Below are 110929 nucleotides of genomic sequence, written 5' to 3'. Positions count from 1 at the left end.
TGTTCGTCTTCCTCGGCTTCCTGGCCGTCGGCCTGCTCTACGCGTACAAGAAGGGCGTCCTCGCATGGACGTGACACCTCAGCCGGAGCTGCTCCCCGAGCCCAGGCGCCTGGGAGTCCTGTCCCGCCTGGCCCCCGAGCCGATGAAGGTGGTCCTGAACTGGGGCCGCCGCTACAGCCTGTGGGTCTTCAACTTCGGCCTCGCCTGCTGCGCCATCGAGTTCATCGCCGCCTCCATGGCCCGGCACGACTTCATCCGGCTCGGGGTCATCCCGTTCGCGCCCGGCCCCCGCCAGGCCGACCTGATGATCGTCTCGGGCACGGTGACGGACAAGATGGCCCCGGCCGTCAAGCGGCTGTACGAGCAGATGCCGGAGCCGAAGTACGTCATCTCCTTCGGCGCCTGCTCCAACTGCGGCGGCCCCTACTGGGACTCGTACTCCGTCACCAAGGGCGTCGACCAGATCATCCCCGTCGACGTGTACGTCCCCGGCTGCCCGCCCCGGCCCGAGGCGCTGCTCCAGGGCATCCTCAAGCTCCAGGAGAAGATCGCCCGGGAGTCGCTGGCGGAGCGGTACGCCCACGGCGACCGCGGGCCCTCGGTCGCCCAGCTCACCAGCGGCCTGGTCACGCCGCCGCCCGCCCCGGGAGCCGGCGCATGAACCTGTACGACTCCCTCCCCGACGCCGCGGCGGCGGTCTTCGGCCCCGAGGCCGTGGCCGAGTCCGCCTACGACCTGCTCACGGTCGACGTGCCCGTCGGAAGCTGGATCTCCGCCCTGGAGACCGCCCGCGACAAGCTGGGCTGCACCTACTTCGACTGGCTGAGCGCGGTGGACGAGCCGGGCACCGGCTTCCGCGTGTGCGCGCACGTCGTGGCGCTGGAGAACCGCCGCGTACGGCGGCTGCTGCTGCGCACCACCGTCCCGCACTCGGCGCCCTCGCTGCCGTCCGCCGTCGCCGTGTACGCGGGTGCGGCCTGGCACGAGCGGGAGACCTTCGAGATGTTCGGGGTCGTCTTCACCGACCACCCGCACCTGGTGCCGCTGCTCCTGCCGGAGAACTTCGAGGGACACCCGCTGCGCAAGGACTTCGTCCTCGCCGCGCGCGTCGCCAAGGCCTGGCCGGGCGCCAAGGAGCCGGGCGAGGGCGCCGAGGCCGACGGCCCCAAGCGGCGGCAGATGCTGCCGCCCGGCGTGCCCGACCCCAACGACTGGGGCCCGCTCAAGGGCCAGCTCCCGCCCGCCCCCGCCCGCCCGGCCCGCACCCCGCGCGCCGCGGGCGCGGCCGCGCGCACCCCGCGCGAGGGCGCCCCGGTCCGGCGCACCCGCACGGTGGCGGAGGGCTCGGCGAGCCAGGCCGCCGCCCCCGCTCCGGCGGAGACGGCCGTCGGTGAGGCTCCGGTCCGCCCGGCGCGCCGTACGCGCACCGCGGCCGACGGCTCGGCCAGCCAGGCAGCTGCCCCTGCCCCTGCCCCCGCTCCGGCGGAAGGCGCCGAGGGCGAGGCTCCGGTCCGTCCGGCGCGGCGTACGCGGTCGGCCGCCGAGGGGTCGGCGAGCCAGGCGGCGGCCCCGGCCCCGGCCCCGGCCCCGGCTCCGGCTTCGGCGGAGTCCGCCGAGGGCGAGGCTCCCGTGCGGCCTGCGCGGCGTACGCGGTCCGCTGCCGACGGGTCGGCCAGCCAAGCCGCCGAGTCCGCTCCGGCCGACGGCGTACGGAAGCCGCCCGTGCGGCGGAGCTCCGACGCGCCCTGGCACGACCCGAAACCCGCCTTCGACGAGGACGAGCCGCCGGCGAAGCCGGCCCCGCCCGCCCCGGCCGCCGAGCCGGAGCCCGGCGCCACCCCCCACCCGACCACCGACAACGGAGGCGACGCGTGAACGACGTCCTCGACGTCGCCCTGCGACTGATCGTCGTCTTCGCCGTCTTCCTCGTGCTCCCGCTCGTCGTCGGGCAGACCGAGCACAAGGTGATGGCGCACATGCAGGGCCGCCTCGGCCCCATGTACGCGGGCGGCTTCCACGGCTGGGCCCAGCTCGTCGCCGACGGCGTGAAGTTCGCGCAGAAGGAGGACGTGGTCCCGGCCGGCGCCGACCGCCGCATCTTCCAGCTCGCTCCGGCCGTCGCCCTCCTGCCGTACCTCCTCGTCCTCATCGCCATCCCCATCGGCCCCGGCGAAGGCGCGGTCGGCCAGGCCATCGACGCCGGCCTCTTCTTCGTCCTCGCCGTCATGGGCGTCGGCGTCCTCGGCAGCCTGATGGCCGGCTGGGCCTCCGCCAACAAGTTCTCCCTGCTCGGCGGCCTGCGCACGGCCGCCCAGCTGCTCGCGTACGAGCTGCCCATGCTGCTCGCCGCCGCCTCGGTCGCGATGGCCGCCGGGACCGTGTCCCTGCCCGGCATCGTCGACGCCTTCCACTGGTGGTGGCTGCCCTGGCAGATCACCGGCGCGCTCGTCTTCTTCACCGCAGGCCTCGCCGAACTCCAGCGGCCGCCCTTCGACATGCCCGTCGCCGACTCCGAGATCATCTTCGGCGCGTACACCGAGTACACCGGCCTGCGCTTCGCGCTGTTCCTGCTCGCCGAGTACGCCGGCATCGTCGTCCTGTGCGCCCTGACCACCGTCCTCTTCCTCGGCGGCTGGCACGGCCCCGTCGCCGACGGCTGGGTCTGGACCCTGCTGAAGACCGCCGTCCTCGCCTTCGTCGTGATCTGGCTGCGCGTCAGCTACCCGCGACTGCGCGAGGACCAGCTCCAGAAGCTCGCCTGGACCGCACTCATCCCGCTCGCGCTCGCCCAGATCGCGCTCACCGGCATCGTGAAGGTGGCGATCAGCTGATGCCCCCCATCCCCGGCTCCGGCCTCGCCAAGGGCCTCGCCGTGACGCTCCGCACGATGACGAAGCGTTCGCACACGGCCCAGTACCCCGACGTGCAGCCCGAACTGCCGCCCCGCACCCGCGGGGTCATCGGCCTGTTCGAGGAGAACTGCACCGTCTGCATGCTGTGCGCCCGCGAGTGCCCCGACTGGTGCATCTACATCGACTCCCACAAGGAGACCGTCCCGGCCGCCACCCCCGGCGGGCGCGAGCGCAGCCGCAACGTCCTCGACCGCTTCGCGATCGACTTCTCGCTGTGCATGTACTGCGGTATCTGCATCGAGGTGTGCCCCTTCGACGCCCTGTTCTGGTCGCCGGAGTTCGAGTACGCCGAGACGGACATCCTCGAACTCACCCACGAGCGCGACAAGCTGCGCCAGTGGATGTGGACCGTCCCGGCGCCGCCCGCGCTGGACCCGGCCGCCGAGGAGCCCAAGGAGCTCGCCGCCGCCCGCAAGGCCGTGGAGAAGGCCGAGGCCGCAGCCCAGGCCGCGGCGGCGGCAGCAGCCGCGGAGGCCGCCGGCCCCGCCGAATCCGCCGGCCCCGCCGAACCCGCACCCCCCACCGACCCGCCGACCGCCCCGGAGACAGACGCGTGACCCCCGCAGCCACCACCCTGGCCGCCGCGGCGCAGCCGGCGGCCGCAGCGGCCGGACACGGGTTCCTCTCCCCGACCGGCGTCGAGATCGCCTTCGTCCTCGTCGGCCTCGCCACCCTCGGGGCGGCCCTCGTCACCGTCACCACCCGCCAGCTCGTGCACGCCGCGCTGTGGCTCGTCGCGGCGCTCGGCGGGATCGCCGTCGAGTACCTGCTGCTGACCGCCGAGTTCATCGCCTGGGTCCAGGTGCTCATCTACCTCGGCTCCGTCGTCGTGCTGCTGCTGTTCGGGCTGATGCTCACCAAGGCGCCCATCGGCCGCTCCCCGGACGCCGACTCCGGCAACCGGTGGGTCGCCCTCGGCGTCGCCGGGGCCGCGGCCGCCTCCCTCGTCTGGGTCGTCGTCGACGCCTTCCGCACCACCTGGATCGACCTCGACGGCCCGGTCCAGGGCTCCACCGAGATCTCCGGCCGGATCCTCTTCCAGCACTGGGTGCTGCCCTTCGAGGCGCTCTCCGTCCTCCTCCTCGCGGCCCTGATCGGCGCCATCGTGCTCTCCCGCAAGGAAGCCGCCGACGGTGCCGCCCCCGCCGCCGACCCCAGCGACAAGGGGCAGAGCTGATGCACCTCGCCTACCCCGCCGTGCTCGCGGCGCTCGTGTTCTGCACCGGCCTGTACGGGGTGCTCGCCCGCCGCAATGCCATCCTGGTCCTGATGTCCGTCGAGCTGATGCTCAACGCCGTCAACCTCAACCTGGTGGCCTTCGACGTCTGGCTGCGCGACACCCTGCACGCCGGCCAGGCCCTGACCCTCTTCACCATCACCATCGCCGCCGCCGAGATCGGCATCGGCCTCGCGATCGTGCTGATGGTGTACCGCAACCGCGGCACCTCGGACGTCGACAGGCTGCGCGACACCGCCGAGGGACACGAACCCGAACAGACCGGCACCGCCCGGCCGGAGGTCGCCGCGTGAGCACCACGACCCTCGCCGTCCTCGTCCCCGTCCTGCCGTTCCTCGGCGCGGTCCTGGGACTGCTGCTGGGCCGCACCGCCCCCGGCTTCGTCCGGCCGCTGGCCGTGCTGCCCGCGCTGGCCGCGGCCGGCCTCGCCGTGGCCGTCGCCGTCCGCCAGGGCGGCGGGCCGGCCATCAACGCCGCCACCGAGCTCACCCCGACCGGCTCCGTGCCGATCGAGCTCTCGCTGCACCTCGACGGCTTCGCCGTGCTCGTCGCCGTCCTCGTCGGCGTCGTCTCCACCTGCGTCCAGCTGTACTCCACGGCGTACCTGCGCGAGGACCCGCGCTACCCCTCGTACGCCGCCCTGGTGTCGCTGTTCACCTCCGCCATGCTGCTCGTCGTCTACTCCGGCGACCTGATGGTGCTGCTGGTGGGCTGGGAGGTCATGGGCATCTGCTCGTACTTCCTCGTCGGGCACTACTGGGAGACCGAGGCGGCCCGCTCCGCCTCCCTGAAGGCCTTCCTCGTCACCAAGCTCGGCGACGTGCCCTTCCTGATCGGCCTGTTCGCGCTCGCCGCCGACACCGGCTCCTTCGAGATCACCAAGATCCTCGGCTCCGTCGCCGCGGGCGGCCTCGACCACCCGACGCTGATCGCGCTGCTGCTGCTCGCCGGCGTCGCCGGCAAGTCCGCGCAGTTCCCGCTGCACACCTGGCTCCCCGACGCCATGGCCGGCCCCACCCCGGTCTCCGCGCTGATCCACGCCGCGACGATGGTCGCCGCCGGCGTGTACTTCATCGCCCGCCTGCTGCCGGTGTTCACCGAGTCCGCGACCGCCCTGGTCGTGATGGCCGCCATGGCCGCCATCACCATGATCGGCTCCGGGCTCGCCGCCCTGGCCCAGGACGACATCAAACGCGTCCTCGCCTACTCCACCGTCGGCCAGCTCGGCTACATGATCGGCGCCCTGGCCGTCGCCGACCGCGGCGCCGCCGTCTTCCACCTGCTCTCCCACGGCGCGTTCAAGGCCCTGCTGTTCCTCGGCGCCGGCGTGATCATCCACGCCGCCGGCACCAACTCGCTGGCCGCGATGTCCCGCATGGACGGCCTGGCGAAGCGGATCCCGGACGCCTTCTGGACCATGACGATCGGCCTGCTCGCCCTCGCCGCGATCCCGCCCTTCGCCGGCTTCTTCTCCAAGGAGACCGTCCTCGTCGCCGCCGAGGAGGCCGCCTCCGGGCACACCGAGGCCGCGCCCGGCGCCGCCGGCTGGATCGTGCTCGTCGCCGGCGTGCTGGCCGCGCTGCTCACCGCCGCCTACGCCGCCCGGCTGTGGCTGATGGCCTTCCGTGGCAAGGGCGCACCCGCCCCCGTCCACGGCAGGGAGCCCCTCGCCATGACGGGCGTGCTGTGGCTGCTGGCGATCCCCTCGGTCGGCTTCGGCCTCGCCGCCCGGCCGCTCGCCGCCTGGTTCGACGGCGGGCAGCTCACCCCGACGCTCGCCACCGCCGTCCTCGGGACCGGGGCCGCCGCCGTCGGAGCCCTGCTCACCTACGGCCTGTGGCAGCGCGCCGTCGCCAAGGCCGCTGCCGGCTCCTACCGCAGCGCCGAACCCGTGCCCGCGTCCGTCGCCGCCGCCGAGTCCGCAGCCGAGACCCCCGAGGTCGCCGAGGTCACCCACGAGCACCCCGCCGTCCCGGCCGGGCCCGCCCCCGACCCCGGACGCGCGCTGCTCGGACCGCTGTACCGGCACGCCGCCGCCGGCTTCCACCTGGACGCCGTCTACGACCGGCTGTTCGTCCGGCCCGTCCGCGGGGCCGCCGCCCTCGTCCGCTTCCTCGACCGCGAGGTCGTCGACACGTACGTCCGCGGTGCGGGCGCCGGCCCCCGGCTGCTCGGCAGCCTCGTCCGCCGCGCCCAGACCGGCAACGTGCAGAGCTACCTGAGCGCCCTGCTCGCCGGTGCCGTGGTCCTGGCGATCGCCACCGCCGTCCTCGCCAACGTCAACGCCGGATCGTGAGCCGTGAGTCAGCCGTGATCGATATCAGCCCGTCCGTGATGCAGTTCCTCCTGGCGTTCGCCGTGGCCGCACCGCTCCTCGGTGCCCTCGCGGCCCTGCTGCCCGCCCCGCCCGGCCTGAAGGGCAGGAGCCCCGAGCAGGCCGTGCTCCGCCACGGCGTGACCGTGACCGGCGTGATCCTCGCCGCGGCGCTCGCCCTCGCCGCCGGCTTCGACCAGGACGCCCCGTCCCGCTTCCAGGCGACCACGGACATCAGCTGGATCCCCTCCCTGGGCGTCCGCATCCACCTCGGCATCGACGGCATCTCGCTCCCCCTCCTGGTGATGACCGCGCTGCTGTTCTTCCTCTGCGCGCTGTACAGCTACTTCAAGCTGCCCGAGGGCCCCTCCGCCAAGGCCTTCGTCGCGCTGCTGCTCGTCCTGGAGTCCGGCACCCTCGCGACCTTCGCCGTCCTCGACCTGCTGCTGTTCTTCCTCGCCTTCGAGATGGTCCTCGTCCCGATGTACTTCCTCATCGCCCGCTGGGGCGGTGCTCAGCGGCAGGCCGCCGCCTGGAAGTTCATCCTGTACACCCTCCTCGGCTCCGTGGTCATGCTGCTCGGCCTGCTGCTGATCGGCCTGGACAGCGGCACGTTCGACATGGTGGCACTGGCCACCGACAACGGCCGGGGGCTCAGCCACACCACCCAGGTGCTGGCCGTCCTCTCCATCGGCCTCGGCCTGGCCGTGAAGACCCCGATGTGGCCGCTGCACAGCTGGCTGCCCGACGCCCACACCGCCGCCCCCACCGTCGGCTCCGTCCTGCTGGCCGGAGTCCTGCTGAAGATGGGCACGTACGGGTTCGTGCGCATCCTGCTGCCGGCCACCCCCGACGGCATGGCCGTCTTCGCCCCCTACCTGGGCGCCTTCGCCGCCGTCGGCATCGTCTACGGGTCCCTCGCCTGCCTCTCGCTCGCGCGGAGCGGCAACAAGGGCGACCTCAAGCGGCTCATCGCGTACTCCTCCGTCGGCCACATGGGCTTCGTCCTGCTCGGCATCGCCTCCATGACCCCGACCGGAGTCAACGGCGCCCTGTTCGCCAACATCGCCCACGGCCTCATCACCGGCCTGCTGTTCTTCCTGGTCGGCGCGCTGAAGGACCGCTACGGCACCGCCGACCTCGACACCCTCGCCGGAGCCACCGGCGCCGCCCTGTACGGCCGCGCCCCGCGCCTCGGCGCCCTGCTGGCCTTCGCCGCCGTCGCCTCCCTCGGGCTGCCCGGCCTCGCCGGGTTCTGGGGCGAGATGCTGGCCCTGTTCGGCGCCTTCGACCCGGCCGAGGGGCTGTCGCGGCCCGCCTTCCTCACCTGGATGGCGCTGGGCGCGTTCGGCACCCTGCTCACCGCCGCCTACCTGCTGATCGTCGTCCGGCGCGTCTGCATGGGCGATCCCGCGGCCCGGCCCGCGGGCGCCGGTTCCGGCGGGGCCGCCCCCGTCCTCGCGGACGTCCACGGGTACGAGTTCGCCGCCTGGACCCCGCTCGTGGCCCTCACCGTCCTCGCCGGCCTGTGGCCCGCGGTCCTCCTCGGCCTCACCGACCCGGCCGTCCAGAAGCTCCTCGCAGGAGGCAACGCATGACGGCCCTGTACGCGGCCACCGCCACGGCCGCCACCTCCGCCACGGCCGCCGCTTCGGTTACGTCCGGCCCGGGCTCCGCGGGAGCCCCGGCCGCCGGGAGCCTCGTCCAGAGCGTCGACTGGCTCGCGATCACCCCCGTGGTGCTGCCCGCCGCCGTCGCCCTCGTCGTGCTCGTCGCCGACCTGTTCCTGCCCGAGCGCCGCAAGCCGCTGCTCGGCTGGCTCTCCGCCGCCGGCCTCGCCGCCGCGACCGCCTCCCTGCTGCCGCTGCGCGCCGGCGACCGCTCCACCTTCTGCCTCACCGCCGACCCGGCGGCGTGCAGCTACACCGCCGACCACTTCACCCTCGTCATCCAGTTCCTGGTGCTGGCCGGCGCCCTGGTCACCACCCTGCTGTCCGTCACCGCCGTCCGCGACGCGCGCATGCCGACCGGCGAGTACTGGTTCCTGCTGCTCTCCTCCGCCGCCGGCGCGGCCCTGCTGCCCGCCTCCCGCGACCTCGCCACCCTGATCGTCGCCCTGGAGGTCGCCTCGCTGCCCGCGTTCGCCCTCGTCGGCATGCGCCGCGGCGACCGGCTCTCCTCCGAGGCCGCCCTGAAGTTCTTCCTCTCCTCGGTCACGGCCACCGCCGTCTCCCTCTTCGGCATCAGCCTCGTCTACGCCACCACCGGCACCCTGCACCTGGTCCGGGTCGCCGACCGGCTCGAGGACGTGCCGGGGCAGCTCGACACCCTCGCCATGGCGGGCGTCGCGCTCACCCTCGTCGGCTTCGCCTTCAAGACCGCGGCCGTGCCCTTCCACTTCTGGGTCCCCGACACCTACGTCGGCGCACCCCTGCCCATCGCCGGCTACCTGTCGGTGATCGGCAAGGCCGTCGGCTTCACCGGCCTCGCCCTCGTCACCGTGATCGCCTTCCCGGCGTACTCCGACATCTGGGGCCCCGCCCTCGCCGTCCTCGCCGCGCTCACCATGACCCTCGGCAACGCCGCGGCCCTGCGCCAGTCCGCCGACCGGCCCAACAGCGCGGTCCGGCTGCTCGCCTGGTCCTCGGTCGGCCAGGCCGGCTACCTCCTCGTCCCGATCGCCGCGGCCGCGTACTCCGGGCGCGACCAGATCGGCTCCACCGTCGCCTACGCCCTGATGTACGGCGTCGTGAACCTCGGCGCCTTCGCCGTCGCCGCCCTCGTGGCCCGCACCAAGCCGCTGAACCGGATCAGCGACTACCGCGGCCTGTACGCCGAGCGGCCCGCCGCCGCCCTCGCCCTGGCCTTCTTCCTGCTCTGCCTGGCCGGGCTGCCGCCGGGCATCATCGGCCTGTTCGCCAAGGTCACCGTCTTCCGCTCCGCGGTCGACGCGGGCCTGGGCTGGCTGGCCGTGGTCATGGCCGTCAACGTCGTCGTCGCCCTGTACTACTACCTCCGGTGGACCGCGGTGCTCTTCCGCGCCCCGGAGGGCGTGGAGCAGCCCGCGGAAGGTCCCGGTCAGGCCTCTGAGGCCCGTACGGGCAAGGCCGGCACGCCGTGGCCCCTCGCCGCCGCGATCACGCTCACCGCGGTCGTCTCCCTGGTGCTCTCGGGCGCCCCGCAGCTGGTCCTCCGCTTCGCGACCGGCAGCCTCTTCCCGCAGTAGCCGCCCCGGACCGACCCGAACGGAGCAACGCCCGGCGCCCCGCGCCGCCCCGGCCGGCGGGGCGGCCGCGGGGCGCCCGGCTGCGTACGCCCCGGGAACCGGACGCCGCCACCTCGCGTTGACCAGGAAGGGAGGGTCCACTGGACCGTAGACCCGCAGCACTCGACGGGGGCTCCCTGCCGCACCACTTGGAGGGCGTACCGTGCACCGCCGGCACAACGGGCTCAAGACCGCCGTACTCCTCGGCGGGCTGTCCGCACTCATCATCCTCATCGGAAGCTTCTTCGGGCGCGGCGGCCTGATCATCGCCGTCCTCGTCGCCCTCGGGACCAATGCGTACGCGTACTGGAACAGCGACAAGCTGGCGCTGCGCGCGATGCGCGCCCGGCCCGTGAGCGAGTTCGAGGCGCCTGCGCTCTACCGCATGGTGCGCGAGCTCTCCACCTCCGCGCGCCAGCCGATGCCGCGGCTCTACATCTCGCCCACCGAAGCGCCCAACGCGTTCGCCACCGGCCGCAATCCGCGCAACGCCGCCGTCTGCTGCACCGAGGGGATCCTGCGCATCCTCGACGAGCGGGAGCTGCGCGGCGTGATCGGGCACGAGCTCAGCCACGTCTACAACCGCGACATCCTCATCTCCTCCGTCGCCGGAGCCCTCGCCTCCGTGATCATGTTCCTGGTGAACTTCGCCTGGCTGATCCCGGTCGGCCGGTCCGACGACGACGAGGGCCCCGGCCTCCTCGGCATGCTGCTGATCGCGATCCTCGGCCCGCTGGCCGCGTCCGTGATCCAGCTCGCCATCAGCCGCTCCCGCGAGTACGAGGCCGACGCCTCCGGAGCCCAGCTCACCGGCGACCCGCTCGCCCTGGCCAGCGCCCTGCGCAAGCTGGACGCGGGCACCAAGCGGCTCCCACTGCCCCCCGAACCCCGCCTGGAGACCGCGAGCCACATGATGATCGCCAATCCGTTCCGGCCGGGCCAGGGCCTTTCTAAGATGTTCTCGACGCACCCTCCGATGGCCGAGCGCATCGCCCGGCTCGAACAGATGGCAGGCCGTAGTCAGTGAAGACCATCCTGAACCTCATTTGGCTCGTCCTCAGCGGCATCTGGCTGTTCCTCGGCTACTGCCTCGCGGGCGTGCTGCTGTGCATCACCATCATCGGGATCCCCTTCGGCATAGCGGCCTTCCGGATCGCCGTCTACGCCCTGTGGCCCTTCGGGTACACCGCCGTCGAGCGCCACGACGCGGGCGCCGCCTCCTGCATCGGCAACGTGCTGTGGCTGGTCCTGGCCGGCTGGTGGCTGGCCCTCGGCCACATCGCCACCGGCATCGCGCTGTGCCTGACGATCATCGGCATCCCGTTCGGCATCGCCAACTTCAAGATGGTCCCGCTGTCCCTGCTGCCGCTGGGCCGCGAGATCGTCCCGACCGACGCGCCGTTCGCGTCCCGGTAGGAAGAAGCGAAAGAGCCAGTGTCGGCTGCGCGCACGGCCACGACCACGACCCTGTCGGTCATCGTGCCGATGTACAACGAGGAGGAGGCCCTCCCGGCCCTGGTGGACCGGCTGCGGCCGGTCCTCGACGGCATGGGGGTCCCGTACGAGGTCGTGGCCGTCGACGACGGAAGCACCGACCGGACCGCGGAGCTCCTGGAGAAGTTCCGCACGGACTGGCCCGAGCTGCGGATCGTCCGGCTCCGGGGCAACTCCGGCCACCAGGCCGCCCTGCGCGCCGGACTGCACCGCTCCGTCGGGGCGTACGTCGCCAGCCTCGACGCCGACCTCCAGGACCCGCCGGAGAAGATCCCGGAGATGCTGGCCCTGGCCCGTACCGAGCACCTGGACATCGTCTACGGGGTCCGCTCCGACCGCAGCACCGACACCGGCTTCAAACGGCACACGGCAGGCGCCTACTACTGGCTGATGCGCCGCCTGGTCGGCAAGCAGGTGCCGGCGCAGGCCGGGGACTTCCGGCTGCTCAGCCGGGAGGCGGTGGAGGCCCTGAAGGCCATCCCCGACCAGCAGCAGGTCTACCGGCTCCTCGTCCCGTGGCTCGGCTTCCCGAGCGGCGAGGTGACGTACCGGCGCGCCGAGCGCGTCGCGGGCGAAACGAAGTACCCGCTGAGCAAGATGATCCGGCTCGCCGTGGACGGCATCACCAACTTCTCCGCCGCCCCGCTGCGGCTGGCGACGTGGCTCGGGGTGGTCAGCTTCCTGGCCTGCCTGGTGATGATCGGCGTGACGCTGGTCATCTTCGCGGCCGGCCACACCGTCCCGGGCTGGACCTCCCTCTTCGTCGCCATGCTCTTCCTCGGCGGCGTCCAGCTGATCTGCGTGGGCCTGCTCGGCGAGTACATCGGCCGCATCTACACCGCGGTCCAGCGCCGCCCGACGTACTTCGTGGGCTACGACTCCGCGGACCCGGCACCGCCCAAGCCCCCCACCGACGACGCCCCCTGACACCATCCCGACTCCCGCCGCCGCGCGGGCCGGGCTCCGCCCTACGCATGGCGGCCTGCCTCCGGAACGGGGCCCGGCCCGTCCAGCCGCCCGGTCCTGGAGCGGGGGCCCGGCCAATCCAGCCTCGCCGGCGTTTGAGGCGCGGGGTCTGGGCGGCGCCCCCGAGGCCCGGCTGGGCGGGCCTGTGCCTGGGACGGGGGTCCGGCCATTTCAGCCTCGCCGGCGTTTGAGGCGCGGGGTCTGGGGCGGCGCCCCAGAAGCCCAGCCAGCCAGGCCCGTGCCTGGAGCGGGGGTCCGCCCCTTCAGCCTCGCCCGCGTTTGAGTGGGGGTCCCCCCCGGACGAAGTCTGGGGAGGGTCCGGGCGGAGCCCGGTGCCCGGCGGAGCCGGGTTCCTTGGGGCTCCGCCCCAAACCCCGCGCCTCAAACGCCGGCGAGGCTGGACTTGCCGACCCTCGGCTTCGCAGGCCGGGGCAGGGCCGGGCTGGCCGGGCCGCGGCTGCGAAGGCCGGGGGCTGCTGGATGCCGGGCCGCGGCCCCGGCGGCGGCGGGCGGCGGCGCCCGGTCAGCGGGCGGCGGGCCGGCGGGCTCGGGCGGCGTAGGACAGGGCGCCGACGGCCAGGACGGCGGCACCCGTGGCGGCCGACGCGAGCGGCAGCGAGAGCGCCAGGGCGGCGCAGCCCGCCAGGCCGAGCGCGGCCACGAGCCGCCCCCGGACGGCGCCGTCCAGCGTCCACGCGGCGGCGTTCGCGACGGCGTAATACGCCAGCACGCCGAACGACGAGAAGCCGATCGCCCCCCGGAGGTCCACGGTCGCCGCGAGGACCGCGACCACCGCACCCACCGCCAGCTCCGCATGGTGCGGCACCCGGTGCCGCGGATGCACCGCGGCCAGCGTGCCCGGCAGATGCCCGTCCCGCGCCATGGCCAGCGTGGTCCGGGACACCCCCAGCACCAGCGCCAGCAGCGAGCCCAGCGCCGCCAGCGCCGCCCCGACCCGCACCACGGGCACCAGCCCCGGCACCCCGGCCGCCCGCACCGCATCGGCCAGCGGGGCCGCGGACCCCGCCAGCCCCGGCGAGCCGAGCACCGACAGCGCGGCCACCGCCACGGCCGCGTACACCAGCAGCGCGATCCCCAGCGCGAGCGGCACCGCCCGCGGGATGGTCCGCTCCGGGTCGCGCACCTCCTCGCCGAGGGTGGTGATCCGGGCGTACCCCGCGAACGCGAAGAACAGCAGCCCGGCGGCCTGCAGCACCCCCGCAGCACCGCCCCCGCCACCGGCACCGCCCCAGTCCCCGCCGAGCCGCCCGGCGTCGGCCGCCCCGGACGACAGGCAGGCCACCACGACCCCGCCCAGCACGCCCAGCACCGCCGCGACGATCACCCGCGCGATCCGGGCGGACTTCTGCACGCCCCCGTAGTTCGCGGCGGTCAGCGCCACCACCGCCGCGACGGCCACCGCATGCTGCTGCCCCGGCCACACGTACGCCCCGACGGTCAGCGCCATCGCCGCGCAGGACGCGGTCTTGCCGATCACGAAGCCCCAGCCGGCCAGGTACCCCCAGAACGGCCCGAGCCGCTCCCGCCCGTACACGTACGTCCCGCCGGAGGCCGGGTAGCGGGCGGCCAGCCGGGCCGAGGAGTGCGCGTTGCAGTACGCGACGCAGGCCGCCACCGCCAGGGCCGCCAGCAGCGCGCCGTCCGCCGGCCCCGCCGCGCGGGCCGCCGGGGCGAGCGCGGCGAAGATCCCGGCCCCGACCATCGCCCCGAGCCCGACGACGACCGCGTCGAAGACTCCCAGCGTGCGCTTCAGTTCACCGCTCACGTCACCACTCACGCCGCGGAGGGTAGCTGGCTCGGGTGACGCCCTAGGTGACGCCCTCCCGGCCGGGCAGCGGGGCCCGCCCCCGCTCCCACCCGTGCAGGGCCGTCAGGCAGGCGTGGTCGAGGTGGCCCATCCCGCTCAGATCCAACCGCACCGGCTGCCCCGGCGGCAGCGCCTCCAGCGCGTCCAGCAGCTTCGGCAGCCGCAGGAAGCTGGCGCTGCCCAGCACCTGGACCCGCAGTTCGCCGCCCTCCCACACCTCCTCGATCTGTACGTGCGAGGTCTCCCAGGCAGCCTTGACCACGGCCAGCCCCAGCCCGACCAGCACGCCCTCGAAGAGGTTGGTCGCCACGATCGCCCCGGCCGTCGCCACCAGCACCACCGCCTCCCCGCGGTGCGTGCGCCACAGCGCGGCCACCGCCTTGGCCGGGAGCAGCTTCCAGCCGGCGTGCAGCAGCACCCCGGCCAGGGCCGCCAGCGGCACCGCCTCCAGCACCCCGGGTACGGCCACGGCGAACAGCAGCAGCCAGCCGCCGTGCAGGATCCGCGAGGCCCGGGTCCGCGCCCCTGCCTCGACGTTGGCGGCGCTGCGTACGATCACGGCCGTCATCGGCAGCGCCCCGAGCAGCCCGCACACGGCATTGCCGATGCCCTGGGCGACCAGCTCGCGGTCGTAGCGGGTCCGCGGCCCCTCGTGCATCCGGTCCACCGCGGCGGCGCTGAACAGCGTCTCGGCGGAGGCGATCAGCGCGAGCGCGACGACGGTCCCGCACGCCCCGGCCGAGGCCAGCACCCCGAACTCCCCCCAGGCAGGCAGCCCGACCGCATCCAGCACCCCCGTCACCCGCACCCGCTCCACCGGCAGCCGCAGCACCACGCAGACGGCCGTCGCGGCAGCCACCCCCACCAGCGCCCCCGGCACGACCCGCAGCCGGGCCGGCACGCGCCGCCAGCCGACGAGCAGCACGATGGTCCCGGCGCCGAGCGCCACCGCGGTCCAGTCGGCCCGCGCGACCAGCGACGGCAGCGCGCCCAGCTTCTCCAGGGTCCCGCCGGGCGCTTCCACGCCGCCGACGGCGTACACCTGCGAGGCGATCAGTACGAGCCCGATGCCGGCCAGCATGCCGTGCACGACGGCGACGGAGATCGCCCGGAACCACCGGCCGAGCCGCAGCACCCCCATGCCCAGCTGGAGCAGCCCGGCGGCCAGGACGAGCACGCCGAGCCCGGACACGCCGTGGGCCTGCACCGCCTCGTACACGAGCACGGTCAGCCCGGCAGCCGGGCCGCTGACCTGCAGCGCACTGCCGCGGAACCATCCGGTGACGAGCCCGCCGACGACCCCGGTGACGATGCCGAGCTCGGCGGGCACCCCGGAGGCCACGGCCACGCCCACGCAGAGCGGCAGCGCGACCAGCGCGACGACGACGGAAGCCCCGAAGTCCTCGCGGATCGTGTCGGCCCCGGCCATGCGAGAACCCCCTGCCATGCGGAGCAACGAATTCCCCCCAGCGTGGCGGGCGCGCGCGGGGCAGCCCAAGTACCCACAGGAAGCCCGTCGGGCGCGCGCGCCGCACACGCCGGGCACACGAGCCCCACGCCCCCCGAAAACCACGCCGCCCCGGCGGCCACGAGGACCACCGGGGCGGCGGGGCCGCTCCGCTCCTATGCGCTGACCGGCGTCGAGGGAGCGAGGAACTCCCTTACGCCGTCGGCGAGGTGGCGCATGTCCTCGCCCGCAGCGTGCACGGTGGTGGCCTCGAAGCGCCACCCCCCGGCGGGTGCTCCGCCGTGCAGTCCCCAGGCCAGGTGCACGCGCCCGCCCGACGCGTGCGCGGCCGAGAGCGTCAGGTCTCCTTCCAGGGAGCGCCAGGTCCGCGCCCCGTCCCAGCCGCGGAAGTCCTCCGCCAGCCGGTGCAGGAAGGCGTCGAGCCCGTCGCCCGCCCACGTCCGCACGGACACCTCGACACCGCCGACCCCGGCCGCCGTCGCACGGACGGTGAAGTCGAGCGTCGGGTCGTCCGGAAACTCCGGCCAGGGCCGCGACCGCCCGCCCAGGCACAGCCGCACCGCCTCGGCTCCGCCTTCGCCGACGATGTCCACGCGGTTCAGCGGTAGTTCACGAACTGGATCGCGAAGTCCAGGTCCTTGCCCTTCAGCAGCGCCTGGACGGCCTGGAGGTCGTCGCGGCTCTTGGAGCTGACGCGCAGCTCGTCGCCCTGGACCTGGGCCTTGACGCCCTTGGGGCCCTCGTCGCGGATCATCTTGGCGACCTTCTTGGCGTTGTCCTGGGAGATGCCCTCCTGGATCGACGCGAAGATCTTGTACTCCTTGCCGGAGAGCTGCGGCTCGCCGGCGTCGAGCGCCTTGAGCGAGATGCCGCGCTTGACCAGCTTGGTCTCGAAGACGTCGAGGACGGCCTTGACCCGGTCCTCGGAGTTGGCCTCCATGAGGATCTTCTCGCCGGACCAGGAGATCGAGGCCCCGGTGCCCTTGAAGTCGTACCGCTGCGAGAGTTCCTTGGCGGCCTGGTTGAGGGCGTTGTCGACCTCCTGCCGCTCGACCTTCGAGACGATGTCGAAACTGGAGTCGGCCATGTGCTGTGGCTCCTTGAAGTCGGCTGTCGATGCCCCGGTGGGGCGCGGCCGGACCTACCCGGCCCGCTCCGCAAAGCCTAGCCACCGCGCCCGCCCGCAGCGCTGATCAATCCGGTGGCGAAGCACCCCCGAGCATCGGGTATTGTTTACGTCGTTGCCAGGGAGCGCCGCCGAAAAGCGGGTCTCGAAGGCGACATCCCATGGCGGTGTGCCCGAGTGGCCAATGGGAGCGGACTGTAAATCCGTCGGCTTAGCCTACCCAGGTTCGAATCCTGGCGCCGCCACATGGAAAGAACGGCCCCTGATCTGCGGAAACGTGGATCAGGGGCCGTTTTGTTGTGGGCGCGGGCGGGTGGGTGGGGCCACCGGTTCGGGGGGCGGCCGTTTGGTGTGGGCGGGCCGCGGTTGCCGAGGAGGAGTTCATCCGGTTCCTCGACCGGGAGATCACCCCCGCCTTCCCCGAGGAGCTGACCGTGCTCGACGGGGTCGGCCGCCGGCGTGCCGGCGGCGGGGCGATGGTCCGCGAGCAGTCGGACGAGGTCGTGCTGCTCTACCCCGAGAAGGAGGCGAGTCGCGCAGCGTCCGCATCGAGCGGATCCGCGCTGCCTACGAGGAGCAGTACGCGCAGGACTCCGTCGGGCGGTCCGCCGACAAGGTCACCGCCGATTTCTGAGCAGGGGGTCGGGTGGTCGGCTCAGTTGCCTGCCACTGCCTTGACCGCCACCGGGACCGGGGTCGAGCCGGAGACCAGTTCCAGGGTGAGGCCGGCCGTGGCCGGGGTCTCGATCAGCTCGGCCAGGACCGCGGCCACGTCGTCGCGCGGGACCGCCCCGCCGCCCGCGTGGGCCTCCAGGCGCACCAGCCCCGTGCCGGGCTCGTCCAGCAGCGAGCCCGGCCGCAGGACCGTCCACTCCAGGCCCAGCCGGGTGCGGACGTGGTCGTCGGCCTCGCCCTTGGCCCGCAGGTACGCGTCGAACACCTCGTCACCCCCGCGCTGGGCGTCCGCGCCCATCGAAGACACCATCAGGAACCGCCGTACGCGCGCCCGTTCGGCCGCATCGGCGAACAGCACCGCCGCGCCCCGGTCCACCGTGTCCTTGCGGGCGATCCCGCTGCCCGGGCCCGCCCCGGCGGCGAACACGGCAGCGTCCGCGCCCTGGAGGATGCCGGCCACGTGCTCGACCGAGGCCGACTCCAGGTCGCACAGCACCGGTTCGGCGCCCGCCTCCCGCAGGTCGTCGCCCTGCTCCCGGTTGCGGATGATGCCCGCGACCTCGTACCCGCGCGCGGCGAGCAACCGCTCCAGCCGCAGCGCGATCTGACCGTGTCCACCCGCGATGACGATGCGCATGAGGCGACCGTACGACGAGCCGGGCGCTCCCGCCCGCGCACGGCCGCGAGCCCTCAGGGACCTGGCTCCATACGGCCCTGTCGGGGCAGGTCCAGCGCGACGGCGACCGCCGAGTCGCAGTACTCCCGTACGGCGCTCGTTCGGGCCACCACCCGCCCGCGGTGGATCACGATCCGGCTGTACGCCAGCGACAGCACCCCCGCGATCCGCTCCCCGCGGACCGCGAGCAGCTCCGCCGGGAACCCGGCCTCCACCCGGACCTCCGGCAGGCCCATCGCCTCCCGGGCGGCGTCGCTGACCGCCGCGTAGGCCTCCGGTGCCCGCAGCCCGCCCTGCGAGGCCAGCAGGTAGGCCGCCTCCAGGGGGTCGCCCCGGCCTACCGGGTTCCCGGCGTCGCGCAGGGCCCCGCTGCCGGCCGCGACGCGGACCCCGGCGGCCCGCAGCAGCCGTACGGGCGCCGAGCGCAGGCTGCGCCGTTCCAGGGCCGCGCAGTCGCCCTGGGGCAGGCAGGTCACCCGTACGCCGGCCGCGGCCAGCTGGTCCGCGGCCCGGTGCGCCGCGTCCAGCGGGAGCCGCGACAGCCCGCCGCAGGGGCCGATCGTCACGCCCGGCCGCAGCCCGCCGGCCATCGCCGCGAGCCGGGCCAGCCGGCCGGGGTCGTCGCCGTCGGTGTGCAGGTCCACCGGGCAGCCGTGCTCGGCGGCGAGCTCCAGGACGGCCTCCACGAAGCCGGTGGGGTCCGGGTCCAGGTCGGGGCAGCCGCCGATGACCGCCGCGCCCATCCGGACCGCGTCCCGCAGCATCGCGAGCCCGTCCGCGCCCGCGACCCCGGTCAGCAGCCGCGGCACGGCCACCGTGGTCAGGTCGGTCAGCCCGCGCAGCGAGCGGCGGGCCTGGAGCACCGCCGCCATCGGGCCGAGGCCGTGCACGTCTCCGATCCGGACATGGCTGCGGACGGCCGTCGCGCCGTGCCCGAGCTGGAGCAGGGCCGCCTCGGTGGCCCGGCGCTGCACCTCGTCCGGGGCGTACCCGACGGGCCCCTCGCCGTCCGCGGTCAGGGCGGTGTCCCCGTGTGCGTGCGGCTCGGCGGGCGCCGGCAGCAGCAGGTAGCCGCTGAGGTCCACCCGGGCCGGCGCGCCCGGCGGCAGGCTGCCCGCGGTACCGACGGCCTGGATCCGGCCGCCGCCGAGCCGGACGTCGACCGTGCGGCCGTCCGTGAGGCGGGCCCCGGCGAGCAGCAGGGCGGTGGACTCGGCGGCGGTCGCGCCTCCGGGGCCGCCGCCGGGGCGCAGCGGGCCCTGGCCGCCGCCCTCGCCGCGGCCGCCCGGCGGGAAGGGGGACGGCTGCTGGGGCTGGCTGTCGGACATCGCGCTCCTGCGGGGGCTCGGGCGGTCCTGGGCCGAGGTGGCCGCGGCCCGCGGCCCAAGATCACGCAGCGTGTTCCGAGCCTAGGGCGCGGGCGCCGCCGCTTCGGGGAGGGGCGCAATAGTCGTACCGGTGTGGTGCGAGTCGTACCGGTGTGGTGCGAGTCGTACCGGTGCGGCGCCGCTGCGCCGAGGCGATCCCGTACGCGCCCGGGCGGGGCGGGCGCGGGGCGCCCCAGGGCGGTCGCAGCGGCTCCGTGACCGGGCCCGAGGGCGGTCGCAGAGGCTGCGCGGGCGCGGCCCGAAGGCCCTGCGGGACGGGCCCCCGCAATGGATTTGGGCGATCGGCGCGCAACCGTGTAATGTCTTCCTCGCTCGCCCCAATAGCTCAGTCGGTAGAGCGTCTCCATGGTAAGGAGAAGGTCTGCGGTTCGATTCCGCATTGGGGCTCTGGTGAGAGAGGCCCCCCACCCTCGGGTGGGGAGCCGATCATCATCAAAGCGGCGTAGCTCAGTCGGTAGAGCAAGCGGCTCATAATCGCTGTGTCACCGGTTCAAGTCCGGTCGCCGCTACCCACAGTAGCCGATTGCGGGGTCGGTCTCCCGATCGGCTACTCTTTTATGCGTTCGATCCGTCCATTAGTCCGTCAAGGAGCACTCACGTGGCTGCCACCGACGTCCGCCCGAAGATCACGCTGGCCTGCGTGGAGTGCAAGGAGCGGAACTACATCACCAAGAAGAACCGGCGTAACAACCCGGACCGCATGGAGATGAAGAAGCACTGCCCGCGCTGCAACTCGCACACCGCGCACCGCGAGACCCGCTGACACTGGCGAAGTCTCGAATATAGGCAACGTCATGAGGTCGTCCCCTTCAATGGGGGCGACCTCGTGTCGTTTCCGCGTACGCGCGATCATCTGAATCTTCGCGGTCATCAGAGTCCTCGCGATCATCCGAGTCCTCGCGCTCATTTGATCCCGGCGATCATTTCGTCTCGTCCATCTCGTTCAATCAGGAGGTAGGGAGCCATGGCGCTCGACCAGTCCTTCGTCGGGCGGAGCTACCCGCCCACCGACCCCTACGAGGTCGGCCGGGAGAAGATCCGCGAATTCGCGGTCGCGGTGGGGGACGCCAATCCCGTCTACACCGACGCCGAGGCCGCCAAGGCCGCCGGCCACCAGGACGTGATCGCCCCGCCGACCTTCGTCTTCGCGATCACCTTCGCGGCCGCGGGCCAGGTCGTCGCCGACCCGCAGCTCGGCCTGGACTACAGCCGGGTCGTCCACGGCGACCAGCGCTTCGCGTACACCCGCCCCGTCCGGGCCGGCGACCGCCTCTCGGTGACCTCCACCATCGAGGCCGTGAAGACCCTGGCCGGCAACGACATCATCGACATCCGCGGCGAGGTCCACGACGAGACCGGCGAGCACGTGGTGACGGCGTGGACGAAGCTCGTCTCCCGCGCCCCCGAGGAGGCCTGAGATGACCGCGCAGATCAAGTACGACGACGTCGAGGTCGGCACCGAGCTCCCCGCCGCGTCCTTCCCCGTGACCCGCGCCACGCTCGTGCAGTACGCGGGCGCCTCCGGCGACTTCAACCCGATCCACTGGAACGAGAAGTTCGCCAAGGAGGTCGGGCTGCCGGACGTGATCGCACACGGCATGTTCACCATGGCCCAGGCGATCCGCGTCGTCACCGACTGGGTCGGCGACCCGGGCGCGGTCGTCGACTACGGCGTGCGCTTCACCAACCCGGTCGTCGTGCCGAACGACGACAAGGGCGCCGTGATCGAGGTCACCGCCAAGGTCGCCGCCAAGCTGGACGACCGCCAGGTCCGCGTCGACCTCGTCGCCCTCGCCGGCGGCCAGAAGGTCCTCGGCCGCTCCCGGGCGGTCGTCACGCTCGCCTGAGCCGCAGCACACGTACGGTACGGTCCGTGGCCCCGCAGGGATGCGAGGGCACGGACCGTACTCTTGTCCACGTGCAGGAACTCCACCACGCCCCCCTCGCCCCCCTGACCACCTTCCGCCTCGGCGGCCCCGCCACCCGTCTGGTGACCGCGACCACCGACGCCGAGGTGGTCGAAGCCGTCCGCGCGGCCGACGACAGCGGCACCCCGCTCCTCGTCATCGGCGGCGGCAGCAACCTGGTCATCGGCGACCGCGGCTTCGACGGCACCGCCCTGCGCATCGCCACCACCGGCTTCCACCTCGACGGCACCACCCTGGAGCTCGCCGCGGGCGAGAACTGGTCCGACGCCGTCGCCCGCACCGTCGATGCCGGCCTCGCCGGCATCGAATGCCTCGCCGGTATCCCCGGCTCCGCCGGCGCCACCCCGATCCAGAACGTCGGGGCGTACGGCCAAGAGGTCTGCGACACCATCACCGAGGTCGTCGCCTACGACCGCACCCGCCGCGAGACGGTCACCCTGACCGCCGCCGAGTGCGCCTTCCGCTACCGCAACAGCCTCTTCAAGGACCAGCCCGACCGGTACGTCGTCCTGCGCGTCCGCTTCGCCCTCGAGGACGCCGGCGGGCTCTCCGCGCCGATCAAGTACCCCGAGACCGCCCGCGCCCTCGGCGTCGAGGCCGGCGACCGCGTCCCGGCCGCCACCGCCCGCGAGACCGTGCTGCGCCTGCGCGCCGGCAAGGGCATGGTCCTCGACCCCGCCGACCACGACACCTGGTCCGCCGGCTCCTTCTTCCACAACCCGATCCTCACCGACGAGGCGTACGCGGCCTTCCTCGCCCGCGTCCAGGACCGCCTCGGCGCGGAGGTCACCCCGCCCGCCTACGCCGCCGGCGAGGGTCGTACGAAGACCAGCGCCGCCTGGCTGATCGACAAGGCCGGCTTCACCAAGGGCTACGGCACCGGCCCCGCCCGGATCTCCACCAAGCACACCCTCGCCCTGACCAACCGGGGCGAGGCCACCACCGAGGACCTCCTCGCCCTCGCCCGCGAGGTCGTCGCGGGCGTCCACGCCGCCTTCGGCGTCACCCTGGTCAACGAGCCGGTGACGGTCGGCGTCAGCCTCTGAGGAGCCCCGGCCGCCATGCTCTGTCCACTGCACGGGGCCGGTACGGACCCCACCCGCCTGGTGGGACGCGCCATCAGCCGCATCGTCGCGTCCTGGCACGTCTACGAGGGCGAGCGCTCCGAGGTGCCGCTCGACGTCTGGCTCATCGACAGCGAGGGCGACTCGACCCGGATCAGCACCGGGTCCGACGGCTGCCTCATCGTCGAGTCGGCCGCGCCGCACGAGCCGTACGACATGGGGGAGTGGGGCCGCATCGAGGTCGGCGAGGACCTCGGCGACCACCCCTTCCTGCGCCACCTCGGCGAGACCGTCGCCCGGGTGGCCGAGTTCGCGGCGCCCGGCACCGGGCGCACGCAGCTGGAGATCGGCTTCGGCGAGGGCGACCGGGTACGGGCCGACTGCTGGGAGGGCGACCTGCGGCTGACGCGCTGACCTGTGGCTCTGTGGCTCTGTGGCTACGTGGTGAGCCAGTGGTCGATGCCGGTCAGCAGCTTGTCCTGGACGTCCGGGGGCGCCGCCGAGCCGCGGACCGACTGGCGGGCCAGCTCGGCGAGCTCCGCGTCCGTGAACCCGTGGTGGCGGCGGGCGATCTCGTACTGGGCCGCCAGGCGCGAGCCGAACAGCAGCGGGTCGTCCGCGCCCAGCGCCATCGGCACGCCCGCCTCGAACAGGGTCCGCAGCGGGACGTCCTCGGGCCGCTCGTAGACGCCGAGCGCCACGTTGGAGGCCGGGCAGACCTCGCAGGTGACCTTCGCCTCGGCGAGGCGGCGCAGCAGCCGCGGATCCTCGGCCGCCCGCACCCCGTGCCCGATGCGGGCCGCGTGCAGATCGTCCAGGCAGTCCCGGACCGAGGCCGGGCCGGTGAGCTCGCCGCCGTGCGGGGCCGCGAGGAGGCCGCCCTCGCGGGCGATGGCGAAGGCGCGGTCGAAGTCGCGGGCCATGCCGCGGCGCTCGTCGTTGGAGAGCCCGAAGCCGACGATGCCGCGGTCGGCGTAGCGGACGGCCAGGCGGGCCAGGGTGCGGGCGTCGAGGGGGTGCTTCATGCGGTTGGCGGCGATCAGCACCCGGATGCCGAGGCCGGTGTGGCGCGAGGCCTCCTCGACCGCGTCCAGGATGATCTCGACCGCCGGGATCATGCCGCCGAGCAGCGGGGCGTACGAGGTGGGGTCGACCTGGATCTCCAGCCAGCCGCTGCCGTCACGCACGTCCTCCTCGGCCGCTTCGCGGACCAGGCGGTGGATGTCGTCGGGCTCGCGCAGGCACGAGCGGGCGGCGTCGTACAGCCGCTGGAAGCGGAACCAGCCGCGTTCGTCCGTGGCGCGGAGTTTGGGCGGCTCGCCGGCGGTCAGGGCGTCGGGCAGCCGGACGCCGTACTTGTCGGCGAGGTCGAGGAGGGTCGATGGGCGCATCGAGCCGGTGAAGTGCAGGTGGAGGTGGGCTTTCGGCAGAAGCGTGAGATCGCGTACGTGCTCCATCTGGTGATCCTGCCGTACCGCTGCGCTCGGCGGGAGGGTTTTCCCGGTCGGGTTCCGCCCGAACGCGGTACCGGGCCGGGGCCGGGGCGGGGTGGCGCGGCCGCGTGGGTGACGCCGCTGCGCGGAGCCATCACCCCACCCCGCCCCTTCCCGAAACCGGGGCTCCGCCCCAGACCCCGCGCCTCGAACGCCGGCGGGGCTGATCTTTCAGCCCCGCCGGCGTTTGAGGCGAACCGGGTCCGGGCGGAGCCCGGTTTCGGGAAGGGGCGGGGAGGGGACAGGCTCCGCGCAGCGGCAGCCCGCAGCGCAACCGGCAGCGCAACCGGCAGCGGGACCGGCCCGCAGGGGTTGCCCCCGGCGGGAACGGCGGAGCGGCGCCGCCCCGGGTGGGGTGGCGCCGCTCCGGAGGGGTGGGTCAGGCCTTGGCCTCGGCCAGGAGCTTCTGGATGCGGGACACGCCCTCGACCAGGTCCTCGTCGCCCAGGGCGTAGGACAGGCGCAGGTAGCCCGGGGTACCGAAGGCCTCGCCGGGGACGACCGCGACCTCGGCCTCGTCGAGGATCAGGGAGGCCAGCTCCGCCGAGGTCTGCGGCCGCTTGCCGCGGATCTCCTTGCCCAGGAGGGACTTGACCGAGGGGTAGGCGTAGAACGCGCCCTCCGGCGTCGGGCAGACGACACCCTCGATGTCGTTCAGCATCTTGACCATCGTCTGGCGGCGGCGGTCGAAGGCCTTGCGCATCTCCGCCACCGCGTCGAGGTTCCCGGAGACCGCCGCGATGGCGGCCACCTGGGCCACGTTCGACACGTTGGACGTGGCGTGCGACTGCAGGTTGGTCGCGGCCTTGATGACGTCCTGCGGCCCGATGACCCAGCCCACGCGCCAGCCCGTCATGGCGTACGTCTTGGCGACGCCGTTGACGATGATGCACTTGTCGCGCAGCGCCGGCACCAGCACGGGCAGCGAGGTGAACTTCGCGTCCCCGTACACCAGGTGCTCGTAGATCTCGTCGGTCAGGACCCACAGGCCGTGCTCGGCGGCCCACTCGCCGATCGCCTTCGCGTCCTCCTCGCTGTAGACCGCGCCGGTCGGGTTCGAGGGGGAGACGAACAGGACGACCTTGGTGCGCTCGGTGCGCGCGGCCTCCAGCTGCTCGACGGAGACCCGGTAGCCGGTGGTCTCGTCGGCGACGACCTCGACCGGGACGCCGCCGGCGAGGCGGATCGACTCGGGGTAGGTGGTCCAGTACGGGGCCGGGACGATGACCTCGTCACCCGGGTCCAGGATCGCGGCGAAGGCGTTGTAGATGGCCTGCTTGCCGCCGTTGGTGACCAGGACCTGCGACGCCTCGACCTCGTAGCCGGAGTCGCGCAGGGTCTTCTCGGCGATGGCCTTCTTCAGCTCGGGCAGGCCGCCGGCCGGCGTGTAGCGGTGGAACTTCGGGTCGCGGCAGGCCTCGACCGCGGCCTCGACGATGTAGTCCGGGGTCGGGAAGTCGGGCTCGCCCGCACCGAAGCCGATGACCGGGCGCCCGGCGGCCTTCAGGGCCTTGGCCTTGGCATCGACGGCGAGGGTGGCGGACTCGGAGATGGCGCCGATGCGGGCGGACACGCGGCGCTCGGAGGAAGGCGTTGCAGAGGTCATACGGCCATCGTCCCAGACGCCTCAAAGCCGCCGCACACCGTTTCAGACATCGGACGGACCACCCGTATCTGTGCTCTGTTCGACGTCAGGGCCCGGAACACGTACACTCACCTCTCGTTGGACCTCGCCGACCACTCCAGAGCGTGAGCACTCCGTGCACTCGCCCGGATGCGGTAGGTTGGGGGACGCAAAGGGTCGTAGCTCAATTGGTAGAGCACTGGTCTCCAAAACCAGCGGTTGGGGGTTCGAGTCCCTCCGGCCCTGCTCCACACTCCTTCTCGGATGTGTGCGCAGGTACGTACTTCGATGCAACGCCGTGCGGCGCAACCGGGCGCGGTCACGGCCACGACCCGGATTCAGGTGAGAGACGTGACGGACGCCCTGGGCTCCATCGACATGCCTGACGCCGAGGACGACACCCGCGAGAAGAAGGCCCGCAAGGGTGGCAAGCGCGGGAAGAAGGGTCCTCTGGGCCGGCTCGCGCTGTTCTACCGCCAGATCATCGCGGAGCTCCGCAAGGTCGTCTGGCCGACCCGCAACCAGCTCACGACGTACACCACCGTGGTGATTGTCTTCGTCGTCATCATGATCGGTCTGGTGACCGTGATTGACTATGGGTTCCAGGAAGCCATCAAGTTCGTCTTCGGCTGATCCTCGCGGAGGGCGGCGCCTTGATGGGTGCCGCCCGTTTTCGCATGTTCCACCACCTTTTGTATCCAGGAAGAAGCAGCCACCGTGTCTGACCCGAACCTGAACGCGAGCCACGACTCCGTCGAGTCCGTCGAGGACGAGCTCGACATCGTCGAGGCGGCAGACGCTGTGGACCCCGACGAGGCGGAGCTCGCCGACGCCGAGGCCGGTGTCGCCGCCGAGGAGACCGCGCTGCACCTCGACGACGAGGCCGACGAGGTCGAAGAGGCCGACGAGGACGAGGCCGACGAGGACGAGGCCCCGGTCGCCGACACCGCCGAGGAGGAGGCCGAGGAGGCCGCCGCCGAGGAGGAGGCCGAGCCGGTCGACCCGATCCAGGCCCTGCGCGACGAGCTGCGCCTGCTGCCCGGCGAGTGGTACGTCATCCACACCTACGCGGGCTACGAGAAGCGCGTGAAGGCCAACCTGGAGCAGCGTGCCGTCTCGCTGAACGTCGAGGAGTTCATCTACCAGGCCGAGGTGCCCGAGGAAGAGATCGTCCAGATCAAGAACGGCGAGCGCAAGAACGTCCGGCAGAACAAGCTGCCCGGCTACGTTCTCGTCCGCATGGATCTGACGAACGAGTCCTGGGGCGTCGTCCGCAACACCCCGGGCGTCACCGGCTTCGTCGGCAACGCCTACGACCCGTACCCGCTGACCCTGGACGAGATCGTCAAGATGCTCGCCCCGGAGGCGCAGGAGAAGGCCGCCAAGCAGGCTGCCGAGGAGGCCGGCCTCCCGGCGCCCGCCGTCAAGCGCACCATCGAGGTCCTGGACTTCGAGGTGGGCGACTCGGTCACCGTCACCGACGGCCCGTTCGCGACGCTGCAGGCGACCATCAACGAGATCAACCCGGACTCGAAGAAGGTCAAGGGCCTCGTCGAGATCTTCGGCCGCGAGACCCCGGTCGAGCTGAGCTTCGACCAGATCCAGAAGAACTGATCTTCTGAACCGCAGCTTCCGGACAGGTCAGACCGCCCCGCAAAGGGCCGTCTGACCTGCTCGGTTTTAAGCCCCGCTCCGATACCCGTTATCGTGGTGCGGTATGCCTCCATCCGGATGACCGGATCGGCGGCGAAAAACTCTCACTAGGACCCGGAGAGAGCAATGCCTCCCAAGAAGAAGAAGATCACGGGGCTTATCAAGCTCCAGATCAACGCCGGTGCGGCCAACCCGGCCCCGCCGGTCGGCCCCGCGCTGGGTCAGCACGGCGTCAACATCATGGAGTTCTGCAAGGCCTACAACGCCGCGACCGAGTCGCAGCGTGGCATGGTCGTGCCGGTGGAGATCACGGTCTACGAGGACCGTTCCTTCACCTTCGTCACCAAGACCCCGCCGGCCGCGCGCCTCATCCTGAAGCACGCGGGCGTGGAGAAGGGCTCTGGCACGCCGCACAAGGACAAGGTCGCCAAGCTGACGGCTGCCCAGGTCCGCGAGATCGCCGAGCTGAAGATGCCCGACCTGAACGCCAACGACATCGACGCCGCCATGAAGATCATCTCTGGCACCGCGCGCTCGATGGGCGTCACCGTCGAAGGCTGAAGCAGCCAACCCCTTGCAACACCAGTGGTAGGGCCAAGCGCTGGCCCGCACCACGACTCCACGCCTGAACACGAAACACAGGAGCAGAAGTGAAGCGCAGCAAGAATCTCCGCGCTGCGGACGCCAAGGTCGACCGGGAGAAGCAGTACGCCCCGCTCGAGGCCGTCCGTCTCGCCAAGGAGACCTCCACGACCAAGTTCGACGCCACCGTCGAGGTCGCCTTCCGCCTGGGTGTCGACCCGCGCAAGGCCGACCAGATGGTCCGCGGCACCGTGAACCTCCCGCACGGCACCGGTAAGACCGCCCGGGTCCTGGTCTTCGCGACCGGTGACCGTGCTGCGGCCGCGGAAGCCGCCGGCGCCGACATCGTCGGCGACGACGAGCTGATCAACGAGATCGCCAAGGGCAACCGCCTGAACGAGTTCGACGCGGTTGTCGCCACCCCGGACCTCATGGGCAAGGTCGGCCGCCTCGGCCGCGTGCTCGGTCCCCGTGGCCTGATGCCGAACCCGAAGACCGGCACCGTCACCATGGACGTCGCCAAGGCTGTCACCGAGATCAAGGGTGGCAAGATCGAGTTCCGTGTCGACAAGCACTCGAACCTGCACTTCATCATCGGCAAGGTCTCCTTCTCCGATGAGCAGCTGGTCGAGAACTACGGCGCGGCCCTGGACGAGATCCTGCGTCTGAAGCCGTCCGCCGCGAAGGGCCGCTACCTGAAGAAGGCCGCCCTGACCACCACCATGGGCCCCGGCATCCAGCTGGACCCGAACCGCACCCGGAACCTCCTCGTCGAGGAAGACCCGGCCGCGGTCTGAGCCTGACGGCTCAGCTCCACCGAGCGGTACTGCGGGCCCCCCACCTCCCTTCACCGGGAGGCGGGGGGCCCGTCCGCGTTTCCGGTACGTCTCGCTCCGCTCACATTTGGCACCCGGCGGCCGAAAATGTGTCTTGTGCGGGGCTTACCGACTAGTAGGGTCTGGGGTAATCGATCATCGATCATCAGGGGTGGGGACCTCCATGCTTGCGTACCGCAAGAAGACCGTCGGCGCCGCGCTGAGCGCCGTCCTGCTCGTGGCGGGGGCCACGGCGTGCCAGAACGGCAAGAAGGACGACTCGGGCAAGGCGGCCGCCGGCTCGCCGTCCGCCTCCGCGCCCGCGGCCAAGGGCGGGGCCGCCCAGGCGACCCCGGCCGCGCTCCTGGACGGCGCGCGCAAGGCGTCCGAGGAGATCAGCTCGCTCCGCTACACGATGACGGGCAGCACCCCGGACGGCAGCTTCACGGGCGACGTCTCCGCCATCCTCAAGCCGCAGACGGCCATGAGCATGAAGATGAGCTCGCCGACCGAGCCGGGCCAGCAGGTCGAGATCCGGCTGGTCGACGGGGCCATGTACATGGGCGCCGAGGGCAAGTGGCTCAAGTTCGACCTCAAGGCCCTGGACCCGAAGGCGGCCGACGGGATGAACTCGCTCGGCAAGGCCCCGCAGACCCCCGAGAACCCGGCGGACCGGGCCGACGACCTGCTCCAGTCGAAGGACATCAAGGTGGTGGGCGAGGAGACCCTCGACGGGCAGAAGACCCAGCACCTCAGCGGCACGGTGACCCTGGAGCAGATGCGGGCCTCCGCCGCGAGCGCCGACCCCGCGACCAAGCAGCGCCGCGAGCGGTCGCTGCAGCCCCTGGAGCAGCAGGGCATCACCAGCATGGTCGTCGACATGTGGATCGACGACGCGCACCACACCAAGCAGGTCCGCACCCAGGGCAAGGGCACGAAGGGGGCGGTGGACGTGACCATCAAGCTGCTCGACTACAACAAGCCGGTCGACGTGGCCGCCCCGCCCGCCGACCAGGTCATGGACCTCGGCGAGATGATGAAGAACTCGGGGGAAGGCTCCGCCTGATGTACGGCACCAAGACGGTTCGGACCCGGACCGGCGCCGCCCTCGCGGGCGGCGCCCTGCTCCTGGCGGGCCTGACGGCCTGCGGCGGTGCGGACAAGGGCGGAGCGGCCGGGGCGGGCGGCAAGCCCGCCGCGGCCCGGCAGTCGCCGCAGGAGGCCGTCAAGGCGGCCTACACCAAGACCCTGCAGGCGAAGACCGCCTCGTTCCGGTACAAGAACGCCGGGGCCGACGGCAAGACCACCGAGGTCTCGGGTACCAAGAACTGGTACCCGACCGCCCACGAGCTGGTCCAGCCGAGCGGCAAGCGGCAGGTCCTGCTGCCCGGCGCGATCTACACGGAGCTGGACAAGCCCCTGGAGGGCAAGGACTGGATGAAGATCGACCAGTCCAAGGGCGACAAGCCCCCGGCCCGGTTCGAGGACACCCCCGTCGAGTTCCTCGCGCTGATGATCGACCAGCCCGGCGTGAGCCACGTGGGCACCGAGCAGGCGGGCGGCGCGGCCGCCGAGCACTACCGCGGCACGTTCACGCTCGACCAGCTGCTGGTCAGCGACGAGAAGAGCCGGCTGGTGCCGGACGCCGAGCGGGCGACCCTGCGCGAGGCCCTGAAGCGGACCAAGGTCACCTCGTACGCCCTCGACGTGTGGATCGACAAGGACGGCCATCCGGTCAAGGTCGAGGGGCAGCGGACCGACGACAAGGGCGTCGACCGGATCGCCTCGGAGTTCTCGCAGTACGGCACGGCTCCGACCGTGCAGGCCCCGCCGGCCGACAAGACCGCCGACTTCGACGCCGTGATGAAGGGCGTCAGGGACTCGATCGCGGAGACGGACAAGAAGCTGGAAGGCCTCGGGCGCTGACCGATTTGCCTGACCGGCGACCCGTCGTCTAACCTTCCACAGAAGCCAAAGACCGCTGGTCGTTGCTGTGCCCGCGAGGGTGCGGCGGCCGAAGGATCCGCTTACTGCGGACGACCCGCGCAGGTGACTGTGGAAGCGCTCCCGGATTTCGGTCCGGTCGAGCTACGCCCTGGCGCCTGCGCCGGGGCGTTTTGTATGTCAGTCCCTTCTGCGCGGTCCTCATCACCCGGAAGGAGGCCGACGCTCTATGGCAAGGCCCGACAAGGCTGCCGCGGTAGCCGAGCTGGAGGACATGTTCCGCAGCTCGAACGCCGCTGTGCTGACCGAGTACACGGGGCTCACCGTTGCGCAGCTCAAGACGCTGCGTCGTTCGCTCGGTGAGAACGCCCAGTACGCCGTGGTGAAGAACACGCTGACCAAGATTGCGGCCAACTCGGCCGGGATCACCGCGCTGGACGAGCACCTTGCTGGTTCGACCGCGGTCGCCTTCGTCACCGGTGACCCGGTGGAGTCGGCGAAGGCTCTGCGTGACTTCGCCAAGGACAACCCGAAGCTCGTCATCAAGGGCGGTGTCCTTGACGGCAAGGCGCTGTCCGCCGACGAGATCAAGAAGCTTGCGGACCTCGAGTCCCGCGAGGTTCTGCTCGCCAAGCTGGCGGGCGCCATGAAGGGCAAGCAGTCCCAGACTGCCGCGCTCTTCCAGGCGCTTCCCTCGAAGTTCATCCGCACCGCGGAGGCGCTTCGTGCCAAGCTCGACGAGCAGGGCGGTGCCGAGTAATTCGGCTCGCGCATTGATCCGCGCCGCCTAGTGCGCGGGTCGTAGCGGGCCGTTACGCCCGCCTTTCGATACCTCTCGGCACCAGCCGAATTAATGGAAGGATCGCCCATCATGGCGAAGCTGTCCCAGGACGACCTGCTCGCTCAGTTCGAGGAGATGACCCTCATCGAGCTCGCCGAGTTCGTGAAGGCCTTCGAGGAGAAGTTCGACGTCACCGCGGCCGCCCCGGTTGCCGTTGCCGCCGCCGGCGCCCCGGGCGCCCCGGCCGCCGAGGTCGAGGAGAAGGACGAGTTCGACGTCATCCTCACCGGCGCCGGCGACAAGAAGATCCAGGTCATCAAGGTCGTGCGTGAGCTGACCTCCCTGGGTCTGAAGGAGGCCAAGGACCTCGTCGACGGCACCCCGAAGCCGGTCCTCGAGAAGGTCAACAAGGAGGCCGCTGACAAGGCCGCCGAGGCCCTCAAGGGCGCCGGTGCCTCCGTCGAGGTCAAGTAACACCTCTGAGGCCGCCTGACGGCCTCTGCGAAGGGCGATCACTCGAAAGGGTGGTCGCCCTTCGGCGTACCCGGCAGTGCCTGACTTGCCCTGGTCTCGTTGGGGAGTAGGGTGATCATCGTTGCTCCGCGCCGGGGGCCCGAGATGATCCGCTCGGAGCAGGGGGCCTTGACGAACGGCACGCGGCGCGCAATTCTCAGAGCCGTTGTGGCTCGGCCCGGCTCGATCCGAGATCCGCAGGCAGGGATCGGAGATCCGAGGCATGGATCGACTACGAAGAGGGCAGTACTGATACGCGCTCTGTGTACGAGGAGCGCGCCGCAGGGACAGCAGGGTTGGTTTTTGACGGACGTGGGGAAGGCCTGTTGCCGGTTGCCGGAAACCTGGTCTGGACATCAGTGAGCCGAGTGGCTACACTGACCCTTTGCGCTGCCTGTTAGCTGTCCCCTGCCCGTCGCCAGGGGCATGCCCACGCTCGAGCACACGTGACTGATGCGCCCTGACCTGGCCTTTCGGCCGGATCGGGGGGTCTCTCACCGCGGTGTCGACTGGGACCGGTACGCGCGTAGTGAGTCCGAGCCCTCGGAAGGACCCCCTCTTGGCCGCCTCGCGCAACGCCTCGACCAATACGAACAACGGTGCCAGCACCGCCCCGCTGCGCATCTCCTTTGCAAAGATCAAGGAGCCCCTCGAGGTTCCGAACCTCCTGGCGCTGCAGACCGAGAGCTTTGACTGGCTGCTCGGCAATGCCGCCTGGAAGTCTCGCGTCGAGTCGGCGCTCGAGAGTGGACAGGACGTCCCTACCAAGTCCGGTCTGGAGGAGATCTTCGAGGAGATCTCGCCGATCGAGGACTTCTCCGGGTCGATGTCGCTGACCTTCCGCGACCACCGGTTCGAGCCGGCGAAGAACTCCGTCGACGAGTGCAAGGAGCGCGACTTCACGTACGCGGCGCCGCTCTTCGTCACGGCCGAGTTCACGAACAACGAGACCGGTGAGATCAAGTCTCAGACGGTCTTCATGGGCGACTTCCCGCTCATGACCAACAAGGGCACCTTCGTGATCAACGGCACCGAGCGTGTCGTCGTGTCGCAGCTGGTGCGCTCCCCCGGTGTCTACTTCGACTCCTCCATCGACAAGACGTCCGACAAGGACATCTTCTCCGCCAAGATCATCCCGTCCCGGGGTGCCTGGCTGGAGATGGAGGTCGACAAGCGCGACATGGTCGGTGTCCGCATCGACCGCAAGCGCAAGCAGTCCGTCACCGTCCTCCTCAAGGCCCTCGGCTGGACCACCGAGCAGATCCTCGAGGAGTTCGGCGAGTACGAGTCCATGCGCGCCACCCTGGAGAAGGACCACACCCAGGGCCAGGACGACGCGCTGCTCGACATCTACCGCAAGCTCCGTCCGGGCGAGCCGCCGACGCGCGAGGCCGCCCAGACGCTGCTGGAGAACCTCTACTTCAACCCGAAGCGCTACGACCTCGCGAAGGTCGGCCGCTACAAGGTCAACAAGAAGCTGGGCGCGGACGAGCCGCTCGACGCCGGCGTGCTGACCGTCGACGACATCATCGCGACGATCAAGTACCTGGTGAAGCTCCACGCGGGCGAGACCGAGACCATCGGCGAGTCCGGCCGTTCGATCGTCGTCGAGACCGACGACATCGACCACTTCGGCAACCGTCGTCTGCGCAACGTCGGCGAGCTCATCCAGAACCAGGTCCGCACGGGTCTGGCGCGTATGGAGCGCGTCGTGCGCGAGCGCATGACCACCCAGGACGTCGAGGCGATCACGCCGCAGACCCTGATCAACATCCGGCCGGTCGTCGCCTCCATCAAGGAGTTCTTCGGCACCAGCCAGCTGTCGCAGTTCATGGACCAGAACAACCCGCTGTCTGGTCTGACCCACAAGCGCCGTCTCTCCGCGCTCGGCCCCGGTGGTCTGAGCCGTGAGCGGGCCGGCTTCGAGGTCCGTGACGTGCACCCGTCCCACTACGGACGCATGTGCCCGATCGAGACCCCCGAAGGCCCGAACATCGGTCTGATCGGTTCGCTCGCCTCGTACGGCCGCGTCAACGCGTTCGGCTTCGTCGAGACGCCGTACCGCAAGGTCGTCGACGCCCAGGTGACCGACGAGGTCGACTACCTGACCGCCGACGAGGAAGACCGCTTCGTCATCGCCCAGGCCAACGCGCGCCTGGACGAGGAGCTGCGCTTCGCCGAGGGCCGCGTCCTGGTCCGCCGCCGCGGCGGCGAGGTCGACTACGTGCCCGGCACGGACGTGGACTACATGGACGTCTCGCCGCGCCAGATGGTGTCGGTCGCGACCGCCATGATCCCCTTCCTCGAGCACGACGACGCCAACCGTGCCCTCATGGGCGCGAACATGATGCGCCAGGCCGTTCCGCTCATCAAGGCGGAGGCGCCGCTCGTCGGCACCGGCATGGAGTACCGCTGCGCCGTCGACGCCGGCGACTCCATCAAGGCGGAGAAGGACGGTGTCGTCCAGGAGGTCTCGGCCGACTACATCACCGTCGCCAACGACGACGGCACGTACACCACGTACCGCGTCGCCAAGTTCTCCCGCTCGAACCAGGGCACCTCGGTCAACCAGAAGGTCATCGTCAACGAGGGCGACCGCGTCATCGACGGCCAGGTCCTCGCCGACGGTCCGGCCACCGAGAACGGCGAGATGGCGCTGGGCAAGAACCTGCTCGTCGCGTTCATGCCGTGGGAGGGCCACAACTACGAGGACGCGATCATCCTGTCGCAGCGCCTCGTGCAGGACGACGTCCTCTCCTCGATCCACATCGAGGAGCACGAGGTCGACGCCCGTGACACCAAGCTGGGCCCCGAGGAGATCACCCGGGACATCCCGAACGTCTCCGAGGAGGTCCTCGCCGACCTCGACGAGCGCGGCATCATCCGCATCGGTGCGGACGTCGTCGCCGGCGACATCCTGGTCGGCAAGGTCACCCCGAAGGGTGAGACCGAGCTGACCCCCGAGGAGCGCCTGCTCCGCGCGATCTTCGGTGAGAAGGCGCGCGAGGTGCGCGACACCTCCCTGAAGGTCCCGCACGGCGAGATCGGCAAGGTCATCGGCGTCCGCGTCTTCGACCGCGAGGAGGGCGACGAGCTTCCCCCGGGCGTGAACCAGCTGGTCCGCGTCTACGTCGCCCAGAAGCGCAAGATCACCGACGGTGACAAGCTCGCCGGCCGCCACGGCAACAAGGGTGTCATCTCCAAGATCCTCCCGATCGAGGACATGCCGTTCCTCGAGGACGGCACCCCGGTCGACATCATCCTGAACCCGCTGGGTGTCCCGTCCCGAATGAACCCGGGACAGGTCCTGGAGATCCACCTCGGCTGGCTCGCCAGCCGCGGCTGGGACGTCTCCGGCCTGGCGGAGGAGTGGGCCGAGCGACTGAAGGCCATCGGCGCCGACCGCGTCGAGCCCGGCACCAACGTCGCCACCCCCGTGTTCGACGGCGCCCGCGAGGACGAGCTCGCCGGCCTGTTCGAGCACACCATCCCGAACCGCGACGGCGACCGCCTGGTCCTGCCGTCGGGCAAGGCGCGCCTGTTCGACGGCCGCTCCGGCGAGCCGTTCCCGGACCCGATCTCGGTCGGGTACATGTACATCCTCAAGCTCCACCACCTGGTCGACGACAAGCTCCACGCCCGTTCGACCGGTCCGTACTCGATGATCACGCAGCAGCCGCTGGGTGGTAAGGCGCAGTTCGGTGGCCAGCGCTTCGGTGAGATGGAGGTGTGGGCGCTCGAGGCGTACGGCGCCGCCTACGCCCTCCAGGAGCTGCTGACCATCAAGTCCGACGACGTCACCGGCCGAGTGAAGGTCTACGAGGCCATCGTCAAGGGCGAGAACATCCCCGAGCCGGGCATTCCCGAGTCCTTCAAGGTGCTCATCAAGGAAATGCAGTCGCTCTGCCTCAACGTGGAGGTGCTGTCCTCGGACGGCATGTCCATCGAGATGCGCGACACCGACGAGGACGTCTTCCGCGCTGCGGAGGAGCTCGGTATCGACCTGTCCCGGCGCGAGCCGAGCAGCGTCGAAGAGGTCTGACGGGCCTGGCGGGGGCTCCCACGAGGAGCCCCCGCCGTCCCCGGGACCGTTCAGACCACTGATCAAGAGACACGACCCCGAAAGAGGGATTGACGCACAGTGCTCGACGTCAACTTCTTCGACGAGCTGCGGATCGGCCTTGCCACCGCGGACGACATCCGTACCTGGTCGCACGGCGAGGTAAAGAAGCCGGAGACCATCAACTACCGCACCCTGAAGCCCGAGAAGGACGGACTCTTCTGCGAGAAGATCTTCGGCCCCACCCGGGACTGGGAGTGCTACTGCGGCAAGTACAAGCGTGTCCGCTTCAAGGGCATCATCTGTGAGCGCTGTGGCGTCGAGGTCACGCGCGCCAAGGTGCGCCGTGAGCGGATGGGCCACATCGAGCTTGCCGCTCCCGTCACCCACATCTGGTACTTCAAGGGCGTCCCGTCGCGCCTGGGCTACCTGCTGGACCTCGCGCCGAAGGACCTCGAGAAGGTCATCTACTTCGCCGCGTACATGATCACGTTCGTCGACGACGAGCGCCGCCAGCGCGACCTGCCGTCGCTGGAGGCCCACGTCTCCGTCGAGCGCCAGCAGATCGAGAACCGCCGCGACGCCGACCTCGAGGCCCGCGCCAAGAAGCTCGAGTCCGACCTGGCCGAGCTCGAGGCCGAGGGCGCCAAGGCCGACGTGCGCCGCAAGGTGCGCGAGGGCGCCGAGCGCGAGATGAAGCAGCTCCGCGACCGCGCTCAGCGCGAGATCGACCGCCTCGACGAGGTGTGGAACCGCTTCAAGAACCTCAAGGTCCAGGACCTCGAGGGCGACGAGCTCCTCTACCGCGAGCTGCGTGACCGCTTCGGCACGTACTTCGACGGCTCGATGGGTGCCGCGGCGCTGCAGAAGCGCCTGGAGTCCTTCGACCTGGAGGAGGAGGCCGAGCGCCTCCGCGAGATCATCCGTACCGGCAAGGGCCAGAAGAAGACCCGTGCGCTCAAGCGCCTCAAGGTCGTCTCCGCGTTCCTGCAGACCAGCAACAGCCCCAAGGGCATGGTGCTCGACTGCGTGCCGGTCATCCCGCCGGACCTGCGTCCGATGGTGCAGCTGGACGGTGGCCGCTTCGCGACCTCCGACCTGAACGACCTGTACCGCCGCGTGATCAACCGCAACAACCGTCTGAAGCGCCTTCTCGACCTCGGTGCGCCCGAGATCATCGTGAACAACGAGAAGCGCATGCTCCAGGAGGCGGTCGACGCCCTCTTCGACAACGGCCGCCGCGGCCGCCCGGTCACGGGCCCCGGCAACCGTCCGCTGAAGTCCCTCAGCGACATGCTGAAGGGCAAGCAGGGTCGCTTCCGTCAGAACCTTCTCGGCAAGCGCGTGGACTACTCCGCGCGTTCCGTGATCGTCGTCGGTCCGCAGCTGAAGCTGCACCAGTGCGGTCTGCCCAAGGCCATGGCGCTGGAGCTCTTCAAGCCGTTCGTGATGAAGCGCCTGGTCGACCTGAACCACGCGCAGAACATCAAGTCGGCCAAGCGCATGGTCGAGCGCGGCCGCACCGTCGTGTACGACGTCCTCGAAGAGGTCATCGCCGAGCACCCGGTGCTGCTGAACCGTGCGCCCACGCTGCACCGCCTCGGCATCCAGGCCTTCGAGCCGCAGCTGGTCGAGGGCAAGGCCATCCAGATCCACCCGCTCGTCTGCACCGCGTTCAACGCGGACTTCGACGGTGACCAGATGGCCGTCCACCTGCCGCTCTCCGCGGAGGCGCAGGCCGAGGCCCGCATCCTGATGCTGTCCTCGAACAACATCCTCAAGCCGGCCGACGGCCGCCCGGTCACGATGCCGACCCAGGACATGGTCCTCGGTCTGTTCTTCCTGACCACGGACGGCGAGCTGCGCAACGTCAAGGGCGAGGGCCGTGCGTTCGGCTCCACGGCCGAGGCGATCATGGCGTTCGACGCGGGCGAGCTCTCGCTCCAGTCGGCCGTCGACATCCGCTTCCCGGTGGGCACCATCCCGCCGCGCGGCTGGGTCCCCCCGGTCGCCGAGGAGGGTGAGCAGGAGTTCCAGCCGGGCGACAGCTTCCGTCTGAAGACCACGCTGGGCCGTGCGCTCTTCAACGAGCTGCTGCCGGAGGACTACCCGTTCGTCGACTACTCGGTGGGCAAGAAGCAGCTCTCCGAGATCGTCAACGACCTGGCGGAGCGCTACCCCAAGGTCATCGTGGCGGCGACGCTCGACAACCTGAAGGCGGCCGGCTTCCACTGGGCGACCCGTTCCGGCGTCACCGTGGCCATCTCCGACGTCGTCGTGCCTGAGGCGAAGAAGGAGATCGTCGCGGGCTACGAGGCCCAGGACGAGAAGGTCCAGAAGCAGTACGAGCGCGGTCTGATCACCAAGGACGAGCGCACGCAGGAGCTCATCGCGATCTGGACCAAGGCGACCAACGAGGTTGCCGAGGCGATGAACGCGAACTTCCCCAAGACCAACCCCATCTTCATGATGGTTGACTCGGGTGCCCGAGGAAACATGATGCAGATGAGGCAGATCGCCGGTATGCGTGGTCTGGTGTCGAACGCGAAGAACGAGACCATCCCGCGTCCGATCAAGGCGTCCTTCCGTGAGGGCCTCACCGTTCTGGAGTACTTCATCTCCACGCACGGTGCCCGTAAGGGTCTGGCGGACACCGCCCTGCGTACCGCCGACTCGGGTTACCTGACCCGTCGTCTGGTGGACGTCTCGCAGGACGTGATCATCCGCGAGGAGGACTGCGGCACCGAGCGCGGCCTGAAGCTGAAGATCGCCGTCCGCGGCGAGGACGGCGTCCTGCGCAAGGCCGACGACGTCGAGACCTCGGTCTACGCCCGCATGCTGGCGGAGGACGTGGTCGTCGACGGCAAGGTCATCGCGCCGGCCAACGTCGACCTCGGCGACGTCCTGATCGACGCCCTCGTCGCCAACGGCGTCGAGGAGGTCAAGACCCGCTCCGTCCTGACCTGCGAGTCCGCGGTCGGCACCTGTGCCTTCTGCTACGGACGCTCGCTCGCCACCGGCAAGCTGGTCGACATCGGTGAGGCGGTCGGCATCATCGCCGCCCAGTCCATCGGTGAGCCCGGTACCCAGCTGACGATGCGTACCTTCCACACCGGTGGTGTGGCCGGTGACGACATCACCCAGGGTCTGCCGCGTGTCGTCGAGCTCTTCGAGGCCCGTACCCCGAAGGGTGTCGCCCCGATCTCCGAGGCCGCCGGCCGCGTGCGGATCGAGGAGACCGAGAAGACCAAGAAGATCGTCATCACCCCGGACGACGGCAGCGACGAGACGGCCTTCCCGATCTCCAAGCGCGCCAAGGTCATCGTCCACGAGGGCGACCACGTCGAGGTGGGCCAGAAGCTCACCGCGGGTGCCACCAACCCGCACGACGTGCTGCGCATCCTCGGCCAGCGCGCCGTCCAGGTGCACCTGGTCGGCGAGGTCCAGAAGGTCTACAACTCGCAGGGCGTGTCGATCCACGACAAGCACATCGAGATCATCATCCGGCAGATGCTGCGCCGCGTGACGATCATCGAGTCCGGCGACGCGGAGCTGCTGCCGGGCGAGCTCGTGGAGCGGTCGCGCTTCGAGACCGAGAACCGTCGTGTGGTCACCGAGGGCGGTCACCCCGCCTCCGGCCGTCCGCAGCTGATGGGTATCACCAAGGCCTCGCTGGCGACGGAGTCCTGGCTGTCGGCCGCCTCCTTCCAGGAGACGACCCGAGTCCTGACGGATGCGGCGATCAACGCCAAGTCCGACAGCCTCATCGGCCTCAAGGAGAACGTCATCATCGGTAAGCTCATCCCGGCCGGTACGGGCCTCGCCCGCTACCGCAACATCCGGGTCGAGCCGACCGAGGAGGCGAAGGCCGCGATGTACTCGGCCGTCGGCTACGACGACATCGACTACTCGCCCTTCGGTACCGGCTCCGGCCAGGCCGTTCCGCTGGAGGACTACGACTACGGCCCGTACAACGGCTAAGGGTCACCAAGAAGCCCCCGCTGCTCCGAAAGGAGCGGCGGGGGCTTCTTCGTTGCCCTGGCCGGCCTGCCCGCCGCCGAAGCAGGGGTCCGGCAAATCCAGCCCCGCCGGCGTTTGAGTGGGGGTCCCCCCGGACGGAGTCTGGGGGAGGGTCCGGGCGGGGCCCGGTGCCCGGCGGAGCCGGGTTTCTTGGGGCTCCGCCCCAAACCCCGCGCCTCAAACGCCGGCGAGGCTGAAATGGCGGACCCTTCGCTGCGCAGGCAGGCGGCGGGTGCTTACTGGGGCTCCGCCCCAGACCCCGCGCCTCAAACGCCGCCGGGGCTGGATTTGCCGGCCTCCGGTTCAGGCGTCGGCGGAGCCGGCTGGGCTTCTGGGGCGCCGCCCCGGGGTCCGTGCATTGCCGCGAGGCGGCACCATCCAGCCCGCGCGGCGTTTGAGCGCACGGGCGCGGAGCGTCCGGAACCCGGGTAGCGGCGCGTCGGTACGGGACGGCGTCGGCCCCGGTCAGGCGTGTCGGCGGCGGCGGAGGCGGGGGAGGAGGGTGGCCGCGGCCAGGGTCAGGGCGGCCAGGGCCGGCCCGGCCAGGCCCGGGATGAGGCCCCTGGGGGTGAAGGTGCAGGCGAGGTGCCGGGCGCCGGGGGCCAGGGGGAGGGACAGCAGGCCGTGGAAGGAGGCCGGGGCGGCCGGCTTGCCGTCGACGGTGCACTGCCAGCCCGGGATGTCGGTCGTGGCGAGGACGGCGGTGCCCGCGGCCGACGGCGGGAGGGTCGCCTCGATGCCGTGGCCGCCCGGCCGGACCTCGGTGGCGCCGGTCTCGGAGAGGGCGCGGATCCGGGCGTCGAGCGCGGCCCGGTCCAGGCAGCCGACCGGGTGCTCGCCGGCCGTGGCGTCCTGGGTCCGGGTCCTCACGGTGACGGCGACCGTGCCGTCCGCCGGGACCGGGCCCAGCTTCAGCACGCCGGTCATCCGGTCCTCCAGGGGCCGCTCCGTGCCACCGGAGGCGAGGGTTCCGTACAGGGCCGGAGAGAACCAGTACGCCTCCGAGCCGGGCGTGCACTGCGCGGTGTACGTCTGCTCCGTGGCCGTGCCGCCGCGGACCGTCTGCGGGACCCGGTAGACGGCGGCGCCGAGCACGTTTTCCTGGCGGGCGTAGACGCTGTCCGCCGGGTTCGGGGAGGTGAAGGCGGAGCTGCGGACCGTCACCAGCGGGGGAGCGGGGAAGCGGGTGGCCGTCCAGGAGTCCTCGGCCGGGCCCGGGTGGACCCGGGCACCGATCGAGAAGACCGCGTCCAGCACCGGGTTGTCGGCGCCGAAGAAGGTCCGGCCGTCGTTCTTGAAGCCGTAGCCGAGGGGCTCCAGGGCCTGGTAGGTGGCCTCCGGGAGGTAGCTGCTGTAGTACTGCGGCCCCTGCGCGCCGAGGGCGAGGGCGTCGTTGTACGCGGTCTGCGGCGCGCCCGAGTCGGTCCGGTAGGCCGGCCAGCCGTCGACGTCCCGGACGGCCTGCCCGTGCGCGGTGATCGAGCGGTTGGAGGTGGGGACCGGCTTGGCCCACCGCTCGCGCGAGCGCCGGGCGTCGGCGTTCGCCGCGGCGACGGTGGACTCGGCGAAGACCACCCCGACCATCAGGACGGCTGCGAGGGGGATCAGGTACCGCCGCTTCTCACCCAGTGCGAGCAGCACCAGGGCGAGCAGCGAGACCGCTCCGCCGCCCAGCACCGCCGGCCAGGTCCAGCCGCCGAAGTCGTTGGTGTGCCGCAGCACGAAGGTGGCGGCGACCAGCAGCACGGCCGTCAGCGCGAGGTGCAGCGGGCGCGGCCGGTTCGCCAGGGACAGCCAGGCGAGGACGACCACCATCCCGCTGAAGACGAAGGCCTCGCGGTACGGGTTGCCGTTGGGCACCGCCAGCCCGTGCCACAGGTACTGGGTGGGCGGGAACTGGAACGAGGCGGCCACCAGCACGGTCGCCACCGCCCACACCAGGCGGGTCCGCCGGGCGATGCCCGTGTTCAGCAGGAAGGAGCCGGCCAGGATCAGGCCCAGGGAGGCCACGTACAGGCGCGGCCGGCCGCCCCACAGGTGGGTGGCCGGGAGCATCCCCGCGAAGAAGATCTCGGTGCGCACAGGCTCGAAGGCGCCGGCCTGCGTCGGCTGCGCGGCCCCGCTGGACAGGAACGAGGGCAGCAGCAGCGGCAGGGTGAGCAGGATGCCGGTCCCGGCGGCCGTGGCGGCCCGCCACACGGCGCCGAGGCGCTGCCGGCCGGTGAGCCCCACGGTGCCCAGGCGGACGGCGAGCAGCACGCAGGCGGCCATCGTGGCCATCATCGCGGTGTAGAAGTTGCCGAACCAGGCGAGCGCGACGAACAGGGTGACGCCCGGCCAGCGGCGCTCCTCCAGGCACCACTCGACGGCGATGCCGAGCAGCGGGAAGGCGACCAGCCCCCACAGCCACATGGGGATGTACGAGGCGTCGCTCAGCGCCCACCCGCACAGCCCGTAGCAGGCGCCGAGCACTCCGCGCTGCCACCAGGGCCCGGGGTGCAGCTTGCCGAGGTACACGGCCATCACGGCGGCGGCGGTGCCCATGGTGACCGGGGTGATCGCGAAGACGGCGAGGTCGACGTGGCCCCGCGGGACGAGGACGGCCAGCCAGGAGAACGGGTTGCCGAGGTACGTGTAGTAGTCCGACAGGAACTGCTGGCCGAAGCCGGAGCGCCAGCTGAAGAGCACGTCGCCGGCGGCCTGCCCGTGGACCAGGTCCCACAGCGCCCGGTGGAAGGGCACGTACTGGTTGGCCTGGTCGTTGATGGCCCGGCCCGTGTGGCCGAAGGGGAAGGTGCCGCGGGCCGCCCAGGAGGCGCAGAAGGCGCCGGCGGTGACGAGGAAGGCCAGCAGGGGGGCGTACAGGGGGGCGAGGCGGGGGCGCCGGGGGTCCCGGCGGTCCGGCGACGGACGGACCGGGCGGTCCGCGGCCGTCGTCTCCGAGGTGACCGTCCGCAATGTCCCGCTCCCTGATGCTCGTGTCGTGCGGCAGGCGCGTGCTCGTGCCGTTCCGCGCCGCGGCGCCGCTCGTGCCGACCCGCCGCTCCGGGCCGGATCGCTGACGCAGTTTAGTTGTCGTGGGGCCCTCCGTTTCCGGGAGCGGCCGCCGACGGGCCCATACCACATTCGTGCGACCGCGGCACGCCGGAGGGCTCGACCCAAGCGGCACATGACCGGCAGGGATGTCGCGGTCGCGGCGGGCGGGCCTTTGTTTTGACCGGAGTGGATGCGGTGGGTACGCTCAGACCTTGTGCCTGGGGTGTGCCTGGGCTCCCGTGCGTGTCCATCAACCGCACGCGAGCCGCATCGGCCACCGAGATCCACGCGAGCATTTCCGCGCCTGCGCGGAGGCCTGCCGGATCCGACACACCCGACCGCGTGGGTCGGGGAAATGTTCCAGGTTAGCTTCACTACACGGCACACAGAAACCGGAGAAGTAGTGCCTACGATCCAGCAGCTGGTCCGTAAGGGCCGGCAGGACAAGGTCGAGAAGACGAAGACGCCCGCGCTCGAGGCTTCGCCCCAGCGCCGTGGCGTCTGCACGCGTGTGTTCACGACCACCCCGAAGAAGCCGAACTCGGCGCTCCGCAAGGTCGCGCGTGTGCGTCTGACCTCCGGCATCGAGGTCACCGCTTACATTCCGGGTGAGGGACACAACCTGCAGGAGCACTCGATCGTGCTCGTGCGTGGTGGCCGTGTGAAGGACCTGCCGGGTGTTCGTTACAAGATCATCCGCGGTGCGCTTGACACCCAGGCTGTCAAGAACCGCAAGCAGGCCCGCAGCCGCTACGGCGCCAAGAAGGAGAAGTAAGAATGCCTCGTAAGGGCCCCGCCCCGAAGCGCCCGGTCATCATCGACCCGGTCTACCAGTCTCCTCTTGTCACCTCGCTGATCAACAAGATCCTGCTGAACGGCAAGCGCTCCACCGCCGAGCGCATCGTCTACGGCGCCATGGAAGGCCTCCGCGAGAAGACGGGCAACGACCCGGTCATCACGCTGAAGCGCGCGCTGGAGAACGTCAAGCCGTCCCTCGAGGTCAAGTCCCGCCGCGTCGGTGGCGCGACCTACCAGGTTCCCGTCGAGGTCAAGCCGGGTCGCCAGTCGACCCTGGCCCTCCGCTGGCTCGTGGGTTACTCCCGCGCCCGCCGCGAGAAGACCATGACCGAGCGCCTGATGAACGAGCTCCTCGACGCCTCGAACGGCCTCGGTGCGGCCGTCAAGAAGCGTGAGGACACGCACAAGATGGCCGAGTCCAACAAGGCCTTCGCGCACTACCGCTGGTAGTCGCAACCCACATCGAGACCGAGAGAAGACTGAAGCCTTATGGCTACCACTTCGCTTGACCTGGCCAAGGTGCGCAACATCGGCATCATGGCCCACATCGACGCGGGCAAGACGACCACCACCGAGCGCATCCTGTTCTACACCGGTGTCTCTTACAAGATCGGTGAGGTCCACGACGGCGCTGCCACGATGGACTGGATGGAGCAGGAGCAGGAGCGCGGCATCACGATCACGTCTGCCGCGACGACCTGCCACTGGCCGCTCGAGGACGTCGACCACACCATCAACATCATCGACACCCCGGGTCACGTTGACTTCACGGTCGAGGTGGAGCGTTCGCTCCGCGTCCTCGACGGTGCCGTCACCGTGTTCGACGGTGTCGCCGGTGTGGAGCCGCAGTCCGAGACGGTGTGGCGTCAGGCCGACCGTTACGGCGTGCCGCGCATCTGCTTCGTCAACAAGCTCGACCGCACCGGCGCCGAGTTCCACCGCTGCGTCGACATGATCAAGGACCGCCTGGGCGCGGTTCCGATCGTCATGCAGCTCCCCATCGGTGCCGAGGCCGACTTCCAGGGCGTTGTCGACCTGGTGAAGATGAAGGCGCTCGTCTGGTCCGCCGAGGCGACCAAGGGCGAGATGTACGACGTCGTCGACATCCCGGCCACGCACGCCGAGGCTGCCGAGGAGTGGCGCGGCAAGCTGCTCGAGGCCGTCGCCGAGAACGACGACGAGATCATGGAGCTGTACCTGGGCGGCGAGGAGCCGACCGAGGAGCAGCTGCACGCCGCCGTGCGCCGCATCATCATCGGCTCCGGCAAGGGTGGCGGTTCCACGATCACCGCGGTGTTCTGTGGTACTGCGTTCAAGAACAAGGGTGTCCAGCCCCTGCTCGACGCGGTCGTCCGCTACCTGCCCTCGCCGCTCGACATCGAGGCCATCGAGGGCCACGACGTCAAGGACGCCGAGGTCGTCGTGAAGCGCAAGCCGTCGGACGAGGAGCCCCTCGCCGCGCTCGCGTTCAAGATCATGAGCGACCCGCACCTCGGCAAGCTCACCTTCGTCCGGGTTTACTCGGGCCGCCTGGAGGCCGGCACTGCGGTGCAGAACTCCGTCAAGGGCAAGAAGGAGCGCATCGGCAAGATCTACCGCATGCACGCGAACAAGCGTGAGGAGATCGACTCGGTGGGCGCCGGCGACATCGTCGCCGTCATGGGCCTGAAGCAGACCACCACCGGTGAGACGCTGTGCGACGACAAGCAGCCGGTCATCCTGGAGTCCATGGACTTCCCGGCGCCGGTCATCCAGGTCGCCATCGAGCCCAAGTCCAAGGGTGACCAGGAGAAGCTGGGTGTCGCCATCCAGCGTCTCGCGGAGGAGGACCCCTCCTTCCACGTTCACTCGGACGAGGAGACGGGCCAGACCATCCTCGGCGGTATGGGCGAGCTGCACCTCGAGGTGCTGGTCGACCGTATGAAGCGCGAGTTCAAGGTCGAGGCCAACGTCGGCAAGCCGCAGGTCGCGTACCGCGAGACCATCCGCAAGTCGGTCGAGCGCCACGACTACACGCACAAGAAGCAGACCGGTGGTACCGGTCAGTTCGCCAAGGTGCAGATCGCGATCGAGCCGATCACCGAGACCGACGGTCCGGCGTACGAGTTCGTGAACAAGGTCACCGGTGGCCGCGTGCCGAAGGAGTACATCCCTTCGGTCGACGCCGGTGCGCAGGAGGCCATGCAGTTCGGCATCCTGGCCGGCTACGAGATGACGGGCGTCCGCGTCACGCTTCTCGACGGTGCCTTCCACGAGGTCGACTCCTCCGAGCTCGCGTTCAAGATCGCCGGTTCGCAGGCCTTCAAGGAGGCCGCGCGCAAGGCGTCCCCCGTCCTGCTCGAGCCGATGATGGCCGTCGAGGTCACCACGCCCGAGGACTACATGGGTGACGTCATCGGCGACATCAACTCCCGCCGTGGCCAGATCCAGGCCATGGAGGAGCGTCACGGCGCCCGCGTCGTGAAGGGCCTCGTGCCGCTTTCGGAGATGTTCGGCTACGTCGGAGACCTCCGCAGCAAGACCTCGGGTCGCGCCAGCTACTCGATGCAGTTCGACTCCTACGCCGAGGTTCCGCGGAACGTCGCCGAGGAGATCATCGCGAAGGCCAAGGGCGAGTAACTCTCCCGAGTACACGCTTTAGGCTTGTCACCGGAACCTCTGGGGCAACAGGCGCAATGCAAAAAACCTGTTGCCCCGGGGGCCGGCTTTCCAGCAAAGATCACCTGGCGCCGATGAGTAAGGCGTACAGAACCACTCTCCAGGAGGACCCCCGTGGCGAAGGCGAAGTTCGAGCGGACTAAGCCGCACGTCAACATCGGCACCATCGGTCACATTGACCACGGTAAGACGACCCTCACGGCCGCCATTACCAAGGTGCTGCACGACGCGTACCCGGACCTGAACGAGGCCTCGGCCTTCGACCAGATCGACAAGGCTCCCGAGGAGCGCCAGCGCGGTATCACCATCTCGATCGCGCACGTCGAGTACCAGACGGAGGAGCGTCACTACGCTCACGTCGACTGCCCGGGTCACGCTGACTACATCAAGAACATGATCACGGGTGCCGCGCAGATGGACGGCGCCATCCTCGTGGTCGCCGCCACCGACGGCCCGATGCCGCAGACCAAGGAGCACGTGCTCCTGGCCCGCCAGGTCGGCGTTCCGTACATCGTCGTCGCCCTGAACAAGGCCGACATGGTGGACGACGAGGAGATCCTGGAGCTCGTCGAGCTCGAGGTCCGTGAGCTGCTCTCCGAGTACGAGTTCCCGGGCGACGACCTGCCGGTCGTCCGCGTCTCCGCGCTGAAGGCCCTCGAGGGCGACAAGGAGTGGGGCGACAAGCTCCTCGGCCTGATGAAGGCCGTCGACGAGTCGATCCCGACCCCGCCGCGTGACACCGAGAAGCCGTTCCTGATGCCCGTCGAGGACGTCTTCACGATCACCGGTCGTGGCACCGTCGTCACCGGTCGTATCGAGCGTGGTGTCCTGAAGGTCAACGAGACCGTCGACATCATCGGCATCAAGAACGAGAAGACCACCACCACGGTCACCGGCATCGAGATGTTCCGCAAGCTGCTCGACGAGGGCCAGGCCGGTGAGAACGTCGGTCTGCTGCTCCGCGGCATCAAGCGCGAGGACGTCGAGCGCGGCCAGGTCATCATCAAGCCGGGTTCGGTCACCCCGCACACCGAGTTCGAGGCCCAGGCCTACATCCTGTCCAAGGACGAGGGTGGCCGCCACACGCCGTTCTTCAACAACTACCGTCCGCAGTTCTACTTCCGTACCACGGACGTGACGGGCGTTGTGACCCTGCCGCAGGGCACCGAGATGGTCATGCCGGGCGACAACACCGAGATGTCCGTCCAGCTGATCCAGCCGGTCGCCATGGAGGAGGGCCTGAAGTTCGCCATCCGTGAGGGTGGTCGCACCGTGGGCGCCGGCCAGGTCACCAAGATCACGAAGTAATTCGTGTTCTGACCTGGTAGCCCGTTGATCCGGGCACCGAGTTGCACTGGAGGGCCCCGGCCCATCGCTTCGGCGGTGGGGCGGGGCCCTTCGGCGTTCCCCGGCGCGGCCGGGGGAGCGGCGAGGAACGTCGAGGATCGCCGCGGAACGCCGAAGGGCCGTACCCCGGGGCGGGGTACGGCCCTTGCGTCGGGCAGAGGCGGTGCGTCACTCCACGCGCAGCGACTCGGTGAACTCCAGGCAGGCGGCGTAGTCCGGCAGCAGGCCCGTCTCGATGGCCTCGGCCAGCGACGGGGCGGCCTCGTCGCGCGCCGACAGCTGCGGGGCGTCGGCTGGCCAGTCGATGCCCAGATCGGGGTCGAGCGGGTGAACCGCGTGCTCGCCGGTCGGGTTGTACGTCTCCGAGCACAGGTACGAAAGCGTGGCGTCGTCCGTGAGCGCGCAGAAGCCGTGGCCCATGCCCTCGGGGATGTAGACCGCGCGGCGGTCCACGTCGTCCAGGCGGACGCCCTCCCAGCGGCCGAAGGTCGGGGAGCCGACCCGCAGGTCCACGATGACGTCGAGGACGGCGCCGCGGACGCAGGTCACGTACTTGGCCTGGCCGGGCGGCACGTCGGCGAAGTGGATGCCGCGGACCACGCCGCGCGAGGAGACCGAGAGGTTGGCCTGGGCCAGCTTCAGCGGGTGCCCGACGAGCTCGGACAGCTGGTCGAAGCGGTACCACTCGGTGAACAGGCCGCGCGGGTCGCCGTGCAGCTGCGGGGTGACCTCGTAGACGCCCTCGAGGGAGAGTTCGCGGAACTTCACCGGCCGCCCTCCTCGTCGAGCAGGTTCACCAGGTACTGGCCGTAGCCGCTCTTCAACAGCGGTTCGGCCAGCTCGCGCAGTTGCGCGTCGTCGATCAGGCCGGCCCGCCAGGCGGCCTCCTCGATGCAGCCGATCTTGAAGCCCTGGCGCTCCTCTATGACGCGGACGAACTCCGAGGCCTGGACCATCGAGACGAAGGTGCCGGTGTCCAGCCAGGCGGTGCCGCGGTCGAGGATGGTCACGTTCAGCTCGCCGGCCTGCAGGTAGGCGTCGTTGACGGCGGTGATCTCCAGTTCGCCGCGGGCGCTGGGCTCCAGCCCCCGGGCTATCTCCACGACGCGGTTGTCGTAGAAGTACAGGCCGGGCACCGCGTAGCGGGACTTGGGCTTCTCGGGCTTCTCCTCGATGGAGATGGCCTGGCCGTTCTCGTCGAACTCGACGACGCCGTACGCCGTCGGGTCCGCGACCGGGTACGCGAAGACGCGGCCGCCCTTGGCTCCGGTGTGCTCGGCGAGGCGCGTGCCGAGGCCGCTGCCGTGGAAGATGTTGTCGCCGAGGATCAGCGCGACGGACTCGTCGCCGATGAAGTCGGCGCCGAGCACGAAGGCCTGGGCGATGCCCTCGGGACGCTCCTGGACGGCGTACTCCAGCCGCAGCCCGAACTGCGAGCCGTCGCCGAGCAGCCGCTCGAACTGCGCACGGTCCTCCGGGGTGGTGATGACGAGGATCTCGCTGATACCGGCCATGACCAGGGTGGACAGCGGGTAGTAGATCATCGGCTTGTCGAAGACGGGGAGCAGCTGCTTAGAGACTGCCCGGGTCAGCGGCCAGAGTCGGGATCCGGTGCCGCCGGCCAAGAGAATTCCACGCATGGACACAACCCTATGCGAGAGGAAGCGGAGGGAAGCGGTCCGGGCCGGTGGGGTGGTAGTACAAGCGACTAGACTCTCCGTACTATGCGCATCCTCGTGACCGGCGGCGCCGGCTTCATCGGTTCAGAATTCGTCCGCCAGCAGCTCGGTGCGGATGCATCGGCCCAGATCACGGTCTTCGACAAGCTGACCTACTCCGGTGTGGAGGCCAATCTCGACCCGGTCGCCGAACACGCGGGTTACAAGTTCGTCAAGGGCGACATCTGCGACCCGGTCGCGGTCGACGAGGTGATGCCGGGCCACGACGTGGTGGTGCACTTCGCCGCGGAGTCCCACGTGGACCGCTCGATCGCGGGCGCCGGCCCGTTCGTGATGACCAACGTCGTCGGTACGCAGGTGCTGCTGGACGCCGCCCGCAAGCACGGCGTCGGCCGCTTCGTCCACATCTCCACCGACGAGGTGTACGGCTCCATCAACGAGGGCTCCTGGACCGAGGAGTGGCCGCTGGTGCCGAACTCCCCGTACTCCGCCTCGAAGGCCTCCTCCGACCTGCTGGCGCTGGCGTACGCGCGCACCCACGGCATGGACGTCGTGGTGACCCGCTGCTCCAACAACTACGGGCACTACCAGTTCCCGGAGAAGGTCATCCCGCTGTTCGTCACCAACCTGATGGACGGCCGGAAGGTCCCGCTGTACGGCAACGGCGGCAACGTCCGCGACTGGCTGCACGTCTCCGACCACTGCCGCGGCATCGACCTGGCCATGCGCAAGGGCCGCGGCGGAGAGGTCTACAACATCGGCGGCGGCACCGAGCTCACCAACAAGGAGCTCACCGGCGTGCTGCTGGAGGCCGCGGGCCTGGACTGGGGCATGGTCGAGCACGTCGAGGACCGCAAGGGCCACGACCTGCGCTACTCCATCGACATCAGCAAGATCAACAGCGAGCTGGGCTACACCCCGCAGGTCCGCTTCGAGGACGGCATCGCGCAGACCATCGCCTGGTACCGCGAGAACCGCACCTGGTGGGAGCCGCTGAAGGACAAGGCAGCGCTGCAGAAGTGAGCGCCACCGCCGTGAACCCCGCCCCTCCCGCAGGGCGCTGGCTCGTCACCGGTGCCGCGGGCATGCTCGGCCAGGACGTCCTGGCTGCTTTGAAGGACGCCGGGATCGAGGCCGCCGGCCTCGGCCGGGCGGACCTCGACATCACCGACCCGGCAGCCGTACGGGCCGCCGTCGAGGGCGCCGCGGTCGTCGTCAACTGCGCCGCCTGGACCGACGTGGACGGTGCGGAGAGCGCCGAGGAGGCCGCCACCGCCGTCAACGGCACCGGCGTACGCGTCCTCACCGCGGCCTGCGCCGCCGCCGGGGCGCGCCTGCTGCACGTCTCCACCGACTACGTGCTGCCCGGCGACGCCTCCGAGCCGTACCGCGAGGACGCCGCGACCGGCCCCGTCAACGCGTACGGGCGCAGCAAACTGGCCGGCGAGCAGGCCGTCGCCGAGCTCCTGCCGCAGGACGGCTACGTCGTGCGCACCGCCTGGCTGTACGGCGAGCACGGGCCCAACTTCGTGGCCACCATGCTGAAGCTGGCCGCCCAGCGCGACACCCTCGACGTGGTCGACGACCAGCACGGCCAGCCCACCTGGTCGTTCGCCCTGGCCCGCCGCCTCGTCGAACTGGGCCTGGCCGCGCTGGCGGGCCGGGCCCCGGGCGGGGTCTACCACGGCACCGCGAGCGGCCGCACCACCTGGTTCGGGCTGGCCCGCGAGAGCTACCGCCTTGCCGGGCTCGACCCGGAGCGGATCCGGCCGACGACCTCCGCCGCGTATCCCCGCCCGGCCGTGCGCCCCGCGTTCAGCGTGCTCGCGCACGACCGGTGGGCCGAAGCGGGGCTGGCCCCGCTGCCCGACTGGCGCGAGCAGCTGGCCGAGGCGATGGCCGCGCCGGTCTTCACGCAGCTGGCCGGCACGGCCCGAAACGGTGCCACGGGATGAAGTCCCTGCTGGACAAGGTCACCGCGGCGCTGCCGCCGGGCACCGTCGCGGTGGCCGGCGGCACCGTCGTGCTGGGCGCGGCCTCCTACGTCCACCTGGGTGTGGCCGGCCACAGCCTGTCCACCGACGCCATGGCCAACGTCTCCGTCCTGTGGACGATCGTCATGTCCGTCGGCATCGGCGTGTTCTTCCCCATCGAGCAGGAGCTCACCCGGATCGTCGCCGCCCGCGCGGTCCTCGGCCAGGGTGCCGCCCCCGTGCTGCGCCGCGCCGCCCTGCTGACCGCCGCGATGCTCGGCGCGACGCTGCTCGTCCTCGGCCTCGGCGCGGGCCCCCTCGCCGACCTGCTCTTCCACGGCGACCGCGGCCTGGTCGCCGCGCTCGGCGGCGCCTTCACCGGCATGGCCGTCTGCTACCTGACCCGCGGAGTCCTCGCCGGCCTCGGCCGGTTCGGCGCGTACGGGCTCCAACTCGCCTTGGACGGCGGGCTGCGCATCCTCCTCGCCTTCGGCTGCTCCGTGCTCGGGCTCCGCTCGGCGCTCGCGTTCAGCCTGGTGCTGGCCCTCGCCCCGGTCGCCGCCATGCTGGCCACGCTGCCGGCGCTGCTGCGGGCCGTGGAGCCCGGCGAGCGGATCGCCTGGCGGGAGCTGACCGGCGGGCTCGGGCTGCTGATCTGCTCCACGCTGCTGTCGCAGGTGGTTGTCAACGCGGCGGTGATGAGCACCAAGCTGCTCGCCCCCGCCGACAGCGTGCTGATCGCGGCCCTGCTGAACGCGCTCGTGCTGGCGCGGGTGCCGCTGTTCGTCTTCGGCTCGCTCCAGGCCTCGCTGCTGGGCGGGTTGACCGCCGCGTTCACGGCCGGGGACCGGGCCGCGTTCTCGGCGATGCTGCGCCGGATCGGGGTGGTCGTCGGGCTGCTCGGGCTGGCCGGCGGGGTGCCCGCCACCGCGCTCGGACCGTGGCTCATCGGCGTCCTGTTCGGGGCCAAGCCGGTGCTGGGCTGCCTCGACTTCTTCCTTTTGTCCGCCGGCACCGTGGCGTACATGTTCGCGATGGTGCTCGGCCAGGCGCTGATGGTATTCAAGCGGCACAACCTGCAGCTGATGTGCTGGGCCGTCGGCACCGCCGTCCTGATCGGCGTCACTTTCGCGCCGGGTGACGTGGCCCTGCGCGTCATCCTGGCCTACGCCCTCGGCTCGCTGGCCACCGTGCTCGGTATGCTGGCGGTGCTGAGGCTGAGGTTCCCCGGGGCTGCCGGGGGAGCCGCCGGGGGAGCCGGGCACCAGGGCGCCGAACGCCCGCCGGTCGCCGGGGCGGTCAGGGAGTGACTACCATGCCGGCCCTCGACGACCCCCCGAACACTGCGCACGCGACGCACGCCGTGCCACTTTCCGCTGGAGCTACCGTGTCCCAATACGACGATGTCTGGCTGGTCATACCGGCCTATAACGAGGGCCAGGTGATCGCCGGGGTCGTCGAGGGAGCACGCGAGACCTTCCCGAACATCGTCGTCGTCGACGACGGCAGCACCGACGACTCGGCCGAGCACATCGCGACCACCGGCGCCCACCTCGTGCGCCACCCGGTCAACCTCGGCCAGGGCGCCGCCCTGCAGACGGGCCTGAAGTACGCGCTCGCCCAGCCCGGCGCCCGCTACTTCGCGACCTTCGACGCGGACGGCCAGCACCAGACCGCCGACGTCGAGAAGATGGTCGCCGTGCTGCGCGCCGACGAGGCCGACGTGGTCCTCGGCTCCCGCTTCATCGAGCAGAACGGCCAGGTGCCGTGGATCAAGCGGGTCGTGCTGCGCACGGCCGCCGCCGTCAGCCCCACCGCCCGCAAGCTCAAGCTCACCGATGCCCACAACGGCCTGCGCGTCCTCGGCCGCAAGGCGGCCGAGCAGCTGGACATCACCATGAACGGCATGGCGCACGCGTCCGAGATCGTCGGCTACCTGGCCGCCTCCGACCTGCGCGTCACGGAGGTTCCCGTGGACATCCTCTACACGGACTACTCGCGCGCCAAGGGCCAGTCCCTGATCAACGGCGTCAACATCGTCTTCGACATCACCATGCGGGAGCGTGGCCGCTGATGAAGTACTTCTGGATCCAGCTGCTGCTCATCGCCGGCTCGGTGTCGATGGCCCTGGTGTTCATACGCACCTGGGGCCAGGCCCGCAACCGCGCCTGGAAGCGCATCGCGTTCTCCGTGTTCGTCGTCGTCAACGTGTACGCGGTGCTCCGCCCGACCGACGTCACCTGGGTCGCGCACCGGCTCGGCGTCGGCCGCGGCACCGACCTCGTGCTGTACGTGATGGTCCTGGCGATGGGCTTCCTGACGCTCAACACCTTCCTGCGCTTCCGCTCCCTGGAGAAGAAGCTCACCGACCTCGCCCGCACCGTGGCCCTCAACGAGGGCGCCCGGCACAACGAGGAGCGCCTCGGCGCGCCCGCCGGTGTGCCCCGCCAGGCCGCGCCGGCCTCCGCGGACGCCGACGCGGATGTCGACGCCCGGGCGAACGCCGACTCCGAGACCGTGAAGGCCTGACGCTGCCGTGGTGACCTTCGATTTCATGCTCCCCTATTACGGGGACGTGCAGCTGATGCAGGACGCCGTGCGCAGCGTCCTGGCCCAGACCGACCCGGACTTCCGGCTCGTCGTCATCGACGACGGCAAGGAGCCCGACGTCCCGGGCTGGTTCGCCGAGCTCGGCGACGAGCGGGTCCACTACCTGCGCAACGAGCAGAACCTCGGCATCACGAAGAACTTCCAGAAGTGCGTCAGCCTCTCCGAGGCCGACCACGTCGTCATCATGGGCTGCGACGACCTGCTGCACCCGCACTACCTGGAGACCGTCCGGAAGATCATCGACGCGAACCCGGGCATCGGCATGGTCCAGCCCGGCGTCGAGGTGATCGACGGCGACGGCAACGTCGCGTACGGGCTCGCCGACCAGACCAAGCGCCGCCTGTACGCCCCCAAGGTCGACGGCCGGCGCGTGATGGGCGGCGAGGAGCTCGCCACCAGCGTGCTGCGCGGGAACTGGCTGTACTTCCCGTCGATCTGCTGGCGCGGCGAGGCCCTGCGCAAGGTCAACTTCCGCGACGACTACTCGGTCATCCAGGACCTCGCACTGGTCGTCGACCTGCTGGAGGCCGGCGAGCGCATGGTGATCGACGAGACGACCACGGTGTTCCGCTACCGCCGCCACGCGGTCAGCGAGTCCTCCGTCCAGGCGTTCTCCGGCACCCGCTTCACCGAGGCCGAGCGGTACTTCTCCGCGGTGGCCGCCCGTATGGACGCCCGCGGCTGGCCCCGGGCCGCCCGCGCCGCCCGCTTCCACAGCGCCTCCCGCCTCCACGCGCTCACGATGCTCCCGGGGGCGCTGCGCCGCGGGCACCGCGAGGGCCTGCGCACGCTCACCCGGCACGCCTTCACGGCGGGCCGGAGAGCCGACGGCTGACACCGGAGCCCCCGGAGACGGCGGCCGCCCGGGCCGGCCGGCCCCCGGTACCACCCGCGACCGAATTGGACTGAGATGACACACCTGGCCCCCGAGGTCGTCGGAGAGCCCGGTACCACCCACGACCGTCCCGCAGCCCCGCGCACCGCTGCGGCCGGAGCGGCCGCGTCGTCCGGCGCCCCGGAGCGCCGCGGGTGGATGTCGCGGCGCCGGTCCCGCGTCCTCGCCCTCGCCGAGATCGTGGTCAGCCTGACGGCGGCCCTCGGCTACACCTGGCTCTGCACGGCCACCATCGCCGTCAACCCGCTCGTCCGCCTCGGCCAGGTCAGCGCCCTGGCCTCGCTCCAGCTGTGCGCGGCCCTCATCGGCCTCCCGCTGCTGGCGCTGCTGCTGTACACCGCGTACCGGGGATCGGCGCGGCGCCACGCGATGGTCAAGCGGCTGGTCTGCGCCGCCCTGGCGGGCCTGGCCACCGGCGTGATCGCCGGCGGCGTCGCCGTCGCCCTGCGCGACACGCCCTGGGCGCTCGGCGGGCAGGACGGCGACCCGGGCGTCCTGACCGACATGGCCAACTCGTTCCTGCACGGCAAGGGCATGTCGGGCATCTACCCGCCCGCCTTCCCGGCCCTGACCGCCCTGTGGGCGCAGATCCGCCACGGCGGCCGCGCGGGCGGCGGCGCCGGCATGGCCCTGCAGGACCTCCAGATCTTCTTCACCGCCGTGGCCGGACCGATGGCGTACCTGGCCTGGCGGGTGCTGCTGCGGCCCTTCTGGGCCCTGCTGATCGCCGTCCCCGCGGCCGTCCTCTTCCTCGACCCGATCCGGCCGTACAGCCACATCGTCATGATCGTGCTGCTGCCGCTGCTCGGGTACTGGCTGCGCCGGCTGGGCCGGCCGGAGGGGCTCACCACGGGGCAGCTGCTGCGGCGCGGCGCGGGCCTCGGCATCGTCTTCGGCGTGATGTTCCTGTGGTACTCCGGCTGGTACATCTGGGCCGCCCCCGGCACCGCCGTCCTGGCCCTGTTCCTGCTGCCGTGGCGGCGCGGCGCGGCCACGGCCCGCAAGGCCGGGCTGTTCCTCGGCGCCACCCTGCTGACCACCGCCGCCGTGAGCTCCCCGCTGCTCTACCAGATGATCCGCCTCGGCGCGGACAACCCCGACCGCTACGCCTTCCTGGCCGTCTACGCGGACCCGGCGTACGTCCTCGGCTGGGTCTCGGACCGCTCCAGCGGGCTGACGTACCAGACCTGGCCGGTGGCCGGCGAGATGGCCGGGCAGACCGGGTTCACCCTGCTCCTGCTGTTCGGGGTGGGCCTCGGCCTCGGGCTCGGGCTGCGCAGCGTCATGGTCCGCACCGCCGCGGCCGTGCTGGCCGGCGCCTGGGTCGCCCGCTTCTGGTTCGCCTCGCAGATGGCCCACGACAAGGCCATCCAGCTCTACCCGCGGACCACCTGGATCATCATGTACTGCCTGATGATCCTGGCCGTGTTCGGCGCCATGGCCGCGGTGCACCGGGGCACCGGGTGGATCGAGCGCACGCTGCGCCCCGCGGCGGCCGCGGCCGGCGGTGCGGCCGGAGCGGGTGCGGCCCGGATCGTGCCGCGGCGGGTGGTCCGCCGGCTCGCCGCCGGCATGGTGTGCGTGCTCGCCCTGTTCGCGACCATGGGCGCGTCCTGGTCGGTCAACCGGTACATGCCCTCGGCCGACGTGGACTCGATGGGCATCGACGCGTACCGCGCGCACAAGATCAAGCTGCCGGGCGGCGGCTGCCCGCGCTTCTCGCCGGTCAAGGACTGCGAGGACATCCAGAAGGACGACTGGAAGCCCGGGCCCATCCAGGACTTCATCTGGTGCGCGGGCATAGTGGCCGACGACTGGCCGTCCGTCTGCGGGATGAAGGCGCCGAAGGAGGTCCGCTCGCGGGCGCAGATCGAGAAGGCGCGGGCGGAGCAGGAGAAGGCCGAGCAGGCGAGGCAGAAGGCCGAGCAGGACAAGCGGAAGGCCGAGCAGGAGAAGGCGAAGGCCGAGCAGGACAAGAACGCTTCCGGCCGCTGAGAGCCGTCCGGGCCGTGCCCGCGGGCGGCCGCCGCCGTTGCACCGGTGTCATGTCATCCGGCATCCACAGGTGGGGAAAACGGACGTGAAACCGAATCGTGTGTGCGGTACGGCACTGGCCTTGGCCCTCGTGCTCGGCGCCTCGGCGTTATGGGGCCCGCCGGGAGCCGCGGCCGGGGCGGGGGCCGCACCCGCCGACGGCGACGCCGCGCTGTACCGGCTGGCCCTGGCGCCCGGCGCCCGCGGGGAGGCGGGGCTCGCCCGGCAGCGGACCAGGCCGTTCGCCCTGCTGGGCGTCTCCTGGACGGACCCCTCTGCCGAACTGGGCGGCACCGTCGAGGCCCGCACCCGGGACGCCGCGACCGGCCGCTGGTCGCCCTGGACCGCCCTGGAGCCGGTCGAGCCCGGGCTCGACGGCCCGCGCCCCGGGGTCCGCGGCTCCACCGAGCCCGTCTGGGTCGGCCCGTCCGACGGGGCCGAGGTCCGCGTCCGCGGGGCCGACGCCCTGCCCGCCGGGCTGGAGGTGAGCCTGGTGGACCCGGGCCGCGACCCCGTGGCCCCGCCTCAGGACAGCGGCCCCGTGCCCGCACGCCCGCGGACGCCCGCCGCGCCGGCGGTCCCCGGACCGCCCTCCACGGCGCCCCGCCCGGCGGTGGTCCCGCGCATCGCCTGGGGCGCCGACGAGTCCCTGAACGACGAGGGGCCGGTCTACCTGCCCGGCGGCCGCATCAAGGCGGTCTTCGTCCACCACACCGCCGACGCCCGGCCGTACGACTGCACGCAGTCCGCGGCGATCGTCCGGGGCATCCACGTCTTCCACGTGAGGACCAACGGCTGGCGCGACCTCGGCTACAACTTCCTCGTCGACCGGTGCGGCACCGTCTTCGAGGGCCGGCAGGGCGGCATCGACCGGCCCGTCCGCGGCGCGCACACCTACGGCTGGAACGCCGAATCCGCGGGCATCGCCGTCCTCGGCGACCACACCGCCGCCGGGGCCTCGCCGGCCGCGCTGGCCGCGGTCGCGCGGGTCGCCGCCTACAAGCTGGGCCAGTACGGCGGCACCCTCGACGGCACCACGACGCTGACCGCGGGCGCCACCCAGACCAACCGCTTCGGCGTCTCCTTCACGGCCGGGCGGGCGTATCCCTTCCGGGCGGTCTCCGGCCACCGCGACGGGTTCGCCACCGAGTGCCCGGGCGACGCCCTGTACGCGCAGCTGGACGAGATCCGTACCGCTCGTCCGTGGCCCTGGCCGGGAGTGATCCCGGTCGTCCCCACGCCCGCTCGGACGGGCTGACTTCGCGCGCAGCACGACCGGCTCCGGGCCAGGTCAGGGGCTGCTCCGCCGAAGGAGCCCGGTGGACGGACCCCCGCCGCGTGCCGCTGTTTGACCACGCACCGTGGCGGGGTATTCTCTTCGGCCCGATTGGCGCACTACGTGTCTTGTATGGCAGACTACTCGGGTTGCTCGGCTGAGTGTCGATGCTGCGCGCCTCCCGCCGGGAGGACCGGAAGCGAGTCCCACGGTACTCGTCGCCTTTATCTGCCTCTCGGGGCAGCAATGGGGCGGAAGTACGGGAATCTTCCGGGAAGCGTCAGCACGGTGCCGGCCAGGCGCTCGGTGGGTGTTTCTCCCCCGAATCGCGGTCCAGGGACCGCACCCCCTGAGAAGGGAATTTCCGTATGGGAATTTTCTTGGCGGGAGTGCGACACGCCCGACCGCGGGGGTCGGAGAGAAGCGGTGGAGAGATCCACAGCCGACCGAGGGCCAGAGCGTTTCCACAACAGACAGGACTACGGAGTAGCCATGGCGGGACAGAAGATCCGCATCCGGCTCAAGGCCTACGACCACGAGGTCATCGACTCCTCGGCGAAGAAGATCGTCGAGACGGTGACCCGCACTGGTGCGTCGGTCGCGGGCCCGGTGCCGCTGCCCACTGAGAAGAACGTGTACTGCGTCATCAAGTCGCCGCACAAGTACAAGGACTCGCGCGAGCACTTTGAGATGCGCACGCACAAGCGCCTGATCGACATCCTCGACCCGACGCCCAAGACCGTTGACTCGCTGATGCGCCTGGACCTTCCGGCCGGCGTCGACATCGAGATCAAGCTCTGAGAGGCGTCGAGAAGATGGCAAAGCAGATCAAGGGCGTCCTGGGCGAGAAGCTCGGCATGACCCAGGTCTGGGACGAGAACAACCGTGTCGTCCCGGTCACTGTCGTCAAGGCCGGTCCCTGCGTCGTCACCCAGGTCCGTACCAACGACACCGACGGCTACGAGTCGGTCCAGATCGCCTTCGGCGAGATCGACCCGCGCAAGGTGAACAAGCCCCTCAAGGGCCACTTCGCCAAGGCCGACGTCACCCCCCGCCGCCACCTGGTGGAGCTCCGCACCTCCGACGCCAGCGAGTACACGCTCGGCCAGGAGATCACCGCGGCCGTGTTCGAGTCCGGCGTCAAGGTTGACGTCACGGGCAAGAGCAAGGGCAAGGGCTTCGCCGGTGTCATGAAGCGCCACAACTTCCGGGGCCTCGGCGCCGGTCACGGTGTGCAGCGCAAGCACCGCTCCCCCGGTTCGATCGGTGGCTGCGCCACCCCTGGGCGCGTCTTCAAGGGCGTGCGCATGGCTGGTCGTATGGGCAACGAGCGCGTCACCACCCAGAACCTGACCATCCACGCGGTGGACGCGGAGAAGGGTCTGCTCCTCATCAAGGGTGCGGTCCCCGGTCCGAACGGCGGCCTCGTCCTGGTCCGTACCGCGGCCAAGGGGGCTTGAGGTTAATGAGCACCATTGACATCCTTTCGCCGGCAGGCGACAAGGCCGGTACCGTCGAGCTCCCCGCGGAGATCTTCGACGCGAAGACCAGCGTTCCGCTGATCCACCAGGTCGTCGTCGCGCAGCTGGCCGCGGCCCGTCAGGGCACGCACAAGACCAAGACCCGTGGCGAAGTCCGTGGTGGTGGCAAGAAGCCTTACCGCCAGAAGGGCACCGGCCGCGCCCGTCAGGGTTCGACCCGCGCTCCGCAGTTCGCCGGCGGTGGCGTCGTCCACGGCCCCGTGCCGCGTGACTACTCGCAGCGGACCCCGAAGAAGATGAAGGCTGCCGCCCTCCGCGGTGCCCTCTCGGACCGTGCGCGTCACTCCCGCATCCACGTCGTCACCGGCGTGGTCGAGGGTGCCGTCTCCACCAAGGCCGCCAAGACGCTGTTCGGCAAGATCACGGAGCGCAAGAACCTGCTCCTGGTCGTCGAGCGCGCCGACGAGGCCGCGTGGCTGTCCGCCCGCAACCTGCCCCAGGTTCACATCCTGGAGCCGGGCCAGCTGAACACGTACGACGTGATCGTCTCTGACGACGTGGTCTTCACCCAGGCCGCGCTGGAGTCCTTCGTGTCTGGCCCCAAGGCCGATGAGACCGAAGGGAGCGACGCCTGATGTCCGAGGCGACCGTTACCAGCAAGACCTTCAGTGACCCGCGCGACCTGCTGATCAAGCCGGTTGTCTCGGAGAAGAGCTACGCGCTGCTCGACGAGAACAAGTACACGTTCATCGTTGCGCCCGGCGCCAACAAGACCCAGATCAAGCAGGCCGTCGAGGCGGTCTTCTCGGTCAAGGTCACCGGGGTCAACACGATCAACCGTCAGGGTAAGCGCAAGCGCACCAAGACCGGTTTCGGCAAGCGTGCCAACACCAAGCGCGCCATCGTGACCCTCGCTGAGGGCGACCGTATCGACATCTTCGGCGGCCAGGCCTCCTAACGGAGTCCTGAGTCGTCCGGAATCGGACGAGGACTGAGAAATGGGTATCCGCAAGTACAAGCCGACGACCCCGGGCCGTCGTGGCTCCAGCGTCGCCGACTTTGTCGAGATCACGCGGTCCACGCCGGAGAAGTCGCTGGTCCGCCCCCTGCACAGCAAGGGCGGCCGTAACAACACCGGTCGTGTGACCGTTCGCCACCAGGGCGGTGGCCACAAGCGCGCCTACCGCGTGATCGACTTCCGTCGTCACGACAAGGACGGCGTGCCGGCCAAGGTCGCGCACATCGAGTACGACCCCAACCGCACCGCGCGCATCGCGCTGCTGCACTACGCCGACGGCGAGAAGCGCTACATCATCGCGCCGCGCGGTCTGCAGCAGGGCGACCGGATCGAGAACGGCCCGACGGCCGACATCAAGCCCGGCAACAACCTGGCGCTGCGCAACATCCCGGTCGGTACGACCATCCACGCCATCGAGCTGCGTCCCGGCGGCGGTGCGAAGTTCGCCCGCTCCGCGGGTGCCTCCGTGCAGCTGCTGGCGAAGGAGGGCACCATGGCCCACCTTCGTATGCCGTCCGGTGAGATCCGTCTCGTCGACGCGCGCTGCCGCGCCACCGTCGGCGAGGTCGGCAACGCCGAGCAGTCGAACATCAACTGGGGCAAGGCCGGCCGCATGCGCTGGAAGGGCGTCCGCCCGACCGTCCGCGGTGTCGCGATGAACCCGGTTGACCACCCGCACGGTGGTGGTGAGGGCAAGACCTCCGGTGGTCGCCACCCGGTCTCCCCGTGGGGTCAGAAGGAGGGTCGTACTCGTTCGCCGAAGAAGGCTTCGAACAAGTACATCGTCCGCCGCCGCAAGACGAACAAGAAGCGCTAGGAGCGGGTTTAGATGCCGCGCAGTCTCAAGAAGGGACCCTTCGTTGACGGCCACCTCGTGAAGAAGGTGGACGCTCAGAACGAAGCCGGTACCAAGAACGTCATCAAGACCTGGTCCCGTCGCTCGATGATCATCCCCAGCATGCTGGGTCACACGATCGCGGTGCACAACGGCAAGACGCACGTCCCGGTGTTCGTCACCGAGTCGATGGTCGGCCACAAGCTCGGCGAGTTCTCGCCGACTCGCACCTTCCGCGGCCACGTCAAGGACGACCGGAAGTCGAAGCGCCGCTAAGCGGGGTGGGAACGACTATGACTTACACCGAAGGGACAACCATGGAAGCCAGGGCCCAGGCGCGGTACATCCGCGTCACGCCCATGAAGGCCCGCCGCGTGGTGGACCTCATCCGTGGCATGGACGCCACGGAGGCTCAGGCGGTCCTGCGTTTCGCCCCGCAGGCCGCGTCTGTGCCGGTCGGCAAGGTGCTGGACAGCGCCATTGCCAACGCTGCACACAACTACAACCACACGGACGCTTCTTCGCTGTTCATCAGCGAGGCGTTCGTGGACGAGGGCCCGACCCTGAAGCGGTTCCGTCCGCGCGCCCAGGGCCGTGCCTACCGGATCCGCAAGCGGACCAGCCACATCACCGTGGTCGTCAGCAGCAAGGAAGGTTCCCGGTAATGGGCCAGAAGGTAAACCCGCACGGGTTCCGGCTCGGCATCACCACCGACTTCAAGTCGCGCTGGTACGCCGACAAGCTGTACAAGGACTACGTCAAGGAAGACGTCGCCATCCGTCGGATGATGACGTCCGGCATGGAGCGCGCCGGCATCTCGAAGGTTGAGATCGAGCGCACCCGTGACCGCGTGCGTGTGGACATCCACACCGCTCGTCCGGGCATCGTCATCGGCCGCCGTGGCGCCGAGGCCGACCGCATCCGCGGTGACCTCGAGAAGCTCACCGGCAAGCAGGTCCAGCTGAACATCCTCGAGGTCAAGAACCCCGAGCTCGACGCTCAGCTGGTTGCCCAGGCCGTGGCCGAGCAGCTCTCCTCCCGCGTCTCCTTCCGCCGTGCCATGCGCAAGAGCATGCAGGGCACCATGAAGGCCGGCGCCAAGGGCATCAAGATCCAGTGTGGTGGCCGTCTCGGCGGCGCCGAGATGTCCCGGTCCGAGTTCTACCGCGAGGGTCGTGTGCCGCTGCACACGCTGCGCGCGAACGTGGACTACGGCTTCTTCGAGGCCAAGACCACCTTCGGCCGCATCGGCGTGAAGGTCTGGATCTACAAGGGCGACGTCAAGAACATCGCCGAGGTTCGCGCCGAGAACGCTGCGGCCCGCGCGGGTAACCGCCCGGCCCGTGGTGCCGGCGCTGGCGACCGTCCCGCCGGCCGTGGTGGCCGTGGTGGCGAGCGCGGCGGCCGTGGTGGCCGCAAGCCGCAGCAGGCTGCTGCTGCCGAGGCCCCCAAGGCCGAGGCCGCTGCCGCTGCTCCGGCCGAGAGCACCGGAACGGAGGCCTGACCGACATGCTGATCCCTCGTAGGGTCAAGCACCGCAAGCAGCACCACCCCAAGCGCGGCGGTGTCTCCAAGGGCGGCACCGAGGTCTCGTTCGGCGAGTACGGCATCCAGGCGCTGACCCCGGCGTACGTGACGAACCGCCAGATCGAGGCGGCTCGTATTGCGATGACGCGCCACATCAAGCGTGGCGGCAAGGTCTGGATCAACATCTACCCGGACCGTCCGCTGACGAAGAAGCCCGCCGAGACCCGCATGGGTTCCGGTAAGGGTTCCCCGGAGTGGTGGATCGCGAACGTGCACCCGGGCCGGGTCATGTTCGAGCTGTCCTACCCGAACGAGAAGATTGCGCGTGAGGCTCTGACTCGTGCGGCCCACAAGCTGCCGATGAAGTGCCGGATCGTCAAGCGCGAGGCAGGTGAGTCGTGATGGCGGCCGGAACCAAGGCATCCGAGCTGCGCGAGCTCGGCAACGAGGAGCTCGTTGCCAAGCTGCGTGAGGCCAAGGAAGAGCTGTTCAAGCTCCGCTTCCAGGCGGCCACGGGCCAGCTGGAGAACAACGGCCGGCTGAAGTCCGTCCGTAAGGACATCGCCCGGATCTACACCCTGATGCACGAGCGCGAGCTCGGTATCGAGACGGTGGAGAACGCCTGATGAGCGAGAAGAACGTGACTGAGAAGACCGAGCGCGGCTTCCGCAAGACCCGTGAGGGCCTGGTCGTCAGCGACAAGATGGACAAGACCGTCGTCGTCGCCGTCGAGGACCGCGTCAAGCACGCGCTGTACGGCAAGGTCATCCGCCGTACGAACAAGCTCAAGGCTCACGACGAGCAGAACGCTGCCGGCGTCGGCGACCGCGTCCTCATCATGGAGACGCGTCCGCTGTCGGCGAGCAAGCGCTGGCGCATCGTCGAGATCCTCGAGAAGGCCAAGTAATTAGTCGAGGCTTCTCCCTTCGGGGACTGCCTCGGCATTCGTTCCGCCAGGCTCGGTCGGGGCCCCGCGAAGGGGCCCCGGCCGGGAACCGGCAGACAAACAGGAGATAGACGTGATCCAGCAGGAGTCGCGGCTTCGTGTCGCCGACAACACTGGTGCCAAGGAGATCCTTTGCATCCGTGTTCTCGGTGGCTCCGGCCGCCGCTACGCGGGCATCGGTGACGTCATCGTCGCCACCGTCAAGGACGCGATCCCCGGTGGCAACGTGAAGAAGGGTGACGTCGTCAAGGCGGTCATCGTTCGCACCGTCAAGGAGCGCCGCCGCCAGGACGGCTCGTACATCCGCTTCGACGAGAACGCCGCCGTCATTCTGAAGAACGACGGCGACCCTCGCGGCACCCGTATCTTCGGCCCCGTGGGCCGTGAGCTGCGCGAGAAGAAGTTCATGAAGATCATCTCGCTCGCGCCGGAGGTGCTGTAAGCATGAAGATCAAGAAGGGCGACCTGGTCCAGGTCATCACCGGTAAGGACAAGGGCAAGCAGGGCAAGGTCGTCGCGGCCTTCCCCGCCGACAACCGTGTCCTGGTCGAGGGTGTCAACCGGGTCAAGAAGCACACCAAGGCTGGTCCGAACCAGGCCGGCGGCATCGTGATCACCGAGGCCCCCGTCCACGTTTCGAACGTCCAGCTGGTCGTGGAGAAGGACGGCAAGAAGGTCGTCACCCGCGTCGGTTACCGCTTCGACGACGAGGGCAACAAGATCCGCGTTGCCAAGCGCACGGGTGAGGACATCTGATGGCTACCACTCCGCGTCTGAAGACGAAGTACCGCGAGGAGATCGCGGGCAAGATGCGTGACGAGTTCTCCTACGAGAACGTCATGCAGATTCCCGGCCTCGTCAAGATCGTCGTGAACATGGGTGTCGGCGACGCCGCCCGTGACTCGAAGCTGATCGACGGTGCCATCCGCGACCTGACGACGATCACCGGCCAGAAGCCGGCCGTCACGAAGGCCCGCAAGTCCATCGCGCAGTTCAAGCTGCGTGAGGGTCAGCCGATCGGCTGCCACGTCACCCTCCGTGGTGACCGCATGTGGGAGTTCCTGGACCGTACGCTGTCGCTCGCGCTGCCGCGTATCCGCGACTTCCGTGGCCTGTCGCCGAAGCAGTTCGACGGCCGTGGCAACTACACCTTCGGTCTCACGGAGCAGGTCATGTTCCACGAGATCGACCAGGACAAGATCGACCGTACCCGGGGTATGGACATCACCGTGGTCACCACGGCGACCAACGACGCTGAGGGCCGCGCGCTCCTTCGTCACCTCGGCTTCCCCTTCAAGGAGGCGTAAGCGAGATGGCGAAGAAGGCTCTCATCGCGAAGGCTGCCCGCAAGCCCAAGTTCGGTGTGCGTGCGTACACCCGCTGCCAGCGCTGCGGTCGCCCCCACTCCGTGTACCGCAAGTTCGGCCTGTGCCGCGTGTGCCTCCGTGAGATGGCTCACCGTGGCGAGCTGCCGGGCGTGACCAAGAGCTCCTGGTAAACCCCTTCACCTTTGGGTGTTGAGGTTTTCCAGACGCTCTCGGTAAGTATCTGGGCCGGTGGAGGTCCAGCCCCCATGCCGTAGGCTAGTGGGGTTGGGCGTCCACCGCCCGTCGACTTACTACGCCGTAGGTCCCCGCGCCGCACCCGTCCCGCCCCTGTGTGGGGAGAGGGATGGCGCATACAGGAAACCCCGGCGAGAGAGGCCGAAGGCCGATTCATGACCATGACTGACCCGATCGCAGACATGCTCACTCGTCTGCGTAACGCAAACTCGGCGTACCACGACTCCGTCGTGATGCCGCACAGCAAGATCAAGTCGCACATCGCGGAAATCCTCAAGCAGGAGGGTTTCATCACCGGCTGGAAGGTCGAGGACGCCGAGGTCGGCAAGAACCTCGTCCTCGAGCTGAAGTTCGGTCCGAACCGCGAGCGCTCGATCGCCGGCATCAAGCGAATCTCGAAGCCGGGTCTGCGTGTGTACGCGAAGTCCACCAACCTGCCGAAGGTCCTCGGTGGCCTGGGCGTGGCGATCATCTCCACGTCCCACGGTCTCCTGACCGGCCAGCAGGCGCAGAAGAAGGGCGTGGGTGGGGAAGTCCTCGCCTACGTCTGGTAGTCGGGAACGGAGGAAAAGCTATGTCTCGTATCGGCAAGCTCCCCATCCCGGTTCCCGCCGGCGTGGACGTCACCATCGATGGCCGCACGGTCGCGGTGAAGGGCCCCAAGGGTCTCCTCTCCCACACCGTTGCCGCCCCCATCGAGATCGTTAAGGGCGAGGACGGCGTTCTGAACGTCACCCGTCCGAACGACGAGCGTCAGAACAAGGCCCTCCACGGCCTGTCCCGCACGCTGGTGGCCAACATGATCACCGGTGTGACCCAGGGATACACCAAGGCGCTCGAGATCAGCGGTGTCGGTTACCGCGTTGCCGCGAAGGGCTCCGCTCTGGAGTTCCAGCTCGGCTACAGCCACCCGATCCTGGTGGAGGCGCCCGAGGGCATCTCCTTCAAGGTCGAGTCGCCGACCAAGTTCTCGGTCGAGGGCATCGACAAGCAGAAGGTCGGCGAGGTCGCCGCCAACATCCGCAAGCTGCGGAAGCCCGACCCGTACAAGGCCAAGGGCGTCAAGTACGCGGGCGAGGTCATCCGCCGCAAGGTCGGAAAGGCTGGTAAGTAAAGCCATGGCATACGGTGTGAAGATCGCCAAGGGCGACGCTTACAAGCACGCTGCGAAGGCGCGCCGCCACATCCGCATTCGCAAGAGCATCTCGGGTACGGCGGAGCGTCCGCGCCTCGTCGTGACCCGCTCGAACCGCGGCATCACCGCTCAGGTCATCGACGACCTCCAGGGCCACACCCTGGCGTCGGCGTCGCACCTGGACGCGTCGATCCGCGGCGGCGAGGGTGACAAGTCCGCGCAGGCCAAGCAGGTCGGTGCCCTGGTCGCCGAGCGCGCCAAGGCCGCCGGTGTCGAGGCCGTCGTGTTCGACCGCGGTGGCAACAGGTACGCCGGGCGCATTGCCGCTCTGGCTGACGCCGCCCGCGAAGCCGGGCTGAAGTTCTAAGCCCCGGTTCCGGGACTCACGGACGTAACAGAGAGAGGTAATCCAATGGCTGGACCCCAGCGCCGCGGCAGCGGTGCCGGTGGCGGCGAGCGGCGGGACCGGAAGGGTCGCGACGGTGGCGCTGCCGCCGAGAAGACCGCTTACGTTGAGCGCGTTGTCGCGATCAACCGTGTCGCCAAGGTTGTGAAGGGTGGTCGTCGCTTCAGCTTCACCGCGCTGGTCGTGGTGGGCGACGGTGACGGCACCGTGGGTGTCGGTTACGGCAAGGCCAAGGAAGTTCCCGCGGCCATCGCCAAGGGTGTCGAGGAGGCGAAGAAGAACTTCTTCCGCGTCCCCCGCATCCAGGGCACCATCCCGCACCCGATCCAGGGCGAGAAGGCGGCCGGCGTTGTCCTGCTGAAGCCTGCTTCCCCCGGTACCGGTGTTATCGCCGGTGGCCCGGTGCGCGCCGTTCTGGAGTGCGCCGGCGTTCACGACATCCTGTCGAAGTCGCTCGGCTCCGACAACGCGATCAACATCGTGCACGCGACCGTGGAGGCCCTCAAGGGCCTGCAGCGTCCCGAGGAGATCGCGGCCCGCCGCGGTCTGCCGCTCGAGGACGTCGCCCCCGCGGCTCTGCTCCGTGCGCGTGCAGGGGCGGGTGTGTGATGGCTCGCCTCAAGATCACGCAGACGAAGTCGTACATCGGTAGCAAGCAGAACCACCGCGACACCCTGCGTTCGCTCGGGCTCAAGCGCCTGAACGACGTGGTCGTCAAGGAGGACCGTCCCGAGTTCCGCGGCATGGTGCACACCGTCCGCCACCTCGTGACGGTTGAGGAGGTTGACTAATCATGGCTGAGACCAGCCCGCTGAAGGCCCACAACCTCCGTCCCGCCCCGGGCGCCAAGACCGCGAAGACCCGTGTGGGTCGCGGTGAGGCCTCGAAGGGTAAGACGGCCGGTCGTGGTACCAAGGGTACGAAGGCCCGTTACCAGGTTCCGCAGCGCTTCGAGGGTGGGCAGATGCCCCTCCACATGCGCCTGCCGAAGCTGAAGGGTTTCAAGAACCCGTTCCGCACCGAGTTCCAGGTCGTTAACCTGGACAAGCTGGCCGCGCTCTACCCGCAGGGTGGCGAGGTCACGGTGGCCGACCTGGTCGCCAAGGGTGCGGTTCGCAAGAACCAGCTCGTCAAGGTCCTGGGCCAGGGCGAGATCTCCGTGGCGCTGCAGGTTTCGGTTGACGCCGTCTCCGGCTCCGCCAAGGAGAAGATTGCCGCCGCCGGCGGCTCCGTCACCGAGCTCGTCTAAGACGAACCCACGTGACAGATAGCTGAAAACCCGACCGGGGATGCCTCACATATGGGGCATCCCCGGTTGGTCGTTCCACGGGGGGCGCAGTCGCCGGTAAGGTGGCCTGCACCTTTGCATGTACGTATTCGTCGAACCTCAGACCGTCACCTCTGACGCAGTAGCGCGGGGGTCGCAGGAGGCACCGTGCTCACCGCGTTCGCCCGGGCGTTCAAGACGCCCGACCTGCGCAAGAAGCTGCTCTTCACGCTCGGCATCATCGTGCTGTTCCGGCTCGGGTCCCACATCCCGGTACCCGGCGTGAGCTACAAGAACGTCCAGATCTGCGTCGAACAGGCCGGGAGCAGCAACAGCCTCTTCGGTCTCGTCAACATGTTCAGCGGCGGTGCGCTGCTCCAGATCACGATCTTCGCGCTCGGGATCATGCCGTACATCACGGCGAGCATCATCCTGCAGCTGCTGACCGTGGTCATCCCGAAGCTCGAGAACCTCAAGAAAGAGGGCCAGTCCGGTACTGCGAAGATCACGCAGTACACGCGCTACCTGACGGTCGCCCTCGCGATCCTCCAGGGCACGGGTCTCGTCGCCACCGCCCGCACCGGCGCCCTCTTCCAGGGCTGCCAGGTCGCGAGCCAGATCGTCCCGAACCGGTCGATCTTCACCACCGTCACGATGGTCATCACCATGACCGCCGGCACCTGCGTGGTCATGTGGCTCGGCGAGCTCGTCACCGACCGCGGCATCGGCAACGGCATGTCGATCCTGATGTTCATCTCGATCGCCGCCGGCTTCATGGGCGCCCTGTGGCAGATCAAGCTCCAGGGCAAGATCGCCGACGGCTGGGTCGAGTTCGGCGTGGTGATCCTGGTCGGCCTGGCGATGGTCGCGCTGGTGGTCTTCGTGGAGCAGGCCCAGCGCCGCATCCCGGTCCAGTACGCGAAGCGCATGATCGGGCGCCGTGCGTACGGCGGCACCTCGACCTACATCCCGCTCAAGGTGAACCAGGCGGGTGTGATTCCGGTCATCTTCGCGTCGTCGCTGCTGTACATCCCCGCGCTGATCGTCCAGTTCAGCGGATCCACCGCAGACTGGGCGATCTGGATCCAAAAGCACTTCGTCAAGGGCGACCACCCGTACTACATCGCCGCCTACTTCCTCTTGATCGTCTTCTTCGCGTTCTTCTACGTGGCGATTTCGTTCAACCCCGAGGAAGTTGCAGACAACATGAAGAAGTATGGTGGGTTCATCCCGGGTATCCGCGCCGGTCGACCCACCGCCGAGTACCTGAGCTACGTGCTCAACCGGATCACCTGGCCGGGGTCGCTGTACCTGGGTCTCATCGCTCTTGTGCCGACGATGGCGTTGGCCGGCTTCGGAGCGAACCAGAACTTCCCGTTCGGCGGGACGAGCATCCTCATCATCGTGGGTGTGGGTCTGGAAACCGTGAAGCAGATCGAGAGCCAGCTCCAGCAGCGTAACTACGAAGGGTTCCTCCGCTGATGCGTATCGTCCTCGTCGGACCGCCCGGTGCGGGCAAGGGAACGCAGGCCGCGTTCCTTGCGAAGAACCTGTCGATCCCGCACATCTCCACGGGCGACCTGTTCCGGGCCAACATCAGCCAGAACACCGAGCTCGGCCGGCGCGCCAAGGCGTTCATGGACGCCGGCGACCTCGTCCCCGACGAGATCACCATCGGCATGGCCAAGGACCGGATGGAGCAGGCGGACGCCGCGAACGGCTTCCTGCTCGACGGTTTCCCGCGCAACGTCTCGCAGGCCGAGGCGCTGGACAAGATGCTCCAGGCCGCGGGCATGACCCTCGACGCCGTCCTCGACCTGGAGGTCGAGGAGGACGAGGTCGTCAAGCGCATCGCCGGCCGCCGGATCTGCCGCAACGACTCCGCTCACGTCTTCCACGTCGCGTACGCCGCGCCGAAGACCGCGGGCGTCTGCGACCAGTGCGGCGGCGAGCTGTACCAGCGCGACGACGACTCCGAGGCCACGGTCCGCAACCGGCTCGAGGTCTACCACACGCAGACCGAGCCGATCATCGACTACTACAAGGCCCAGGGCCTGCTGGTGACCATTCCGGCCCTCGGCGAGGTCGCGGACGTCACGCAGCGCGCGATGGACGCCCTGAAGAAGTAGTACCCCCTGGGGTGCAGGTACGGCCGCGGTGTCCGGTGGACGCCGCGGCCGTACTGTTGAGTGAACCAGAACACGGCAGATCCGAAGGTGGAAGCTTCCCATGGTCCAGATCAAGACCCCCGAGCAGATCGCGAAGATGCGCGAGGCAGGGCTGGTCGTCGCCGCGATCCACGCGGCGACCCGTGAGGCGGCCGTTCCGGGCGCCACGACGCGGGATCTGGACATGGTCGCCCGCAAGGTGATCGCGGACGCGGGCGCCAAGTCGAACTTCCTCGGCTACGGCGGCTTCCCCGCGACCATCTGCACCTCGGTGAACGAGGTCGTCGTCCACGGCATCCCGGACGACAAGACGGTCCTCAAGGACGGCGACATCATCTCCATCGACGCCGGCGCCATCGTCGACGGCTGGCATGGCGACGCGGCCTACACGGCCTTCGTGGGCGACGGACACGCTCCGGAGCTGCTGGAGCTCTCCCGGGTGACCGAGGAGTCGATGTGGGCCGGCATCGCCGCGATGAAGAACGGCAACCGCCTCGTGGACATCTCCAAGGCCATCGAGGGCTACATCCGGCGCCAGCCGCGGCCCGCGTCCGGCAAGTACGGGATCATCGAGGACTACGGCGGCCACGGCATCGGCTCCGAGATGCACATGGACCCGCACCTGCTGAACTACGTCTCGCGCAAGCGCGGCAAGGGCGTCAAACTGGTACCGGGCCTGTGCCTGGCCATCGAGCCGATGGTCTCGCTCGGAACCGCCCGTACGGAGGTACTGGCGGACGACTGGACGGTCATCACCACGGACGGCACCTGGTCCTCGCACTGGGAGCACTCCGTGGCCCTGACGGAGGCCGGCCCGATCGTCCTGACCAGCCCGGACTGCGGCAAGGCGAAGCTGGCGGAGTACGGGGTCACCACGGCCCCGGACCCGCTCGGTTAATGATCTAGACTCAGGGGCAAACTTTCCGGATTCGTCTTTCTGGGTGCCCTGACGTAGACTGACTCGTCGGCTTACGTGCATTCCCATGCCCGTGGTCGATCAAGGTAGCCGATTCGAAAGGCGAAGCGTGGCCAAGAAGCAAGGTGCCATCGAAATCGAGGGCACCGTGATCGAGTCCCTCCCGAACGCAATGTTCAAGGTGGAACTGCAGAACGGTCACAAGGTCCTCGCGCACATCAGCGGCAAGATGCGCATGCACTACATCCGCATCCTCCCCGATGACCGGGTCGTGGTGGAGCTCTCTCCGTACGACCTGACGCGTGGCCGGATCGTCTACCGATACAAGTAGATCTTGCTCTCACTCCTGCCTGGGCTGACGTCCCGGTGCGGGTGGTGGCACTGACCCGGAGAACCTCAGACACCATGAAGGTCAAGCCGAGCGTCAAGAAGATCTGCGACAAGTGCAAGGTGATCCGCCGTCACGGCCGGGTCATGGTCATCTGCGACAACCTGCGCCACAAGCAGCGCCAGGGCTGACGCACGCCGACCGACCTGCACTTCGCAGTTCTTCGCGCGACGTAAGAAAACGTACATACGCAGAACCCGCCCAGCCCCACACGGGCCGGCGGTACCTCCGGCGGGGGCCGGGGACCCGGACGTACCACCACTCCTTCGGGTGGTCGGCGGTCGGGAGCGGTTCTGCGGAAGACCCCCGAACACACAGGAGCCATTGCATGGCACGCGTTTCCGGTGTTGACATCCCGCGCGAAAAGCGTGTGGAGATCGCACTCACCTACGTCTTCGGTATCGGGCGCACCCGGTCCAAGGAGATCCTCGCCTCCACCGGCGTGAACCCGAACACCCGCGTTCGTGACCTGGCCGAAGAGGACCTCGTCAAGATCCGCGAGTACGTGGACGCCAACCTCCGCACCGAGGGTGACCTCCGCCGCGAGATCCAGGGCGACATCCGTCGCAAGATCGAGATCCAGTGCTACCAGGGCATCCGCCACCGTCGCGGCCTCCCGGTGCACGGTCAGCGCACCAGCACCAACGCGCGTACCCGCAAGGGCCCGCGTCGCGCGATCGCCGGTAAGAAGAAGCCGGGCAAGAAGTAGTCCTGTTCAGCGGTCTTGCGCTGTAGGACCGACCACCTCCCGTAGGAGTAAGAGATGCCCCCCAAGGGTCGTCAGGGCGCTGCCAAGAAGGTGCGCCGCAAGGAAAAGAAGAACGTCGCTCACGGGCACGCCCACATCAAGAGCACGTTCAACAACACGATCGTCTCGATCACGGACCCGTCCGGCAACGTGATCTCCTGGGCCTCCGCCGGCCACGTCGGCTTCAAGGGCTCGCGCAAGTCCACCCCCTTCGCCGCGCAGATGGCCGCCGAGTCGGCCGCCCGCCGCGCGCAGGAGCACGGCATGCGCAAGGTTGACGTCTTCGTCAAGGGTCCGGGCTCCGGCCGCGAGACCGCGATCCGCTCCCTGCAGGCCACCGGCCTCGAGGTGGGCTCGATCCAGGACGTCACCCCCACCCCGCACAACGGCTGCCGTCCGCCGAAGCGCCGCCGCGTCTGACGCAGCGACGCCTGTGCGTCCTTGAGTGTCCGGGCGGTACGTCCCCTTCGGGGGCCGTGCCGCCCGTACCCTTGCAGTACCGCTGTACCCGTACAGCACATGTCGGACGTCAAATAGTGGGCGTCCACGACTGAAGGAAAAAGACATGCTTATCGCTCAGCGTCCTTCGCTGACCGAAGAGGTCGTCGACGAGTACCGCTCGCGGTTCGTGATCGAGCCGCTCGAGCCGGGCTTCGGCTACACCCTCGGCAACTCCCTGCGCCGTACCCTCCTGTCCTCGATCCCGGGTGCCGCTGTCACCAGCATCCGCATCGACGGCGTCCTGCACGAGTTCACCACCGTGCCGGGCGTCAAGGAGGACGTGACCGACCTCATCCTCAACATCAAGCAGCTGGTCGTCTCCTCGGAGCACGACGAGCCGGTCGTGATGTACCTGCGCAAGCAGGGCCCCGGCCTGGTCACCGCCGCCGACATCGCGCCCCCGGCCGGTGTCGAGGTGCACAACCCGGACCTGGTCCTCGCCACCCTCAACGGCAAGGGCAAGCTGGAGATGGAGCTGACCGTCGAGCGCGGTCGCGGCTACGTCTCCGCCGTCCAGAACAAGCAGGTGGGCCAGGAGATCGGCCGTATCCCGGTCGACTCCATCTACTCGCCGGTTCTGAAGGTCACCTACAAGGTCGAGGCGACCCGAGTCGAGCAGCGCACCGACTTCGACAAGCTGATCGTCGACGTCGAGACCAAGCAGGCCATGCGCCCGCGCGACGCCATGGCGTCCGCCGGCAAGACCCTGGTCGAGCTGTTCGGTCTGGCCCGCGAGCTCAACATCGACGCCGAGGGCATCGACATGGGCCCGTCCCCGACGGACGCCGCCCTGGCCGCCGACCTGGCGCTGCCGATCGAGGAGCTGGAGCTCACGGTCCGCTCCTACAACTGCCTCAAGCGCGAGGGCATCCACTCCGTGGGTGAGCTCGTCGCCCGCTCCGAGGCCGACCTGCTCGACATCCGCAACTTCGGTGCGAAGTCGATCGACGAGGTCAAGGCGAAGCTGGCCGGCATGGGCCTGGCCCTGAAGGACAGCCCGCCCGGGTTCGACCCGACCGCCGCCGCCGACGCGTTCGGCGCGGACGACGACGCCGACGCCGGCTTCGTCGAGACCGAGCAGTACTGATTTTCCCCGCCGCCGGCGGCCGGGGCCCCCGGGCCCCGCTCGCCGGCCGGGTTCGATTGGACTTCCGCAGGGCAACCGCCCCGCGGGAACTGACACCGGTACCTGACACGGCCGGTGCAGATACGAAGGAGTAACACCATGCCGCGTCCCGCAAAGGGTGCCCGTCTGGGCGGCAGCGCCGCGCACGAGAAGCACCTGCTCGCGAACCTCGCGAAGGCGCTCTTCGAGCACGGCCGCATCACGACGACCGAGGCCAAGGCCCGCCGCCTGCGCCCCGTCGCCGAGCGTCTGATCACCAAGGCGAAGAAGGGCGACATCCACAACCGTCGCCTGGTTCTCCAGACGATCACGGACAAGAGCATCGTCCACACGCTCTTCACCGAGATCGCCCCGCGCTTCGAGAACCGCCCCGGTGGTTACACGCGCATCACCAAGATCGGCAACCGTCGCGGCGACAACGCCCCGATGGCGGTCATCGAGCTCGTCGAGGCCCTGACCGTGGCCCAGCAGGCCACCGGTGAGGCCGAGGCCGCCACCAAGCGTGCGGCCAAGGACGCCGAGGCTGCCGCCGAGGCCCCCGCCGAGGTCGAGGAGACCAAGGAGGCCTGATCCTCCGGGATCGCGCCTGCCTGATCGGCTCTGAGCGGGCCCGCCCCTTTCCGGGGCGGGCCCGTTCTGCATGGGTGAGCACGTGGTGAAGAGATCGAGCCTGAGAGGATCGCTCACGTGAGTGACGAGGTGGAGCCCGGGCACGTCCGGGTGAGGCTGGACCTGTCGTACGACGGCACGGACTTCTCCGGCTGGGCGAAGCAGCGCACGCTGCGCACCGTCCAGGGCGAGCTGGAGTCGGCCCTGCAGACCGTGATGCGGCTGCCCTACCCGGTCGAGCTGACCGTGGCCGGGCGGACCGACGCCGGCGTGCACGCGCGCGGGCAGGTCGCCCAGTTCGACCTGACCGAGGAGGTGTGGGCCGAGCACGGCGACAAGCTGCTGCGGCGCCTCGCCGGGCGCCTGCCGCGCGACGTGCGGGTGTGGAAGGTGGCCGAGGCCCCCGCGGGCTTCAACGCCCGCTTCTCGGCCGTCTGGCGCCGCTACGCCTACCGCGTCGGCGACCACCAGGGCGGCGTCGACCCGCTGCTGCGCAACCACGTGCTGTGGCACCCCTGGCCGCTGGACGTGGCCGCCATGAACGAGGCCGCCGTCGAGCTCCTCGGCGAGCACGACTTCGCCGCGTACTGCCGCAAGCGCGAGGGCGCCACCACCATCCGCACCCTCCAGCAGCTGAGCTGGGAGCGGGGTGAGGACGGCATCGTCACCGCGACGGTCCGCGCCGACGCGTTCTGCCACAACATGGTCCGCTCGCTGGTGGGCGCCCTGCTGCACGTCGGCGACGGGCACCGCCCGACCGACTGGCCGGGCAAGGTGCTGCGCGCCGCCGTACGCGACTCCTCGGTCCACGTGGTCAAGCCGCACGGGCTCACCCTGGAGGAGGTCGGCTACCCGGCGGACGAGCTGCTGGCCGCCCGCAGCAAGGAGGCCCGCAACATGCGCACCCTCCCGGGCGCCGGCTGCTGCTAATCCGTTTGGGCGGACCGGCGGCCGCCCGGGACAATGCCCGGCATGGGACATCTCGAAGCCAGCCACCTGGAGTACTACCTTCCCGACGGGCGGGTCCTGCTCCCCGACGTCTCCTTCCGCGTGGGGGAGGGGGCGGTGGTGGCCCTCGTCGGGGCGAACGGCGCCGGCAAGACCACCCTGCTGAAGCTGATCTCCGGTGAGCTCCAGCCGCACGGCGGCGCCGTCACCCACAGCGGCGGCCTCGGGGTGATGTCCCAGTTCGTCGGCTCGGTGCGGGACGAGACGACCGTACGGGACCTGCTGGTCTCGGTGTCCCAGCCGCAGATCCGGGCTGCCGCCCGGGCCGTCGACCACGCCGAGCACCTGATCATGACGGTGGACGACGAGGCCGCCCAGATGGCCTACGCCCAGGCGCTCAGCGACTGGGCCGACGTCCAGGGCTACGAGGCGGAGACGCTCTGGGACGTCTGCACCACGGCCGCGCTGGGCGTCCCGTACGACTCCGCCCAGTTCCGCGAGGTGCGCACGCTCTCCGGCGGTGAACAGAAGCGGCTCGTCCTGGAGGCGCTGCTGCGCGGGCCGGACGAGGTGCTGCTGCTCGACGAGCCGGACAACTACCTCGACGTCCCGGGCAAGCGGTGGCTGGAGGAGCAGCTGCGGGCCACCCGCAAGACGGTCCTGTTCGTCTCCCACGACCGGGAGCTGCTGACCCAGGCCGCCCAGAAGATCATCAGCCTGGAGGCGAGTCCGATGGGCTCCGACGTCTGGGTGCACGGCGCGGGCTTCGGCACCTACCACGAGGCCCGCAAGGAGCGCTTCGCCCGGTTCGAGGAGCTCAAGCGGCGCTGGGACGAGGAGCACGCCCGGCTGAAGGCGCTGGTGCTGCGGCTGCGCAACCAGGCCGCGAGCAGCCCCGACATGGCCTCGCGCTACCGGGCGATGCAGACCCGCTTCCAGAAGTTCGAGGAGGCCGGCCCGCCGCCGGAGCCGCCGCGGGAGCAGGACATCAAGATGCGGCTCAAGGGCGGCCGTACGGGCGTGCGCGCGCTGACGGTGGAGAACCTGGAGCTGACCGGCCTGATGAAGCCGTTCTCCCTGGAGGTCTTCTACGGGGAGCGGGTCGCGGTGCTCGGCTCGAACGGCTCCGGCAAATCGCACTTCCTGCGGCTGCTGGCGGGTGAGGACGTCAAGCACACCGGCGGCTGGAAGCTGGGCGCACGGGTGGTTCCCGGCCATTTCGCGCAGACGCACGCCCATCCGGAGCTGTTCGGCCGCACGCTCGTCGACATCCTGTGGACGGAGGCGGCCAAGCCGCTGGGCCAGGCGATGGGGGCCCTGCGCCGCTACGAGCTGGAGCGGCAGGCGGAGCAGCCGTTCGAGAAGCTCTCGGGCGGCCAGCAGGCGCGGTTCCAGATCCTGCTGCTGGAGCTGGCCGGGACCACGGCGCTGCTGCTGGACGAGCCGACCGACAACCTCGACCTGGAGTCCGCGGAGGCCCTGCAGGACGGCCTGGAGTCGTACGAGGGCACGGTGCTGTGCGTGACCCACGACCGCTGGTTCGCCCGCACATTTGACCGTTACTTGGTCTTCGGTTCAGACGGTGTTGTGCGGGAGACTCAGGAGCCCGTTTGGGACGAACGTAGGGTCGAGCGGAAGCGCTAGGGGGAGCCAGCCCCCGGGCGGGTCGATCGGGAGGCGTTGTGCGGCTGCGGCCTGGCACCTGGCTCAGGGAACGGTACGACCCGGCGGCCCGGCGGCGGGCGGGGGCCTGGCTGCTGCGGCCGGCGCCCCGCTCCTGGGTGGTCCTCTGCCTCGCCGTGGTCCTGGGCGTGGCGGTCTCGACGAGCCTGCGCGAGAACTGGGGCTCGGACAACGCCTTCGTCGTCAAGGCCGCCGACACCCTGCTGGCCGGCGGCTCCCCGTACGAGGACAAGCGGTTCCTCTACCTGCCGAGCGCCGTGCTCCTGGCGGTGCCCGAGGCGCTGCTGCCGCGGGCGGTGTTGCGCTGGCTGCTCCCGGCCGGCATCTCGGCGCTGGTGGCGGCGGGCTGGTGGGCCTCGCTGCGGCTGTTCTCCGTGCCGGTGCGCTCCCGTTTCGCGGTCGGCGGCTTCACGCTGCTGGCGCTCGGCTACAAGCCGTACGTGAACCTCGTCCTGATCGGGAACTGGACGGCCGTCTCGGCGGCCGCCCTGCCCCTGGCCCTGCTGCTCGCGCACCGGCGGTCCTGGACGGCCGCGGGCCTGGTGGTGGGGCTGGCCATCGCCGCCAAGCCGATGCTCGTGCCGGTCGGGCTGCTGTTCGTGCTGGCCCGGCGGTGGCGGGGGCTGGCGGCGGCCGTGGCCGTCCCGGCGGGGCTGTCGCTGCTGGGGGCGCTGCTGATGCCGAGCCCGACGCTGTTCTTCACCAAGACCCTGCCGTTCCTGCTGGGCGGGCAGGACGCGTACGCGCTGCCCTGGGACGCCTCGCCGATCGCGGTGCTGCCCCGGCTGGGGGTGCCGGAGCCGGTCGCGGTGGCGGTGGCCTTCGCGGGGGCCGGCGCCGGGCTGTGGGGCGCCTGGCGGCGCTGGCGGCGGCCGGACTCCGCCGAGGTCGACGGGGGAGAGCTGCGGCTGGCGGAGACGGCCTGCATGGTGATGCTCGCCGCATTCCTGGTCTCCCGCCCCTCCTTCGACCACTACCTGCTGGTGGTGCTGCCGCTGCTACTGGCCTCGGGGGTGCGGCCGGGCTCGATGCCCCGCTCGCCCTGGTTCTGGCTGGCCCTGACGCCCCAGGTGGCGCTGGTGCCGTGGCCCTCGGAGCTGGCCCACAAGCGGCGCGCGTTCAAGGACATGGCAACCCTGTGCGGGCTCGCGGTTCTGGCGGCGCGTCGTGCGCTGCGCCGCGGTCGGGTTATTCTGGAGCCCGTAACAACTGCGGGGTCCCCACCCAGGACCGAACCGGAGTGCGCCGCGACGCCAGCTCAATCGGCATCGCGGACCGCGTTTTGACCCGTACGGGTCTGATTGGGTATCCTGCTGGTTTGTTATGCGTATTGGCTTTCTCATTCTCACGTGAAAGGGCCTTACGCCGGTCCACCGGACCGATGACCAGCGGCTTCACACGGGTGCGTCCCCGATGTGAACGAGGGCTGTCGTGATCGTCCGTGGTGACCCTGTCAGGACCTATCCCGCGGGGCTTGTGCCCTATGGGATGACCCACCACTGAAGAAGCGAAGGCATACGCGTGCGTACGTACAGCCCCAAGCCCGGCGACATCTCGCGCCAGTGGCTCGTCATCGACGCCCAGGACGTTGTCCTCGGCCGTCTGGCGACCCAGGCCGCTGCCCTCCTGAAGGGCAAGCACAAGCCGACCTACGCCCCCCACATGGACATGGGCGACTTCGTCGTCATCATCAACGCCGACAAGGTCCACCTGTCCGGCAACAAGGCGACCCAGAAGATGGCGTACCGCCACTCCGGCTTCCCGGGCGGTCTGCGCTCCGTGCGCTACGACGACCTGCTGGCGAACAACCCGGAGAAGGCCGTCGAGAAGGCCGTCAAGGGCATGCTCCCCAAGAACTCCCTGGGCCGTCAGATGCTCTCGAAGCTGAAGGTCTACTCGGGCGACCAGCACCCGCACGCTGCCCAGCAGCCGGTGCCGTTCGAGATCACCCAGGTCGCGCAGTAGTTCCGGCCACCCCCTAAACACAGAGAATTCTGAGGAGCATCGTGGCCGAGACCACCGCTGAGACCCCCGTCGACGAGTTCGAGGGCGTCGAGGAGTACACCACCGAGTCGGACGTCGTCGTCGAGGGCGACTACACCTCCGAGTCCCTTGCCGGTCGCTTCGGTGACCCCCAGCCGGCCGCCGGCCTGGGTCGTCGCAAGAACGCCATCGCCCGCGTCCGGATCGTTCCGGGCACCGGCAAGTGGAAGATCAACGGTCGCACCCTCGAGGACTACTTCCCGAACAAGGTGCACCAGCAGGAAGTCAACGAGCCGTTCAAGCTGCTCGAGCTCGACGGCCGCTACGACGTCATCGCCCGCATCTCGGGTGGCGGCGTCTCCGGCCAGGCCGGCGCCCTGCGCCTGGGCGTGGCCCGTGCGCTGAACGAGGCGGACGTCGACAACAACCGCCCGGCGCTGAAGAAGGCCGGCTTCCTTTCCCGCGACGACCGTGCGGTCGAGCGCAAGAAGGCCGGTCTGAAGAAGGCCCGTAAGGCTCCGCAGTACAGCAAGCGCTAATCTGCGCCTGCTGTTCAGCAACGACCGCCCCGGCAGCATTCGTGCTGCCGGGGCGGTTCGTTTACCGCCACGAGCGGCACATACCTGTCACGGCAGGTCTAGAGCGAAGCGCGATCTTGGGAGGTCAACAGTGGGACAACTCTTCGGGACGGACGGTGTACGCGGCGTCGCCAATGCGGATCTGACGGCTGAGCTCGCGCTCGGCCTCTCCGTGGCAGCCGCCCACGTGCTGGCCGAAGCGGGCACCTTCGCGGGTCACCGGCCCACCGCGGTCGTCGGCCGCGACCCCCGCGCCTCCGGCGAGTTCCTGGAGGCCGCCGTCGTCGCAGGTCTCGCGAGCGCGGGCGTGGACGTCCTGCGCGTCGGTGTGCTGCCCACCCCGGCGGTGGCGTATCTCACCGGTGCGCTGGGTGCCGACCTCGGCGTGATGCTCTCCGCCAGCCACAACGCGATGCCCGACAACGGGATCAAGTTCTTCGCCCGCGGCGGCCACAAGCTCGCCGACGAGCTGGAGAACCGCATCGAGGCCGTCTACGAGGAGCACCGCACCGGCGCGCCCTGGGACCGGCCCACCGGCGCCGGCGTCGGCCGGGTCTCCGACTACGACCAGGGCTTCGACAAGTACGTCGCCCACCTCATCGGCGTCCTGCCCAACCGCCTCGACGGGCTGAAGATCGTCCTGGACGAGGCGCACGGCGCGGCCGCCCGCGTCTCGCCCGAGGCCTTCGCCCGGGCCGGTGCCGAGGTCGTCACCATCGGTGCCGAGCCCGACGGCCTCAACATCAACGACGGCTGCGGCTCCACCCACCTGGACCTGCTCAGGCAGGCTGTGGTCGAGCACGGTGCCGACTTCGGCATCGCCCACGACGGTGACGCCGACCGCTGCCTGGCCGTGGACGGCTCCGGCGCGGAGGTCGACGGCGACCAGATCCTCGCCGTGCTGGCCCTGGCCATGCGCGAGGCAGGCTCCCTGCGCGGCAACACCGTCGTCGGCACCGTGATGTCCAACCTGGGCTTCAAGCTGGCCATGGAGTCCGAGGGCATCCAGGTCGTGCAGACCGGCGTCGGCGACCGGTACGTGCTGGAGGCCATGAAGGAGCACGGCTACGCGCTGGGCGGCGAGCAGTCCGGGCACGTGATCATCCTGGACCACGCGACGACCGGCGACGGCACGCTCACCGGCCTGATGCTGGCCGCGCGCGTGGCCGCCACGGGCCGCTCGCTCGGCGAGCTGGCGGGCGTCATGAAGCGGCTCCCGCAGGTCCTGATCAACGTGCCCGACGTGGACAAGTCCAAGGTGGCGACCTCCGGCGAGCTGGCCGCGGCCGTCGCCGACGCCGAGCGCGAGCTCGGCGCCACCGGCCGGGTGCTGCTGCGTCCGTCCGGCACCGAGCCGCTCGTACGGGTGATGGTCGAGGCCGCCGACATCGAGCAGGCCCGCGCGGTGGCCGGCCGCCTCGCCGACGCCGTGAAGTCGGCCCTCGGCTAGCGCGTACCGGCACTCAGCAGCAGCGTGGCGCACCCGCCGCGGCCGGTCATTCGGCCGCGGCGGGTGCGCCACAGCGGTTTTGCGGGCCTGCTCAGAGCTTGCGCAGGCTCAGCTTCTGGACCTTGTGGTCGGGGCCCTTGCGTACGACGAGGGTGGCCCGGCCGCGGGTGGGCGCCACGTTCTCCAGCAGGTTCGGCTTGTTGATCGTGCGCCACATGGTCTGCGCGTACTCCAGCGCCTCCTCCTCGGAGACCTGGGTGTACTTGCGGAAGTAGGAGAAAGGATTCTGGAACGCGGTCTCGCGCAGCTTGCGGAACCGGTTGAGGTACCAGCGCTCGATGTCCTCGGGGCGCGCGTCCACGTACACGCTGAAGTCGAAGTAGTCGGCGAGGCCGACCCGGGTCCGCCCGTCCTTGCCCGGCAGGGCCGGCTGGAGCACGTTGAGGCCCTCGACGATCAGGATGTCCGGGCGGCGCACGACGAGCTGCTCGCCGGGGACGATGTCGTAGATCAGGTGGGAGTACACCGGGGCCGTGACCTCGTCCTTGCCGGCCTTGATGTCGGCGACGAAGCGGGTGAGCGCGCGGCGGTCGTAGGACTCGGGGAAGCCCTTGCGGGAGGTCAGCCCGCGCCGGCGCAGCTCCTCCATCGGGTACAGGAACCCGTCGGTGGTGACGCGCTCCACGCGCGGGTGCTCGGGCCAGCGGGCCAGCAGGGCCTGCAGCAGGCGGGCCACGGTGGACTTGCCGACGGCGACGGAGCCGGCCACGCCTATGACGAAGGGGGTGCCCTGCTGGTTGCCGTGGCCGTTGCCGCCCGCGTCGCCCAGGAAGGTGTTGAGGGTGCCGCGGAGGTTGCTGGTGGCGCCGACGTACAGGTTGAGCAGGCGGGAGAGCGGCAGGTAGACGTCGCGGACCTCGTCGAGGTCGATGACGTCGCCGAGGCCCCGCAGCTGCTCGACCTCCTCTGCGGTCAGTGGCAGCGGGGTCCGCTCGCGCAGGGCGCTCCACTCGGCGCGGGTGAGGTCCACGTACGGCGAGGGCTCGGCGCGGCGCTGGGGGCGCTCGGGCCGGTCGGGGCGCTCCGTTGCGCTGTCCGATGTGCTTCGTGGCGGCGAAGTGATCACACCGCCATTGTCGTGGCTCCGAGCCCCTTGTGGGTGGTGGGGTCGGTCACGTGGGGGAGGGGCGGGGGCCGGATTCCGGCGGTATTCGGTCTCGCTGGGGTCACGATCCGGCGTACGGGCGTGCGCGGGCCGGTGGCGGCGGGTCCGGGCCCGTAGATTGCGATCACCACGGCTCGGCGGACCCCATGGGGAGTGGGCGCTGCACGGGCCGTTGCGATCGACGTCAAGCACAACCGTCCGACTGGGGGAGATCCACCGTGCGCAGCACCTTCGTACGCCGTACCGTCCTCGCCGCCTCCGCGGCGTCCCTGGCCCTGCTGGCCACCGCGTGCAGCTCCGGCTCGTCCGACAGCAAGGACGACACCAAGGCCGGCGCCTCCGCGCCCGCCGCGGCCTCGCCCTCGGCCGCCGCGGCGGCGAAGGGCAAGACCGACGCCGAGCTCGCCGGGCTGATCGTGGCCCAGGCCGACCTGCCGGACCACGTCGTCAAGGCCGCGACCCCGGCCGAGGCCGCCGCCGGCGCCGCGAGCACCAGCGACAAGCCCGACTGCCTGCCGCTGGTCAAGGCGCAGTCCATGGCGCCGGTCGGCAAGTCCACCGGCGCCGCCCGCACCAAGGCCGTCGCCAAGCCGAAGGCCCCGGACGCGGGTGCCAGCCCCGAGGACAAGGCGAAGGCGGCCATGGACGCCCTCGGCTCCACGGCCACCGCCGTCACCATCGCCTCGTACGAGGGCAAGGGCGCGGAGGAGGCCTTCGCCGCCCTGAAGACGGCGGGTACGGCCTGCGCCGGCGGCTACGGCGTGACGAGCGACGGCGAGACGGCCAAGGTCTCCAAGGTCGCTGCCGCCGCCCCCGTCACCGCGGGCGACGAGGCCCTGGCGTACACGGTGGAGGCCGAGCAGGACGGCGCCAAGATCTCGACGCAGCTCGTCGCCGTGCGCAAGGGCAACACCCTGGCCACCTTCTCCGCGCTGAGCCTGTCCGGTACGGCCGAGCAGCCGAAGGCCGTCGTCGACGCGCAGGTCAAGAAGCTCGGCTGAGCGATGCACTTGTCTACCCCGCTCCGGCGCATTCGCCGGGGCGGGGTTTTCGTTTATGTTCATGTACGGGACGGGGGCGGGCCCGCGGCGTACGCTGCGCGTTATGTGCGGAATTGTGGGTTACGTGGGAGCGCAGTCGGCGCTCGATGTGGTCATCGCCGGACTCAAGCGGCTGGAGTACCGCGGCTACGATTCGGCGGGCGTCGCCGTGCTCGCCGACGGCGGGCTCTCGGCCGCCAAGAAGGCCGGGAAGCTGGTCAACCTGGAGAAGCAGCTCGTCGCCCATCCGCTGCCGGTCGGCTCCACCGGCCTCGGGCACACCCGCTGGGCCACCCACGGCGGCCCCACCGACCTCAACGCCCACCCCCACCTGGACAACGCGGGCCGGGTCGCCGTCGTCCACAACGGCATCATCGAGAACTTCGCCGCGCTGCGCGCCGAACTGGCCGAGCGCGGACACCGGCTGGAGTCCGAGACCGACACCGAGGTCGTCGCGCACCTGCTCGCCGAGCAGTTCGCCGCCCACGGGGACCTCGCGGAGGCCATGCGGCGGGTGTGCCGCCGGCTGGAGGGGGCGTTCACGCTGGTCGCGGTGCACGCCGACGTACCGGACGTGGTGGTCGGCGCCCGCCGCAACTCCCCGCTCGTCGTGGGCATCGGCGAGGGCGAGAACTTCCTCGCCTCGGACGTGGCCGCCTTCATCGCCCACACCCGGTCCGCGATCGAGCTGGGCCAGGACCAGGTCGTGGAGCTGCGCCGCGACGAGGTATCGGTGACCAACTTCGACGGCACGCTCGCGACGGTGCGCGCGTACCGCGTGGACTGGGACGCCTCGGCGGCCGAGAAGGGCGGCTACGACTACTTCATGCTCAAGGAGATCGCCGAGCAGCCGAAGGCCGTCGCCGACACCCTCCTCGGCCGGATCGACGCGAGCGGCTCGCTGACCCTGGACGAGGTGCGCATCCCCGCCTCGGTGCTCAGGGAGATCGACAAGGTCGTGATCGTGGCCTGCGGCACGGCGTACCACGCGGGCATGATCGCGAAGCTGGCCATCGAGCACTGGACCCGCATCCCCTGCGAGACGGAGCTCGCGAGCGAGTTCCGCTACCGCGACCCGATCCTCGACCAGCGGACGCTGGTGGTGGCGATCTCGCAGTCCGGCGAGACCATGGACACCCTGATGGCGCTGCGGCACGCGCGCGAGCAGGGGGCCCGGGTGCTGGCCATCTGCAACACCAACGGCTCGACCATCCCGCGGGAATCGGATGCGGTGCTGTACACGCACGCCGGTCCCGAGGTGGCCGTCGCCTCCACCAAGGCGTTCCTGACGCAGCTGGTGGCCTGCTACCTGGTCGCGCTCTACCTCGGCCAGGTCCGCGGCACGAAGTGGGGCGACGAGATCCAGGCGGTGGTGCGCGAGCTGTCCGACATCGCCGCCGCCGTGGACACCGTGCTGGAGACGATGGAGCCCGTACGCGAGCTGGCCCGGTCCCTCGCCGGCAAGGACACGGTGCTCTTCCTCGGGCGGCACGTCGGCTACCCGGTGGCGCTGGAGGGCGCGCTCAAGCTCAAGGAGCTCGCGTACATGCACGCCGAGGGCTTCGCGGCGGGCGAGCTCAAGCACGGGCCGATCGCGCTGATCGAGAAGGACCTGCCGGTGGTGGTCGTGGTCCCCTCGCCGCGCGGGCGCTCGGTGCTCCACGACAAGATCGTGTCGAACATCCAGGAGATCCGGGCGCGCGGGGCGCGGACCATCGTGATCGCGGAGGAGGGCGACCAGGCGGTCGTCCCGTACGCCGACCACCTGATCCGGATCCCGGCGACGCCGACGCTGCTCCAGCCGCTGGTGGCGACGGTGCCGCTGCAGGTGTTCGCGTGCGAACTGGCCACGGCGCGCGGGAACGAGGTGGACCAGCCGCGTAATCTCGCGAAGTCCGTGACCGTCGAATGAATTGATGGATTGGGTTCTTCGTTGTGATTATCGGCGTGGGTATCGACGTTGCCGAGATCGACCGCTTCGGCGCCGCGCTGGAGCGCACGCCGAACATGGCTCAGCGGCTGTTCGTGGACGCGGAGTTGACGCTGCCGAGCGGCGAGCGGCGCGGAATCGCCTCGCTCGCCGCCCGGTTCGCTGCCAAGGAGGCACTCGCCAAGGCGCTCGGTGCGCCCGGCAACATGCTGTGGACCGACGCCGAGGTGTACGTGGAGCACACCGGGCAGCCGCGGGTGCGGGTGACCGGGACGGTGCAGGCGCGGGCCGACGAACTGGGCGTGAAGTCCTTCCACATCTCCCTCAGCCACGACGCGGGCGTCGCCTCCGCCGTGGTCATCGCGGAGGCGTAGCCGCCATGCGCACCGCGTACGGGGTGGAGGACGTACGGGCCGCCGAGCGGGAGCTGATGGCCCGGCTGCCCGAGGGCGCCCTGATGCAGCGGGCGGCGGCCGGGCTGGCCGCCGCCTGCGCCGGGCTGCTGAAGACGGCGCGCGGGGCGGTGTACGGGGCGCGGATCGTGCTCCTCGTCGGGCCGGGCGACAACGGCGGCGACGCGCTGTACGCCGGCGCCCGGCTGGCCCGGCGCGGCGCCGGGGTGACGGCCGTCCCGATGGACCCGCAGCGGGTGCACGCGGGCGGGCTCGCCGCGCTGCGGGGCGCGGGCGGGCGGCTGGCCGAGGCGGTGCCCGACCGGGCCGACCTGGTGCTGGACGGGCTGGTCGGCATCGGCGGCCGCGGCGGGCTGCGGCCGGCCGCGGCGGAGCTCGCCGAGCGGATCCCGGCGGGGGCGGTGGTGGTCGCGGTGGACCTGCCGAGCGGGGTGGACGCCGACACCGGGGAGGTCGCCGGGGCGGCGGTACGGGCCGACGTGACGGTGACCTTCGGGGCGTACAAGCCGGGGCTCCTGATCGAGCCGGGCGCGTCGCTGGCGGGGGAGGTCCGGCTGGTGGACATCGGGCTCGACCTGGCCGCCTCCGCCCCGCACGCGGCGGCGGAGGTCCTGGAGGCCCGGGACGTCGCGGGGCTGCTCCCCCGACCCACGGCGACGAGCGACAAGTACCGCCGCGGCGTGGTCGGCGTCATCGCCGGGTCGGTGCAGTACCCGGGCGCGGCGGTGCTCGCCGTGGCCGGGGCGCTGCGGGGAGGCGCGGGCGCGGTGCGGTACGTGGGGCCGGCGGCCGAGGCCGTCCTGGCCCGCTACCCCGAGACCCTGATCGGGCGCGGGCGCGTCCAGGCCTGGGTGGTCGGGCCGGGGCTCGGCGACGGCCGCGCGGCGGAGGTCGCCGAGGCGCTGGCCGATCCGGTCCCGGTGCTCGTGGACGCCGACGGGCTGCGGGCCCTGGATCCGGCGGCCCTGCGCGCCCGTACGGCCCCGACGCTGCTGACCCCGCATGCGGGGGAGGCGGCGGCGCTGCTCGGGGTGGCACGGGAGACGGTGGAATCGGGTCGCCTGGCGGCGGTGCGGGAGCTGGCGGGCCGCTACGGCGCGACGACGCTCCTGAAGGGGGCCACGACCCTGGTCTGCGGCGGGGCCGCCACCCCTGTCCGGGTCAACCCGACCGGCAGCCACTGGCTGGCCACCGCGGGCAGCGGTGACGTCCTGTCGGGCCTAGCCGGCTCCCTGCTGGCCGCGGGGCTCGCGGTGCGCGACGCGGCCTCGGTGGCGGCCTACGTCCACGGCCTGGCGGCCCGCACCGCCGCCCGCGGGGCCCCTCTGCTGGCCCAGGACCTGGCCGAAGCCCTCCCCGAGGCCTGGCGCCTCTGACCGCTGCGCGGAGCCATTTCCCCACCCCGCCCCTTCCCGAACTGGGGCTCCGCCCCAGACCCCGCGCCTCAAACGCCGGCGTTTGAGGCCACCGGGCGCGGAGCCCCGGTTTCGGGAAGGGGCGGGGAGGGGAACCGCTCCGCGTAGCGGCAGCCACCCGCGCGGCGGCGGCGCCCCCCCCCGGCCCGGGGCGGGAGCGACGCGCCGTCAGGGGGGTTGCCCTGCGGGCGGCGGGGCGGGGCTCTGAGAGACTGTGGGCGATGAACGAGACAGCCACGCGCGTGTACGCCGAGATCGATCTTGACGCCGTACGGGCCAACGTCCGCGCCCTGCGCGCACGGGCACCCCGTGCCGCCCTGATGGCCGTCGTCAAGGCGGACGCCTACGGGCACGGCGCCATCCCCTGCGCCCGCGCGGCCCAGGAGGCCGGCGCCACCTGGCTCGGCACCGCCACCCCCCAGGAGGCGCTCGCCCTGCGCGCGGCCGGCATCGGCGGCCGGATCATGTGCTGGCTGTGGACCCCCGGCGGCCCCTGGCAGGAGGCCGTCGAGGCCGACATCGACGTGTCCGTCAGCGGCATGTGGGCGCTGGAGGAGGTGCGGGCCGCCGCCCGCGCGGCCGGCCGCACCGCCCGGATCCAGCTCAAGGCCGACACCGGCCTCGGCCGCAACGGCTGCCAGCCGGCCGACTGGGCGGAGCTCGTCGGCGCGGCCGTCGCCGCCCAGGCCGAGGGCACCGTCCAGGTCACCGGCGTCTGGTCCCACTTCGCCTGCGCCGACGAGCCGGGCCACCCCTCCGTCCCGCTCCAGCTCGCCGCGTTCCGCGACATGCTCGCGTACGCCGAGAAGGAGGGCGTGGAGCCCGAGGTCCGGCACATCGCCAACTCGCCCGCGACGCTGACCCTGCCCGAAAGCCACTTCGACCTCGTGCGCTGCGGCCTCGCCGTCTACGGCGTCTCGCCCGCCCCCGAGCTCGGCACCTCCGAGCAGCTCGGCCTGCGGCCCGCGATGACCCTCAAGGCCTCCGTGGCCCTGGTCAAGACGGTGCCCGCGGGCCACGGCGTCAGTTACGGCCACCACCACGTGACCGAGAGCGAGACCGTTCTCGCGCTGATCCCGGCCGGGTACGCCGACGGGATCCCCCGGCACGCCTCCGGCCGCGGCCCCGTCCTCGTCGGCGGCGGCGTCCACCGCGTCGCCGGGCGCGTCGCCATGGACCAGTTCGTCGTCGACCTCGGCAGCGACGGCGGCCGGGTCCGCGCGGGCGACGAGGCCGTCCTCTTCGGCAGCGGCGCCCACGGCGAGCCCACCGCCGAGGACTGGGCTCAAGCGGCGCACACGATCGCGTATGAGATCGTCACCCGTATCGGCGCGCGGGTACCACGGGTGTACCGCAACGCTTGACGGCCGAGTGCGGACTGCTGAGTGAGGACGGCGTGAGCGAGAACTGGCGCAGGGCCGGCTGGGCCGGAGCGGCCATCGGCGTGATAGCCGCGGGTGCCGCGGCCGGTGTCGCCGTCGAACGGATCACGGTCGGCCGCGGCATGCGCCGCAAGGCGCGCCTGGCCCTCGACGCCACCGGCGACTACGGCTCGCTGCGCGGAACCCGGGGCGCCGCCTACGCCGAGGACGGCACCGAGCTCCACTACGAGGTGGACGAGCTGCCCGAGGAGCCCGCCAAGCGCCAGCGCTCCCGTCCGAGGCTGCGCCGCAAGGCCGAGCCCGCGCCGACGGTCGTGTTCTGCCACGGCTACTGCCTCGCCCAGGACTCCTGGCACTTCCAGCGCGCCGCCCTGCGCGGCACGGTCCGCGCCGTGTACTGGGACCAGCGCAGCCACGGCCGCAGCGCCCGGGGCTTCGCCCAGGCCGACGGCGAGCCGGCGACCATCGACCAGCTCGGCCGCGACCTGAAGGCCGTCATCGACGCCGCCGCCCCCGAGGGCCCGCTGATCCTGGTCGGCCACTCCATGGGCGGTATGACGATCATGGCGCTGGCGGACCAGTTCCCGGAGCTGGTCCGCGACCGGGTCCTCGGCGTGGCCCTGGTCGGCACATCCAGCGGCCGCCTCTCCGAGGTGACGTACGGGCTGCCCGCCGTCGGCATGGGGGCCGTACGCCGGATCCTGCCGCCCGTCCTGAAGGTGCTCGGCTCGCAGGCGGAGCTGGTCGAGCGGGGCCGGCGGGCCACCGCCGACCTGTTCGCCGGCATGATCAAGATGTACTCGTTCGGCGCGCCCCGCGAGGTGGACCCGGGCGTCGCCCGCTTCGCCGAGCGGCTCATCGAGGCCACCCCGATCGACGTGGTCGCCCAGTTCTACCCGGCGTTCCAGGCCCACGACAAGACGGAGGCCCTCCAGCGGTTCGCGGACATCCCCGTCACCGTCATCGCCGGGGACCACGACATGATCACCCCGGCCGCGCACAGCCAGGCCATCAAGGACGCGCTGCCGGCCGCCGAGCTGGTGGTCCTGGAGCGGGCCGGGCACCTGATGATGCTGGAGTACCCGGAGACGGTGACCGGGCTGCTGACCGAGCTGTTCGCGCGCACCGGTGCGGTGCCCGCAGCGGCTAACGTTGGCGGACATGGAAGAAGCACCGCTGGAACCGCCGGCAACCCCCCGCAGCCCGGCACCGCAGCCGGGACCTGAGGCCCCCGCCGCCCAGGCCCGCATCACCGTCGACTCGCCCGGGGCGATGCAGGAGCTCGGCCGCAGCATCGCCGGCCTGCTGCGCCCCGGCGACCTCGTCCTGCTGACCGGCGAGCTCGGAGCGGGCAAGACCACGCTGACCCGCGGGCTGGGCGAGGGGCTCGGCGTGCGCGGTGCCGTGACCTCCCCGACCTTCGTCATCGCCCGGGTGCACCCGTCGCTGCGCGGCGGGCCGGCGCTGGTGCACGTGGACGCGTACCGGCTCGGCGGCGGGCTGGAGGAGATGGAGGACCTGGACCTCGACGTCTCGCTGCCCGAGTCCGTGGTCGTCGTGGAATGGGGCGACGGCAAGGTGGAGGAGCTCTCCGAGGACCGGCTGCACGTGGTGATCGCCCGGGCCGTCGGGCACGAGGAGGTCCTCGACGACGTTCGCGAGGTCTCGGTGCGCGGGATCGGCGCCCGCTGGGCCGCGCCGGACGCGCTGGGGGCCCTGGCCACAGCAGCGGCGGGCTGAGCGTACGGAAGGGGGCGCGCGGGAAAACGTACCGACAACCCGTCGGGAAACATATTGCGCCGACGGAGGCGTACGTGGTGACATGGTACGGAGGGCTGGTTAGGCCTACCTAAGTACGGCCGGCCCGGGCCAGGAGGCAGCCATGTCGGCAGGAGCACCCGGAGCACCCGCACCGCGCGACCCCCGCCCGTCCGCCGTGCCCATGGGGGCGCTGCTCGCGGCCGGCGCGGCCGCGACGGCCGTGTCGACCCCGCCCGCGCGGGTCCGCCGCGCCGGGGCCGACGCCCCGGAGGGGCCCGACCGTCCCGGATCCGGCCGTCCCGCGCCCGGCCGTCCCGCGCCCGGCTCCACCGCGCCCGGACCCACCGCATCCGGCCCGACCGCGCCCGGTCCGGCCGGGGTGCGTGAGGGCGTCGGCGGGCAGGCCGCCCCGGAGTCCGAAGCGGCCTGAGTCACTCGTTTCGCCCCCGTCACACCGTGTCCTCAGGACGGGTGAATCCCGCGCGGAGGTCCGGCCGCGGCATCAGGGCAGGACGACGACCTTCGCGTTGATCGTCGCGAACGCCCACAGCGCATCGCCGTCGGCCCGCGTCATCCGGATGCCGCCGGTCTTCCTGGTCGGGTCGGGCTGCGGCATCTGGCCGTCCACGCGCGCGCTGAAGCCGATCACGATGCCCTCGACGGTGGCGAAGCGCACCACGTGCTCGACCGGCACCCCGTCGGAGCCGGTGACCGACCCCGCGCGCGAGCTCACCAGGTAGGTGCCGGGCTTGGGGTGGGCCGTGCTCGGCATCACCGAGAACGACTTCTGCTCGCGCCCGTCCTGGCCCACCAGCCACACCCGGCGCAGGTTCACCGAGTACACGACGCGCGCGCCGGTGCCGGAGTCGGGCGGCAGGGCCGCCGGCTTCGCCGCCTCGGGGGCGGGCGCGGCCGGGGCGTTGGAAGGGGCCGCGGCCTGCGGGGCGTCCTTCGCGGGGTGCGCGGGCGCGGTCGCGGAGGCCTGGTAGCCGAGGAAACCGACCGCGACGAGCGCCGCGACGGTGAGCCCGGCCACGATTCCCGAGCTGCTGCGTGCCACCTTGCTCCACCTCTCCGCGCTCCTGCGCGCTGCCCCTGTACCGGGGCCGCCCGCCGGGCCGTGCGTGCCCGCGGCCCGGACCCCGGCCGATACCTGGGTCGAAGGTAGCAGCCGGGGTGGCCGGCGACCGGCCGCGCGGGCCCGGGGCCGGGGAGTCGTAGGCTGTTCGCGTGCTCTTGCTCGCCGTAGATACCGCCACGCCCGCCGTCACCGTCGCCCTGCACGACGGGGACTCCGTCCTCGCCGAGTCGAACCAGGTCGACGCCCGCCGCCACGGGGAGCTCCTGCTGCCCTCGGTCGACAAGGTCCTCGCCGAGGCCGGGCTGAAGCTCGAGGCCCTCACCGGCATCGTCGTCGGCGTCGGCCCGGGCCCCTACACCGGGCTGCGCGTCGGCCTCGTCACCGCCTCCACCTTCGCCTCCGTCCTCGGCATCCCCGTGCACGGCCTGTGCACCCTCGACGGCCTCGCGTACGCCGCCGGCGCCGCCGGGATCGAGGGCCCCTTCACCGTCGCCACCGACGCACGGCGCAAGGAGGTCTACTGGGCGCGCTACGAGGACCCGCTGACCCGGGTCGGCGAGCCCGCCGTGGACCGCCCGGCCGAGATCGCCGAGCGGGTCGCCGGGCTGCCGGCGGTGGGCCAGGGCGCGCTGCTCTACCCGGAGGTCTTCACCGACGCCCGCGGCCCCGAGCACCAGAGCGCCGCCGCCCTCGCGGCCCTGGCGGCGCGGAAGCTGGCGGCCGGGCAGGAGTTCCTGCCCCCGACGCCGCTGTACCTGCGCCGGCCCGACGCGCAGGTGCCGAAGAACTACAAGGTGGTCACCCCGCAGTGACGGCAGTACTGCGCGAGATGCGCTGGTGGGACATCGAGCCCGTGCTGGAACTGGAGCAGGAGCTGTTCCCCGAGGACGCCTGGTCCGCCGGAATGTTCTGGTCCGAGCTCGCCCACGCCCGAGGCCCGCACGCCACGCGCCACTACGTGGTGGCCGAGGACGAGGGCACGGGCCGCCTCGTCGGGTACGCCGGGCTGGCCGCCGCCGGCGACCTGGGCGACGTACAGACCATCGCGGCCGCGCGCGACCAGTGGGGGACCGGGCTCGGCGCCCGGCTCCTCACCGACCTGCTGCGCGCCGCCACCGCGTTCGAGTGCGCCGAGGTGCTGCTGGAGGTGCGGGTGGACAACACCCGCGCGCAGAAGCTCTACGAGCGCTTCGGCTTCGAACCGCTCGGCTTCCGCAGGGGCTACTACCAGCCCGGCAACGTCGACGCGCTCGTGATGCGCCTTTCCGATCCCGCACACTCCGTCCCCGCGGACGGACCCGTACAAGGTGAGACCCATGGCTGACGAACCCCTCGTCCTCGGCATCGAGACCTCCTGCGACGAGACCGGCGTCGGCATCGTCCGCGGCACCACCCTGCTGGCGGACGCGGTCGCGTCCAGCGTCGACGAGCACGCCCGCTTCGGCGGCGTCGTGCCCGAGGTGGCCTCCCGCGCCCACCTGGAGGCGATGGTCCCGACCATCGAGCGCGCCCTGAAGGAGGCGGGCGTCAGCGCCCGCGACCTCGACGGCATCGCGGTCACCGCAGGCCCCGGCCTCGCGGGCGCGCTGCTCGTCGGCGTGTCGGCGGCCAAGGCGTACGCGTACGCGCTCGGCAAGCCGCTGTACGGGGTGAACCACCTGGCCTCGCACATCTGCGTGGACCAGCTGGAGCACGGGCCGCTGCCCGAGCCGACCATGGCCCTGCTGGTGTCCGGCGGGCACTCCTCGCTGCTGCTCGCCCCGGACATCACCTCCGACGTACGGCCGCTGGGCGCGACCATCGACGACGCGGCGGGCGAGGCCTTCGACAAGATCGCGCGCGTGCTGCAGCTGGGCTTCCCCGGCGGGCCGGTCATCGACCGGCTGGCCAAGGAGGGCGACCCGAAGGCGATCAACTTCCCGCGCGGGCTGACCGGTTCGCGCGACCCGGTGTACGACTTCTCCTTCTCCGGGCTGAAGACGGCGGTGGCCCGCTGGATCGAGGCCAAACGGAACGCGGGCGAGGAGGTGCCGGTGCGGGACGTGGCGGCGTCCTTCCAGGAGGCCGTGGTGGACGTGCTGACGCGCAAGGCGATCCGCGCGTGCAAGGACGAGGGCGTCGACCACCTGATGATCGGCGGCGGTGTCGCGGCCAACTCGCGCCTGCGGGCGCTGGCGCAGGAGCGCTGCGACGATGCGGGGATCATCCTGCGCGTGCCACGGCCGAAGCTGTGCACGGACAACGGTGCGATGGTGGCGGCGCTCGGCGCGGAGATGGTCAAGCGGAACCGGCCGGCCTCCGACTGGGACCTGTCGGCGGACTCCTCGCTGCCGGTGACGGACCCGCACGTGCCGGGTGCCTCCGGCGGGCAGGAGGAGGAGCACGGGCACGTCGACGGTGCTGCGGCCGGCGGGCACGGCCATGCGCACGGCCGCGGGTCCGGGCACGGGCACGGCCACGGTCATGGGCACGATCACGACCACGTGCACGAGCTCAGCAAGGACAACCTGTACTGATGGGCACCGTCGCGCTGATGTGGGAGGCCCGGGCCGCCGACGGCCGGGGCAACGAGCTGCTGGAGTGGGCCCGTTCGCAGGTCCTGGAGCTGGAGCGCGATCCGGTGCGGCGCGAGGTGTTCCGGGCGCCGCAGGACCGGGTGCTGGTCATCACCTGGTGGGAGGCGGCCGAGGGGCTGGCCGGGGAGTTCCCCCAAATCCCCGAGCCCGCCGCAGATCTGATCACCCGTCCGGTGCACCGCTGGCGGTTCGAGTCGGTGGAGGCCGCGGGGCGGGCCTGAGCGACGGGGTGCGGCCCGGCCGGGCGATCCGGTCCGGGATCCGGCGGCACCGGCCGGATATGGTCATGTGCATGCCTCGCCGTGACCTGCCGCCCCCGCCGCCGCCCGTGGACCTGCGCCCCTGGCCGGACGAGACCGCCGCACGGGCCGACCGCGCGCGCATCCTGCAGGAGCTGGGCCGGCTCAGCCTCGGCCTGGACCGGCTGCTGCTGCTCTGGGCCGTCGCCGCGGTCTTCGCGCTCGGCTGGTCCTTCGTCGGCATGGCGCTGATGTCCTTCGAGAGCCCCGAGGCGTTCTCCGCCGTCTTCGGGGTCGTCTTCGCGGTGCTGGGGGCCGGGGTGCTCGTCCCGGGCGGGTTCTGGTTCGCGCGCGGCGCCCGCCGCGACCGGGAGGTGCGCCGGCTGCTGCGGGCCTGGGCCGCCTGCGACCGCGACCCGGCCGCCGACGCCCGGCTGCGCGCGCCGGGGCTGAGCCTGGCCTGGGTGCTGGCCTCCTTCGTGCCCGCCGCGTTCGGGCTGTACGTGGCCTTCGCCGCCGCGGCCTCGGCCCGGCCGGGGGAGACCACGTACGGCGAGGTGGCGTACTACATGGGCCTCGGCATGGTCCTGTGGATCACCGGCCTGCTGGGCCTGGCCAAGGCCGGCGCGCACTACCGCTGGGCGGTGCGCGCCGTACGCCGGCCTACGGGGCGCTGACCGGCGAGCCGATCAGCATCGAGGGGGCGCCCGCGACGCGGGTCAGGAACACAGTCGCCGCGTGCGGGCCCTGCGGCTTGACCTTCTTGCGGAGCTCCTCCGGCTCGATGGCCGAGCCGCGCTTCTTCACGGTCAGGATGCCGACCTCGCGCTCGCGCAGCAGCGCCTTGAGCTTCTTCAGGCCGAACGGGAGCACGTCGGTGATCTCGTACGCGGTCGCGTAGGGCGTGGGGGTCAGCTCGTCGGCGGTGACGTAGGCGATGGTGGGGTCGATGAGGCGGCCGCCGAGCCGTTCGGCGACCTCCGCGACGAGGTGGGCCCGGATGACGGCCCCGTCGGGCTCGTAGAGGTACCGCCCGACGGGCCCGACCGGGGCCTCGCCGACGGGGCCGGAGCTGCGGAGCGTGCGCGGCCCGGGCAGCAGCGTGGCCCGCACCACGGGCCCCCCGGCCGACACCGCGCCCGGCCCGGCCCCGACCCGCCCGGCCCCGACCCGCCCGGCTCCGCCGTCCGGTCCCGCCGGCGCTGCGGCCGCCGCGTCGCCCGCGCCCGGCCCGTCGGCCGGCTCCGTGACCGGCCCGCCGGCGGGGGTCGCAAGGCCGCTCGGGGTCGGGGCTCCCTGCGGGGCTGGTCCCCTACCCGCCCTTCCCCCGTTCCCCGGGCTCCGCCCGGACCCGGCCCGCCCGGCTCCGCCGTCCGGCGCCGCCGGCGCTGCGGCCGGTGCCTCGTCCGCGGCCGGCGCGCCGGTTGCGGTGGCGGGGGCGCCGTCCGGGACCGCTCCTGCGGTCGCCCCGGCGTCCCGTGCCGACCCGGACCCGGCCAGCCCGGCCCCACCGTCCGGCGCCGCGGCCGCCGCCTCGCTCGTGGCCGGCTTGCCGGTTGCCGCGGCGGGGCGGCCGGCCGGGGTCTCACCGGCGGTCGAGTCCGTGACCGGCTCCCCGGCGGCCGGGGGCGCGACGGCGGGGCGGGAGTCGGGGGTGCCGAACCACAGGACGGCTTCCTTCACGTCGCCGTGGTCGGAGATCCATTCCGCTTCGGCGCCGGCGGGGACCGCCTCGTGGGGGATGCCCGGGGCGATCTTGATGGCGGCCACCCTCGCCGCGCGGGCCGTTTCCACCGCCCATGACAGCGGGGGTGAGTAGGCCTCCGGGTCGAAGATGCGGCCGCGGCCGCCGCGCCGGGCGGGGTCGATGAAGACGGCGTCGTAGCCGGTGGTGTCGACCGTGGTCACATCCGCCTCCCGGACCTCGATCAGCTCCGCCAGTCCCAGCGCCTCGGCGTTGGCCCGGGCGACCGCGGCGGTCAGCGGGTCGCGGTCCACGGCCAGCACCCGGATGCCGAGCCGGGCCAGGGCCAGGGCGTCCCCGCCGATCCCGCAGCACAGGTCGGCGACGCTGCGCACGCCGAGCGCCGCGAGCCGTCCGGCCCGGTACGCGGCCACCGTGGCCCGGGTGGCCATCTCCGCGCCGCCGGGGGTGAAGTACATCCGGAACGCGTCCTCGGCGCCGAACTTCGCCACCGCGCGCTGCCGCAGCCGGGCCTGCCCGAGCGCGGCGGAGACCAGGTGGGCCGGATGGTCGCGGCGCAGCCGGGTGGCGACGGCGAGCTCCTGGGCCGGGTCGTGGTCGCGCAGGGAGTCCAGGAGGGCGCGGCCCTCGGGGGTCAGCAGGTCGGCGAAGTCTTCGGGCGTCACTCATTCATTGTCGGCCAGTGTGGGCCACCCGGTGGAAGGTCGCCGCCCGCGCGCGGTGTCGGCCGCGCGGCGCGCGCACGCGGTGCCAGGATGCCCAGCTATGCAGCTTGTGCGACAAAAGGAACATACGACGCTTCACGGTCGCCGGCGCGGAGCCGGCCCGCGCGGCCGGACCGGGGTGGCCCTGGCCGCCCTGCTGGTCGCCGCCCTGGGAACCGCCTGCGGCTCGGCGGAGTCCGGTTCACCCGTCCGGACCAAGCCCGGCAAGGGCGCCGAGGCGGCGGGCGGGCCCGCCGCGCCCCTCACCGCCGAGCAGCAGAAGACCGCCCGGCAGGCCGTCATCGCCGCGGCGAAGAAGTGGAAGCTGGCCAAGCCGCCGCTGGCCGCGCCGCCGGCGCCCAAGACGAAGCCGGAGATCACCACCCGTGACGGCTTCGAGGTCGACAGCCAGGAGAACCTCCCGCCGGTCTTCACGACCGTCCCGACGGAGGACAAGGTCGTCTTCCTGACCATCGACGACGGCGCGGAGAAGGACCCCGAGTTCCTGAAGATGATGAAGGAGCTGAGGATCCCGTATACGGCGTTCCTCAACGACTACCTCATCCGCGACAACTACGGCTACTTCAAGGAGATGCAGGACGCCGGCGTCACCCTGGACAACCACACCCTCAACCACCGCTACCTGCCCGCGCTCACCTACGAGCAGCAGCGCGAGGAGATCTGCGGCCAGCAGGACGTCATGCAGAGGGAGTTCGGCAAGCGCCCGGCGCTGCTCCGTCCGCCGTACGGGAACTACAACGAGGACACGCTCAAGGCGGCCAAGTCCTGTGGTGTCAAAGCGGTTCCGCTCTGGAACGCCGAGGCGTTCCCGGACCGGTGGGACTACCGTGAATGGGACCGAGAGCTGCATCCCGGAGATATCATCCTCACGCATTTCCGGGGGCGCGAGGACTGGAAGGGCTCCATGCCTGACATGATCCGTAACGTCATGAAGACCGTCACGGACAAGGGGTATGCCGTGGCCCGCTTGGAGGACTACCTGTGAAGTACGCGCGCCGGTTGACGGCCGGAACGCTGGCGGCCGGCGCGCTCGCCCTGTCCCTGACGGGGTGCGGGAACAGCGTGGACCCGATCGAACGACTGGGCCGCAAGACCACCGACGGGCACGCCACCCCGTCGGCCTCCGCGGCGGCGTCGGCTTCCCCGAGCGGGTCCCCCTCGGCGGCGAGCCCCGGGGACCAGGCATACAGGAAGTGGGGGCTGAACGCCCCGGTGCAGTTCGCGCCGAAGCCCGCGCAGAAGCCGGTCCTGCCGCCGCCGGCCCCCGGCAAGGCCCAGGTGGTGGACCGAATACCTGTCCCCGCGGGCGAGAAGATCGTCTTCCTGACCTTCGACGACGGTGCCGAGAAGGACCCCGAGTTCCTGAAGATGGCGGCCGACCTCAAGCTGCCGATCAGCATGTTCCTGACGGACAACATCGCCTCGTCGGACTACGGCCACTTCGAGAAGATCCGCGACAACGGCTCCGGCAGCACGATAAACAACCACACGCTGACCCACCCGAACCTGCGCACGCTGCCCTTCGCGGCGCAGAAGAAGGAGATATGCGGTCAGCAGGAGCGCCTGGAGAAGCGCTTCGGCGCCAAGCCCACCCGCTTCCGCCCGCCGTACGGCAACTACAACGACGACACCCTCAAGGCGGCCGCCGAGTGCGGCATCACGCAGGTCGTGCTGTGGAAGGCGTCGATGCAGATCAACGACTTCCAGTACGCCGAGGGCTCGGCCCTCAAGCCGGGCGACATCATCCTGGCCCACTTCCGCGGCCCCTCCGAGCTCAAGGGCGAGAACGAGGTCCAGATGACCCGGCACATGCTGGAGAGCATCCAGCGCCAGGGCTACCGCATAGGCCGCCTGGAGGACTGGCTCTGACGGGCTGACGGGCTGACGGGCTGACGGGCTGCCCGGCCGCCCCCGCCGGACCGGGTCGCCCCTTCGGCCGTCATCCGGCCGGGCGCGCAGCGGATGCCGGATGCCGCCGGGTTCGCCAAGCTGCGAGTAACGGCTGCCAGCACCCGCACAGACGAGGACCGAGCCATGCACCGCTCGCACCGCTCCCGGCGTATCACCGTCATCGCAGGGGCCTCGCTCCTGCTGCTCACCGCCACGGCCTGCTCGGCCGGCAAGACCACCGTGGGCGAGCTCAGCTTCCGCGCCGAGGACTCGCCGGTCGAGGTCAGCCACTCGAACACCCCAGTCCAGGGCTGCCACCGCATCCTCCTGCCGCGCGGCGCGAGCCACGTGCACAACAACACGCTGCTCGACGTCGTGCTCTACCGGACGCCGGACTGCAAGAAGTTCGACAAGGCGGACGGCATCTACGTCGCCACCACCCTGTCGAACGACACCGCCCCCGGCACCCTGCCCTGGCGCAGCTTCACCGTGGTCCACTGAGCGCGACCACCGGGGTGATCGTCGTCTCCACCGGGCCGCGGCTGTCCGCCTCCCGCTGCCGCTCCGCGCTGTCGCTGATGCGCAGCAGCAGGGCGATCATGATCCAGTTGGCCAGCAGGGACGAGCCGCCCTTCGCCAGGAACGGCAGCGCCTTGCCGGTCAGCGGGATCAGCCCGGTCACGCCGCCCGCCACCACGAAGACCTGCAGGGCCAGGGCCGCCGACAGGCCGACCGCCAGCAGCTTGCCGAAGGGGTCGCGGGCGCCCAGCGCCATCCGCAGCCCCCGCTGCACGAGCAGGGCGTACAGGAGCAGGACGGCCATGACCCCGGCCAGGCCGAGCTCCTCGCCCACCGTCGTCAGGATGAAGTCGCTGCGGCCCGCGAACTTGATCAGCTCCGGGTGGCCCATGCCGAGCCCCGTGCCCGACATGCCGCCGGTGCCGAAGCTGAACAGGGCCTGCGCCGACTGGTCGGAGTTGACGCCCGGCGGCCGGTCCTTCCAGTAGTACGACAGCGGGTTCAGCCAGGCCGCCACGCGCGCCTTGACGTGGGGCTCGGTGGAGCCGACCACGAAGGCGCCCCCCGCGGCCATGAGCAGGCCGCACACGATCCAGCTGGTGCGCTCCGTGGCCACGTACAGCATCACCACGAAGACGCCGAAGAAGATCAGCGAGGTGCCCAGGTCGCGCTCGAAGACCAGCACCAGCAGCGAGACGATCCACACCGTGACGATGGGCGCGAGCTGGCGCATCGGGGGCAGCCGCATGCCCAGGAACTTCCGGCCGGCCAGGGCCAGGGAGTCGCGGTGGATCACCAGGTAGCCCGCGAAGAAGACCGCGATCATGATCTTCACGAACTCGCCGGGCTGCGCGGAGAAGCCGCCGACGACGATCCAGCGCTTGGCGCCGTAGGTGTCCGCGGGGGAGAAGGCCGGCGCGATCAGCAGCACCAGCGCGACGGCCATGGTGAGGAAGATGAACCGCTGGAGCAGCCGGTGGTCGCGCAGCAGCGCCACCACCAGCAGGCAGGCGGCGACCCCGATCACCGTCCAGACCAGCTGGCCGGGCGCATTGGCCTCGGCCCCGTACCGCTCGATGTAGGACTGGTCGAGCCGGTGCAGCAGGACGAGCCCGAGCCCGGACAGCAGCATGGCCAGCGGGAGGATCAGGGGATCGGCGTACGCCGCGAAGCGGCGCACGCCGAGGTGGGCCACCAGCGCCAGCAGGGTGAGGCTGATGGTGAAACCGGTGAGGTTCGCCGGGAGCTCGCCGTTGAGGGCGAGGCTCGCGCTCGCGTGCCCGAGGACGGCGATGCCGATGACGAAGACGAGGAGCAGGGCCTCGGTCCGGCGGCGGGCGCCGGCGGTCGTCAGCGGTCTCAGTCCCCGCACGGCTGTCCGATCCGGTCGGCATTGAGGCGTTTTAGCTTCATATCGTGCAAGACGTAAAACACCGCCCGATGGTTCCTTCGGGCCCTTCGGAAGGGCTCCGAACCGCAGGGTTTCGGCCGAGTGTGGCCGGGGAGTGCTGTGGGCACGCTCCGAATCCGGGACTCGGACGGAGCGTGTTGGCACTCCGCTTGACCGAGTGCTAATCGCCGGAATAGTCTCGCACCTGGCACTCGCCCCCGGTGAGTGCCAACACAGCGACGGGCAGGTCCGGCACCCGCGACGACGGATCCACCTGGTCGCCACCTCAGACAGTTAACCCCGTGAGATCTCCGAAGGGGGAGGTCGGATCGTGACGACCGCCAGCTCCAAGGTTGCCATCAAGCCGCTTGAGGACCGCATCGTGGTCCAGCCGCTCGACGCCGAGCAGACCACGGCCTCCGGCCTGGTCATCCCGGACACCGCGAAGGAGAAGCCCCAGGAGGGCGTCGTCCTCGCCGTGGGCCCGGGCCGCTTCGAGGACGGCCAGCGTCTCCCGCTGGACGTCAGCGTCGGCGACATCGTGCTGTACAGCAAGTACGGCGGCACCGAAGTGAAGTACAGCGGCGAGGAGTACCTCGTCCTCTCGGCTCGCGACGTGCTCGCGATCATCGAGAAGTAATTCGCTTCACCGCACTGCTTTGAGCTGCGCCCCTGGTCACCCCGCTGATTGCCGGGCGGCGAGGGGCGCGGTTCGTTGAAACCCGAGTTTTCCGAGAGGGCTGAACCGCTCCCATGGCGAAGATCCTGAAGTTCGACGAGGACGCCCGTCGCGCCCTCGAGCGCGGCGTCAACAAGCTTGCCGACACGGTCAAGGTGACGATCGGCCCCAAGGGCCGCAACGTCGTCATCGACAAGAAGTTCGGCGCCCCCACCATCACCAACGACGGTGTCACCATCGCCCGCGAGGTCGAGCTGGACGACCCGTACGAGAACCTCGGTGCGCAGCTGGTGAAGGAGGTGGCGACCAAGACCAACGACATCGCGGGTGACGGCACCACCACCGCCACGGTCCTGGCCCAGGCGCTGGTCCGCGAGGGCCTGCGCAACGTCGCCGCCGGCGCCTCCCCGGCCGCCCTGAAGAAGGGCATCGACGCGGCGGTCAAGGCGGTCTCCGAGGAGCTCCTCGCCACCGCCCGCCCGATCGAGGACAAGTCCGACATCGCCGCCGTGGCCGCGCTGTCCGCCCAGGACCAGCAGGTCGGCGAGCTCATCGCCGAGGCGATGGACAAGGTCGGCAAGGACGGTGTCATCACCGTCGAGGAGTCCAACGCCTTCGGCCTGGAGCTCGAGTTCACCGAGGGCATGGCCTTCGACAAGGGCTACCTGTCGCCGTACTTCGTCACGGACCAGGAGCGCATGGAGGCGGTCCTCGAGGACCCCTACATCCTGATCCACCAGGGCAAGATCTCCTCGATCCAGGACCTGCTGCCGCTGCTGGAGAAGGTCATCCAGGCGGGTGGCTCCAAGCCGCTGCTGATCATCGCCGAGGACGTCGAGGGCGAGGCCCTGTCGACCCTGGTCGTCAACAAGATCCGCGGCACCTTCAACGCGGTCGCCGTCAAGGCTCCGGGCTTCGGTGACCGCCGCAAGGCGATGCTGCAGGACATGGCCACCCTCACCGGTGCCACCGTCATCGCCGAGGAGGTCGGCCTCAAGCTCGACCAGGCCGGTCTGGACATCCTGGGCACCGCGCGCCGCGTGACCATCAGCAAGGACGACACCACCATCGTCGACGGCGCCGGCTCCTCCGACGACGTCCTGGGCCGCGTCAACCAGATCAAGGCCGAGATCGAGGCGACCGACTCGGACTGGGACCGCGAGAAGCTGCAGGAGCGCCTGGCGAAGCTCGCCGGCGGCGTCTGCGTCATCAAGGTCGGCGCCGCCACCGAGGTGGAGCTCAAGGAGAAGAAGCACCGTCTGGAGGACGCCATCTCCGCGACCCGCGCCGCGGTCGAGGAGGGCATCGTCTCCGGTGGTGGCTCCGCGCTCGTCCACGCCGTGAAGGTGCTCGGCGACAACCTGGGCCTGACCGGCGACGAGGGCACGGGTGTCGCGGTCGTCCGCCGCGCCGCCGTCGAGCCGCTGCGCTGGATCGCCGAGAACGCCGGCCTCGAGGGCTACGTCATCACCTCGAAGGTGGCGGAGCTCGACAAGGGCCAGGGCTTCAACGCCGCCACCGGCGAGTACGGCGACCTGGTCAAGGCCGGCGTCATCGACCCGGTCAAGGTCACCCGCTCCGCCCTGGAGAACGCCGCCTCCATCGCCTCCCTGCTGCTCACGACCGAGACCCTGGTCGTCGAGAAGCCGGCCGAGGAGGAGGCCGACGCCCACGGTCACGGCCACGGTCACGGCCACAGCCACTGACCCGTCGGGGTCCTGACCGCGCCGGGCGCTGACCCGTCGGGGTCCTGACCGCGCCGAAAGGCCCCGGTCCGCCACCGCTGTCCAGCGGTGGCGGACCGGGGCCTTCGCCGTGTGCGGCCCCGCCCGACGGGGCTGCTACACCCACGCCTGCGCCACGCCTGCGCCGCGCCCGCGCCTACATCGCGCCGAGCTCCCGCATGACGCGCATGACGTCGTAGTGCCACCAGCCTTCCTTGATCATTCCGTCCTCGCACCGGAAGACCGTGGTGCCGGTCATCGTGCAGGTCTTGCCGGTCGGGGCGATGCCCATGAACTCGCCCTTGTGCTTGCCGGTCCAGGTCCACAGCGTGGTCACGTAGTCGTCCTGGGCCATCTGCGCGTCACGGGTGAAGGAGAAGTCGAAGGCGCTGCGCCACATCTGCACGTCCTCGCGGATGCCCTCGCGCCCGATCTTGTCGACGGGGTTGCTGATGTCGTGGTCGCGGTAGTCGGCCGCGAAGATCTCCTCGACGGCGTCCATGTCGCCCCTCATCGCGACGTCGTCGAACATCCGGTTCACGCACAGGGTGTTGAGGTGCTCGTCGCGGACCACGTCGAGGTTGGTGAAGCGGGGCATCCCGTCGCAGAGAGCCACCATCTCCTGGAACATCCTGTCCGTCTCCGGGAGGTGAGAGTTCTTCATGGCGTCTTCGTACGACGGGAATTCGACCACGTCGACAAAGTGCGTCTCGGATTCCCGGTCCCTGCCGATGACGCTGTGCGTCACGGTGCGCTTGCCGTTGGTCTGTTCCAGATAGCGGTCGAGCAGATCGTTGACGGCCTCGGGCCTGCTGGTCTCATAATCGACAATTTGTACGAATGTCATGGTGTCTCCCGGGCTGGAAGGGATGCATCCATTTTAGGGAGATTTCATCCGTTCGGCCGGTTTGTCGATGCAGGCCGCCCGGCCGTCGCCCCCGCTACCGGGGCCCGTACTTGCGGCCCGTGCGCGAGGACAGTCCGCCCAGCAGCCCGCGCGGCGCCAGCTTCACCACACCCATCAGCGCCTTGTACCGCGGGTCCGGGATCGACACCGTCCTGCCGCGGGCCAGGTCGTCCAGGGCCGCGGCCACCAACTTGTCTGCGTCCAGCCACATCCAGCCGGGGATGTTGTCCGTGCCCATGCCGGCCCGCTGGTGGAACTCCGTGCGCACGAAGCCCGGGCACAGCGCCATCAGCCGCACGCCCGAACCCGCCAGGTCCCGCGCCGCGCCCTGCGTGAACTGCACGACCCAGGCCTTGCTGGCCCCGTACGTCCCGCGCGGTACGAACGCCGCCACCGAGGCCACGTTGACCACGCCGCCCCGGCCGCGCGAGCGCATCGACTCGGTGGCCGCCGAGGTCAGCCGCAGCACGGCCTCGACGTGCACCTTCAGCATGGCCAGCTCGTCGGCCATGGCCACCTCGAGGTAGCGGCCCTTGTTGCCGAACCCGGCGTTGTTCACCAGCAGGTCCACCGGGTGCGTGCGGTCGCCGAGGCGCTGCTCGACCGCCGCGATGCCCTCCTCGGTGGACAGGTCGGCGGCCAGCACCTCGGCCTCGATGCCGTGCCGGTCGTGCAGCTCGGTGGCCTGTTCGGCGAGCCGCTTGGTGTCCCGGGCCACCAGGACCAGGTTGTGGCCCCGCGCGGCCAGCCGGCGGGCGAAGGCGGCGCCGATGCCCGCCGTGGATCCAGTGATCAACGCAGTCGTCATAGCCGCAACCTAGCCGCCCCGGGCGGCGGGCCGGTGCGGGCCCGCCATGGCGGTACCACTTCGTCCGCTTTCCTGCCGCACGCGCGCCGCCGGTGATCGCGCATGCGTCGCCGGGCGGCTACTTCCCGTACTTCTCGATGTACTTGTGCACCTTCGCGTGCGCCTGTGGCTCCATCGCCGCGCCCGCCGCGAGCGTGCGCGGCAGCAGCGCGCGCTCCGTGGTGAACGCGCGGAACCACAGCCCGACGGTCACGTCGTGGTCCGGACGGCTCAGCACCTCGACCGTGTCGCCGGGCGAGACCGGGCCCTCCTGCACCACGCGCAGGTACGCGCCCGGCCGCACGGCCTCGGTGTACCGCCTGACCCAGGCCTGCTCGCCCAGCGCCCCCTGGAAGGTGCGGCACGGGATGCGGCCCGAGGCCACCTCCAGGACCAGCTCCGCGCCGATCCGCCAGCGCTCGCCGAGCAGGGCGCCGTTCACGTCGATGCCGGAGGTGGTGAGGTTCTCGCCGAAGATCCCGCCGGGCAGCTCGCGCCCCAACTGCCCCTCCCACCAGTCCAGGTCCTCGCGGGCGTACGCGTACACCGCCTGGTGGTCGCCGCCGTGGTGGCGCAGGTCGCAGACGGTGTCGCCCTCCACGCCGCTCGCGCCGACGCCCCTGGGGCCCGGGGCGAAGACGTGGACCGGGCCGGGGACCGGCCGCTTGCCTATGCCCGTCACCCCGCCCTCGGCGTCGGTGTGCTCGGAGGCCGTCGCTCGGCCGGTGTTCACGGAGATCACATGCATGGGCGCCATGAGAGCACACGCCGGCCGGGGCCCGGGAGTCCTCAAAGCGGCGCCGGAATATTGGCGCGGCCTTCAAAGCGGGGCTTATGCTCGAAGGGTGATCGAGGCACGTCATCTCCGCGTCCTGCGCGCCGTGGCCGCTACCGGCTCCTTCTCCGCCGCCGCCCGCGAACTCGGCTGCACCCAGCCCGCCGTCTCCCAGCAGATGAAGGCGCTGGAGCAGTCGGCCGGCACCCCGCTGATCGTCCGCGCAGGCCGCGAGATGCGGCTGACGCAGGCCGGCGCCGCGCTGGTCCGGCACGCCGCCGGGATCCTCGCCGGGCTCACCGCCGCCGAGGAGGAGGTCGCGGCCATCGCCGGGCTGCGCGCCGGGCGGGTGCGGCTCGTGTCCTTCCCGAGCGGCAGCTCCACCCTGGTGCCGACCGCGCTCGCCGCGATGCGGGCCGAGCACCCGGGGACCCGGATCTCGCTGGTCGAGGCGGAGCCGCCGCGCTCGGTGGAGATGCTGCGCGACGGCGACTGCGACGTGGCGCTGGCCTTCCGCTACGCATCGGCCCCGGGTGCCGTTTCCGGTGCGGGTCCGGACGGCGGGCGGGCCGCCGCCTCGGACGCCCCCGCCGAGTGGGACGACCTCGTCGTACGGCCGCTGCTGACGGACCGGCTCGTCGGGCTGGTCCCCGAGGGGCACCGGCTGGCCGGGGCCGAGCGGGTGGGCATGGCGGAGCTCGCGGACGAGCCGTGGATCGCGGGGTGCCCGCGCTGCCGCCGCCATCTGGTCGAGGTGTGCGAGGACGCGGGCTTCACCCCGCGCATCGACTTCGCCACCGACGACTACCCGGCCGTGGCCGGCCTCGTCGGGGCCGGGCTGGGCGTCGCGGTGCTGCCGGAGCTCGCGGTGGAGTCCGTACGGGCCAAGGGCGTGAGCATGCTGGCCGTGGAGCCGGCCGTCGAACGCGAGATCGTGGCGCTGACCCTGCCCGACCTGGCCCGCGTACCGGCCGTGGCCGCGACCCTCGCCCAGCTGGAGCGGGCCGCCGTCCGCTGAGGCGCGCACCGGCGTCGCGTGCGCGCCCGCGCGGCCGTACGGAGGCCCGCCCCTGCGCGCCCGCGCGGCCGTACGGGGCCCGCCCCCGGCCAGAGGAAACGTTCCTTCTCTCGCCCCGTCAGTCCGGGGCGGTCCGTCCGATCGTGCTCGACGCGGGGATCAGTCGATGGCGGGCGCGGCCCATCAGCTCCTCGCGCTCGTCCTCGGTGAGGCCGCCCCACACCCCGTAGGGCTCGCGGACGGCCAGGGCGTGCGCGGCGCATTCCGAACGCACCGGGCAGCGCATGCAGACCTCTTTAGCCGAGGCCTCACGCGCACTCCTGGCCGCACCGCGCTCGCCCTCGGGGTGGAAGAAGAGGGAGCTGTCGACTCCCCGGCAGGCGGCCAGCAGCTGCCAGTCCCAGAGGTCGGCGTTCGGTCCGGGGAGGCGGGAGAAATCTGCCATGGGTAGTCCTCTTGGTGCCGGTACTGAGACGGATACGGTCCAAGTCTCCACACCTACTGTCGTAGTAGATGTAAATATGACTCATTGGGAATCTAGCCTCAGACACGTGCCAAACGGAAGGAAAGCCGCCAAATAGGGCATACCTCCAGATGGAGGACGACTGGCGAGTGGCGCCAGTCGTGTGATCGCGTCCTCACGTAGAGTGCCGAAGGTGTCCGTCCGACCCGTAACTCTTTCGAGTGACCATCGTTGAGAGAGCGAAGGCGGTTGAACCAACAAGTTCCCGGACAGGTGTCCGAGAGCATCGACCGCACAGGTGACGATACGTACCAGCCTGGAGGCTCAAGGTGACGCGCATCAGCAGCTGCGGAGGGCGGTCATGACTTCCGTCCTCGTCTGCGACGACTCCCCGCTTGCCCGAGAGGCGCTCCGTCGCGCGGTTGCCACCGTGCCCGGCGTCGAGCGTGTGACGACGGCTGCCAACGGCGAGGAAGTCCTCCGCCGCTGGGGTGCCGACCGCTCCGACCTGATTCTGATGGACGTACGGATGCCCGGGCTAGGCGGTGTGGAGACGGTGCGCCGGCTGCTCTCGGCCGACCCCGGCGCCCGCATCATCATGCTGACCGTGGCGGAGGACCTCGACGGGGTGGCCCTCGCGGTCGCCGCCGGTGCCCGCGGCTACCTGCACAAGGACGCCTCCCGCGCCGAACTGCGGGCCACGGTGACCCAGGCCCTCGCCGATCCGACCTGGCGCCTGGCGCCGCGCCGGCTCCGCTCGGCCGAGATGGGCGCCGCGCCCACGCTCACCGCGCGCGAGATCCAGGTGCTGGAGGGCATGAGCCACGGCCGGTCCAACGCGGAGATCGGGCGCGAGCTCTTCCTCTCCGAGGACACGGTCAAGACGCACGCCCGCCGGCTCTTCAAGAAGCTGGGCGCCTCCGACCGGGCGCACGCCGTGGCGCTCGGGTTCCGCTGGGGCCTGGTCCGCTGACCGCGCTCCCGCGGGCCGGACGCTGAGGGCCGGACGCCGAGCGGTCCCGTCCGCCGCAGGCGGGCGGGGCGGCGCGCACCGGGCGCGACGTGTCCCTCCGGGGCGCGACGCGGATCCGGGCGGCCGCCGATCCGCCGATCCGCCGTTCCGCGGATCGCCGATCCGGGAACCGGTCCGTATCCGTCCCGTCGCACCCCGTGCGTAGCGGGGGGTTGGCGGGGCACAATCCGGGGGACGTGTCGCTTCGTGCGCGATGCCGCATGCTTGAGGGTGTGGCGCATTTTCTGGGATGGGGCCTCGGGGACTATTCGGGCGAGCGGGAGGGGAGGGCGCAGTGAAGAGTTCAGGCGCACCCGCTCATAACGCTTCGATGCACAACACGGGCCGAGGTGCCGCGAACGCTCCGGCGCCAAGGCACCATGGATTGATGCGCGACGACGAGGCCCTGGGCTCCTCCGCGGCCACAGGGCCCGCGGGAGCCGCCAAAGGCGGCAGCGCCGGGGCCGTCAGTGCGCTGGTGCGCCGCGCCGTGGAAGGCGACGAGCAGGCCACACACGACCTGCTCGCCTTCGTGCACCCCCTGGCCATCCGCTACTGCCGCACCCGGCTCTCGCGGCTGCCCGGGGACGCCCGCCACTTCGTCGAGGACCTGGCGCAGGAGGTCTGCGTCGCCGTCCTGATGGCGCTGCCGCGCTACCGGGACACCGGCCGCCCCTTCGAGGCCTTCGTCTTCGCCATCGCCGCGCACAAGGTCGCCGACCTCCAGCGGGCCGCCATGCGCCACCCCGGCAGCACGGCCGTGCCCTCCGACGAGATGCCCGAGCGGCCAGACGACTCCCTGGGCCCCGAGGAGCGCGCCCTGCTCAGCAGCGACGCCGCCTGGGCCCGCAAGCTCCTGGCCAACCTGCCCGAGACGCAGCGCGAGCTCCTCGTGCTGCGCGTCGCCGTCGGGCTGACCGCCGAGGAGACCGGCCAGATGCTCGGGATGTCCCCGGGCGCGGTGCGGGTCGCCCAGCACCGGGCGCTCAGCCGGCTGCGGGCACTCGCCGAGCAGTAGCAGCGGGTGGTTCGACCCCTCCGGAGATCCCCGATCAATAGGAGGAAGCCACGAAAATTGGGAGTGATCTCGCTCGTGGAATGAGACGCGTCCCGATCCCGTTAGCATGGACATCCGCGCTGAGCAAGACCATTTGGGAAGGTGTCATGACTGTCAACTCCGACGGAGTGCCCGACAAATTCGCTGCGCTCGGGCTTACGTACGACGACGTCCTGCTGCTGCCGGGCGCGTCGGACATGGCACCGGACGAGATCGACACTTCCTCCCTCATCTCGCGGAACGTCCGCGTCAACGTCCCGCTGCTCTCCGCGGCGATGGACAAGGTGACCGAGTCCCGCATGGCCATCGCGATGGCCCGCCAGGGCGGCGTCGGCGTGCTGCACCGCAACCTCTCCATCGCCGACCAGGCCAACCAGGTCGACCTGGTCAAGCGCTCCGAGTCCGGCATGGTCACCGACCCGATCACGGTGCACCCGGACGCCACGCTGCGCGAGGCCGACGAGCTGTGCGCCAAGTTCCGCATCTCCGGCGTCCCGGTCACCGACCCCGCCGGCAGGCTGCTCGGCATCGTCACCAACCGCGACATGGCCTTCGAGTCGGACCGCAGCCGCCAGGTGCGCGAGGTCATGACCCCGATGCCGCTGGTCACCGGCAAGGTCGGCATCTCCGGCGTGGACGCCATGGAGCTGCTGCGCCGCCACAAGATCGAGAAGCTGCCGCTGGTCGACGACGCGGGCGTCCTCAAGGGCCTTATCACCGTCAAGGACTTCGTCAAGGCGGAGAAGTACCCCAACGCCGCCAAGGACAAGGACGGCCGCCTCCTGGTCGGCGCCGCGGTCGGCGTCGCGGGCGACGCGTACGAGCGCGCCCAGGCCCTGATCGAGGCCGGTGCCGACTTCATCGTCGTCGACACCGCGCACGGCCACTCCCGCCTGGTCGGCGACATGGTCGCCAAGATCAAGTCGAACTCGTCCGTCGACGTCATCGGCGGCAACGTCGCCACCCGTGACGGCGCCCAGGCGCTCGTCGACGCCGGCTGCGACGGCATCAAGGTCGGCGTCGGCCCCGGCTCCATCTGCACCACCCGCGTCGTCGCCGGCATCGGCGTCCCGCAGGTCACCGCGATCTACGAGGCCTCGCTGGCCGCCAAGGCCGCGGGCGTCCCGGTCATCGGCGACGGCGGCCTGCAGTACTCCGGCGACATCGCCAAGGCCCTGGTCGCGGGCGCCGACACGGTGATGCTCGGCTCGCTGCTCGCGGGCTGCGAGGAGTCCCCGGGCGAGCTGCTCTTCATCAACGGCAAGCAGTTCAAGTCCTACCGCGGCATGGGCTCGCTCGGCGCGATGCAGTCCCGTGGCGACCGGAAGTCCTTCTCCAAGGACCGGTACTTCCAGGAGGGCGTGGGCGGCGACGACAAGCTCATCCCCGAGGGCATCGAGGGCCAGGTCCCCTACCGCGGCCCGCTCGCGGCGGTCGTCCACCAGCTGGTCGGCGGTCTGCGGCAGTCGATGTTCTACGTCGGCGGCCGTACGGTGCCGGAGCTCCAGGACCGCGGCCGGTTCGTGCGGATCACCTCGGCGGGCCTCAAGGAGAGCCACCCGCACGACATCCAGATGACGGTCGAGGCCCCGAACTACAGCCGTCAGGGCTGACGCCCTCTCGACCCTGCCCGAGGGGCGGACCCGGACACCCCGGGGCCGCCCCTCGCCCGTTCCGCCGCGGGCGGCTGCCGCTGCGCTCAAACGCCGCGCGGGCTGGATAGTGCCGCTGCGCGGCACTATCCAGCCCCGCCGGCGTTTGAGGTGTTAGGAAGATAAAAAGTCTGATATCCAGTGACAATTTCAAGAA

General features: G+C 71.0%; 117 protein-coding genes, 4 tRNA genes and 2 pseudogenes (1 of these 123 cut by a window edge). 103 read left to right on the top strand and 20 right to left on the bottom strand.

The features are described 5' to 3' along the window. The 13 genes from AB0F11_RS14895 to AB0F11_RS14835 form a co-directional block, all read left to right on the top strand. A protein-coding gene (locus AB0F11_RS14895; RefSeq protein WP_361919530.1) for an NADH-quinone oxidoreductase subunit A crosses the window boundary here: on the top strand, window positions 1-74 show its 3' portion. 334 nt of this gene lie to the left of the window's left edge; 74 of the gene's 408 nt are visible here — the last part of the coding sequence; the start codon falls outside the window, past its left edge; it ends in the stop codon at window positions 72-74. Further along, complete coding sequence (locus AB0F11_RS14890; protein WP_361919532.1) at window positions 65-661, top strand: NADH-quinone oxidoreductase subunit B family protein; 597 nt, start codon at window positions 65-67, stop codon at window positions 659-661. Before AB0F11_RS14895 ends, AB0F11_RS14890 begins: the two co-directional genes overlap by 10 nt. After that, window positions 658-1875 (top strand): NADH-quinone oxidoreductase subunit C, encoded by a 1218-nt coding sequence (locus AB0F11_RS14885; RefSeq protein WP_362172557.1) that lies wholly within the window; start codon window positions 658-660, stop codon window positions 1873-1875. The genes AB0F11_RS14890 and AB0F11_RS14885 overlap by 4 nt, the downstream gene beginning before the upstream one ends. Further along, window positions 1872-2831, top strand: coding sequence for a complex I subunit 1 family protein (locus tag AB0F11_RS14880; RefSeq protein ID WP_361919536.1), 960 nt, complete (start codon window positions 1872-1874; stop codon window positions 2829-2831). The genes AB0F11_RS14885 and AB0F11_RS14880 overlap by 4 nt, the downstream gene beginning before the upstream one ends. Beyond that, window positions 2831-3469 carry an NADH-quinone oxidoreductase subunit I gene (locus tag AB0F11_RS14875; protein ID WP_362172554.1) on the top strand — a complete coding sequence of 213 codons (639 nt, stop codon included), beginning with the start codon at window positions 2831-2833 and terminating at the stop codon, window positions 3467-3469. Before AB0F11_RS14880 ends, AB0F11_RS14875 begins: the two co-directional genes overlap by 1 nt. Continuing rightward, window positions 3466-4089: an NADH-quinone oxidoreductase subunit J gene (locus AB0F11_RS14870; RefSeq protein WP_362172551.1), complete on the top strand. Its 624-nt coding sequence runs from the start codon at window positions 3466-3468 to the stop codon at window positions 4087-4089. Before AB0F11_RS14875 ends, AB0F11_RS14870 begins: the two co-directional genes overlap by 4 nt. Further along, complete coding sequence (nuoK, locus tag AB0F11_RS14865; protein WP_362172548.1) at window positions 4089-4442, top strand: NADH-quinone oxidoreductase subunit NuoK; 354 nt, start codon at window positions 4089-4091, stop codon at window positions 4440-4442. Before AB0F11_RS14870 ends, nuoK begins: the two co-directional genes overlap by 1 nt. Then, entirely contained in the window at window positions 4439-6445 is a 2007-nt protein-coding gene (locus AB0F11_RS14860; RefSeq protein ID WP_362172545.1) for an NADH-quinone oxidoreductase subunit L, read from the top strand. Before nuoK ends, AB0F11_RS14860 begins: the two co-directional genes overlap by 4 nt. 14 nt (window positions 6446-6459) lie before the next feature. Beyond that, window positions 6460-8061 carry an NADH-quinone oxidoreductase subunit M gene (locus tag AB0F11_RS14855; protein WP_362172542.1) on the top strand — a complete coding sequence of 534 codons (1602 nt, stop codon included), beginning with the start codon at window positions 6460-6462 and terminating at the stop codon, window positions 8059-8061. Continuing rightward, window positions 8058-9689: an NADH-quinone oxidoreductase subunit N gene (locus AB0F11_RS14850; RefSeq protein WP_362172539.1), complete on the top strand. Its 1632-nt coding sequence runs from the start codon at window positions 8058-8060 to the stop codon at window positions 9687-9689. The genes AB0F11_RS14855 and AB0F11_RS14850 overlap by 4 nt, the downstream gene beginning before the upstream one ends. A gap of 202 nt (window positions 9690-9891) precedes the next feature. Further along, a complete protein-coding gene (htpX, locus tag AB0F11_RS14845; RefSeq protein ID WP_362172536.1) occupies window positions 9892-10755 on the top strand; it encodes a zinc metalloprotease HtpX in 864 nt (287 codons plus the stop codon). Next, on the top strand, window positions 10752-11144 hold the full coding sequence (locus AB0F11_RS14840; RefSeq protein ID WP_362172534.1) for a YccF domain-containing protein: 393 nt from the start codon (window positions 10752-10754) through the stop codon (window positions 11142-11144). The genes htpX and AB0F11_RS14840 overlap by 4 nt, the downstream gene beginning before the upstream one ends. A gap of 69 nt (window positions 11145-11213) precedes the next feature. Then, entirely contained in the window at window positions 11214-12149 is a 936-nt protein-coding gene (locus AB0F11_RS14835; protein ID WP_362172636.1) for a glycosyltransferase family 2 protein, read from the top strand. 562 nt (window positions 12150-12711) lie between these two features. Here the strand turns inward: AB0F11_RS14835 and AB0F11_RS14830 are convergent. The 4 genes from AB0F11_RS14830 to AB0F11_RS14815 form a co-directional block, all read right to left on the bottom strand. Further along, the gene (locus AB0F11_RS14830; RefSeq protein ID WP_362172531.1) at window positions 12712-13986 is read right to left on the bottom strand and encodes an APC family permease; all 1275 of its coding nucleotides are present in this window, start codon (window positions 13984-13986) and stop codon (window positions 12712-12714) included. A gap of 31 nt (window positions 13987-14017) precedes the next feature. Beyond that, complete coding sequence (locus AB0F11_RS14825; RefSeq protein ID WP_362172528.1) at window positions 14018-15463, bottom strand: SulP family inorganic anion transporter; 1446 nt, start codon at window positions 15461-15463, stop codon at window positions 14018-14020. A 176-nt stretch (window positions 15464-15639) separates the two neighbouring features. After that, window positions 15640-16077, bottom strand: coding sequence for a DUF6228 family protein (locus AB0F11_RS14820; protein ID WP_362172525.1), 438 nt, complete (start codon window positions 16075-16077; stop codon window positions 15640-15642). Between the two features lie 5 nt (window positions 16078-16082). Further along, window positions 16083-16571, bottom strand: a complete 489-nt coding sequence (locus tag AB0F11_RS14815; protein WP_362172522.1) for a YajQ family cyclic di-GMP-binding protein — start codon at window positions 16569-16571, stop codon at window positions 16083-16085. A 202-nt stretch (window positions 16572-16773) separates the two neighbouring features. Between AB0F11_RS14815 and AB0F11_RS14810 the strand changes: the two genes are divergently transcribed. Together AB0F11_RS14810 and AB0F11_RS14805 are read left to right on the top strand one after the other, a co-directional pair. Beyond that, window positions 16774-16855: transfer RNA gene (locus tag AB0F11_RS14810), tRNA-Tyr, on the top strand. A 54-nt stretch (window positions 16856-16909) separates the two neighbouring features. Continuing rightward, window positions 16910-17137: pseudogene (locus AB0F11_RS14805) on the top strand (DUF3574 domain-containing protein); the annotation flags it as partial. A 128-nt stretch (window positions 17138-17265) separates the two neighbouring features. Here the strand turns inward: AB0F11_RS14805 and AB0F11_RS14800 are convergent. Together AB0F11_RS14800 and AB0F11_RS14795 are read right to left on the bottom strand one after the other, a co-directional pair. Then, window positions 17266-17922: an SDR family oxidoreductase gene (locus tag AB0F11_RS14800; protein ID WP_362172520.1), complete on the bottom strand. Its 657-nt coding sequence runs from the start codon at window positions 17920-17922 to the stop codon at window positions 17266-17268. A 53-nt stretch (window positions 17923-17975) separates the two neighbouring features. Next, a complete protein-coding gene (locus AB0F11_RS14795) occupies window positions 17976-19289 on the bottom strand; it encodes an amidohydrolase family protein (protein WP_362172517.1) in 1314 nt (437 codons plus the stop codon). A gap of 374 nt (window positions 19290-19663) precedes the next feature. Here AB0F11_RS14795 and AB0F11_RS14790 point away from each other — a divergent pair. From AB0F11_RS14790 to AB0F11_RS14760, 7 genes are all read left to right on the top strand, one after another. Next, window positions 19664-19736, top strand: a tRNA-Thr gene (locus AB0F11_RS14790). 49 nt (window positions 19737-19785) lie between these two features. Next, window positions 19786-19858, top strand: a tRNA-Met gene (locus AB0F11_RS14785). An 89-nt stretch (window positions 19859-19947) separates the two neighbouring features. Further along, on the top strand, window positions 19948-20112 hold the full coding sequence (gene rpmG, locus AB0F11_RS14780; RefSeq protein ID WP_007265873.1) for a 50S ribosomal protein L33: 165 nt from the start codon (window positions 19948-19950) through the stop codon (window positions 20110-20112). A 201-nt stretch (window positions 20113-20313) separates the two neighbouring features. After that, window positions 20314-20766, top strand: coding sequence for a MaoC family dehydratase N-terminal domain-containing protein (locus tag AB0F11_RS14775; protein WP_361919338.1), 453 nt, complete (start codon window positions 20314-20316; stop codon window positions 20764-20766). A gap of 1 nt (window position 20767) precedes the next feature. After that, complete coding sequence (locus tag AB0F11_RS14770) at window positions 20768-21196, top strand: MaoC family dehydratase (protein ID WP_362172513.1); 429 nt, start codon at window positions 20768-20770, stop codon at window positions 21194-21196. A gap of 71 nt (window positions 21197-21267) precedes the next feature. Beyond that, window positions 21268-22323, top strand: a complete 1056-nt coding sequence (locus AB0F11_RS14765; protein ID WP_362172510.1) for a UDP-N-acetylmuramate dehydrogenase — start codon at window positions 21268-21270, stop codon at window positions 22321-22323. 15 nt (window positions 22324-22338) lie between these two features. Then, window positions 22339-22755, top strand: coding sequence for a hypothetical protein (locus AB0F11_RS14760; RefSeq protein WP_362172507.1), 417 nt, complete (start codon window positions 22339-22341; stop codon window positions 22753-22755). Between the two features lie 23 nt (window positions 22756-22778). Here the strand turns inward: AB0F11_RS14760 and AB0F11_RS14755 are convergent, their stop codons facing one another. Then, a complete protein-coding gene (locus AB0F11_RS14755; protein WP_362172504.1) occupies window positions 22779-23798 on the bottom strand; it encodes an adenosine deaminase in 1020 nt (339 codons plus the stop codon). 415 nt (window positions 23799-24213) lie between these two features. Next, entirely contained in the window at window positions 24214-25440 is a 1227-nt protein-coding gene (locus AB0F11_RS14750) for a pyridoxal phosphate-dependent aminotransferase (protein WP_362172501.1), read from the bottom strand. 191 nt (window positions 25441-25631) lie between these two features. Here AB0F11_RS14750 and AB0F11_RS14745 point away from each other — a divergent pair. The 11 genes from AB0F11_RS14745 (at window position 25632) to AB0F11_RS14695 (ending at window position 39787) form a co-directional block, all read left to right on the top strand. Beyond that, window positions 25632-25704, top strand: a tRNA-Trp gene (locus AB0F11_RS14745). Between the two features lie 105 nt (window positions 25705-25809). After that, a complete protein-coding gene (gene secE / locus AB0F11_RS14740) occupies window positions 25810-26091 on the top strand; it encodes a preprotein translocase subunit SecE (RefSeq protein WP_030154653.1) in 282 nt (93 codons plus the stop codon). An 84-nt stretch (window positions 26092-26175) separates the two neighbouring features. Further along, window positions 26176-27072, top strand: a complete 897-nt coding sequence (gene nusG, locus AB0F11_RS14735) for a transcription termination/antitermination protein NusG (protein WP_362172498.1) — start codon at window positions 26176-26178, stop codon at window positions 27070-27072. A gap of 165 nt (window positions 27073-27237) precedes the next feature. Beyond that, window positions 27238-27672, top strand: coding sequence for a 50S ribosomal protein L11 (gene rplK / locus AB0F11_RS14730; RefSeq protein ID WP_362172495.1), 435 nt, complete (start codon window positions 27238-27240; stop codon window positions 27670-27672). A gap of 89 nt (window positions 27673-27761) precedes the next feature. After that, complete coding sequence (rplA, locus tag AB0F11_RS14725) at window positions 27762-28490, top strand: 50S ribosomal protein L1 (protein WP_361919237.1); 729 nt, start codon at window positions 27762-27764, stop codon at window positions 28488-28490. Between the two features lie 202 nt (window positions 28491-28692). Continuing rightward, complete coding sequence (locus AB0F11_RS14720) at window positions 28693-29574, top strand: LppX_LprAFG lipoprotein (RefSeq protein ID WP_362172492.1); 882 nt, start codon at window positions 28693-28695, stop codon at window positions 29572-29574. Then, window positions 29574-30434 carry a hypothetical protein gene (locus AB0F11_RS14715; RefSeq protein WP_362172489.1) on the top strand — a complete coding sequence of 287 codons (861 nt, stop codon included), beginning with the start codon at window positions 29574-29576 and terminating at the stop codon, window positions 30432-30434. Before AB0F11_RS14720 ends, AB0F11_RS14715 begins: the two co-directional genes overlap by 1 nt. A 247-nt stretch (window positions 30435-30681) precedes the next feature. Then, window positions 30682-31212 (top strand): 50S ribosomal protein L10, encoded by a 531-nt coding sequence (rplJ, locus tag AB0F11_RS14710; protein WP_361919231.1) that lies wholly within the window; start codon window positions 30682-30684, stop codon window positions 31210-31212. Window positions 31213-31323: 111 nt separating this feature from the next. Further along, the gene (rplL, locus tag AB0F11_RS14705; protein ID WP_362172486.1) at window positions 31324-31707 is read left to right on the top strand and encodes a 50S ribosomal protein L7/L12; all 384 of its coding nucleotides are present in this window, start codon (window positions 31324-31326) and stop codon (window positions 31705-31707) included. Window positions 31708-32305: 598 nt separating this feature from the next. After that, window positions 32306-35788 (top strand): DNA-directed RNA polymerase subunit beta, encoded by a 3483-nt coding sequence (gene rpoB, locus AB0F11_RS14700; RefSeq protein ID WP_361919229.1) that lies wholly within the window; start codon window positions 32306-32308, stop codon window positions 35786-35788. A gap of 99 nt (window positions 35789-35887) precedes the next feature. Further along, window positions 35888-39787 carry a DNA-directed RNA polymerase subunit beta' gene (locus tag AB0F11_RS14695; RefSeq protein WP_362172483.1) on the top strand — a complete coding sequence of 1300 codons (3900 nt, stop codon included), beginning with the start codon at window positions 35888-35890 and terminating at the stop codon, window positions 39785-39787. 504 nt (window positions 39788-40291) lie between these two features. On the opposite strand, the gene AB0F11_RS14690 is transcribed toward AB0F11_RS14695, so the two are convergent. After that, window positions 40292-42784 (bottom strand): YfhO family protein, encoded by a 2493-nt coding sequence (locus AB0F11_RS14690; RefSeq protein ID WP_362172480.1) that lies wholly within the window; start codon window positions 42782-42784, stop codon window positions 40292-40294. A gap of 481 nt (window positions 42785-43265) precedes the next feature. Here AB0F11_RS14690 and rpsL point away from each other — a divergent pair, with 481 nt between their 5' ends. The 4 genes from rpsL (at window position 43266) to tuf (ending at window position 47626) form a co-directional block, all read left to right on the top strand. Further along, on the top strand, window positions 43266-43637 hold the full coding sequence (gene rpsL / locus AB0F11_RS14685) for a 30S ribosomal protein S12 (RefSeq protein WP_007265893.1): 372 nt from the start codon (window positions 43266-43268) through the stop codon (window positions 43635-43637). Between the two features lie 2 nt (window positions 43638-43639). Further along, window positions 43640-44110: a 30S ribosomal protein S7 gene (gene rpsG / locus AB0F11_RS14680; protein ID WP_114053724.1), complete on the top strand. Its 471-nt coding sequence runs from the start codon at window positions 43640-43642 to the stop codon at window positions 44108-44110. Between the two features lie 39 nt (window positions 44111-44149). Then, window positions 44150-46279 carry an elongation factor G gene (gene fusA / locus AB0F11_RS14675; RefSeq protein ID WP_362172477.1) on the top strand — a complete coding sequence of 710 codons (2130 nt, stop codon included), beginning with the start codon at window positions 44150-44152 and terminating at the stop codon, window positions 46277-46279. A gap of 153 nt (window positions 46280-46432) precedes the next feature. Then, window positions 46433-47626 carry an elongation factor Tu gene (tuf, locus tag AB0F11_RS14670; RefSeq protein WP_361913607.1) on the top strand — a complete coding sequence of 398 codons (1194 nt, stop codon included), beginning with the start codon at window positions 46433-46435 and terminating at the stop codon, window positions 47624-47626. A gap of 207 nt (window positions 47627-47833) precedes the next feature. Here tuf and rfbC read toward each other — a convergent pair whose 3' ends face one another. Together rfbC and rfbA are read right to left on the bottom strand one after the other, a co-directional pair. After that, window positions 47834-48433: a dTDP-4-dehydrorhamnose 3,5-epimerase gene (rfbC, locus tag AB0F11_RS14665; RefSeq protein ID WP_362172474.1), complete on the bottom strand. Its 600-nt coding sequence runs from the start codon at window positions 48431-48433 to the stop codon at window positions 47834-47836. Further along, entirely contained in the window at window positions 48430-49305 is an 876-nt protein-coding gene (rfbA, locus tag AB0F11_RS14660) for a glucose-1-phosphate thymidylyltransferase RfbA (protein WP_362172471.1), read from the bottom strand. Before rfbA ends, rfbC begins: the two co-directional genes overlap by 4 nt. 84 nt (window positions 49306-49389) lie before the next feature. Between rfbA and rfbB the strand changes: the two genes are divergently transcribed. From rfbB to glmM, 44 genes are all read left to right on the top strand, one after another. After that, window positions 49390-50367 carry a dTDP-glucose 4,6-dehydratase gene (gene rfbB, locus AB0F11_RS14655; RefSeq protein WP_362172468.1) on the top strand — a complete coding sequence of 326 codons (978 nt, stop codon included), beginning with the start codon at window positions 49390-49392 and terminating at the stop codon, window positions 50365-50367. Then, a complete protein-coding gene (rfbD, locus tag AB0F11_RS14650; RefSeq protein WP_362172466.1) occupies window positions 50364-51299 on the top strand; it encodes a dTDP-4-dehydrorhamnose reductase in 936 nt (311 codons plus the stop codon). Before rfbB ends, rfbD begins: the two co-directional genes overlap by 4 nt. After that, window positions 51296-52627: a hypothetical protein gene (locus AB0F11_RS14645; RefSeq protein ID WP_362172463.1), complete on the top strand. Its 1332-nt coding sequence runs from the start codon at window positions 51296-51298 to the stop codon at window positions 52625-52627. Before rfbD ends, AB0F11_RS14645 begins: the two co-directional genes overlap by 4 nt. 77 nt (window positions 52628-52704) lie before the next feature. Continuing rightward, entirely contained in the window at window positions 52705-53391 is a 687-nt protein-coding gene (locus AB0F11_RS14640) for a glycosyltransferase family 2 protein (RefSeq protein ID WP_361913624.1), read from the top strand. Beyond that, a complete protein-coding gene (locus AB0F11_RS14635) occupies window positions 53391-53846 on the top strand; it encodes a DUF2304 domain-containing protein (protein WP_362172460.1) in 456 nt (151 codons plus the stop codon). Before AB0F11_RS14640 ends, AB0F11_RS14635 begins: the two co-directional genes overlap by 1 nt. Window positions 53847-53856: 10 nt before the next feature. Continuing rightward, window positions 53857-54762 carry a glycosyltransferase gene (locus tag AB0F11_RS14630; protein WP_362172458.1) on the top strand — a complete coding sequence of 302 codons (906 nt, stop codon included), beginning with the start codon at window positions 53857-53859 and terminating at the stop codon, window positions 54760-54762. A 75-nt stretch (window positions 54763-54837) separates the two neighbouring features. Then, entirely contained in the window at window positions 54838-56817 is a 1980-nt protein-coding gene (locus AB0F11_RS14625) for a hypothetical protein (RefSeq protein WP_362172455.1), read from the top strand. 85 nt (window positions 56818-56902) lie between these two features. Next, the gene (locus AB0F11_RS14620; RefSeq protein WP_362172453.1) at window positions 56903-58114 is read left to right on the top strand and encodes an N-acetylmuramoyl-L-alanine amidase; all 1212 of its coding nucleotides are present in this window, start codon (window positions 56903-56905) and stop codon (window positions 58112-58114) included. Between the two features lie 510 nt (window positions 58115-58624). Next, window positions 58625-58933 (top strand): 30S ribosomal protein S10, encoded by a 309-nt coding sequence (gene rpsJ, locus AB0F11_RS14615; protein WP_003948644.1) that lies wholly within the window; start codon window positions 58625-58627, stop codon window positions 58931-58933. Window positions 58934-58947: 14 nt separating this feature from the next. Beyond that, window positions 58948-59592 (top strand): 50S ribosomal protein L3, encoded by a 645-nt coding sequence (gene rplC, locus AB0F11_RS14610; protein WP_361913639.1) that lies wholly within the window; start codon window positions 58948-58950, stop codon window positions 59590-59592. Window positions 59593-59597: 5 nt separating this feature from the next. Continuing rightward, the gene (gene rplD, locus AB0F11_RS14605; protein ID WP_125540845.1) at window positions 59598-60248 is read left to right on the top strand and encodes a 50S ribosomal protein L4; all 651 of its coding nucleotides are present in this window, start codon (window positions 59598-59600) and stop codon (window positions 60246-60248) included. Then, window positions 60248-60571 carry a 50S ribosomal protein L23 gene (gene rplW, locus AB0F11_RS14600; RefSeq protein ID WP_362172449.1) on the top strand — a complete coding sequence of 108 codons (324 nt, stop codon included), beginning with the start codon at window positions 60248-60250 and terminating at the stop codon, window positions 60569-60571. Before rplD ends, rplW begins: the two co-directional genes overlap by 1 nt. 40 nt (window positions 60572-60611) lie before the next feature. Beyond that, the gene (gene rplB, locus AB0F11_RS14595; protein WP_114053737.1) at window positions 60612-61448 is read left to right on the top strand and encodes a 50S ribosomal protein L2; all 837 of its coding nucleotides are present in this window, start codon (window positions 60612-60614) and stop codon (window positions 61446-61448) included. 12 nt (window positions 61449-61460) lie between these two features. Next, window positions 61461-61742 carry a 30S ribosomal protein S19 gene (gene rpsS / locus AB0F11_RS14590; protein ID WP_179173310.1) on the top strand — a complete coding sequence of 94 codons (282 nt, stop codon included), beginning with the start codon at window positions 61461-61463 and terminating at the stop codon, window positions 61740-61742. A 41-nt stretch (window positions 61743-61783) separates the two neighbouring features. After that, window positions 61784-62131 carry a 50S ribosomal protein L22 gene (rplV, locus tag AB0F11_RS14585; RefSeq protein WP_361090680.1) on the top strand — a complete coding sequence of 116 codons (348 nt, stop codon included), beginning with the start codon at window positions 61784-61786 and terminating at the stop codon, window positions 62129-62131. Further along, on the top strand, window positions 62131-62970 hold the full coding sequence (rpsC, locus tag AB0F11_RS14580; protein ID WP_114053739.1) for a 30S ribosomal protein S3: 840 nt from the start codon (window positions 62131-62133) through the stop codon (window positions 62968-62970). Before rplV ends, rpsC begins: the two co-directional genes overlap by 1 nt. Before the next feature lie 5 nt (window positions 62971-62975). Further along, the gene (gene rplP, locus AB0F11_RS14575; protein WP_114053740.1) at window positions 62976-63395 is read left to right on the top strand and encodes a 50S ribosomal protein L16; all 420 of its coding nucleotides are present in this window, start codon (window positions 62976-62978) and stop codon (window positions 63393-63395) included. Further along, entirely contained in the window at window positions 63395-63619 is a 225-nt protein-coding gene (rpmC, locus tag AB0F11_RS14570) for a 50S ribosomal protein L29 (protein ID WP_114053741.1), read from the top strand. The genes rplP and rpmC overlap by 1 nt, the downstream gene beginning before the upstream one ends. Continuing rightward, the gene (gene rpsQ / locus AB0F11_RS14565; RefSeq protein WP_079429300.1) at window positions 63619-63900 is read left to right on the top strand and encodes a 30S ribosomal protein S17; all 282 of its coding nucleotides are present in this window, start codon (window positions 63619-63621) and stop codon (window positions 63898-63900) included. The genes rpmC and rpsQ overlap by 1 nt, the downstream gene beginning before the upstream one ends. 112 nt (window positions 63901-64012) lie before the next feature. Next, window positions 64013-64381, top strand: coding sequence for a 50S ribosomal protein L14 (gene rplN, locus AB0F11_RS14560; protein ID WP_003956455.1), 369 nt, complete (start codon window positions 64013-64015; stop codon window positions 64379-64381). A 2-nt stretch (window positions 64382-64383) separates the two neighbouring features. Further along, window positions 64384-64695, top strand: a complete 312-nt coding sequence (gene rplX, locus AB0F11_RS14555) for a 50S ribosomal protein L24 (RefSeq protein WP_361913654.1) — start codon at window positions 64384-64386, stop codon at window positions 64693-64695. Beyond that, window positions 64695-65246 (top strand): 50S ribosomal protein L5, encoded by a 552-nt coding sequence (gene rplE, locus AB0F11_RS14550; protein ID WP_362172442.1) that lies wholly within the window; start codon window positions 64695-64697, stop codon window positions 65244-65246. Before rplX ends, rplE begins: the two co-directional genes overlap by 1 nt. A gap of 5 nt (window positions 65247-65251) precedes the next feature. Next, on the top strand, window positions 65252-65437 hold the full coding sequence (locus tag AB0F11_RS14545; RefSeq protein WP_003956452.1) for a type Z 30S ribosomal protein S14: 186 nt from the start codon (window positions 65252-65254) through the stop codon (window positions 65435-65437). 219 nt (window positions 65438-65656) lie between these two features. Next, a complete protein-coding gene (gene rpsH / locus AB0F11_RS14540) occupies window positions 65657-66055 on the top strand; it encodes a 30S ribosomal protein S8 (RefSeq protein ID WP_042812335.1) in 399 nt (132 codons plus the stop codon). A 20-nt stretch (window positions 66056-66075) separates the two neighbouring features. Then, window positions 66076-66615: a 50S ribosomal protein L6 gene (gene rplF, locus AB0F11_RS14535; RefSeq protein ID WP_114053744.1), complete on the top strand. Its 540-nt coding sequence runs from the start codon at window positions 66076-66078 to the stop codon at window positions 66613-66615. 4 nt (window positions 66616-66619) lie between these two features. After that, a complete protein-coding gene (gene rplR, locus AB0F11_RS14530; RefSeq protein WP_362172439.1) occupies window positions 66620-67003 on the top strand; it encodes a 50S ribosomal protein L18 in 384 nt (127 codons plus the stop codon). A 45-nt stretch (window positions 67004-67048) separates the two neighbouring features. Next, window positions 67049-67651 carry a 30S ribosomal protein S5 gene (rpsE, locus tag AB0F11_RS14525; protein WP_361913662.1) on the top strand — a complete coding sequence of 201 codons (603 nt, stop codon included), beginning with the start codon at window positions 67049-67051 and terminating at the stop codon, window positions 67649-67651. After that, on the top strand, window positions 67651-67833 hold the full coding sequence (gene rpmD / locus AB0F11_RS14520; protein ID WP_005313525.1) for a 50S ribosomal protein L30: 183 nt from the start codon (window positions 67651-67653) through the stop codon (window positions 67831-67833). The genes rpsE and rpmD overlap by 1 nt, the downstream gene beginning before the upstream one ends. A gap of 2 nt (window positions 67834-67835) precedes the next feature. Next, complete coding sequence (gene rplO / locus AB0F11_RS14515) at window positions 67836-68291, top strand: 50S ribosomal protein L15 (protein ID WP_362172436.1); 456 nt, start codon at window positions 67836-67838, stop codon at window positions 68289-68291. A gap of 186 nt (window positions 68292-68477) precedes the next feature. Then, window positions 68478-69791, top strand: a complete 1314-nt coding sequence (gene secY, locus AB0F11_RS14510) for a preprotein translocase subunit SecY (RefSeq protein ID WP_362172433.1) — start codon at window positions 68478-68480, stop codon at window positions 69789-69791. Then, on the top strand, window positions 69791-70438 hold the full coding sequence (locus AB0F11_RS14505) for an adenylate kinase (protein WP_362172430.1): 648 nt from the start codon (window positions 69791-69793) through the stop codon (window positions 70436-70438). Before secY ends, AB0F11_RS14505 begins: the two co-directional genes overlap by 1 nt. A 100-nt stretch (window positions 70439-70538) precedes the next feature. Next, entirely contained in the window at window positions 70539-71375 is an 837-nt protein-coding gene (gene map / locus AB0F11_RS14500; RefSeq protein WP_362172427.1) for a type I methionyl aminopeptidase, read from the top strand. A 127-nt stretch (window positions 71376-71502) separates the two neighbouring features. Next, the gene (infA, locus tag AB0F11_RS14495; RefSeq protein WP_003956442.1) at window positions 71503-71724 is read left to right on the top strand and encodes a translation initiation factor IF-1; all 222 of its coding nucleotides are present in this window, start codon (window positions 71503-71505) and stop codon (window positions 71722-71724) included. 74 nt (window positions 71725-71798) lie between these two features. Continuing rightward, the gene (gene rpmJ, locus AB0F11_RS14490; RefSeq protein ID WP_003956441.1) at window positions 71799-71912 is read left to right on the top strand and encodes a 50S ribosomal protein L36; all 114 of its coding nucleotides are present in this window, start codon (window positions 71799-71801) and stop codon (window positions 71910-71912) included. A 197-nt stretch (window positions 71913-72109) separates the two neighbouring features. After that, window positions 72110-72490 carry a 30S ribosomal protein S13 gene (gene rpsM, locus AB0F11_RS14485; protein ID WP_007265919.1) on the top strand — a complete coding sequence of 127 codons (381 nt, stop codon included), beginning with the start codon at window positions 72110-72112 and terminating at the stop codon, window positions 72488-72490. Window positions 72491-72544: 54 nt separating this feature from the next. Beyond that, on the top strand, window positions 72545-72949 hold the full coding sequence (gene rpsK / locus AB0F11_RS14480) for a 30S ribosomal protein S11 (RefSeq protein WP_003956432.1): 405 nt from the start codon (window positions 72545-72547) through the stop codon (window positions 72947-72949). Window positions 72950-73094: 145 nt separating this feature from the next. Next, complete coding sequence (locus AB0F11_RS14475; protein ID WP_003956430.1) at window positions 73095-74117, top strand: DNA-directed RNA polymerase subunit alpha; 1023 nt, start codon at window positions 73095-73097, stop codon at window positions 74115-74117. A gap of 138 nt (window positions 74118-74255) precedes the next feature. Continuing rightward, a complete protein-coding gene (rplQ, locus tag AB0F11_RS14470; protein WP_361913676.1) occupies window positions 74256-74726 on the top strand; it encodes a 50S ribosomal protein L17 in 471 nt (156 codons plus the stop codon). 117 nt (window positions 74727-74843) lie between these two features. Next, window positions 74844-75695: a tRNA pseudouridine(38-40) synthase TruA gene (gene truA / locus AB0F11_RS14465; protein ID WP_362172423.1), complete on the top strand. Its 852-nt coding sequence runs from the start codon at window positions 74844-74846 to the stop codon at window positions 75693-75695. 33 nt (window positions 75696-75728) lie between these two features. Then, the gene (locus AB0F11_RS14460) at window positions 75729-77357 is read left to right on the top strand and encodes an ATP-binding cassette domain-containing protein (protein ID WP_362172420.1); all 1629 of its coding nucleotides are present in this window, start codon (window positions 75729-75731) and stop codon (window positions 77355-77357) included. Between the two features lie 38 nt (window positions 77358-77395). Further along, entirely contained in the window at window positions 77396-78682 is a 1287-nt protein-coding gene (locus tag AB0F11_RS14455) for a glycosyltransferase family 87 protein (RefSeq protein WP_362172417.1), read from the top strand. Window positions 78683-78917: 235 nt separating this feature from the next. After that, window positions 78918-79361 (top strand): 50S ribosomal protein L13, encoded by a 444-nt coding sequence (gene rplM / locus AB0F11_RS14450; RefSeq protein ID WP_361913687.1) that lies wholly within the window; start codon window positions 78918-78920, stop codon window positions 79359-79361. A 41-nt stretch (window positions 79362-79402) separates the two neighbouring features. Beyond that, window positions 79403-79918 carry a 30S ribosomal protein S9 gene (rpsI, locus tag AB0F11_RS14445; protein ID WP_045945298.1) on the top strand — a complete coding sequence of 172 codons (516 nt, stop codon included), beginning with the start codon at window positions 79403-79405 and terminating at the stop codon, window positions 79916-79918. 130 nt (window positions 79919-80048) lie between these two features. Next, complete coding sequence (glmM, locus tag AB0F11_RS14440; protein ID WP_362172414.1) at window positions 80049-81407, top strand: phosphoglucosamine mutase; 1359 nt, start codon at window positions 80049-80051, stop codon at window positions 81405-81407. 91 nt (window positions 81408-81498) lie between these two features. Here the strand turns inward: glmM and coaA are convergent, their stop codons facing one another. Continuing rightward, entirely contained in the window at window positions 81499-82437 is a 939-nt protein-coding gene (gene coaA / locus AB0F11_RS14435; RefSeq protein WP_361913696.1) for a type I pantothenate kinase, read from the bottom strand. A gap of 353 nt (window positions 82438-82790) precedes the next feature. On the opposite strand from coaA, the gene AB0F11_RS14430 reads away from it, so the two are divergent. The 8 genes from AB0F11_RS14430 (at window position 82791) to AB0F11_RS14395 (ending at window position 90943) form a co-directional block, all read left to right on the top strand. Then, complete coding sequence (locus tag AB0F11_RS14430) at window positions 82791-83573, top strand: hypothetical protein (protein ID WP_362172411.1); 783 nt, start codon at window positions 82791-82793, stop codon at window positions 83571-83573. 103 nt (window positions 83574-83676) lie between these two features. After that, the gene (gene glmS, locus AB0F11_RS14425) at window positions 83677-85524 is read left to right on the top strand and encodes a glutamine--fructose-6-phosphate transaminase (isomerizing) (protein ID WP_362172408.1); all 1848 of its coding nucleotides are present in this window, start codon (window positions 83677-83679) and stop codon (window positions 85522-85524) included. Between the two features lie 23 nt (window positions 85525-85547). After that, entirely contained in the window at window positions 85548-85916 is a 369-nt protein-coding gene (locus tag AB0F11_RS14420) for a holo-ACP synthase (RefSeq protein ID WP_362172405.1), read from the top strand. A 5-nt stretch (window positions 85917-85921) separates the two neighbouring features. Then, window positions 85922-87331 carry an NAD(P)H-hydrate dehydratase gene (locus AB0F11_RS14415; protein ID WP_362172402.1) on the top strand — a complete coding sequence of 470 codons (1410 nt, stop codon included), beginning with the start codon at window positions 85922-85924 and terminating at the stop codon, window positions 87329-87331. A 260-nt stretch (window positions 87332-87591) separates the two neighbouring features. Beyond that, complete coding sequence (gene alr / locus AB0F11_RS14410) at window positions 87592-88734, top strand: alanine racemase (RefSeq protein WP_362172399.1); 1143 nt, start codon at window positions 87592-87594, stop codon at window positions 88732-88734. Between the two features lie 32 nt (window positions 88735-88766). Then, window positions 88767-89978 (top strand): alpha/beta hydrolase, encoded by a 1212-nt coding sequence (locus AB0F11_RS14405; RefSeq protein WP_362172396.1) that lies wholly within the window; start codon window positions 88767-88769, stop codon window positions 89976-89978. A gap of 46 nt (window positions 89979-90024) precedes the next feature. After that, window positions 90025-90492 carry a tRNA (adenosine(37)-N6)-threonylcarbamoyltransferase complex ATPase subunit type 1 TsaE gene (tsaE, locus tag AB0F11_RS14400; RefSeq protein ID WP_361917957.1) on the top strand — a complete coding sequence of 156 codons (468 nt, stop codon included), beginning with the start codon at window positions 90025-90027 and terminating at the stop codon, window positions 90490-90492. Window positions 90493-90634: 142 nt separating this feature from the next. Further along, window positions 90635-90943, top strand: a complete 309-nt coding sequence (locus tag AB0F11_RS14395; RefSeq protein WP_362172393.1) for a hypothetical protein — start codon at window positions 90635-90637, stop codon at window positions 90941-90943. A gap of 72 nt (window positions 90944-91015) precedes the next feature. Here the strand turns inward: AB0F11_RS14395 and AB0F11_RS14390 are convergent, their stop codons facing one another. Beyond that, entirely contained in the window at window positions 91016-91573 is a 558-nt protein-coding gene (locus tag AB0F11_RS14390) for a hypothetical protein (RefSeq protein ID WP_362172390.1), read from the bottom strand. 170 nt (window positions 91574-91743) lie between these two features. Between AB0F11_RS14390 and tsaB the strand changes: the two genes are divergently transcribed. From tsaB to AB0F11_RS14365, 5 genes are all read left to right on the top strand, one after another. Continuing rightward, on the top strand, window positions 91744-92406 hold the full coding sequence (tsaB, locus tag AB0F11_RS14385) for a tRNA (adenosine(37)-N6)-threonylcarbamoyltransferase complex dimerization subunit type 1 TsaB (RefSeq protein ID WP_362172387.1): 663 nt from the start codon (window positions 91744-91746) through the stop codon (window positions 92404-92406). 17 nt (window positions 92407-92423) lie between these two features. Beyond that, on the top strand, window positions 92424-92918 hold the full coding sequence (gene rimI / locus AB0F11_RS14380; protein ID WP_361917954.1) for a ribosomal protein S18-alanine N-acetyltransferase: 495 nt from the start codon (window positions 92424-92426) through the stop codon (window positions 92916-92918). Then, window positions 92911-94110, top strand: coding sequence for a tRNA (adenosine(37)-N6)-threonylcarbamoyltransferase complex transferase subunit TsaD (gene tsaD, locus AB0F11_RS14375; protein ID WP_362172384.1), 1200 nt, complete (start codon window positions 92911-92913; stop codon window positions 94108-94110). Before rimI ends, tsaD begins: the two co-directional genes overlap by 8 nt. After that, window positions 94110-94391, top strand: a complete 282-nt coding sequence (locus AB0F11_RS14370) for a hypothetical protein (protein ID WP_362172381.1) — start codon at window positions 94110-94112, stop codon at window positions 94389-94391. The genes tsaD and AB0F11_RS14370 overlap by 1 nt, the downstream gene beginning before the upstream one ends. 71 nt (window positions 94392-94462) lie before the next feature. After that, entirely contained in the window at window positions 94463-95086 is a 624-nt protein-coding gene (locus tag AB0F11_RS14365; RefSeq protein WP_362172378.1) for a hypothetical protein, read from the top strand. Here the strand turns inward: AB0F11_RS14365 and AB0F11_RS14360 are convergent. Both AB0F11_RS14360 and AB0F11_RS14355 read right to left on the bottom strand, forming a co-directional pair. Beyond that, window positions 95073-96245: an SAM-dependent methyltransferase gene (locus AB0F11_RS14360; RefSeq protein ID WP_362172632.1), complete on the bottom strand. Its 1173-nt coding sequence runs from the start codon at window positions 96243-96245 to the stop codon at window positions 95073-95075. The genes AB0F11_RS14365 and AB0F11_RS14360 overlap by 14 nt on opposite strands. Before the next feature lie 90 nt (window positions 96246-96335). Beyond that, window positions 96336-96545, bottom strand: a pseudogene (locus tag AB0F11_RS14355) (SAM-dependent methyltransferase); the annotation flags it as partial. A gap of 412 nt (window positions 96546-96957) precedes the next feature. Here AB0F11_RS14355 and AB0F11_RS14350 point away from each other — a divergent pair. The 3 genes from AB0F11_RS14350 to AB0F11_RS14340 all read left to right on the top strand — a co-directional run bounded on the left by AB0F11_RS14350 (window position 96958) and on the right by AB0F11_RS14340 (window position 99230). After that, a complete protein-coding gene (locus AB0F11_RS14350) occupies window positions 96958-97824 on the top strand; it encodes a polysaccharide deacetylase family protein (RefSeq protein WP_362172375.1) in 867 nt (288 codons plus the stop codon). Beyond that, window positions 97821-98708 carry a polysaccharide deacetylase family protein gene (locus tag AB0F11_RS14345; RefSeq protein WP_362172373.1) on the top strand — a complete coding sequence of 296 codons (888 nt, stop codon included), beginning with the start codon at window positions 97821-97823 and terminating at the stop codon, window positions 98706-98708. Before AB0F11_RS14350 ends, AB0F11_RS14345 begins: the two co-directional genes overlap by 4 nt. A gap of 165 nt (window positions 98709-98873) precedes the next feature. Then, entirely contained in the window at window positions 98874-99230 is a 357-nt protein-coding gene (locus tag AB0F11_RS14340) for a hypothetical protein (RefSeq protein ID WP_362172370.1), read from the top strand. On the opposite strand, the gene AB0F11_RS14335 is transcribed toward AB0F11_RS14340, so the two are convergent. Next, window positions 99214-100620, bottom strand: a complete 1407-nt coding sequence (locus tag AB0F11_RS14335; RefSeq protein WP_362172367.1) for an FtsW/RodA/SpoVE family cell cycle protein — start codon at window positions 100618-100620, stop codon at window positions 99214-99216. The two genes, AB0F11_RS14340 and AB0F11_RS14335, sit on opposite strands and share 17 nt — an antisense overlap. A 349-nt stretch (window positions 100621-100969) precedes the next feature. Between AB0F11_RS14335 and groES the strand changes: the two genes are divergently transcribed. Continuing rightward, window positions 100970-101278 (top strand): co-chaperone GroES, encoded by a 309-nt coding sequence (groES, locus tag AB0F11_RS14330; RefSeq protein WP_179174625.1) that lies wholly within the window; start codon window positions 100970-100972, stop codon window positions 101276-101278. 113 nt (window positions 101279-101391) lie between these two features. Further along, window positions 101392-103023, top strand: coding sequence for a chaperonin GroEL (gene groL / locus AB0F11_RS14325; RefSeq protein ID WP_362172364.1), 1632 nt, complete (start codon window positions 101392-101394; stop codon window positions 103021-103023). A 175-nt stretch (window positions 103024-103198) separates the two neighbouring features. On the opposite strand, the gene AB0F11_RS14320 is transcribed toward groL, so the two are convergent. From AB0F11_RS14320 to AB0F11_RS14310, 3 genes are all read right to left on the bottom strand, one after another. Next, on the bottom strand, window positions 103199-103888 hold the full coding sequence (locus tag AB0F11_RS14320) for an ester cyclase (protein WP_362172362.1): 690 nt from the start codon (window positions 103886-103888) through the stop codon (window positions 103199-103201). A 94-nt stretch (window positions 103889-103982) separates the two neighbouring features. Then, entirely contained in the window at window positions 103983-104756 is a 774-nt protein-coding gene (locus tag AB0F11_RS14315; protein WP_362172360.1) for an SDR family NAD(P)-dependent oxidoreductase, read from the bottom strand. A gap of 118 nt (window positions 104757-104874) precedes the next feature. Further along, the gene (locus AB0F11_RS14310) at window positions 104875-105543 is read right to left on the bottom strand and encodes an MOSC domain-containing protein (protein ID WP_362172358.1); all 669 of its coding nucleotides are present in this window, start codon (window positions 105541-105543) and stop codon (window positions 104875-104877) included. A 97-nt stretch (window positions 105544-105640) separates the two neighbouring features. Between AB0F11_RS14310 and AB0F11_RS14305 the strand changes: the two genes are divergently transcribed. Further along, window positions 105641-106588, top strand: coding sequence for a LysR family transcriptional regulator (locus AB0F11_RS14305; RefSeq protein ID WP_362172356.1), 948 nt, complete (start codon window positions 105641-105643; stop codon window positions 106586-106588). 118 nt (window positions 106589-106706) lie between these two features. On the opposite strand, the gene AB0F11_RS14300 is transcribed toward AB0F11_RS14305, so the two are convergent. Continuing rightward, the gene (locus tag AB0F11_RS14300) at window positions 106707-107033 is read right to left on the bottom strand and encodes a WhiB family transcriptional regulator (protein WP_362172354.1); all 327 of its coding nucleotides are present in this window, start codon (window positions 107031-107033) and stop codon (window positions 106707-106709) included. A 379-nt stretch (window positions 107034-107412) separates the two neighbouring features. Between AB0F11_RS14300 and AB0F11_RS14295 the strand changes: the two genes are divergently transcribed. The 3 genes from AB0F11_RS14295 (at window position 107413) to guaB (ending at window position 110733) form a co-directional block, all read left to right on the top strand. After that, window positions 107413-108024, top strand: a complete 612-nt coding sequence (locus tag AB0F11_RS14295) for a response regulator transcription factor (protein ID WP_003948568.1) — start codon at window positions 107413-107415, stop codon at window positions 108022-108024. Window positions 108025-108451: 427 nt separating this feature from the next. Continuing rightward, the gene (locus AB0F11_RS14290) at window positions 108452-109081 is read left to right on the top strand and encodes a sigma-70 family RNA polymerase sigma factor (protein ID WP_362172352.1); all 630 of its coding nucleotides are present in this window, start codon (window positions 108452-108454) and stop codon (window positions 109079-109081) included. Between the two features lie 146 nt (window positions 109082-109227). Further along, window positions 109228-110733 carry an IMP dehydrogenase gene (guaB, locus tag AB0F11_RS14285; protein WP_362172350.1) on the top strand — a complete coding sequence of 502 codons (1506 nt, stop codon included), beginning with the start codon at window positions 109228-109230 and terminating at the stop codon, window positions 110731-110733. The last annotated feature ends 196 nt before the right edge of the window (window positions 110734-110929 follow it).

The organism is Streptomyces sp. NPDC032472 (assembly GCF_040636955.1).
In the GTDB taxonomy this organism is placed as follows: domain Bacteria; phylum Actinomycetota; class Actinomycetes; order Streptomycetales; family Streptomycetaceae; genus Streptomyces.
Note: the sequence above shows the minus strand (reverse complement) of the source record. Positions and strands in the feature narration are given on the sequence as shown.

Excerpts from the sequence above, each read along its gene's own strand:
- AB0F11_RS14890 (WP_361919532.1), top strand. The coding sequence starts at position 65 with ATGGACGTGACACCTCAGCCGGAGCTGCTCCCCGAGCCCAGGCGCCTG.
- AB0F11_RS14885 (WP_362172557.1), top strand. The coding sequence starts at position 658 with ATGAACCTGTACGACTCCCTCCCCGACGCCGCGGCGGCGGTCTTCGGC.
- AB0F11_RS14875 (WP_362172554.1), top strand. The coding sequence starts at position 2,831 with ATGCCCCCCATCCCCGGCTCCGGCCTCGCCAAGGGCCTCGCCGTGACG.
- nuoK (WP_362172548.1), top strand. The coding sequence starts at position 4,089 with ATGCACCTCGCCTACCCCGCCGTGCTCGCGGCGCTCGTGTTCTGCACC.
- AB0F11_RS14850 (WP_362172539.1), top strand. The coding sequence starts at position 8,058 with ATGACGGCCCTGTACGCGGCCACCGCCACGGCCGCCACCTCCGCCACG.
- AB0F11_RS14835 (WP_362172636.1), top strand. The coding sequence starts at position 11,214 with ATGTACAACGAGGAGGAGGCCCTCCCGGCCCTGGTGGACCGGCTGCGG.
- AB0F11_RS14825 (WP_362172528.1), bottom strand. The coding sequence starts at position 15,463 with ATGGCAGGGGGTTCTCGCATGGCCGGGGCCGACACGATCCGCGAGGAC.
- AB0F11_RS14815 (WP_362172522.1), bottom strand. The coding sequence starts at position 16,571 with ATGGCCGACTCCAGTTTCGACATCGTCTCGAAGGTCGAGCGGCAGGAG.
- AB0F11_RS14800 (WP_362172520.1), bottom strand. The coding sequence starts at position 17,922 with ATGCGCATCGTCATCGCGGGTGGACACGGTCAGATCGCGCTGCGGCTG.
- AB0F11_RS14795 (WP_362172517.1), bottom strand. The coding sequence starts at position 19,289 with ATGTCCGACAGCCAGCCCCAGCAGCCGTCCCCCTTCCCGCCGGGCGGC.
- AB0F11_RS14775 (WP_361919338.1), top strand. The coding sequence starts at position 20,314 with ATGGCGCTCGACCAGTCCTTCGTCGGGCGGAGCTACCCGCCCACCGAC.
- AB0F11_RS14770 (WP_362172513.1), top strand. The coding sequence starts at position 20,768 with ATGACCGCGCAGATCAAGTACGACGACGTCGAGGTCGGCACCGAGCTC.
- AB0F11_RS14760 (WP_362172507.1), top strand. The coding sequence starts at position 22,339 with ATGCTCTGTCCACTGCACGGGGCCGGTACGGACCCCACCCGCCTGGTG.
- AB0F11_RS14755 (WP_362172504.1), bottom strand. The coding sequence starts at position 23,798 with ATGGAGCACGTACGCGATCTCACGCTTCTGCCGAAAGCCCACCTCCAC.
- AB0F11_RS14750 (WP_362172501.1), bottom strand. The coding sequence starts at position 25,440 with ATGACCTCTGCAACGCCTTCCTCCGAGCGCCGCGTGTCCGCCCGCATC.
- rplK (WP_362172495.1), top strand. The coding sequence starts at position 27,238 with ATGCCTCCCAAGAAGAAGAAGATCACGGGGCTTATCAAGCTCCAGATC.
- AB0F11_RS14720 (WP_362172492.1), top strand. The coding sequence starts at position 28,693 with ATGCTTGCGTACCGCAAGAAGACCGTCGGCGCCGCGCTGAGCGCCGTC.
- AB0F11_RS14715 (WP_362172489.1), top strand. The coding sequence starts at position 29,574 with ATGTACGGCACCAAGACGGTTCGGACCCGGACCGGCGCCGCCCTCGCG.
- rplJ (WP_361919231.1), top strand. The coding sequence starts at position 30,682 with ATGGCAAGGCCCGACAAGGCTGCCGCGGTAGCCGAGCTGGAGGACATG.
- rplL (WP_362172486.1), top strand. The coding sequence starts at position 31,324 with ATGGCGAAGCTGTCCCAGGACGACCTGCTCGCTCAGTTCGAGGAGATG.
- rpsG (WP_114053724.1), top strand. The coding sequence starts at position 43,640 with ATGCCTCGTAAGGGCCCCGCCCCGAAGCGCCCGGTCATCATCGACCCG.
- fusA (WP_362172477.1), top strand. The coding sequence starts at position 44,150 with ATGGCTACCACTTCGCTTGACCTGGCCAAGGTGCGCAACATCGGCATC.
- rfbA (WP_362172471.1), bottom strand. The coding sequence starts at position 49,305 with ATGCGTGGAATTCTCTTGGCCGGCGGCACCGGATCCCGACTCTGGCCG.
- rfbB (WP_362172468.1), top strand. The coding sequence starts at position 49,390 with ATGCGCATCCTCGTGACCGGCGGCGCCGGCTTCATCGGTTCAGAATTC.
- AB0F11_RS14645 (WP_362172463.1), top strand. The coding sequence starts at position 51,296 with ATGAAGTCCCTGCTGGACAAGGTCACCGCGGCGCTGCCGCCGGGCACC.
- AB0F11_RS14635 (WP_362172460.1), top strand. The coding sequence starts at position 53,391 with ATGAAGTACTTCTGGATCCAGCTGCTGCTCATCGCCGGCTCGGTGTCG.
- AB0F11_RS14625 (WP_362172455.1), top strand. The coding sequence starts at position 54,838 with ATGACACACCTGGCCCCCGAGGTCGTCGGAGAGCCCGGTACCACCCAC.
- rpsJ (WP_003948644.1), top strand. The coding sequence starts at position 58,625 with ATGGCGGGACAGAAGATCCGCATCCGGCTCAAGGCCTACGACCACGAG.
- rplC (WP_361913639.1), top strand. The coding sequence starts at position 58,948 with ATGGCAAAGCAGATCAAGGGCGTCCTGGGCGAGAAGCTCGGCATGACC.
- rplD (WP_125540845.1), top strand. The coding sequence starts at position 59,598 with ATGAGCACCATTGACATCCTTTCGCCGGCAGGCGACAAGGCCGGTACC.
- rplW (WP_362172449.1), top strand. The coding sequence starts at position 60,248 with ATGTCCGAGGCGACCGTTACCAGCAAGACCTTCAGTGACCCGCGCGAC.
- rplB (WP_114053737.1), top strand. The coding sequence starts at position 60,612 with ATGGGTATCCGCAAGTACAAGCCGACGACCCCGGGCCGTCGTGGCTCC.
- rpsS (WP_179173310.1), top strand. The coding sequence starts at position 61,461 with ATGCCGCGCAGTCTCAAGAAGGGACCCTTCGTTGACGGCCACCTCGTG.
- rplV (WP_361090680.1), top strand. The coding sequence starts at position 61,784 with ATGGAAGCCAGGGCCCAGGCGCGGTACATCCGCGTCACGCCCATGAAG.
- rpsC (WP_114053739.1), top strand. The coding sequence starts at position 62,131 with ATGGGCCAGAAGGTAAACCCGCACGGGTTCCGGCTCGGCATCACCACC.
- rplP (WP_114053740.1), top strand. The coding sequence starts at position 62,976 with ATGCTGATCCCTCGTAGGGTCAAGCACCGCAAGCAGCACCACCCCAAG.
- rpmC (WP_114053741.1), top strand. The coding sequence starts at position 63,395 with ATGGCGGCCGGAACCAAGGCATCCGAGCTGCGCGAGCTCGGCAACGAG.
- rpsQ (WP_079429300.1), top strand. The coding sequence starts at position 63,619 with ATGAGCGAGAAGAACGTGACTGAGAAGACCGAGCGCGGCTTCCGCAAG.
- rplX (WP_361913654.1), top strand. The coding sequence starts at position 64,384 with ATGAAGATCAAGAAGGGCGACCTGGTCCAGGTCATCACCGGTAAGGAC.
- rplE (WP_362172442.1), top strand. The coding sequence starts at position 64,695 with ATGGCTACCACTCCGCGTCTGAAGACGAAGTACCGCGAGGAGATCGCG.
- AB0F11_RS14545 (WP_003956452.1), top strand. The coding sequence starts at position 65,252 with ATGGCGAAGAAGGCTCTCATCGCGAAGGCTGCCCGCAAGCCCAAGTTC.
- rpsH (WP_042812335.1), top strand. The coding sequence starts at position 65,657 with ATGACCATGACTGACCCGATCGCAGACATGCTCACTCGTCTGCGTAAC.
- rplF (WP_114053744.1), top strand. The coding sequence starts at position 66,076 with ATGTCTCGTATCGGCAAGCTCCCCATCCCGGTTCCCGCCGGCGTGGAC.
- rplR (WP_362172439.1), top strand. The coding sequence starts at position 66,620 with ATGGCATACGGTGTGAAGATCGCCAAGGGCGACGCTTACAAGCACGCT.
- rpsE (WP_361913662.1), top strand. The coding sequence starts at position 67,049 with ATGGCTGGACCCCAGCGCCGCGGCAGCGGTGCCGGTGGCGGCGAGCGG.
- rpmD (WP_005313525.1), top strand. The coding sequence starts at position 67,651 with ATGGCTCGCCTCAAGATCACGCAGACGAAGTCGTACATCGGTAGCAAG.
- rplO (WP_362172436.1), top strand. The coding sequence starts at position 67,836 with ATGGCTGAGACCAGCCCGCTGAAGGCCCACAACCTCCGTCCCGCCCCG.
- AB0F11_RS14505 (WP_362172430.1), top strand. The coding sequence starts at position 69,791 with ATGCGTATCGTCCTCGTCGGACCGCCCGGTGCGGGCAAGGGAACGCAG.
- map (WP_362172427.1), top strand. The coding sequence starts at position 70,539 with ATGGTCCAGATCAAGACCCCCGAGCAGATCGCGAAGATGCGCGAGGCA.
- rpmJ (WP_003956441.1), top strand. The coding sequence starts at position 71,799 with ATGAAGGTCAAGCCGAGCGTCAAGAAGATCTGCGACAAGTGCAAGGTG.
- rpsM (WP_007265919.1), top strand. The coding sequence starts at position 72,110 with ATGGCACGCGTTTCCGGTGTTGACATCCCGCGCGAAAAGCGTGTGGAG.
- rpsK (WP_003956432.1), top strand. The coding sequence starts at position 72,545 with ATGCCCCCCAAGGGTCGTCAGGGCGCTGCCAAGAAGGTGCGCCGCAAG.
- AB0F11_RS14475 (WP_003956430.1), top strand. The coding sequence starts at position 73,095 with ATGCTTATCGCTCAGCGTCCTTCGCTGACCGAAGAGGTCGTCGACGAG.
- rplQ (WP_361913676.1), top strand. The coding sequence starts at position 74,256 with ATGCCGCGTCCCGCAAAGGGTGCCCGTCTGGGCGGCAGCGCCGCGCAC.
- AB0F11_RS14460 (WP_362172420.1), top strand. The coding sequence starts at position 75,729 with ATGCCCGGCATGGGACATCTCGAAGCCAGCCACCTGGAGTACTACCTT.
- glmS (WP_362172408.1), top strand. The coding sequence starts at position 83,677 with ATGTGCGGAATTGTGGGTTACGTGGGAGCGCAGTCGGCGCTCGATGTG.
- AB0F11_RS14415 (WP_362172402.1), top strand. The coding sequence starts at position 85,922 with ATGCGCACCGCGTACGGGGTGGAGGACGTACGGGCCGCCGAGCGGGAG.
- alr (WP_362172399.1), top strand. The coding sequence starts at position 87,592 with ATGAACGAGACAGCCACGCGCGTGTACGCCGAGATCGATCTTGACGCC.
- tsaE (WP_361917957.1), top strand. The coding sequence starts at position 90,025 with ATGCAGGAGCTCGGCCGCAGCATCGCCGGCCTGCTGCGCCCCGGCGAC.
- AB0F11_RS14395 (WP_362172393.1), top strand. The coding sequence starts at position 90,635 with ATGTCGGCAGGAGCACCCGGAGCACCCGCACCGCGCGACCCCCGCCCG.
- rimI (WP_361917954.1), top strand. The coding sequence starts at position 92,424 with ATGCGCTGGTGGGACATCGAGCCCGTGCTGGAACTGGAGCAGGAGCTG.
- tsaD (WP_362172384.1), top strand. The coding sequence starts at position 92,911 with ATGGCTGACGAACCCCTCGTCCTCGGCATCGAGACCTCCTGCGACGAG.
- AB0F11_RS14370 (WP_362172381.1), top strand. The coding sequence starts at position 94,110 with ATGGGCACCGTCGCGCTGATGTGGGAGGCCCGGGCCGCCGACGGCCGG.
- AB0F11_RS14365 (WP_362172378.1), top strand. The coding sequence starts at position 94,463 with ATGCCTCGCCGTGACCTGCCGCCCCCGCCGCCGCCCGTGGACCTGCGC.
- AB0F11_RS14340 (WP_362172370.1), top strand. The coding sequence starts at position 98,874 with ATGCACCGCTCGCACCGCTCCCGGCGTATCACCGTCATCGCAGGGGCC.
- groL (WP_362172364.1), top strand. The coding sequence starts at position 101,392 with ATGGCGAAGATCCTGAAGTTCGACGAGGACGCCCGTCGCGCCCTCGAG.
- AB0F11_RS14320 (WP_362172362.1), bottom strand. The coding sequence starts at position 103,888 with ATGACATTCGTACAAATTGTCGATTATGAGACCAGCAGGCCCGAGGCC.
- AB0F11_RS14315 (WP_362172360.1), bottom strand. The coding sequence starts at position 104,756 with ATGACGACTGCGTTGATCACTGGATCCACGGCGGGCATCGGCGCCGCC.
- AB0F11_RS14310 (WP_362172358.1), bottom strand. The coding sequence starts at position 105,543 with ATGCATGTGATCTCCGTGAACACCGGCCGAGCGACGGCCTCCGAGCAC.
- AB0F11_RS14300 (WP_362172354.1), bottom strand. The coding sequence starts at position 107,033 with ATGGCAGATTTCTCCCGCCTCCCCGGACCGAACGCCGACCTCTGGGAC.
- AB0F11_RS14295 (WP_003948568.1), top strand. The coding sequence starts at position 107,413 with ATGACTTCCGTCCTCGTCTGCGACGACTCCCCGCTTGCCCGAGAGGCG.
- AB0F11_RS14290 (WP_362172352.1), top strand. The coding sequence starts at position 108,452 with ATGCGCGACGACGAGGCCCTGGGCTCCTCCGCGGCCACAGGGCCCGCG.
- guaB (WP_362172350.1), top strand. The coding sequence starts at position 109,228 with ATGACTGTCAACTCCGACGGAGTGCCCGACAAATTCGCTGCGCTCGGG.